Origin of the sequence: Aquipuribacter sp. SD81 (assembly GCF_037153975.1) — a bacterium.
GTDB lineage: Bacteria > Actinomycetota > Actinomycetes > Actinomycetales > JBBAYJ01 > Aquipuribacter.
Genome location: NZ_JBBAYJ010000019.1, coordinates 1 through 88850, shown reverse-complemented (window position 1 = coordinate 88850; position 88850 = coordinate 1). Strand labels below are relative to the sequence as shown.

Genomic DNA, 88850 nt, shown 5'->3' with positions numbered 1-88850 from the left:
CGCGGCGGGCGCGACGGGGCCGCCGTGGCCGGGCCCCGCCGTCGCGGCGCTGCTGCTCGGGGTCGCGCTGCGACCGGCCCTGCTGCGGCAGCTGCCCGGCGGCAGCGCGGACCCGGTCGCGCCCGGGCTGCGGTGGGCGGCGTCGCGGCTGCTGCAGGCCGGGGTCGTCGTCCTGGGGGTCACCGTCCCGGTGTCCGCGCTCGCGGGCGTCGGCCTGCGCGCGCTGCCGGTGGTGGCCGCGGTCGTCGTCACGGCGCTGCTCACGGCGCACCTGGTGGGCCGCGCGCTCGGCGTCCCGCCGACCGTGCGCCTGCTCATCGGCGCCGGGACCGGTGTGTGCGGGGCCTCGGCGGTCGCGGCGACGTCGGCGGTGGTGCGGGCCCGACCGGCCGACACCTCCTACGCCCTCGGCGTCGTCGTGCTGTCGAACCTCGCGGGCGTGCTCGCGCTGCCCCTGCTCGCCCTCGGCCTCGGGCTGCCGGACGCGGCCGCGGCGGCGTGGGTCGGCGCCACGGTGGCCGACACCAGCGCCGTGGTCGCCGTCGCCGGCGCGTGGGGCGCGGCCGCGCTCGCCGTCGCGACCGTCGTCAAGCTCGTGCGGGTGCTGCTCCTGGTCCCGCTGACCGCCGCGCTCGCCTGGCGCCACCGCGAGGCGGGGGCGCGCGCCGGCGTGCCGGGCTTCGTCGTGCTCTTCGCCGCCGCGGTGGGGCTCGCCGCGACCGGTCTGCTGCCGGCTGCGGTCCTCGCGGCCGCCCCGACCCTCGTCGCGCTGCTGCTCACCCTCGCCCTCGCGGGCGTCGGGCTCGGGACCGACCTGGCGGCGGTCCGACGCGCCGGTGCCCGCCCGCTCGTGCTCGGCGCCGTCACGTGGGTCGCGGTCGTCACGGTGGCCCTCGGGCTCGTCCGGCTCCTGCTGCCCGGGTGAGACCGTCGGGTCCGGTCCCTCCGGTGACGGGGGTGTTACGGGCGTGGAACGGCTGGCGGCCGGTGTCCCGCCCGGCGCCCGCGACCCTTGTCCCGACCGTCCGGACGGGTGAAGGATGACGGCACCCGCCCCCGCCCGGCGCCGCCGTCGTCGCCGGCCACGACCCGAGGAGACCCCCGTATGCCGTCCCCCCGCTGGGTGCCGGGAGCGCTCGCGACCTCCGTCGCCTGCGCCCTCGCGCTCTCCCTCGTGCCCTCCGCCTCGGCCGCCCCCACCGACCCGGACGGCGACGTCCTCACCCGCGTCGCCGAGGAGCGCTCCCAGGGCCGCGCCTTCGGCACGGCCTCGCTGTCGCGCGTCGTCCAGCGCGGTGAGGCCGACCTGCCCGCGCAGCCGAGGAACGACGTCATCGAGGACGTCCCGGTGAACCCGGCCGACGCGTCGATCCCGCTCAACCTCATCCCGTACCACGAGTTCGCCCCGCGGCTGCGGGCGCTGCAGGCGAGCGACCGCATCAGCGTCGAGGTCATCGGCCAGAGCACGCAGGGCCGCGACATGCACCTGGTCGTCGCGACGTCGCCCATGAGCGACGGCGAGTGGGACGACTGGCAGGAGCTGTCGGACCTGCGGACGGAGGACCCGGCCGCCGCGCTCGCGCTGTTCGAGGCCGGCGGCTACGACGGCTGGAAGAAGCCGGTCTTCATCAACAACAACATCCACGGCAACGAGTGGGAGGGCACGGACGCCGCCTTCCGCCTGCTCGACGAGCTGGCCACCTCGACCGACCCCGAGGTCGAGCAGCTGCTCGAGGACCACGTGGTCGCCGTCGTCATGAGCAACAACCCCGACGGCCGCGTGAACGCGACCCGCGCCAACGGCAACGGCTTCGACATGAACCGCGACCACATCACGCAGTCGCAGCCGGAGGTCCGGACGGTCCGCGACCAGATCATCCGGTACAACCCGCTCACGTTCATCGACCTGCACGGCTACGTCGGCGGCACCCTCATCGAGCCGACGACCGGGCCGCACGGCGAGAACTACGAGTACGACCTCTACATCCGCAACGCCATCCGCAACGCGCTCGCGATGGAGGCGGAGATCCTCGCCGAGGTCGGCCCCGACCTGCCGAACTGGCAGGGCAGCGTCGAGGCCACCCAGCTCGACATCCCGTGGCGCAACCGCACGACCGGCTGGGACGACTGGCCGCCGATCTTCACGCCGATGTACGCGATGTACCACGGCGCGATCGGGCACACGATCGAGTTCCCGCTCAACCCGCGCAGCAGCCAGCTGAGCGTCGAGGAGCGTCACCGCCGGACCGCCGTCAACACCCGCGTCGCGCTCAGCGCCATGGAGGGCAACCTCGGCTGGGTGGCCGAGAACGGCGACACCCTGCTGGCGGACCAGCTCGAGCTGTTCCGTCGCGGCGCGGCGGGCGAGGGCACGCGCCCCGTCGACGACGAGCTCGCCCTGTCGCTCGCGGCCGGCACGAACGACGAGACCTTCACCAAGGAGTTCCCGCGCGCCTACGTCGTCCCCGCCGGCGACGCCCAGCGCAGCGACACCGCCGCGGCCCGGCTCGTGCAGTTCCTCGTGGACAACGACGTGGCGGTGACGGTCGCGAAGACGCCGGTCCGCATCGGCGGCGAGCGGTTCGAGGCGGGCTCCTACGTCGTCGACATGCACCAGGCCAAGCGCGGGCTCGCGAGCACCATCCTCGAGCCCGGCCGCGACGTGAGCGACGAGTTCCCCACCATGTACGACATCTCCGGCTGGAGCCTCGGGGACCTGTGGGGCGCGAGCGTCGAGGTCGTGGAGGAGACCGGGCGGATGCCGGTCAACCAGCTCGTCGACGTCTCCTCCACCGTGCCGACCGGCTCCTTCCCGGAGGGCCGGCGCGCCGGCTACCGCTTCGAGGTCGACTCGCTCGAGGGCGTGCAGGCCGTCAACCGCCTCGCCACCGCCGGGCTCGCGCTGGGCCGGCTCGAGGACGGCGGCTTCGTGGTGAGCGGCGACGCGGCCGAGGTCCGGGCCGTCGCCCGGGAGCTCGGGGTCGCCTTCTCGGTGGCGGGCCCGGCCGACGTCGCGGCGGCGGCGCCCTTCAGCGGCACCCGGCTCGGGGTCAGCGGCCTCAACGACGAGCTGTTCGCCCTGCGGGCGATGGGCTTCGACGTCACCCCCGTCAGCCACACCGGCTTCAACGACGGCTCGTACGCCTTCGACGACTTCGACGCGCTCTACGTGTCGTCGACGGCCTTCAACCCGCAGTCCCTCGACGCCACCGCCCAGGCGGCGTTCTCGGCGTGGCTCGCCGAGGGGCACAACGTCGTGGGCCGGGGCGCCGGCGGCGCCCTGTTCAGCACCCGGGCGGACCTGCTCGCGGCGACCGTCGCGAGCACGACGAACAGCGCCACGCCGGCCGCGGGCCAGGTCCGCAGCGACGCGAACGGGACCGTGCGGGTAGTCAACGACCCGGCGAGCCCCGTGACCGGTGACGCCGGTGAGGTGTCGTTCGTGTCGCCGCCGCGGCCCTTCACCTCGGTCCCGGCCGGGGCGCGCGTCGACCAGCGCCTCGGCGACGGCTCGTTCGTCATCGCCGGGCACTGGATCGGCTCCGCCGCCTGGGCCGGGGCGCCGGTCGTCGTGAGCGGCAGCGCCCGCGGCGCCGACGTCACCCTGTTCGGCACCGAGCCGCTGTACCGCGCCCACCCGCAGGGCCTGTTCACGCAGGTCGCGGAGGGCCTGTGGTGGTGACGGGCGGGCCGGTCGGCTGAGCCGTCCGGACGCACGACCGGTGGCCCGGGAGCACCCGCTCCCGGGCCACCGGCGTCTCAGCCGCCCGCGACGGACTGGACGACGTCCACGTCGGTGCCCGTGGGCACGGGGGTGTCGAGCCCCCGCAGCCGGCGCACCTCCTCGCCGGCGAGGTAGACGTTGACGAAGCGGCGCAGCCCACCCTGCTCGTCGCGCAGGCGGCGTCCCAGGGCGGGGTGCGCGGCCGCGGCGGCGTCGAGGACGTCGCGGACGGTCGGTGCCGCGCCGGCATACCCGACCACGTCGAGCCCGACCTCGCGCGCCCCGCCGAGGTCGGTGGCCAGCGCCCTCGGCACGCGCAGCAGCACCCTCACGGCAGCCCCGGCAGCTCCGGCAGCACGGCCGCCCGCACGCAGAGCACGTCCGGCAGCCCGGCCGCGACCTCGGTGAACGTCGCGCCGGCGTCCGCGGACGCCCACACCTGCCCCGACCGGCTGCCGAGGTACACCCCGGTCCGTCCCGCGCCGGCCACCGCGGCGTCGTCGACGCACGCGGCGTCGCGCAGGACGGCGTTGAAGTGGCCCTCGGGCAGACCGTCGCCGTGCGCGGTCCAGGTCCGCCCGGCGTCGTCGGAGCGGTGCACGGCCAGCCGTCCGCCCGGCGGCACCCGCTCGCCGTCGGCGACGAGCGGCACCACCCACACCCGTCCCGGCGTCAGGGGGTCGGCGAGGACGGGGAACCCGAAGTCGCTCGGCAGGCCGTCGGCGATCGACGTCCACGTGTCGCCCGCGTCGTCGCTGCGGTACACGCCGTGGTGGTTCTGCGCGTACAGCCGGGAGGGGTCCCCGGCGTCGCGGGCCACCTTGTGCACGCACTGCCCGAACTCCGGTGCCGGGCCGGGCAGGAAGTACGCGGAGATGCCGACGTTGCGCGCGCGCCACGACGACCCGCCGTCGTCGCTGCGGTACACCCCGCCCGTGCTCATGGCGACGTGCACGGTGTCGTCGACCGGGCTCGGCAGGACGGTGTGCGCCGCCGCACCGCCGTAGCCGGCGCCCCACTCGCCCCGGTGCGGGTGGTCCCACAGCGCCTGCACGAGGTCGAAGTGCTCACCGCCGTCGGTGCTGCGCCACACGGAGATCGGTTCGCAGCCCGCCCAGACGACGCCCGGGCGCCCGGCGGTGTCCGGGCGCAGCTGCCACACCCGTTCCAGCGACGCGCCGGTCGGCTCGGGGAAGCGGATGGCCCCGTGGTCGGGCTCCTGCCAGGTCGCGCCGAGGTCGTCGCTGCGCACGACCGTCGGACCCCAGTGCTCCGAGCGGGTGCCGACGAGCACGCGGGTGCGTCCGTCGCGGGTGTCCAGCGCCACGGCCGGCACCTCGTGCATGAGCAGGTGCGGCTCCGAGACCCGCCACGTCACCCGGTCCTCGCTCGTGGCGAGCCAGAGCCCCTTGCGTGTGCCGATCGCGAGCAGAGTCGTCATGCAGGACGAGACGCCTCCGGCGCGCGGAACTCATCGCGCGGGCGCGGTCCCGGTGCCCCCGTCGTCGGCGGACCGGGTCTCCGCGTACACCTCCCGCACGGCGGCCGCGACGGCCGCGGTGAGCGGGACGAACAGCAGCGCCCCGGCGATGCCCCACAGCAGGCCGCCGGCGGTGACGGCGACGAGCACGACCGCCGGGTGCAGGCGCAGGCTGCGGCCCATCACCCACGGCTCGATGACGTCGTTGCCGACCTGCTGGACGACGACGACCAGCACGAGGGTGAGCAGGGCCGTCGTCACGCCGCCGTCGACGAGCGCCACCGCGACGGCCAGCGCCCCGCCCACGAGCGCCCCGATCGTCGGCACGTACGACAGGGCGAACTGCAGCACGGCGAGCAGCAGCACGAGCGGGACGCCGAGCGCGAGCAGCCCGAGACCGATGCCGACCGCGTCGAAGACCGCGACGACGGTGAGACCGCGCACGTACGCGCCGACGGTGTGCCACGCGGCGGTCCCGGCGCGGGCGACGCGTGCCCGCGGACCGGGCGCGACGCGCCGCAGCGTCCAGCGCCACATCGAGCGGCCGTCCTTGAGGAACAGGAAGGCGAACGCCAGGGCGAGGAACACCCCGACGAGCACCTCGAAGGCGCCGGACACCGCGGACGCGGCCTGCCCGAGCGCGCCGCCGGAGGACTGCGAGCCCTCCGGGGGCCGCGAGCCGCCCGAGGACTGCGAGCCGTCCGAGGCGCCGGAGGGCTGCACCTGCTCCGGCACCGCCGCCCGGAGCGGTTCCGGCAGGCGCTGGGTGGCCTGCTGCACCCGGTCGGCGAGCTGTGGCGCCTGCTCGGCCAGGCTCGCCCCGAGCAGCGCCCCCAGACCGCCCACGACCGCCAGGAGCAGCACCACGACGGCGAGCGAGGACACCCACCGCGGCAGGCCCCGCCGGTCGGCCCGGTTCACCAGGGGCGCGAACGTGCCGGCCACGAGGGCGGCGACCGCCAGCGCGACGAGCAGCGTGGTGAGCGCCGACACGAGCTGACCGAGCAGCCAGGCCGCCCCGCCCACCACCGCGAGCAGGCCCGCGACCGTCGCGGCGCGCACGAGCCAGGGGGGCGCGGGCAGCCGCGGCCACCTGGCCGGGCCGTCGGTCGGCGGCGTCGCGGGCGGCGGGTCGTCGTCGGGCACGGGACGTGTCTACCCGCACGGGCCGGGCGGCACGCGCCGGGACACGACGCCGCTGCGGGCCTTTGCCGCCCGGCGGCACCGCGCCTACCGTGGGAGCAGGGCGCCTGGTGCGTCGAGCGAGGAGGCTCACGATGACCGCGACGGCCCACGGACCCACGGCCCCGCCGAGCGACGGCGCAGGTGGCCGCCCGCACGTGCTCGTGGCCGCGCTCGGTGACACCGAGCACGGCGACGAGGGCTTCGCCGCGCACGTCCTGCGCTCGCTGCCGCGCGACGTCCTGCCCGCCGGGGTCGAGGTCGCCTACTACGGCACGGCGACGGACCGGCTGCTGGCGGACCTCGAGCGCGGGTGGGACGGGCTCGTCGTCCTCGACGCGCTGCCGGAGCGGGGCTGTCCGGGCTCGCTGCGCGTCGTGGACCTCGACAACCGGCGCACCGTGACCCTGTCGCACGACCTCGACGCGCCCCGCGGCGAGGCCCCCGCCGGCACCACCCTCGTCGACGCCGCCCGGCGCCTGGTGCCCCGCACCGTGCTCGTGGGCTGCGAGGTCGTGACGGCCGACGAGCGCGTCGGGCTGACCGGGGACGTCGAGGCGTGCGTGCGTCCCGCCGCGCGCTTCGTGCTGTCGGTGCTCGGGCGCATCACGGGCACCCACGTGCCGGAGCCGGACTGGCTGCGCGAGGCGGACGAGGCCCCCGGCGACGACGGGGACCGGGACCTGCTGCTGACCCGCGGCCCGCTCGGTCGCCTCAGGTAGCACCCGGGTCGGGTAGCAGCGCCCTCGTCCCGCGGCCACCATGGGGCCATGCGGGTCGTGGTGGCAGGTGGGCACGGTGCGGTCGCGCGGCTGACGGCGCGCAGGCTGGTCGCCGACGGGCACGAGGTCGTGGGGATCGTGCGCAACCCCGACCACGTCGCCGACCTCGAGCAGGACGGCGCGGTGCCCGTCGTCGCCGACCTCGAGCGGGTCGACGCCGACGCGCTCGCCGCCGTCGTCCAGGGCGCCGACGCGGTCCTCTTCGCCGCCGGCGCGGGACCGGGCAGCGGTACCGCGCGCAAGGACACCGTCGACCGGGGCGCGGCGGTCCTGCTCGCCGACGCGGCCGAGCGGGCGGGCGTCCGGGCCTACGTCCTCGTGTCGAGCATGGGGGCGGACGGCGTCCGCGACGGCGCCACGCCCGACGGGGTGGACGAGGTGTTCCTCGCCTACCTGCGGGCCAAGCTCGCCGCGGAGGACGACGTGCTCGCCCGCGACGGCCTCGACGCGGTCGTGCTCCGCCCCGGGCACCTCACGGACTCCCCCGCGGGCGGTCGGGTCCGCCTCGCCCGGTCCGTCGACGCCGGCGACGTGCCGCGCGACGACGTCGCGGCGGTGCTCGTCGCGCTGCTCGGCGCCGCGGTCGACGGCCGTGCGGGGCGCCGGACGGTGCTCGAGCTCGTCGCGGGCGACGAGCCCGTCGACGACGCCGTCCGGGCGGCCGTGGGCAGCGACCGGGGCTGAGGCGTGCCGGAGGGCGACAGCGTCTGGCGCGTCGCTCGCCGCCTCGACGACCGGCTGAGCGGGCGCCGTTTCGTCCGCAGCGACTTCCGCGTGCCGCAGCACGCGACGGCGGAGCTCGCCGGGCGTCGGGTGCTGTCGACGGTGAGCCGGGGCAAGCACCTGCTCACGCGGCTCGACGGCGACGTCACGCTCCACACCCACCTGCGCATGGACGGCGAGTGGTCCGTCGTGCGCGCGGGGAAGGTGCTGCCGCGGCGGCTGCAGCCCGACGTGCGCGTGGTCCTCGCGACGGACGGGCCGACCGCGTACGCGCTGCGGATGCCCGTCGTCGAGCTGGTGCGGACCACGCGGGAGGCCGACGTCGTCGGTCACCTCGGCCCCGACCTGCTGGGACCGGACTGGGACCCGGCGGAGGCCGTCCGGCGGCTCGCGGCCGACCCCGCGCGCCCGCTGGCGGCGGCGCTGCTGGACCAGCGCAACCTCGCCGGGCTCGGCAACCTGTGGGTCAACGAGCTGTGCTTCCTGCGGGGACGCTCGCCGTGGACCCCGGTCGGTGAGGTGGACCTGCCGCCGCTGGTGGACCTGGCCGCGCGCCTGCTGCGCTTCTCGGTCTCCGGGGCGGGCACCGGGCAGCGCACGGCGCAGGTGACGACGGGCGACCCCCGGCCCGGGCACGACCACTGGGTGTCGGGCCGCGCGGGGCGGCCGTGCCTGCGCTGCGGGACGACCGTGCGGGTCGTCGCCGAGGTTCCGGGCGACGCCGAGCGACGGCGCACGTGGTGGTGCCCGCGCTGCCAGCCCGGCCCCGCACCCGAGGCGGGCCGGACCGGCGGGGCGGGCCTCAGACGGTGACGGCCGGCGTCGTGCCGGTGGCCCGGGCCATCGCGGCGAGCACGCCCGCGCCGGGCTCCAGCTTCGGCGGGAGGGCGACGGGCGCGTCGTCGACCTCGACGTGCCACACGCGTCCCGCCCGGAACCGCCGCTCCCGCCGCTGCGTCGGCACGTCGAGGGCGAGCAGGTCCTCGTCGGCGGCGGGCGCGGCGACGGCGAGGTCGTCGTCGTCCCGCCCGGCACCCCGCACCTCGGTGGTGACGACGCGCACGAGCTGGGCGCGGGCGGTCAGGACGACGGTGGTCACGGTCTCCGACACGGTCCGGGGCGCGCCCGCCGTGCCGTCGGCGGGGTCGGCGAGCCACAGCTCCTGCCGCCACGAGCGCCGGTGCAGCACCCACCCGCGCACGCCGGCCGGCAGCCCCGGCACGCGGACGGACGGCACGAGCGCGGCGCGGACGGCGTAGCGGGCGCCGAGACCGACCGCGAACCGCCACCCGGGCGTGGGTGCGGCTGCGACCGCTCCGCGCCGCACCCGGGTCCCGCTCGCGAGCGGCCTCGTGAGGAGGTCGGTGGCGCCCTCGGGCACCGTCCCGCCGGCCACCGTCTCGTCGACCACGGTCCCGCCGGCCACCGTCCCGTCGACCACGGCCCCGCCGGCCACCGTCTCGCGGACCACCGTCATGCCGTCCCCCTCCGCGTCCACCGCCGGCGCGTGCGGCCGGCGACCGGAGCCATCGTGACCGGCGGACGCGGCAGGCGTCCCCTCCGACGGCGGTTGTTCACGTACTCGTCACGGGACCGACACGCGACCGTCCCCGGGCGGCCCCGGGCCGCTCAGCCGGCCGTGTCCCGGGGCGGCAGCAGCGCCCGGACGTCGTCGTCGTCGAGCTGGTCGAAACGCTCGTACCAGAGGCTCACGGCCCGCAGGTCGCCCGGCAGCAGGGGGCACACCACGTGGTCGGCGAGGCGCGCGAGCTCCTCGGTGACGTCGGGCGGGCCGACCGGCACGGCGAGCACGAGCAGCCGCGGGCCCGTCGAGCGCAGCAGCCGCAGCGCCGCGTGCGCGGTCGCCCCCGTCGCCAGCCCGTCGTCGACGAGCACGACGTCCGCCCCCGTCGTCGGCGGCAGCGGGCGCTCCCCGCGGTAGGCGCGGGCGCGCCTGGCCACCTCCTCGCGGGCCCCGGCCACCGCGGCCGCGACGACGCGCTCGCCGAGCCCGTGCGCCGCCGGCGTCAGGACGGGCTCCGCGCGGCCCTCGGCCACCGCCCCGACCGCGACCTCCGGGTGACCCGGCAGGGTCACCTTTCGGGCGACGACGACGTCGAGGGAGGTCCCGAGCGCCGCGGCGACCGGACGCGCGACGGGCAGCCCGCCGCGGGGCAGCGCGAGGACCACGGGGCGCGCGAGACCGAGGTGCGCCACGGCAGGCGCGATCCGCTCCCCCGCGTCGTCACGGTCGCGGTACCTCACGCCGGCCACCTCCCCGCCCGAGTGTCCCGCCGCGCCGGCAGCGGCACCAGGCCCGGCGGGGACTGTGCACCCAGGTCCATCCCGCGTCGGTGACGCGTCGCCTAGCGTGCGGCGGCACGTGACCGCGAGGACGACGGGAGCCCATGCACGTGACAGTCCGCCCCGGCGCCCAGCAGGCCGACGGCACCGCCCCGGAGCGGTCCCGGCGCCGGCTCGCGCCGCCCGTCGACACCGTGCCGGCCGCGGTCGCCGGCGTGGTGCCCGTCGCGGCGGGCGGGCAGGTGCCCGGCTCCGCCGCCTGACCCCTGGTCGCCACCGCCCCGCGGCTGCATCATCAGCCCATCGACGCCACCCGACCCGACCCGCGACGCGCCGGCAACCCGTCGTGGCCGCGTCGTCCGCTGCAGGCCGCGGTGCTGCTGCTCGCCGGTGTGGGGGTGCTCGCCGCCGGTCTCGCCGTGGCCGTCGGCGCCGCGGGTGCCCCCGAGGCGGCGCTGCCGCTCCTCGCCTTCGCGGTGGTGGGGGCGTCCACGCTCGGGCTCGGCTGCCTCGCGTGGCTGCGGCGCCCGTACAACGGCTCGGGGCTGCTGCTGTGCGTGACGGGGGTGCTCAGCGTCCTGGCGGTCGCCGGCAACGCCGAGGACCCGCTGCTGCGCGCCGTCGGCTTCGTGGCGGGCCAGGCCCCGATCGCGGCCCTCGCGCACGTCCTGCTCGCCTTCCCCTCCGGGCGGCTGCGTGGCCGCCTCGCCACCGCCCTGGTCGCGGGCCTGTACCTCCTCACCGTCGGCGGGGACGCGGTACGGCTGCTCGACGCCGGGCGGCTGGGCCTGCCCCCCGGGCAGGACGGCGCGGTGGGGGACGGCGTCCGGACGGTGCAGGCGGTGCTCGGCGGCACGCTGCTGAGCGTCGCGGTCGTCGTGCTGCTCGTGCGGGTCCTCCGCCCGTCGAGGTCCCCGCGGCCCCGCCGCGACCGCTGGGGCCTCGGTGTGGTCCGGGTCTGGGGTGCGGTCGCGCTCGCGTTCTTCCCCCTGTCCGCCAACCTGCTCAACCGCCTGCTCGGCTGGTCCGAGCTCGACATCTTCGTCGCGCAGGTCGTGCTGCTGCTGTCGACACCGGCCGTCCTGACGGTCGCCCTGCTGCGCTCGGGCTTCGCCCGGATGGGACGGGTGGACGAGCTCGGCATCGCCCTCGGCGGCCCGGCGGGCCGCTCGGCGGGGCTCGGGGCGGCCGTCGCCGAGGCCGTCGGGGACCCCTCGCTGCGCCTGACTGTCGTGCCCGGGCCCGCCGTCCCGGGTGACCGGCCGACCCCGCGGGCGTCGGAGGCGGAGCCCGACCGCGGCCGCGTGCTCGTGCAGGGCCGCCACGGCGCCGTCGCCGAGATCGACTACGACGCCGTGCTGCTGCCCGACCCCGGCCCGGTCGAGGCGGCCGGCGCGGTCGTCGCGCTCGCGCTGGAGCGCGAGCAGCTGACCGCCGACCTCATCGCGAGCAACCGGCGCGTCGTCGCGAGCCGGGCCCGCGTCGTCGAGCTCGCCGACGCGGAGCGACGTCGCCTCGCCGCCGACCTGCACGACGTCCTGCAGGCCCGGCTCGTCCTCGTCGCGATGCGGGCGGGTCGGCTGGCCGCAGAGCTGGACGCGACCCGGGACGGGGACGCCACGACCTCCGCGGCCGAGGCGGGCCTCACCAGCCTGCGCGCCGAGGTCGACGACGCCATCACCGAGCTGCGCCGACTCGTGCACGGCGTCATGCCCGCGGTCCTCATGGACGCCGGTCTCGTGCCCGCGGTCAGGGAGCTGCTCGACCGGGTGCCCGTGGCCGTCGAGGCCGTGTTCCGCTCACCGGACCGGCCGGCGCTGCCGCGCGCCGTCGCGAGCACGGCGTACTTCGTCCTCGCCGAGGCGGTGACGAACGCCGTCAAGCACGCGCACGCGACCCGGCTGCTCGTGCGCGTGGAGCGGACCGGGGACGTCCTCGTCGTCGAGCTCGCCGACGACGGCGTGGGCGGGGCGCGTCTGCCCTCGGCGGCGACGGAGCCGTCCCACGAGGACGGTCGCCGGCCCGGCATCGGCCTGCGGGGCCTCGTGGACCGGGTCGAGGCGCTGGCCGGGCACGTCGTGCTCGACAGCCCGTCCGGCGGCGGGACCCGGCTGAGGGTGGAGCTGCCGTGCGGGTCGTGATCGTGGAGGACGAGACCCTGCTCCTGCAGGGCCTCGTCGCGGTGGTGCAGGGCGGCGGGATGACCGTGGTCGCGACCGCGACCGACGCGGTGACCGGCGAGGCCGCGGTCCGCTCGCACCGCCCGGACCTGCTCCTCACCGACATCCGGCTGCCGCCCGGCCGCGGCACGGACGGCCTCGACGCGGTCCTGCGGCTGCGGCGCGACCGCCCCGCGCTGCCGGTCATGGTCCTCTCGCAGTACGTGACCCGTGGCTACGCCCACGACCTGCTCGCGGGCCGCGCCCCCGCGGGCACCGGCTACCAGCTCAAGCAGCGCGTCGGTGACCCCGCCACGTTCGTGACGGCCCTGCGGACCGTCGCGGCCGGCGGCATCGCCCTGGACCCCGAGGTCGTGCAGCTCATGGCCGAGCGCGCCCGCGCGGGCGACGACGGCCTGCACCGCCTGACGCCGCGGCAGCGCGAGGTGCTCGCCCTGCTCGCCACCGGCCGGTCGAACAGCGGGATCGCCCAGCGGCTCGGGGTGGGCGAGCGGGCCGTGGTCGCGCACACGTCCCGCATCTACGACGAGCTGGGCATCGCCGCGGACGACGCCGACCACCGCCGGGTCCTCGCCGTCCTGCGCTACCTCGGCGAGACCGGGGCCGACGGACCTGCTCACGACTCCCCCGGACGGACCAGCCCGCTCTCGTAGGCGACGCCGACCGCCTGCACGCGGTCCCTCAGGCCCAGCTTGGCGAGCAGCCGGGACACGTGGGTCTTCACGGTCGCCTCCCCCAGGTACAGCTCGGCCGCGACCTCCGCGTTGGACAGGCCGCGGGCGACGAGCCGGAGCACGTCCTTCTCGCGCTCGGTGAGCGAGGCGACGAGGTCCGCGCGCGTGCGGGCGGGCGCCGCGGCGCCGAAGGCCCGGATGACCCGCGGGGTCAGCGTCGGGTCCAGGAGGCCACCGCCGGCGGCGACGGCGCGGACGGCCGCCACCAGCTGCTCCGGCGGGGCCACCTTGAGCAGGAAGCCGCTCACGCCCCCGCGCAGCGCCTCGGCGAGGTACTCGTCCTCGTCGAACGTCGTGAGCACGACCACGCGCGGCGGGTCGGGCAGGGCGAGCAGGCGGCGCGAGGCCTCGAGCCCGTCGACCCGCGGCATGCGGATGTCGACGAGGACGACGTCCGGCGAGGTGCGGGTCACCACGTCGACGGCCTCCGCGCCGTCACCCGCCTCGCCGACCACCTCGACGTCCGGCTCGGCGGTGAGGACCATGCGCAGCCCCACCCGCACCATCGCCTCGTCGTCGACGAGGACGACCCGGATGCTCACGCGCTCACCGGTGCCGCGGCACGGGGAAGCGGGCCTCGACGCGGAAGCCGTCGGCGGTCGGGGCCGCGGTGAGGGTCCCGCCGTAGGCGGCGACGCGCTCGCGCATGCCGACCAGGCCGTGCCCGCCCACCGACGCGGCTGCCTGCCCGTCGCCCGGGCCCGCGGCCCGGTCCGGCCGTGCCGGGCTGCCGTGGTCGGTGACCAGGACCGTGACGGCGTCCGCACGCCGGCGCAGCACGACCTCACAGCGGCTGCCGGGCGCGTGGCGCAGCGCGTTCGTCAGGCACTCCTGCAGGACCCGGTAGGCCGACACGTCGAGCCCGGGCGGCAGCTCGACCGGCTCGCCGTCGTGCGTGAGGCGCACGTCCAGGCCGGCGGCCCTGACCTGCCGGACCAGGTCCTCGGCGTGCCCGAGCGACGGGGTCGGCGCCGTGCCCGCTTCGCCGGCCGCGTCCTGGCGGAGGATCCCGACGAGGGCGCGGAGGTCGTCGACCGACCGGCGGCCGAGCTCCTCCAGCCCCAGCATGACCTCGCGCTCCTGCGGGCGGTCCCGCAGCACGTCGTCCAGCTGGCGGCGCAGGCCGCCCACCTGCAGGGTCATGACGCTGACGGAGTGCGCGACCGCGTCGTGCACGTCGCGCGCGATGCGGGTGCGCTCGGCGGCCACCGCCGCACGGGCGCTCACCTCCCGCTCGGCGTCCAGGGCCGCGGCGAGGCGCGCGAGCTCACGCGCCCGGCTCTGCGCCCGGTGCACGAGCACCCCGAGCCACCACGACGGCAGGAGCATGGCGGCCAGGAAGACCGAGTCCCACGACCCGCCGCCGGCGAAGGCGCCCGCCACCGCGAAGCCGACGAGCACCACCCCGAGGGCGACGGCGGACCGGCGGAGCGGGTCCGCCCACCCCGCCCAGGCCAGGCCCACCACCACGGCGACGAACGAGGCGCCCGCGAGCCCGGGCAGACCCGCGAGCAGGCCGACGGGGAAGGACAGGGCGAGCACGACGGCGCCGGCCGAGGCCCACCGCACGGCCACGAGGTAGCCGACGCCGAGGAGTGCGGCGACGACGCCCACCCCGAGGGGGTGCTCCCGGTACGTCGGGTCGAGCCGACCCTCGACGACGGCGAGGACGGGCGCGAGGACGGCCCCGGCCAGCGGCAGCAGGCGCGCGTCGCGCCACGGGTGCCGCTCGCGTCGCCCGGGACGGCCGTGCACGGGGGCGGGTCGCAGCATGCGGTCACGGTAGGGCGGGGGCAGGTCCGCCGGCGTCCGCCGTGCGGCGGACCCGCGGGACGGCGCGGGTCCGCCGCGAGGCGGAGCCGCGCAGGTCCCCCTCGGCGGACGCGCGGCGAGCCGCGCCCTTCCTAGCGTCCTCCTCGTCGCCGACCGGCGGCACGCGGCAGGAGCCGCGCAGACGAAGGAGAGCCACCGTGACCACCCCCACCACCCGCCGCGACACCGACCGAGCCGCCGCTGCCCCCGTTCCCGCGCCCGCCGCCCCGGTCGACGCGGACCCCGGCGAGCCGGCTCGCAGCGCCCCGCCGCGGGCCATGCGCCTCGCGGGCGCCTCGGCGCTGGTCGCCGGGCCGCTGCTGTTCGTCGCCGGCATGGTCACCTCGCCCGACATGGCCGGTGAGGGCGCGGCCGACTACGTGACCTCCCTGGCCCGTGACGAGGTCCTCACGCAGGTCTCGGCCCTGTTCCTGCACTACGGCAACCTGCTCATGGGCCTGGGCTTCCTCGCCGCCCCGCTGCTGGTCCGCGGCCGCCGGGGCCGGGGCCTCACCGTGCTCGGGGCGCTGGTGTCGGCCGTCGCCTTCCTCAACCAGGCCGGGGCGCTGCTGTCCGACTGGTGGATCATGGAGCTGGGCCGCACCCTCGACCTCGCGCAGGCCGCAGCCCTCTCGGAGTCCGCGCTCGCGCACCCCCTGCTGCAGGTGTGGTTCGGCACGGAGGTCCTGTGCGCCGTCGGTCCGGTCCTGCTGCTGGCGGGCCTGGCCCGTGCGGGTGTCCTGCACTGGGTGACCGTGCCGTGGCTCGTGCTCGGCGTCGTCGGCGGGTTCGCCCTCGGTGGCACCCAGCCGCTGCTGCTCGCCGGGCTCCTGCTCGTCGCCCTGGCGCCCTTCGCGCTCATCGGGGTGCGGCTGTTCCAGCGGGTCCGGGCGGGCGTCGCCTGAGGTCCGCGTCCACCTACGGCCGCCTGCGTCCGGTCGCCCGCCCCCGCACCGGGAGGCGGGCGGCCGGGCGCACTGGCACGGTCGTGGGATGACAGCGACACGAACCGGCGCCGCGGGGGCCCTGCTCGCCGTCCTCGTCCTGCTCACCGCCTGCAGCGGGGAGGCGGGCGAGGACCCGACCGAGGCACCGACCGGCAACGTGTTCCCCGAGGGGACCATCGACCCGGCGGCCTCGCCCACGGCCGACTTCCCCTGAGGGGTCAGGCGACCTCGCCGCGCACGAGCCGGCGCTGCGCGGCGAGCACCGCGACGGCGGCGAGGAGCAACGGTCCCGCCCACGCCCAGCCCAGCCCGACGCCCTGGGACGGCACGGGCGTGCCGCCGAGGTGGGCGAGCAGCGAGGAGCTGTACGTGCTGACGGCCAGACGCGCCGGCAGCGCGGCGAAGGCGGCGACGACGCCCTCCCACACGAGGACGTAGACGAGACCGAGGACGAGCGCTCGGCGCACCGCGAGGCCGAGGAACGCGAACAGCCCGGCGTACCCGACGCACGCCATGAGCGCCGCGTAGCCGGCGGCGACGACCACGCCCCAGCCGGCACCCGCGGAGGCGGCGAGCACGACCGCGGCGACGACGGCGAGCGGGGCCGAGCGGACGAGCACCGCGAGAGTCGCCGCCACGGCCAGACGCCACCGCGCGACCGGCCGCAGCCACAGGTAGACGAGCGTGCCGTCGTCGCGCAGGTCGCCGACGACCCCGGCGGCCTGCACGAGGCTGAGCAGCGGCGCGTACAGCGTGAGCACGAGCGTGGCGACGAGGGTCGCGACCTGCTCGTCCGCCACGCCCACGCCCGCGTCCGCCCGCAGCCGGACCACGAGGCCGACCGCGCCGAGGGCGAGCGCCGTCGCCACCGACAGCACGAGCCGGAGCCGGCCCTGTGCCGCGCGGGTCATGGTGGTGGTGAGCAGCCACAGGGACGGCTGCCGCACGCCGGGCGCGCCCGCCCGCGTGCTCGTCGCCGCGCTCACCGGGTCACCAGGTAGCGGAAGACGCTGTCGAGGTCGTCGTCGAGCGGCCTGACCTCGTGCAGCCGCGCCCCGACCGCGACCGCGGCGGGCGCGAGCCGGCGCCGCAGCGCGGGGGCACCGAGCGTGTCGACGACCACCGCTCCCCCGGGGCCGGGGTCGTCGGGTGGCGGCTCGGAGACCGCGACCGCGACGACGCCCGGCAGGCCGACGAGGGCGGCGGCCAGCGCGCGCGGGCGGTCCGTCCCGACCCGCACCTTGAGCGGACGGTCGTCGAGCAGCTCGCGCAGGCCGCGCGACGTGCCGGCGGCGACGGCTCGCCCCTGCGCCATGACGAGCACGCGGTCGCTGATGCGGTCGAGCTCGCCGAGCACGTGGCTCGACACGAGCACCGTGCGGCCCTCCCGCCCGAGGTCCGCGACGAGGTCGAGCACGGCGAGCCGCTGGCGCGGGTCGAGGCCCTCGACGGGCTCGTCGAGCACGAGGAGGGAGGGGCGGTGGACGATGGCCTGGGCGAGCTTCGCCCGCTGGCGCTCCCCGCCGGAGCGCTGCCGCAGCGGACGCGGGTCGGCGGGGTCGAGACCGACGCGCTGCAGCGCCTGCTCGGTGGCGGTGTCGGGGTCGGCCACGCCGTTCAGCCGCGCGGCGGTCGCGACGAAGCGGGTGGGGCTGTCGGAGTCGAACAGCGCCTCCTGCTGCGGCGCGATACCGACGTGCCGGTACACGTCCGGGTGCCGGCGCGGGTCGCGGCCGAACAGGCGGACGGTGCCTCGGGAGGGCCAGGTCAACCCGCACACGAGGCGCAGCAGCGTGGACTTCCCGGCGCCGTTCGGTCCGAGCAGGGCGGTCACGCCCGGGCGGAGCGTGAGGCTCACCTCGGACACGGCGACCACGGAGCCGTACCAGCGGCTCACCTGGTCCAGCTCGGCGACGGGGTCGCCCTGCGGGTCGTGCGGGTCGAGCGCTGCGTGCCCCGTGCCCGCGTCGGCGGTGCGGTGGGCGCCGAGGTCCGGCTGGGTGGTGGTCCGGGTGCTCATCGGGAGACCTTCGTGGTGGCGTAGGAGGTGACGACGACGGTCGTGGGGACCGCCACCCAGGCGAGCCAGGCCGCGCCGACCTGCCACAGCGGGACCGTCGACAGGGCGCTGTCGGCACCGAGCAGGCGCGCCGGGGCCTCGAAGGCGACGGCGACGACGTCCACGAGCTGCACGACCGGCCACGACCCGGTCCCGACGAGGACGGCGCTGACGGCTCCGCCGACGAGGAGCAGCACGGCGATGACAGCCGTCGCGACGACGCGTCGGGAGGTGAGGCTGGAGGCCGCGGCCCCGACGGCCGCCACGGGCAGCGCGAGCAGCGGTGTCGCGAGCAGGATCCGCCACAGCACGTCGAGGAGCTCCGCGACGGGCGGCACGGCGTCACCGGTCCCGGCGAGCCCGAGCAGGAGCAGCAGCGGCGGCCCGAGCGCGACGAGGGCGAGCAGGACGACGAGGGCCACGGCCTTGGCGAGCAGGTACGTCCACCGGGTGAGCGGCGTCGCGAGGTAGCGCCCGAGCATGCCCGTGCGCTTGTCGGTGCAGAACAGCTCCGGCACGACGAGGGCGGCGAAGGCGACGACAGCCGTCGTGATGAGCTGGTAGTAGTCGCGCACCGACTCCACGAGCGTCTGCTGCAGCACGTCACCCGCGATGACCGCCACGCCGACGAGGGCGAGCGCGGGCAGGTACGCGACGAGCAGGACCAGGCCGATCGGCACCTTGCCGCCGAGCGGTCGGCCGACCCCGAGACCGCGACCCACCGAGTAGCGGACGAGGCTGGCGACGGCGCCCGCGACGCCGGCGCGCGGGCCGTCGTAGGGGCGGTAGCCGGTGTCGAGCAGGCGCGAGGTCTCCTGCGGTGCGCTGGCGGGTGCGGCGCTCACGCGGCACCCCCCGTCGCGGCGAGGTAGGTGTCGACGAGGCCGTGGTGGGGCTCGGTGAGGCGGTGCACGTCGGCGTCCGCCTCGGCCAGCGCGCGCGTGAGGTGGTGCTCGTCGTCGGGTCGGGGCAGCGTCACCCGCAGGTGGGCGAGCCCGTCGCCGGTGGCGGTGGCGACGACGTCGAGACCGGCGGCCGCGAGTGCGGACACCACGCGCGTCCCCGAGGTCTCGTCGACGACGAGCAGACGCTGCTCGGATCGGCTGCCGGTGCCCCGGAGCCGTGCGCCGCTCGCGCGGCCGTCGGTGAGGATCACGACCGCGTCGCACACCTGCTCCACCTCGGCCAGCAGGTGGGAGCTGAGCAGCACGTGCATGCCGAGCTCGGTGCCGAGGCGCCGCACGAGCGCGAGCAGGTCGTCGCGCTGCACGGGGTCGAGGCCGTTGGTCGGCTCGTCGAGCACGAGCAGGCGCGGGTCGTGGGCCAGCGCGCACGCGAGCTTCACCCGCTGCTTCTGTCCCGTCGACATGGTGCCCACGCGCCGGGTCCGCTCCTCACCGAGCCCGACGAGCCACAGCGCGTCGCTCGAGCGCTGCCGCGCCGCGCTTCGCGGCAGGCCCTGCACCTCCGCGAGGTGGCTCACGAGGGCGACCGCGGGCACGTCCGGGGGCAGCACCTCCAGCTGGGGGGAGTACCCGACGAGCGGCCGCAGCCGGGACCCCTGCGTCGTCGGGTCGAGCCCCAGCACCTCGACCTCGCCCGAGGTGGGGCGCTGCAGACCGAGGAGCAGCCCGATGAGCGTCGTCTTGCCCGCACCGTTCGGGCCGAGCAGCCCGGTCACGCCGGGGCCGACGGAGATGTCGGCGCCGTCGAGCACGCGCCGGGCACCGAGGTGCAGGTGCAGGTCGCGGGTGCGGACGACGGCGGCGCCCCCGCCGTCGGGTGGGGCGACGGCGCGCGGCCCGTCGGCGGTCGTGGTCACGCTCCGACCGTGCCAGCCGGGCGCGCCGGCGGTAAGGGGGGTAGCCGCAGGGGCGGACGGGGGCACGCCCGCGGGGCCGTCCCGCACGGCGCCGTGGCCAGCCGCGTGCGACGCTCGGGGCGTGCTGAACCCGGCCCGGCTCCCCGAGCGCGCTCGGGAGCGCTTCCGCGCCCGGGTCTCCGGGGACCCGGGTGGCGCGCCGCAGTGGGTGCGCGACATCGCGACGGTCGGCGACGGGCCCGGCTGGTTCGACCCCGACGGCGTCGTGTGGCGGGTCCACGGCGACCTCGCGACCCTCGTCGGCGGGGTGACGGCGCTGCTCGGGCAGGCAGCGCACCCGCTCGCGCTGGCCGGGGTCCAGCAGCACTCCGACTACCGCCAGGACCCGTGGAAGCGGCTCGCCGGTACCGCGCGCTGGCTCGTCGTCACGACGTTCGGCTCCGAGCGGCTCGCCTCGCGGGAGGCCGCCCGCGTCCGCGGCATGCACCGGCGGGTGCGTGGCGACGACGACGCGGGCCGCGCGTACTCCGCGTCCGACCCGGACCTGCTGCGCTGGGTGCACCTCGCCTTCACCGACGCCTTCCTGGCCGCGCACGAGGCCGTCGGGGAGGACCTGCGCGCGCGCTTCGGCCCGCGCTGGCCGGATGAGTACGTCCGCGAGTGGCGGCGCAGCGCCGAGGCGCTGGGGGCGACCGACCTGCCTGCCTCCTGCGACGAGCTCGACGAGGCGATCCGCGGCTACGGGCCGGTGCTCGCGCCCGTGCCCGACGACCTGCGGGCGTTCCTCACCGCCCCACCGGGGCTCAGCCTGCCCGAGCAGGCCTTCTACGCCGGGCTGTCGGGGGCGGCGGGCCTCCTCGTCTCGCCGCGGCTCGCGGCGTGCGCCGGGGTACCCGGGCGGTCCCGCCGCGACGTGGTCGCGCGGGCGCGGCTGCGCGCGACGGGCGTGCAGCTCGGGGCGCTGCGGCTCGCGCTCGGCGAGCGGAGCCCGTCGGAGCAGGCGGCGCGGTGGCGGCTCGGCACCGGTCCGCGCCCCGCGTGGGCCGACGCCGCCTGAGGCTGCACCCAGGTCCATTCCCCGGCGGTGACGACGGCGCGAGGGTGGTGCTGACCGCCCTCTCACCGTGGAGCCCACCGTGCGCCGACCCGCCCTCGCCACCGCCGTCCTCGCCGCGTGCACCCTGCTCGTGGCCGCCCTGGCCGGACCGGCCGCCGCCTCGCCTGCGCCCGGGTCCGCCCCGACCGGCGGCTCGGCGCTCCGCGTCGGCACGTGGGACACGGCCCTGCGGCCGTGGATGACCGACCGCGTCCCGGTCGTCGTGGACGAGGTCGCCGGGACCGACCTCGACGTCCTCGCCCTGCAGGGCGTGTGGAGCGCCGACGGGGCCGCCGCGATCACGGCCGACCCCCGTGTCGCCGCCCGGTACCCGTACTCCTACTACGCGCCGGCGGGGCCGACGGGCTTCGCCTTCTGCTCGCTCGACGTACCGAGGTCGGAGCTCGAGGACTTCATCACCGGACTCATCCTCTCCGGCACCGACCCGCGGCAGGCGTTGCAGCCCGCCACCGGCGCGGTCGACCCGTTCATCAGCCTGCTCGCGCTCGGCCTCGTGTTCCGGAACCAGCAGCCGTGCGTAGCAGCCGTCCTCACTGCTCTGCAGACCATCCCGGACGACCGGAGCCCGTACGACGCGATCGACGTCGCGTACTACCAGGGCACTCAGGCGCTCGCGCACGGCGGCAGTCCCGGCCTGCTGCTGCTGAGCGCACGACCCATCGAGGACGTCGAGACGGTCCACCACGACTCCTACCTCGAGGGCTCCGCGACCGTCTACGCCACGGTGGCCGGCACCCGCCTCGCTGCGGTCGGCTGGCCGTTCAACCGGTGGGAGGACGTGGACCCGAGTCTTGCCTACCTGGAGACCGGCGCGCGGCAGGAGTCCCTCGTCCCCGGCCTGCTCGCCGCGGACGTCGACATCGTCCTCGGCCGCCTCAACTCCGGCCCCGGGTACCAGCCGGCCGCCTACGACGCCCTGCTCGCGGGTGGTCTCGTGCCGCTCGCCGACGGCGCGACCCGCTGCCCCGCGGCCACGCACGCCGGCTACCGGCTCTGCGTCGGCGACGCGCTCCTGCCCCAGCGCGACGACGTGGCGACCGACAACGTCCTCGTGTCCCCGGCGCTCGCCCCGCTGTGCGCGGAGGCCACCCGCTTCGCCACCGACCCGGTCTCCGACCGCGTGGGCCTCGCTGCCACGTGCGGCTGGTCGGTCGACGGCTTCCGCTCCCCCGTCGACATGGGCGGCGTCCTCAACCGCGTGAAGGGCGGCTCCTCGGTCCCGCTGAAGTTCGCCGTGGAGACCCCGTCCGGGCCGCTCACCGACGTCGCCGCCCTCGGCGCCACCCTCACGACGACCCGCGTGACGTGCACCAGCGGAGCGCCCACCGACGACCTCGAGCAGACCGTGACCGGTCGGACCGCGCTCACCTACGACCCCGTCGAGAAGCAGTTCGTGCAGGTGTGGGCCACCCCGAAGGCGCCCGGCACCTGCCACCGCGTCTCGCTTCGGACCGCGGACGGGACCGTCACCAGCGCGCTGTTCCTCCTGCGCTGACGCCGACCTCAGGCGCGTCGGTGCCCCGTCACGGGGCGTCGACGCGCTGCGGCCCGACCACGGACACGAGCCACGTGCCGCCCATCCCGGCCTCGAGGACGGCGCACGGCAGGGTGTCGTCGACCGACACCTCGACCTGCGGGTTCCACGCCGGGTCGAGCTCGGCCGTCACCAGCTCCGCCACCTCGGGGGCGCTGCGGCAGACGCCGTCGGTGACCAGCGAGCGGAACAGCGCGAGGTCCTCCCGGACCGTGAGCGCGTTCGCCACGGACTCCTCGACCCACGCGGCCTCGCCCTGCTCGAACTCCGTGCCGTCGGACGCGGACGCCCGGTACCCCTCGGTGTAGTACGTGCGCAGCTCGTCCTCGGAGAGGGCGTCGAGGTCCTCCCGCTTGAACGCCCACTCCGCCTCCGCGCCCCGCACGACGACCTCCCGGTCGTCGCCCTCGGGCACGAGCGCCCAGGCGCACGTGTTGTCGCCGTCGGCCGTCTCCCGGCCGTCGTTGTCGTCCCAGCGCACGGTCCACCCGACGAGGCCGAGCCGCTCGAGGTCCGCGACGACCCGGGTCTCCGCCTCCTCGGCGGAGAAGCAGGACGACTCCAGCCCGTCGACCCAGTCGTCGAGCGCCGCCTCGAGCCGAGCCGGTCGGGGGTCGAAGGCGACCTCGACCGAGACCGGAGCGGCGGCGTACCCGCTGCCGTCCCAGTCCGCCGGGGCGACGTAGACCTGCACGGAGCGGCCGAGGTCGCCCATGAAGACGGTGAGGTCGTCGGGTGCCGTCCCGTCCGGCCACTCGGACGCGCAGGTCGCAACCGGGTCCGCGACCGTCGTCCGGCGGTCGCGCACGTCGGCGTCCGCGGCGGAGCCGAGCACGCACGAGACCCGCAGCACGTCGGGCTGGAGGAACTGCGTCACCGACACGGCCGCCCCGGTGCCGAGCCCCAGGACACCCACCACGACCACCCCCGCCACGACGGGCCGGGGCAGGCCGCGCCACCGGCGCGCACCGAGGAGGCCGCGTCGCCCGGACCGGTCGGCCCCGGCGACGAGCGCCGCACGCGTGCCCGCCGCGCGGGCGGGGTCCATCCGGGACTTGAGCGTGGTGCTCATGCGGTCTCCTCGGCGGTGACGGTCGAGCGGAGCAGTGCGGTGACGGGGTCGTGCGTCCTCTCAGGGGCCGGGCCGGGCGGCCCCCCGTCGTCGAGGGCGTGGCGCAGCCGGGCGCGGGCGCGGGACAGCCGCGACTTGACGGTGCCGACCGGCACGGCGAGCGCCACGGCGGCAGCGGCGGTGTCGAGCTGCTGCCAGACGCACAGCAGCAGCACCTCCTGGTCGCGTCGACCGAGCCGGGAGAGCGCGGACCGAAGCCGACGGAGCTCGGCCTCGTCGTCGATGCGGGCGGCGACCCCGTCCGCGTGGTCGGCGTGGCTGGCGGCCGCTTCCGCGGTGACGGGCACGCCCGTGGCGCCGTGCTGCTCGGTCGCGATGCGGCTCAGCAGCCGGCGGTGCCGCAGCGTCGTCCGGGTGCGCCGCTGCACCGTCCGGCGGGCCACGCCGTACAGCCACGGCAGGACGCTGTCGTGGACGAGCTCGACGTCCGCGCGACGGCGCCAGGCCTCGAGGAAGACGACCGACACGAGGTCGTCCGCCGCGTCGAGCGACCCGCACCGCCGCGCGCAGTAGGCGCGAACCGGCTCGCGGTGGCGGTCGAACAGCACCCCGAACGCCTCGCCGTCCCCCTCGCCGGCCCGTCGCCACAGCTCCCGGTCGCTCACGTGCTCCGTCCCGCCCACACCCCCTCATGCCCGGCTGCGCCCCCGCGGTTCCACCTCGGTCTGCGGCCGCTCACGCGGACGTCCGCCCCGCCGGGGCGGTCCGGCGTCGGCGGAGGAGGGGACGCAGCCCGGCCCGGGCGGCCGCCGAGGGCTGCCACGGGCGGAAGGCGCACATCGTGAGGACCACCACGGCTCCGAACGGCACGAGCACGAGGAGCTGCCACCACGGCGAGAGGCCGGCGTCCCTCAGCCGGCGCGCCGTCACCGCGACCGTCGGCACCAGCAGGGGCAGCAGCGCCAGCTGCCAGGCGCCCACCGGCTCCCCGAGCACGGCGACGTCCGGCAGCCCGGCGAGAGCCGCGCGCACGACGAGAGCCAGTGCGGCGAGGACCGCGAGCCACCACCAGTACTCGGCGAGCGACGCGCGCCCCGAGAAGCGCGCGTAGCGGCGCAGCACCGACCCCGTCGCCCCCACCGGTTCCATCCGTCGCACCTCCCGCTCGGGGTCATCGTGCCGGACGGGTCCGCCGCCGCACCGGAGTTCGTCCGGTCCGGCGCAGGCGCCACCGGAACGGGTGCGCGGCCGCGGCGTCCGCCGCGCCCGTAGGGTCGGCGGATGGGCAGCGAGCCGGCACCGCGACGGGCACGCTTCGAGGAGCTCGACTGGGTCGACACCCCGATGGGCGAGCTCAGCCTGCGCCGTCGCCGGGAGCCGACGACGGGCCTCGACGTGTACGAGGTGAAGCTCGGCGAGGAGTGGCTGATGTCGAGCCTGTTCACCGCGTCGGAGGAGGCGCTCGCCCGGATCGGTCTCGAGGCGGTGCGCCCGGCCCGCGGTGACGGTGGGCTGCACGTTGTGGTCGGCGGGCTCGGGCTCGGCTACACCGCCCGGACGGCGCTGCTCGACGACGGCGTCGCCGAGCTGGTCGTCGTCGAGGTCCTGCCCCCGGTGATCGCGTGGCACGAGCGGGGGCTGCTGCCCGGCGCCGCCGCCCTCGTCGAGGACCCGCGCACGGTGCTGCGCACCGGCGACTTCTTCGCCATGGCGCGCGGCGACGGCTTCGACCCCGCGGTACCCGGTCGCCGGTGGGACGCCGTCCTGCTCGACGTCGACCACTCCCCCGACCACGTGCTCCACGGCTCGCACGCCGACCTCTACACCGCCGACGGCCTCACCCGGTTCTCGCGGCTGCTCTCACCCGGCGGGGTGTTCGGGCTGTGGTCGGACGACCCGCCGGACGAGGCGTTCGCCGACCGCCTCCGCGCCGTGTTCGCCGACGTCCGGGCCCACGTCGTCGACTTCGCCAACCCGCTGACGGGTGGGCGCTCGGCGTGCACGGTGTACGTCGCGACCGCGGCAGGCTGAGCCCCCGGCCGCCGGGCCTCGCTCAGTGGCTCGACAGCTGCCCGGCGAGCCGGTCGTGCATCGAGGCGCTCGCCGGGTTCAGCCCGGTGATGGTGACCCGCTTGCCGCGGCGCGCGTACTTCGTCGTCACCGCGTCGAGCGCGGCCACCGACGAGGCGTCCCACACGTGCGCGGCGCTGAGGTCGACGACGACGTCGGCGGGGTCGCCGGCGTAGTCGAACTGGTGGACCAGGTCGTTGCTCGAGGCGAAAAACAGCTCGCCGTGCACGGAGTAGACGACCTGGGTGCCGTCGGGGTCGGTGACGGCCATGACCTCGACGAGGTGGGCGACGCGTCGCGCGAAGAGCACCATGGCCGCGAGGACACCCGCGAGCACGCCGTAGGCGAGGTTGTGGGTCGTGACGACGACCGCGACGGTCGTGAGCATGACCGCGGTCTCGCTCTTCGGCATGCGCCGCAGGGTGGCCGGCGCGACCGAGTGCCAGTCGAAGGTCGAGATGCTGACGAGGACCATCACCGCGACGAGCGCCGCCATGGGGATGAGCCCGACGAGGTCGCCGAGGGCGACGACGAGCACGAGCAGGAAGACGCCGGCGAGGAAGGTCGACAGCCGGGTGCGGGCGCCGGAGCGCACGTTGATCATCGTCTGGCCGATCATGGCGCAGCCGCCCATGCCGCCGAAGAAGCCGGTCACGATGTTCGCGACGCCCTGGCCCCACGACTCGCGGGTCTTGTCCGACCCGGTGTCGGTGAGGTCGTCGACGAGCTTGGCGGTGAGCAGCGACTCGATGAGCCCCACGAGCGCGACACCGAGCGCGTAGGGCGCGATGAGCTGCAGCGTCCCCAGCGTGAACGGCACGGCCGGGACGCCGAGCACCGGGAGCGTCGAGGGCAGCTCCCCCATGTCGCCGACCGTCGGGACCCGGATCGCCGCCGTGACCGTGAGGACGGTCAGCAGGACGATCGCGACGAGCGGGGCCGGGACGGCCGTGGTGAGCCGCGGCAGACCGAAGATGACGACGAGGCCGGCGCCGACCAGCGGGTACACGAGCCACGGCACCCCGACCAGGTGGGGGACCTGCGCGAGGAAGATGAGGATCGCGAGGCTGTTGACGAAGCCGACCATGACGCTGCGCGGGATGAAGCGCATGAGCCGGGCCACGCCGAGCGCTCCCAGCACGACCTGGAGCACCCCACCGAGGATGACGGCGGCGATGAGGTACTCCGCGCCGTGCTCGGCCGACAGCGGCGCGAGGACGAGGGCGATCGCGCCGGTCGCGGCGGAGATCATGGCCTTGCGCCCGCCGACCACGGCGATGGTGACGGCCATCGTGAACGACGCGAAGAGGCCGAGCCGGGGGTCCACGCCCGCGATGATCGAGAACGAGATCGCCTCGGGGATGAGCGCGAGGGCGACGACGAGCCCGGCGAGCACCTCGGTACGCAGCACGCGCGGCGCGAGCCAGTCCGGCCGGCGCAGCCGCGGCAGACCCCGCAGCGGCCGGGGTGCGGGGACGCGCGCGGACAGGGGCCCCGTGGGCTCGGTCATGCAGCTCTTCTCGTTCCGGGCGCCGGTGACGCAGGTGGGCGCGCGGGACGACGGCGGCTCGCACGGGTGCGTCACGAACCCTACCCTCACCCGAGGGTCGAGTCCGCCTGGTTCGTGGTCGACCCGCCGACGAGGTGGCCGTGCGGGGCCTAGCGTGACGACCGTGGAGCACGTCGAGGTCGTGACGGCCGTGGGCCGCTTCGAGGACGCCGCCACGCTCGTCGGCACCAGCCGTCCGGATGCGGGCGCCTGCTGGTGCATGAGCTACCGCGACGCCCGGCTTGCCAACGCCGAGCGGCCGGCGGCCCTGCGGGACCTGTGCAGCGTTCCGCCCGGTCCCGGTGTGCTCGCCTACGTCGACGGTGAGCCGGCCGGCTGGTGCTCGGTGGCGCCGCGGAGCTCCTACCGCCGTCTCGTGCGCTCCCGCACGATCCCCACGCTCGACGACCGCGATGCGTGGGCCGTCGTCTGCTTCGTCGTGCGCCCGGGATACCGACGCCGGGGGCTGCTCCACGAGCTCCTCGACGGTGCCGTGGCGCACGCTCGGGCCCACGGCGCCGAGGTCGTCGAGGGCTATCCCGTCGACGCCGCGGACGGCCGGGTCGACAGCGTCGCCGGCTACGTCGGGTCGGTTCAGCTGTTCGAGCGCGCGGGCTTCGTGCGTGTGTCGGCGACGACGGCGCACAGCGCGCGACGGGTCCGCTGGGTCGTGCGACGCGAGCTGGGCACGTGAGGAGGCCCCGCGAGTGACGGCGCGGACCGGCCCGTGCCTCAGGACCCGCCGGCCAGCACCTCGGTGAGCCGACGCGCGAAGGCCTCCGGCTGCCCCGCGTAGCCGTGCTCCCCGCCCAGGAACCCGCCGTGGTGGCTCGGGAACACGACCGCGACGTCCTGCCCGAGCAGCCGGGCCGTCGCTTCGGACGTCCGGGCGGTGAACGTGCCCGCGGACTCCTCGCCGACCGCGACGACGACCCGGGTCGGCGCCGCACGGATCGCGTCCACGTCGAGCTGGTAGCCGCTGACCGCCCACGAGCGGTCCGACAGCAGCGGGTCGTCGCGCGAGCCGTCGTCCTCGGCGGGCATGCCGAGCTGCGCCGGGTCAGGGGCGGGCTGGTCGAAGTAGGCGTCGGTGTACTCGCCCTGCCACGACGTCATCACCATGAAGGCGGCCATCCCGGCGCCCCAGCCCCTTGCCTCGTAGGCGTCCCGGACGGCGGCTCGGGCGCGCTCGGCCGCCGTGGCGTCCGGCAGGACGGGGATGAGCGGGGGCTCGTGCGCGACGAGTGTGGCGACGTCCTCCGGATGGGCGGCGACGAGCGCGAAGGCGGTGACGGCGCCCCCGCTGCTGCCGAACACGTCGACCGGGCCCGCGCCGAGCGTCTGCACGAGGGCGTGCAGGTCCTCTGCCTGGACGGTGGGGTCGTGGTCGTCGCGCCCGTCGGTGCGAGTACTGCGGCCGAGACCGCGCGGGTCGTAGGTCACGCAGGTGCGGTCGGGCAGGAGCCCGGCCAGCGTCGCGAAGCCGCTCGCGTCCATCGGCTGGCCGACGAGCAGGAGCGGGGGACGGCCGTCCGCGGTCGGCAGCGGACCGTGGACGTCGTAGGTGAGGGCTGCGCCGTCGGTGTCGAGCGTCGAGGTGGTCATGCCGGTGAGGACGGTCGCCGGCACGGGAACTCATCGTCCGACGGATGACGGGTGCGGCGCCCGGCTCCGGGCGGCCGGAGGTCGTGGCCGGCCGTCGGGTCGGGCAGCATGACCGCGCGCGGACCGGTCCGCGCCGACGCCGGGGAGGGCGCACCGCTCGTGGACACCAGACTGCCGAACGCGACGCAGGACCCGCCGCCGGAGGCCCTGACCATCCGCGTCGACCCGCGGACCGACCCCCGGCTCGCCGGTGCCGACGTCCTGCGGCAGCGGCTGTCGGCTGCACGCAACGTGCTCGTCCTCACCGGGGCGGGCGTGAGCGTGGCCAGCGGCCTGCCCGCGTACCGAACGCCGGCCACGGCCACAGGCGGCCCTGTGTCGCCCTACGCCGACGACGAGCTGCCGCCGGAGCTCGACGGTCGGCTGCTCCTCGGCTCCCTCCCCGCGGTGTGGTCGGCATGGGGGCCGCGCCGGACGGAGATCCTGGCCGCGCGGCCCAACGCCGCGCACCTCGCGATCGCCGCGTGGCTCGCGGCGGCGCCGACCGGCGCCCGGCGCACGCTCGTCACGCAGAACGTCGACGACCTGCACGAGCGTGCAGCCGGGCTTCCGGTGACGGCGACCGCGACCGGCGGCGGCCCGACGGAGTCGCCCGTCGCGCACCTGCACGGCCAGCTGCTCGTCTCGCGGTGCGTGCGCGACCCCGCCTGCCACCGCGCCCCGGACGCCGCAACCTGGTCCGAGCCCCCGTCCTGCCCCGGTTGTGGTGGCCCGCTCCGTCCCGACGTCGTGCTCTTCGGCGAGCCGGTCGACCTGGACGCGCAGTGGCAGGCCCGGCGCGCCGTGCGGGCGTGCGACGTGCTCCTCGCCGTCGGGACGAGCGGAATGGTCTCCTCGGCGAGCGCGCTGCTGCGGTACGCACGCGACGTCGGTGCCCTCACCGTCGCGGTGAACCCGGACCACGCCGCGCCCGACGGCCTGCCCCTGCACGGCAGCGCTCCGGACCGCTACGACGTCCACGTCCGGGCGCCGGCGGAGGTCGCGCTCCCGCTGCTCCTCGCCGACGGAGCGGACGACCCGGCGGCAGCCGGCGTCCGCACGGTCGCGTCGGCCCTCCCGCGGGCGGGCACCGCACCTGCCCGTCCCCAGGTCGGCGCCGAGCCCGCCACCGGGCGGCACAGTCGCTGGTGGGCACCGCTCAGTTCAGCCCGACCCACCGGCGCCGACACGGCGGTCGAGGCGGCGGCGCGCCGGGCCGGTGACGCGCTGCTCGGCTGCGCGGTGGGCGACGCCCACGGTGAGCGCTTCTTCGGGCCCGCCGGCGCCGCGCTCGACCTCATCACCCGGCGGGTTTTGCCCGACCCGCCGCCGGGAGGGCTCCGCTGGACCGACGACACGTTGCAGCACGCGAGCGTCGTGGCGGTGCTGCGGCGCCACGACGGGGAGGTGCCGCCGGACGCCCTGGCGCAGCACCTCGCCCTCCACCTCGACGTCGGTCGCGGCTACGGCCGCGGGTCGCGCGAGCTGCTGTGGGCCGTCCGGCTGGGCGCCGACTGGCGACGGGAGTCGGCGTCGCTCTTCGGCGGCGGCTCGTGGGGCAACGGCGCCGCGATGCGCTCCGCGGCCATCGGCGCGTGGCACGCCGGCGACTGGCGCGCGGCGCGGGACGTCGCCGCCCGCCAGGCGGTGGTCACGCACGCGCACGACGAGGGACGCGACGGCGCCGCGGTCGTGGCCGCCGTCGCCGCCGTCCTCGCCGGCTCACGCGGCGGCGACCTGCCTCCGCGCGAGCTGCTGCTGGCCGCCGCCGACGGTTCGTGCGCGCCCGGCCGGCTGCGCGACGGCATCACCGCCGCGGCGGACCTGCTCGCCCGCGGTGAGATCGGTGACGACGTCGAGACCGTGAGGTCCGTCGCCGGAGCGCTCGGGACGGGGCAGGAGGGCGCCTCGTGGGACACCGTGCCGTTCGTGCTGTGGTCGGTCCTGCAGGCTCCGGACGACCTCGAGGCCACGTTCTGGCGCACGGTCACCGGCCTCGGCGACCGGGACACCACCTGCGCGATCGCGTGCGCGCTCGTCGCCTGCCGGACCGGCGAGGACGACACGCTGCGGGGTTGGGCCTCGCGGGTGGAGGCCCTCCCCCGCATGTGAGTGCCGGCGTCGTCGGTCCCGGACAACGGCGCCCGCCCGGCACGACGCCGCCCCCGGTCCCGCGACGGGACCGGGGGCGGCGTGGCTCTCGTCAGCCCTCGAGGCGCCTCAGAGCAGCATCAGCTGCAGCCGCTCGTGCTGCCGCAGCCCTCGCACACGTAGCACGAGCCGGCCGGGCGCATCTTGACCCCGCACGTCAGGCACATGGGGCTGTCCTGCGTGCGGCCCTGGATCGCCTCCATGAGCTCGGCCGAGGAGTGCACCTGCGCGGGCAGGGGCGCTGCGGCGGCCGCGGGAGCGGGCGCCGCCGGGGCCTCCTGCGCGGCGGGCTTCGCCTGCTCGACCGGTGCGGACTGGGCGTACACGTCGGCGTCGTACTCGCCGTCGTCGTCGGCGTCGTAGGTGTCGACCGGCTCGTACGAGCCCGTCTCCAGCTGCCGCTGCCGCTCCTCGGCGGTGTGGATGCCGAGCGCGGACCGCGTCTCGAACGGCAGGTAGTCCAGCGCCAGGCGGCGGAACACGTAGTCCATGATCGAGGCGGACATGCGCACGTCCGGGTCGTCGGTCAGACCGGCCGGCTCGAAGCGCATGTTCGTGAACTTCTCGACGTAGGTCTCCAGCGGCACGCCGTACTGCAGGCCGATCGACACGGCGATGGAGAAGGCGTCCATCATCCCGGCGAGGGTGGAGCCCTGCTTGCTCATCTTGAGGAAGAGCTCGCCCAGGCCGTCGTCGGGGTACGACGAGCTGATCATGTAGCCCTGCGCGCCGCCGACCGTGAACGACGTCGTGTTGGCGGGACGCTTCTTCGGCAGCCGGCGCCGCACGGGCCGGTACTCGACCTTGACCTCCTCGGTCGCGGTCGTGGAGCCGGACTCCTTGGCCGAGGACCCGCTGGACAGCGGCTGGCCGACCTTGCAGTTGTCGCGGTAGATCGCGAGCGCCTTGAGGCCGGACTTCCAGCCCTCGTAGTAGACCTCTGCGACCTCCTCGACCGTCGCCTCCTCCGGCATGTTGACCGTCTTGGAGATGGCCCCGGACAGGAACGGCTGCACCGCGGCCATCATGCGCACGTGGCCCATCGGCGCGATGGAGCGCTGGCCGATCGCGCAGTCGAAGACCTCGTAGTGCTCGGGCTTGAGACCAGGCGCGTCCACCACGTGCCCGTGCTCGGCGATGTAGGCGACGATCGCCTCGACCGTCTCCTCGGTGTAGCCGAACTTCCGCAGCGCGCGCGGGATCGTCTGGTTGACGATCTGCATGGACCCGCCGCCGACGAGCTTCTTGAACTTGACCAGCGAGAAGTCCGGCTCGATGCCGGTCGTGTCGCAGTCCATCATGAAGCCGATCGTGCCGGTGGGGGCCAGGACGCTCGCCTGGCTGTTGCGCCAGCCGTTGGTCTCGCCCGTCTTGTTGCCGGCCTCCCACACCTTGGTCGCGAGGGCCTGCACCGAGCGGTCCATGGGGTGCATGGTGCGGATCGCGTCGTTGGCGGCCTGGTGCTTGCGCATGACGCGCTTGTGGGCGTCGGCGTTGCGGGCGTAGCCCTCGTACGGGCCGACGACGGCGGCGAGCTCCGCGGAGCGCTTGTACGACACCCCCGTCATGAGGCTCGTGATGCTCGCCGCCAGCGCCCGGCCGCCGTCGGAGTCGTAGGCGAGGCCCGAGGCCATGAGCAGCGCGCCGAGGTTGGCGTAGCCGATGCCGAGCTGGCGGAACGCCCGCGTCGTCTCCCCGATGGGCTCGGTCGGGAAGTCGGCGAAGCAGATGGAGATGTCCATCGCCGTGATGACGAGCTCGACGCTCTTCGCGAACTGCTCGGCGTCGAAGGTGCCCTCGCCCGTGAGGAACTTCAGCAGGTTGAGGCTCGCGAGGTTGCAGCTGGAGTTGTCGAGGTGCATGTACTCGCTGCACGGGTTCGAGGCGTTGATGCGCCCGGACTCCGGCGTGGTGTGCCAGTCGTTGATCGTGTCGTCGTACTGGATGCCGGGGTCGGCGCACTCCCACGCCGCCTGCGCGACCTGCTGCCACAGCGCCCGGGCGTCGACGGACTCGATGACCTCGCCCGTGGAGCGTGCCCGCAGCCCGAAGTCCGTGCCGTTCTCGACCGCGCGCATGAACTCGTCGCTCACGCGGACGGAGTTGTTGGCGTTCTGGTACTGCACGCTCGTGATGTCGTCGCCGCCGAGGTCCATGTCGAACCCGGCGTCGCGCAGCGCGCGGATCTTGTTCTCCTCGCGCGCCTTGGTCGCGACGAACTCGGCGATGTCCGGGTGGTCGATGTCGAGGACGACCATCTTCGCCGCCCGGCGCGTGGCGCCGCCGGACTTGATGGTCCCGGCCGAGGCGTCGGCGCCGCGCATGAAGGACACCGGGCCGGACGCGGTCCCGCCGGAGGACAGCAGCTCCTTGCTCGAGCGGATGCGCGAGAGGTTGAGACCCGCACCGGAGCCGCCCTTGAAGATGCGCCCCTCCTCGGCGTACCAGTTGAGGATCGAGTCCATCGTGTCGTCGACGGCGAGGATGAAGCACGCGCTCACCTGCTGCGGCGCGGGCGTGCCGACGTTGAACCAGACGGGGCTGTTGAAGCTGAACACCTGGTGCAGGAGCATCCACGTGAGCTCGTGCTCGAAGACCTCGGCGTCGGCGTCGGTGGCGAAGTAGCCGTGGTCCTTGCCGGCCTTGGTGTAGGTGAGCACGACCCGGTCGATGAGCTGACGGAGGCTCCGCTCGCGGGTGTCGCTGCCGACCGCCCCGCGGAAGTACTTCGTCGTGACGATCGAGGAGGCGTTGACCGACCAGAAGTCGGGGAACTCGACGCCGCGCTGCTCGAAGATCGTCTCGCCGGTCTTCCAGTTGGTCTGGACGACGTCGCGCGACTCCCACGTCACCTCGTCGTACGGGTGGACGCCGGGGGTCGTCCACACCCGCTCGACGGTGAGGCCGGCGGCGCCGGGTGCGGTCTGTCGGGTCGACGAGGTCGTGTCGGTCATGCGGGCTCCCCTGGGGTGACGGTCGTGCCGGACGGCGTGCGGACGGTGCTCTGGACGGGTGCGGGTGCGGTCTGCTGCTGGTGCGCGCACTGCTGCTCGGGCTGCTGCTCGTGGGCGGCGCGCTCGACGCGGAGGAGGGTGATCGCCTCCTCGAAGTCGGCGAGGGACTCGAAGGCCCGGTACACGCTGGCGAAGCGGAGGTAGGCGACCTCGTCGAGCTCGCGGAGCGGCCCCAGGATCGCCAGCCCGATCTCGTGGGCGTCCACCTGGGCCGCCCCGGTCTGGCGGACGGCCTCCTCGACCTTCTGCGCGAGAAGGGCGAGGTCGTCCTCGGAGACGGGCCGGCCCTGGCACGCCTTGCGGACGCCCGAGAGGACCTTCTCCCGGGAGAACGGCTCGGTCGCGCCGGAGCGCTTGACGACGGTGAGGCTCGCCGACTCCACGGTCGTGAAGCGACGGTCGCAGTCCTGGCACTGACGCCGGCGGCGGATCGCCGTGCCGTCGTCCGCCGTGCGGGAGTCGACGACCCGGGAGTCGCCTAACCGGCAGAACGGGCAGCGCACGACGCACCCCCTTCCCCCGCCCCTGTGGACGGACCTGTGCGGTACCTGTTGACGACGGCACCTCACCGTGTGGACCACCTGTGGACCAGATGTGGATGAACCACACGGGTGTAACTACTAGATGTTGTGGCAACGGTAGCAGCGACCACCGACAACGCAAGAGGGCGGCGCCGCCTTCCGACGGCGTGTCGTCGGGTCGCGGCGCCGCCCTCGGGGACGCATCTCCCCGTGGCCGACCCGCTCCTGCAGGTCAGCCGGGGGTCGTGGTGCTCAGCGGGTGGGGACGAGGAGCCGGTCGCCGGCGAGCACCGTGCTCGAGGCGAGCTCGTTGAGCCGGACCACGTCGTGGACGACGGCACGCGGGTCCCGGTCGGGTGCGTGGTCGCGCGCGAGCGACCACAGCGTGTCGCCCGGGTCGACGACGACGCTGACCGCACCGACCGCGTCGGCGTCGACCGAGGTCGCGCCCACCCCGGACACGACGCCGGAGCGGCCGTCGCCGGCGGAGGCCCCGGGGGCGACGAAGGACGCCGCCGCGACCCACACGAGCAGCACCGCGAGCGCCGCTGCGGCTGTGGTCGCGACCCACGCGAGGGCGCGCACGACGACGCGGCCGCGCCGGGTGAGCACGAGGGCCGGACGGCGGCCTGGGGCGCGGTGGAGCGTCGGGCGGAGCGGGGCGGCGGCGGTGGTGCTCATCGGTTCCTCCTCTGGACAGGTGTTCGGTGGGGGCTCGCGCCTTCGAACGTCTGTACGTTAACCTCAGGTCGAGGGTTTGTCGAGCGTGTGTTCGACGGACGGCGACACGCCGCCCGCGGTGCTTGTGAACACGTGTTCGACCTCCTAGCGTCCTGATCACCCGGACGACGGGTCAGCGGCACGCACCGAGGAGACCCCGGGGGTCGGACACAACCCCCGGCGAGGACGACGGAGGACGACATGGCAGGGCAGGACCTGGAAGGGCTCACCGAGCGCCAGCGCCGGGTGCTCGAGACCATCCGCGAGGCCGTCCGCACGCGCGGGTACCCGCCGTCGATGCGGGAGATCGGCGAGTCGGTCGGCCTCACGTCCCCGAGCAGCGTCGCCCACCAGCTCGCCACGCTCGAGCGCAAGGGCTACCTGCGCCGCGACCCGCACCGCCCGCGGGCCATCGAGGTCGTCGGGCCCGAGGACGCGCGCCGGCGTCCGGCCCCGACCGGCGACGTCACGGCGGTCGTCGAGCCGGAGGCCGCCGAGGAGCCCGGGGCCTGGCGTGCGGGCGCCCACGACGAGGGCAGCCCGATGCCGGAGGCGAGCATGGTGCCGCTCGTCGGCCGCATCGCCGCCGGCGGACCCGTCCTGGCCGAGGAGGTCGTCGAGGACGTCTTCCCGCTCCCCCGTCAGGTCGTGGGCGACGGCACGCTCTTCCTGCTGCAGGTCGTCGGCGACTCGATGGTCGACGCCGCGATCTGCGACGGCGACTGGGTGGTCGTGCGCCAGCAGCCCGTCGCGGAGAACGGCGAGATCGTCGCCGCCATGATCGACGGCGAGGCGACCGTCAAGACGTACCGGCGTCGGGACGGGCACGTGTGGCTCATGCCGCACAACCCGCTCTACACGCCGATCCCGGGTGACGACGCGACCGTCCTCGGTCGGGTGACGGCGGTCCTCCGCCGCGTCTGAGGCGTCGGAGGCGTCGCCGCGCTCAGACCGGGGTCCGTGCGAGCGCCGCTGCTCCCGCGGCCGACAGCGCGTCCGCGGCGCGGTCGACGTCGTCGCCGTCGTTCCACAGGTGGAAGGACACCCGCGCGCGACCGGCGCGGCTGGCGACCGTGACCCCGGCGTCGCCGAGGGCGGCGACGACGCGGCCGTCCGCGTCGGGCACCACGAGGACGGGACGGCCCGCCGGCTCCCAGCCGAGGTGGGCGCGCAGCGCGTCGGCGAGGTCCGCGCCGTGGCGGCGGCGCACGTCGACCGGCAGGTCGAGCAGCACCTCGAGCGAGGTCTGCGTGCCGACCCACGCGAGCCACGCGGGGCTGACGTCGAAGCGCCGCGCGTCGGCGGCGACGCGCAGCCCGGGGCCGTAGACAGACCCCCACACGTCCTCCCCGGCGTACCAGCCGGCGTTGTGGCCGCTGAGGCGGTCGGCCACGGCGGGGCGGACCGTCAGGAAGGCGCTGCCCCTGGGCGCGCACAGCCACTTGTAGGCCGAGCAGACCGTGACGTCCCACGCGGCCGCGTCGACGTCGAGCCAGCCGGCGGCCTGCGTGGTGTCGCACACCGTGAGCGCACCGCACGCCGTCGCGGCGGCACGCACCCCGTCGGCGTCGACGACCCGCCCGTCCGCGGACTGCGCGAGCGAGAAGGCGACGACGTCGGGCCGCAGCCGCTCGGTCGCCTCCGGGAGGTCCTCCAGCGGCACCGCCGCAACGCTCACCCGGCGCCCGGCCTGAGCCTCGAAGGGCCCGCACACCGAGCTGAACTCGCCGGCCACCGTGAGCACCCGCGCCCCGTCGGGCAGGGCCACCGCGACCTCGGCGACGAGGACGGAGGCCTGCGAGCCGACCGCCACCCACGACGGCTCCACGCCGACGAGCCGCGCATAGAGGCGCCGCGAGGCCTGGACGTGGCGGTCGTACGCGACAGCGCACGCCCGCCCGGCCTGCCACGCGTCGACCGCCTCGTGCACGGCCGTCGCCGTGGCTCGCGGAGGCAGCCCGAGGGTCGAGGCGTTGAGGTAGCCCGGAGCCGGTGCCCACGCGGAGGTCGTCACCCCGACAGCGTGCCCACCGCCGCGGTCATGCCACAAGCAGCAGGTTCTTCCGCGACCCATCCACAGGGCTTATGGGTCGTCGTAGGCTGCCGCCCTTGCCCCTCGACGTCGACGTGCTGCGACTGCTCCGGGCCGTCTCCGAGGAGGGCTCGGTGTCGGCGGCCGCCCGGCGGCTGGGCGTAAGCCAGCCCGCGGCGAGCCAGCAGCTGCGCCGGGCGGAGCGCGTCATGGGCACCGCGCTCGTCGAGCGGGTCGGCCGCCGCTCGCGGCCGACGGAGCCCGGCCGCGTCCTCGCCCGCCACGCCGTCGCCGTGGAGGCGCTGCTCGCTGTCGCCGAGCGTGAGGTGCAGGCGGTCGCGGGGCTCGCCGCGGGGACCGTGCGCCTCGTCGCGTTCCCGTCGGCGTCCGCGCGCCTCGTCCCGCGTGCGCTCGCCGCGCTCCGCGCGGCGCACCCCGGGCTGCAGGTCGCCCTGCAGGAGGTCGAGCCGCCGGACTCGGTGCGGCTCGTCCGCGACGGCGAGGCGGACGTCGTCGTCACCTTCTCCTACGACCTCACCGACGGCACCGACGGCACCGACGGCACCGACGGCACCGACCGCACCGACCGCGTGTCGGACCTGGCCGGCCTGCACGTCGCGCCGCTCCTCCTCGACGAGGTGAGGCTCGCGGTGCGGGGCGACACAGCGTGGGCGCGACGCGACCGGGTCGCGGTCGCCGAGCTGTCGGACGAGGACTGGATCGCGGGCTGCCCGCGCTGCCGGGGCCACCTCGTCGACCTCGCCGCCGCCGCGGGCTTCCGGCCCCGGCTGCGGTACGAGACCGACGACTACGTCGCGGTCCTCGGGCTCGTGGCGGAGGGGCTGGGCGTCGCGCTGCTGCCCGGGCTCGCCGGCAGCCACGTCGCGGACCGGGACGTCGTCACGGTGCCCCTCGACCCGGTGGCGCGGCGGCGGGTCGTGGCCGTGACGACGCCCGACCTCGCGCGGGTGCCCGCCGTCGCCGCGGTCCTGCAGGCACTCGTGGGGAGCGCGACGGACCGGCCGTCCGGCGTCGCCGTCAGCCGGTAGCCGCCCGTGCGTCGCCGGCGGAACCGGCGGTGGCGCGCAGCCGCTCGAGCGCCGCGAGGACCGTCGCCCGGTCCGTGGTCCGCCACATGGGCGGCAGCGCCTGCAGGAGCGCGTCGCCGTAGCGGCGGGTCACGACGCGCTGGTCGAGGACGGCGACGACCCCGCGGTCGGCGGTGCTGCGCACGAGGCGTCCCGCGCCCTGCGCGAGCAGGGTCGCGGCGTGCGCGACCGACACCGTCATGAACCCGTTGCCGCCGCCGGCGGCGACCGCCTCGGTGCGGGCCTGCGCGAGCGGGTCGTCGGGGCGGGGGAACGGCACCCGGTCGAGCACGACGAGGCTGCACGAAGGCCCGGGCACGTCGACGCCCTGCCACAGCCCGAGCGTGCCGAAGAGGCAGGTGGGCTCGTCGTCGGCGAACTGCCGGACGAGCGTCGGCACCGCGTCGTCGCCCTGGCACAGCACCGGCAGGTCGGTGCGCGCGCGCACGACCTCCGCGGCCCGCTCGGCGGCCCGGCGCGAGGAGAACAGGCCGAGGGTGCGACCGCCCGCGGCCTCGACGAGCGCGACGAGCTCGTCCCACAGCGGCTCCCCGTGGCCGTCACGGCCCGGCGGCGGCAGGTGCGCGGCCACGTAGAGGATCGCCTGGCGGCGGTAGTCGAAGGGGCTGCCGACGTCGAGACCGGTCCACCCGCCCCGACCGAGCCCGAGGCGGCGCGCGAGGGCGTCGAAGCCGCCCGGCCCGACGAGCGTCGCGGACGTCGCGACGACGGTGCGGGTGTCGAGGAGCCGGCTGCGGAGCAGCCCGGCCACGCTGAGCGGCGCCGCGACGAGCACGTGACCGCGGCGCTCGTCGTCGTCGAGCCACACGACGTCGGTGCCGGTGGGCGCCTCCGCCGGCGCCTCGGCCTCGGCCTCGGCCTCGGCCTCGACGGCGTCCTCGTCGTCCGTCTCGCCCTCACCCGCCGTCCCGCCCCCCGCCGCGGGGCCGGCCGTGTCGTCGCGGTCCGGGCGGGGGACGCCGGCCAGCCGCTCGGCGGTCCCGACGACCTCGAGCAGGGCCGCGCGGCCGGCCTGGCTCCGCGCGGCGCCCGCGTCCTCGCCGGCGGGCTGGTCGCGCGGCAGGGAGCGCAGCGTGCCGCGCGCGGCGGTCGAGACCAGCAGCAGCGCGTCCTGCACCGTGGCGGACGGTCCGTCGGGCAGCCGGCCCGGCGTCACGTCGGCGAGCGCCCGCTCGAGCCCGTCGGCCGCCCGCTCGAGGTCGCGCACCTGCGAGGCGTCCGCGCCGGACCGGCGGGCGGCCCCGGCCGCGGTCCGGACGGCGGTGGCCGTGAGGTCCCGCGACAACGTCGTCGTCACCCGGTCGACGAGGTCGTGCGCCTCGTCGACGACGACGACGTCGTGCGGCGGCAGGGTCTGCAGGCCCTCGACGGCGTCGATGGTGAGCAGCGCGTGGTTGGTGACGACGACGTCGACCTCCCGCGCGCGGGCGCGTGCGTCCTCGCTGAAGCACTCCGCGGCCGCGGGGCAGCGCTGCGCTCCCAGGCACTCCCGCGCCGTCACCGACACGGCCCGCCACGCCCGGTCCGACACCCCGGGCACGAGCTCGTCACGGTCGCCGGTCGTCGTGGTCTCCGCCCACTCCCGGGCCCGCGCGACCTGCAGCTCCAGTCCCGAGCGAGGTCCCGCGGAGCCGTCGTCGGCGCCCCACAGCGACAGCGCGTCGTCCTCCTCGGCGTCGCCGCCGTCCAGACGGTGCCGGCACACGTAGTTGTTGCGGCCCTTGACGAGCTGCCACGTGGGGCGGCGTCCGAGCGGGCCCTCGAGGGCGTCGGCCAGGCGCGGCAGGTCGTGGCGCACGAGCTGGCCCTGCAGCGCGAGCGTCGACGTCGCGACGACGACCCGCTCGCCCCGGCGGACCGCCGCGGCCACGACCGGGACGAGGTAGCCCCACGACTTCCCGGTGCCGGTCCCGGCCTGGACGAGCAGGTGCCGGTGCTCCGTCACGGCCTCGGCGACGGCGCGCGCCATCTGCTCCTGCCCGGCGCGGGGGGTGCCGCCCGTCGCGGCGACGACCGTCGCCAGCAGCCCGGCCGCCTCGTCCGCGAGGTCCGCGGCAGCCGTGGCCGGCTCGGCGGCGCCGCCCTCCGGCGGCGCGGCGGCGGGCTCGGTCACCGGAGGGAGGCTAGCGGTCCTCCGCCTCGTGCAGCGCCGCCGCCAGCGCCTCGTCGACCCTCGCCCGCACCCGGGTCCCCGCGGGCTCGTGGTCGACCGCGAGCACCTCCCCGTCGTCGTGGACCCGGCTCACGAGGTCGCCGCGCGTGAACGGCACCACGACGTCGACCTCGACGTCCGGGTGGGGCAGGTCGGAGGCGATGCGCTGCAGGAGCGCGTCGATGCCCGAGCCGGTCCGCGCCGACACCGCCACCGCCGCGCGCTCCCGGCGCAGCAGCCGGTCGACGACCTCGGGGTCGGCGACGTCGCACTTGTTGAGGGCGACGACCTCGGGCACCCGGTGCGCGTCGACGTCGGCCATGACCGCGCGGACGGCCGACAGCTGGCCCTCGGGGTCCGGGTGGGACGCGTCGACCACGTGGACGACCAGGTCGGCCTCCGCCACCTCCTCCAGCGTCGAGCGGAACGCCTCGACGAGCTGGTGCGGCAGGTGCCGGACGAAGCCGACGGTGTCGGCAAGGGTGACGGCGCGACCGTCCGGCAGCTCGGCCCGGCGCACGGTCGGGTCCAGGGTCGCGAAGAGCGCGTCCTCCACGAGCACGCCGGCCCCCGTGAGCCGGTTGAGCAGGCTCGACTTGCCGGCGTTCGTGTAGCCGGCGATCGCGATCGACGGCACCGCGTTGCGGCGGCGGCTGCCGCGCTTGGTCTCCCGCGCGGTGCGCATGTCGGCGATCTCGCGCCTCAGCTTCGCCATGCGGGTGCGGATGCGCCGCCGGTCGAGCTCGATCTTGGTCTCACCGGGGCCGCGGGAGCCGATGCCGGCACCGCCGGCGACCCGGCCACCGGCCTGCCGGGACATCGACTCGCCCCAGCCGCGCAGGCGCGGGAGCAGGTACTCCAGCTGCGCGAGCTCGACCTGCGCCTTGCCCTCCCGGCTCTTGGCGTGCTGGGCGAAGATGTCGAGGATCAGCGCGGTCCGGTCGACCACCTTGACCTTGACGACGTCCTCCAGGCTGCGCCGCTGCGACGGCGACAGCTCGCCGTCCACGACGACGGTGTCCGCGCCGGTCGTCGCGACGATGTCGCGGAGCTCGGCCGCCTTGCCGGAGCCGAGGAACGTCGAGGGGTCCGGCTTGTCGCGACGCTGCAGCAGCGCGTCGAGCACCTGCGAGCCGGCGGTCTCGGCGAGGGCGGCGAGCTCGGCGAGGCCCACCTCGGCGTCCTCGACGCCGGCCGAGGTCCAGAGCCCGGCGAGCACGACGCGCTCCAGCCGGAGCTGGCGGTACTCGACCTCGGTGACGTCGGTGAGCTCCGTGGACAGGCCCGCGACGCGGCGCAGCGCCTGGCGGTCGGCGAGGTCGAGCTGGTCCCCGTCGTACGCGTCGTACCCGTCGTCGGGCCCGCCCGGCTCGAGGCCGTCGAGGGGCTCCGGCCGGCGGGCGTCGCGCGGGGTGGGGTCGGTGTGTGTGCGTGGCATCGTCCTGCCAGGATCGCACGCGGTGGCCTGTCGGCCCCAGCCGATTACGCGTCAGGGAGGCGGCGTGGACCTGCTGACCGTCCTCGGTCTCCTCGGTGGGCTCGTCGTCCTCGTCGTCGGCGGGGAGCTCCTCGTGCGGGGGGCCGGCGGCCTCGCGCTCGCGCTCGGCCTGTCCCCGCTCGTCGTGGGGCTCACGGTCGTGTCCTTCGCGACGTCGGCGCCCGAGCTCGCCGTCACCCTCGACGCGAGCCTGTCCGGCTCGCCGGGCCTCGCGGTCGGCAACGTCGTCGGCAGCAACATCGCCAACGTCCTGCTCGTGCTCGGCGCGAGCGCCGTCGTGCTGCCGCTCGTGGTCCGCACGCGCGTGGTGCGGCAGGACGTGCCGGTGATGATCGGCCTGTCGGTCGTCGCCCTCCTGCTCGCGCTCGACGGCAGCATCGGGCGCCTCGACGGCCTGCTGCTGCTCGTGCTCCTGCTGCTGTACGTCGGGCGGACGGTCTGGACGTCGCGGACCCGGCGCGACGACGACGAGCCGGGCGTCGCCCCGGGGACGGACGAGCCCGTCCGGCGCGGCAGCGGGCGGCGCCGGACGGTCGTCGACGCCCTGCTCGTGGCGGCGGGCGTCGCGCTGCTCGTGCTCGGCGCCCGCCTGCTGGTGGGAGCCGCGACCGACATCGGCGAGGCGCTCGGCGTCAGCGAGCTCGTCATGGGCCTCACGGTCGTGGCCGTCGGCACGTCGCTGCCGGAGCTCGCGACCTCGGTCGTCGCGGCGGTCCGCGGCCAGCGCGACATGGCTGTCGGCAACGTCGTCGGCAGCAACATCTTCAACCTCGGGGCGGTGCTGGGTCTGGCCGCCCTCATCAGCCCGGACGGCGTCCCGGTGTCGCGCGGGGCCGTGGTGCTCGACCTACCGGTCATGGTCGTCGTCGCGCTCGCGCTCCTGCCGGTGGTGTTCACCGGGGCGGCCGTCGCCCGCTGGGAGGGGGTCGTCTTCGTCCTCTACTACGGCGTGTACGTCACGTTCCTCGCGCTCGACGCCACGGGCCACGACGCCGTGCCCGTGCTCGGACGGGTGGTGGTCGGCTTCCTCGCGCCCCTCACCGCCCTCACCCTGCTCGTGCTCGTCGGCGCCGAGGTCAGGCGACGCCGCCGGCGCACGGCGAGAGGCCCGGAGGGGAGCCCGGCACCGTGAGCGAGCAGCAGCCCCACTACTTCGACGCCGACCCGGCGGCGCCCGCCCGCGCGCGCGAGCTCTCGCTCGACCTCGACGGCCGGGCCGTGCGGGTGCGGACGGCGGCGGGGGTCTTCAGCGGCGACCGGCTCGACCCGGGCACGGCCGTGCTGCTGCGCTCGGCGACGGACGTGCCCGCGGGCGGGGACCTGCTCGACCTCGGCTGCGGGTGGGGACCGCTCGCCCTCGCGCTCGCGGCCCGCGCCCCGGCGGCGACGGTGTGGGCGGTCGACGTCAACGCCCGCGCGCGAGCGCTCACGGCCGAGAACGCCGCCCTGAACGGCCTCACCAACGTGCGGGTCGCGGCGCCGGAGGACGTCGACCCCGCGCTGCGCTTCGCCGCCGTGTGGTCCAACCCGCCGATCCGGATCGGCAAGGCCGCCCTGCACGACCTGCTGCGGCTCTGGCTGCCGCGGCTCGCGACCGGAGGCCACGCGGACCTCGTCGTGCAGCGCAACCTCGGCGCCGACTCCCTGCACCGCTGGCTCGCCGACGGCCTGGACGACCCGGCGGGCCTCGGCGCGCACCTCGCGACGACCCGGCTCGCGAGCAGCAAGGGCTACCGGGTGCTGCGGGTCCGCCGGGACGTCAGCGGCTGAGCGGCTGACCGGCCGCGGCCCGCTCCAGCCACGCGGGCTCGACGACCAGGCGGGCGACGACCTCGGCGGGACCGGCGAGCTCGCTGCCGACGATGCCCTCGTCCTCCCGGCGGCGCAGCCGCACCCGCAGCCGGCCGCCCGGCACGTCGACGGTCCAGGAGCGGTGCCCGTTGCGCAGCGACGCCGCGGCGGCCGCCGCGACGGCGCCGGTCCCGCACGAGGACGTCTCCCCCACCCCGCGCTCGTGCACGCGCATGCGCAGGTAGCCCGTCCCGGGGGCGTCACCCTGGCCGACCCCGCCGACGAGCTCGACGTTCGCGCCGTGCTCCGGCTCCGGCTCGAGGGTGGGACGGCGCGCGAGGTCGGCGTCGAGGACGGCCGCGACGTCGCCGACGTCGACGACGACGTGCGGGTTGCCGACGTCGACCGCCCGCCCGGGCAGGCGCCGCGTGCGGTCGGGGCCGACGACCCCGACGGCCACGAGGTCCTCGGCGACGCTCACCGGCCCCATCTCGACCGCGTACACGGGGTAGCCCGCCGCGACGAGCCGCACGGGCCGCGCGCCAGCGCGCGACAGCACCGGCACGCGCCCGACGGCCGGGTCGACGAGACCGGCGTCGACGAGGCTGTGGGCGAGGACGCGTACCCCGTTGCCGCACATCTCGGCGGTGGTGCCGTCGGCGTTGACGTGGTCCATGAACCAGCCGGCCTCGCCGTCGACGTCGGCGCGCACGGCGCGGATGACCCCGTCCGCGCCCACACCCAGGCGCCGGTCGCACAGCGCGCGGACGACGTCGGTCACCAGCGGCCACGTGTCGTCCGGGTCGAGGACGACGACGAAGTCGTTGCCCGTCCCGTGCGCCTTGAGCGCGTGCAGGCCGTCGGGTCCGAGGGGGCTGCTCACGCCCCCATCCTCTCGCGGAGGCGGGGGACGACGAGCGCCCGGGCCCGCTCGGTGAGCGCCGCGGCGGTGTCGTCGGCGGCGACGTCGAGCCACAGCACGTCGGGGTCGGCGCCGAACCACGACTCCTGCCGGCGGACGAGGCGGCGCGTGGCGCGCACGGTGGCCTCGCGGGCCTCGTCGTCCCCCGTGCGCCCGGCGAGCAGCTCGAGGACCTGCGCGTAGCCGACGGCCCGCGACGCGGTCGGCCCCTCGGCGAGGCCCCGCTCGCGCAGCGACCGGACCTCATCGACGAGGCCGTCGCGCCACATGCGGTCCACCCGCTCCGCGATGCGACGGTCGACGTCGGGGCGTTCCCGGCGCAGGCCGAGCACGACGGCGGGCACCGCGCGGGCCCGCGCCCCCGGCTCGGGCATGGCCGCGCTGAACGGGCGCCCGGTGATCTCCACGACCTCCAGCGCCCGCACGACGCGCCGCACGTTGCCGGGCAGGATCGCCGCGGCCGCGGCGGGGTCGACCCGGCGCAGCCGCTCGTGCATCGCCGGCGCACCCACCTCCTCGGCCTCCGCGCTCAGCCGGGCGCGCACGTCCGGGTCGGTGCCGGGGAAGCGCAGGTCGTCCAGGGCCGCCCGCACGTACAGGCCCGACCCGCCGACGAGCACGGGCAGCCGGCCGCGACCGGCGACGTCCGCGAACGCCGCGCGAGCGAGTTCCTGGTACTCCGCGACCGCGGCGGGACGGGTGACCGGCCAGACGTCGAGCAGGTGGTGCGGGACGCCCCGCCGCTCCCGCACCGTCAGCTTGGCCGTCCCGACGTCCATGCCCTCGTACAGCTGCATGGAGTCGGCGTTGACCGCCTCGCCGCCGAGGGCCTCGCACAGCCCGACGGCGACGTCGGACTTCCCGGTCGCCGTCGCCCCCACGACGGCGAGCACCACCGGCGGGGCCCCGGACGTCGCCGGGCCCCCGCTCACGCCAGCCGCCACGTCGCGACGAGGTACCCGACGCCGAGCGGCGCGTCGGCGAGGTGCAGGACGGGTGGGCGCCGACCGCCCACGGCCGCGAGCACGTCGACGGCGTCGCACGCGTCGGCGCCGACGGCCGGGGCTGCGCGCCGCGCGCGGGTGGAGACCCGCCGGTGGCCGCGGACGGCGGCGGCGAGCGCGCGGTCGACCACCCCGCCCCGCGGGTCTTCGCCCCCGGGGGCGCGGGGGCCGCGGGTGCGCGAGCCGTCGGCGAGCAGCAGCAGGCCGGTGCGCGCCCGGACGGCGTCCTGCTGCGCGAGCCAGCCGGCCGGGTCGCCGGCGACCCGCGGCCACGACGTCTCCTCGCGACCCGGGCGCCAGTCGGGCATGGCCGGGTGCCCGGGCCGGGAGTCCAGCAGGGCGTGGGCGAGCTCGTGCGGCCACGAGCCGCGGGCGCGCGAGGGCACCGGCGAGGGCAGCACCGAGCCGAACCCCGCCAACGTGCCCGCCCGCTCGTGCGCGACGAGGAGCACCCGGTCGCAGTCGTCGAGCACGTCGAGCGCGCGGGTGACGGCCGCCCGGACCGGCTCGACCTCCGGCACGTCGGTCCCCGTCAGCCAGGGCAGCAGGACCGGTGCGGCCGGCACGAGGCACGCGGCGGCGACGGGCACCGGCTCACCGTATCCGCCGCCGGCCCGCGGCCCGCCGGCGGCCGGGTGGGCGCCTCGCGGTGGGCACGCCGTGGCTCAGGTGAGCGGCTCCAGCGGCAGCAGCCCGGTGCGGTGCGCGAGGGTGACCGCCTCGGTGCGCCCCGACGCCCCCAGCTTGGCCATGGCGTTCGACAGGTGCACCGAGACGGTCTTCTCGCTGATGAACAGCCGCGCGCCCACCTGCCGGTTCGTCAGGCCCTGGGCGACGAGACGGAGCACCTCCCGCTCGCGCGCGGTGAGGACCGCGTCGGCCCCCGCGCCGGCCTCGCCGAGCCCGGCCCGGCGCTCGAGGGCGTCGACCTGCGCGGACAGCGGCGCCGCACCGAGCTCGGCCGCCGTGCGGCGGACCTCGGCGAGCAGGGGCTCGACCTCCTCCGCGGCCGCGCCGCGCGCGCCGCTGCCGAGGAGGGCGGCGGCCAGCCCGAGGCGGCAGCGCGCCTGCTCGTAGGGGTGGCCGAGGACGGCGAAGGCGGCGAGCGCCTCGCGCCACGCGGGGACCGGGTCGAGGTCACCGTCCCGCGGACCGGGTACGGCGTCGTCCGGGGCCTGCCCGCCGTCCGGTGCCGCCACCGGCAGGACCGGGCGCAGCCGGGTCAGCTCCGCCCGCAGCCGCGCCTGCCACGCCCGGGCCTCCGGTCCGGGGCGCTCCCGGGGGTCGGGGTGGGCGGCCGCCTCGGCGACGAGCTCCTCCACCGCCCGGCCCCGGGCGAGCGCCCGGCGCGCGAGGCCGGCGGCGCGCGCGGCGTCGTGTCGCAGCAGCGCCTCCTCCGCGACGTCGGCGAGGGCGGCGACCTCGACGGCGCCGAACCACACGGCCGCGAGGCGCTCGTCGCCGAGCACGCGCACGAGGTCGTCGCGGGCGGCGCGGGCGACGTCGGCGGCCTCCTCGGGGCGGCCCTGCCAGCGGCGCAGCTCCGCGAGGCAGCCGTCGACGACCACCTGCACGCCCACGTCCAGCCCGCGCAGCGGCACGAGCCGCTCCACGGCCGCCTCGGCGGTGTCGTCGCCGCGCGCGACGGCGACGTACAGGTCGATGGCCGCCAGCCGGGCGGCGGGCGTGTCGGGGGCGAGGTCGGTGTCGGCCTCCGGGCGGGTGCGCCAGTGCCCCGTCATGTACCGGGCGAGCCGGCGCAGCACGCGGAGCTCGACCGCGAGCGGGCTCCACAGCAGACCGGCGGCGCCCGCCCGCTCGACGGCCTCGTCGGCGACGGCGAGGGCCTCGGGCACGGCCCCGCGGCCGTAGCGGGCCCAGCCGAGGTTGACGCACGCACGCAGCTCGGTGAGCAGGTCGCCGGCCGAGCGGGAGCGCGCGACCGCCTGCACGAGGCGCTCGTCGGCCACCTGCCCGGCCGCGGCGGCGTCCGCCCCGCCCGCGGCCTCCTCGCCGAGCGCGACGGCGACCGTGGCGAGCGCGTCGGCCTCGACGTCCGGCAGCCCCGCCTCCACCGCGACGGCGAGGGCCCGCTCGCCGGCGAGGCGCGCACCCGGCTTGCCGGCGAGCATGAGGGCGCGTGCGAGACCGGCGAGCGCCCACGCCCGGTCCCGGACGACCTCGTCGGGGCCGTCGCAGACCGCGGTGACGGCGAAGTCGCCCACGCCGAGGGTGCGGACGGCGGCGCGGGCGTGCTCCAGCGCCTCCCCGGTCCGCTCGGAGGCGATGAGGTGCTGGGCGAGGCGGTGGTGCAGCACCCCGGCGCGGTGGTCGTCGCCGGCCGCGTGCGCGCGCTCGAGCGCGGCGCGCGCCAGCGAGACGGCGCGCTCCACCTGCCCGGAGCGGCTCGCGAGGCCCGCGGCGCGGCGGTGCAGGTCGACGTCGTCCTGGCCGAGCCGCTCCGCGGCGTCCGGGACGCTGTCGTACAGCTCGATCGCCCGCTCCAGGTGCGCGAGCGCCTCGCGCGGCGCGAGCCGGTCGACGGCCTCGTCCGCCGCGCGCACCGACGCGGTGAGCCCCGTCGGCACGTCGTGCGCGGCGAGGCTGTGGTGGGCGAGCTCCGCCGCGCTGCCGCGCACCTGGCCGCTCGCGCCGGCCGGGGCCTCGACCACCTGGCGGAGCACCCCCGCGTAGGCGCCGTGCCAGCGGCGACGCTCCCCCGGCAGCAGGTCGTCGTACACCGCCTCCTGCAGCAGGGCGTGCCGGAAGGCGAAGCGCTCGCCCTCCGCGCGGAGCACCTGGGCGGACACCGCCTCGCGCAGGGCGTCGTCCAGCTCGTGGCGTGGCAGGCCGCACACCTCGGCGAGCAGGGTGTCGTCGACCCGGCGTCCCCCGACGGAGGCGACGCGGGCGACCTGCCGGGCCGCCGGGCCGAGCCGCTCGAGCCGCGCGAGCAGGACGTCGGCGAGCCCGTCGGGGACGCCGGGCCGGTCGCCGGCGGCGAAGAGCTCCTCGGCGAAGTACGCGTTGCCCTCCGATCGCTGCAGCACCCGCTGCACGGTGGAGACCGGCACGTCCCGGCCCGCGAGCGTCGTGAGGAAGCGCGTCATGCCGGGCAGGTCGAATGGCCGCACCTCGACCCGCTCGACGTGCGGCAGGCGGGCGAGGTCGCCGAGCAGGGCCCGCACCGGATGCGAGCGGTGCAGGTCGTCGCTGCGGTGGCTCGTGACGACGAGCACGCGCTCGCGCCGCATGCGACCGAGCAGGTAGCGGAGCAGGTCGCGGGAGGAGGGGTCGGCCCAGTGCAGGTCCTCCACGACCACGACGACGGGCTGCTCCTCGGCGAGGCGCCCCACGAACCCGGCGACGGCCTCGAACAGGCGCAGCCGGCCGACCTCGACGGCGGTCGCGTCGGCGACGGCGTCCGCCGGTGGCGGGGCGGGCCGGGACCGGTCGGGGGCCTGCCCCGTCGCGCCGGGACCGGCCGGGGACGCGTCGGCCCCGAGAAGCGGGCGCAGGCCGTCGGGGACGGGACGGCCGGTCGCGGCGAGGTACGCCCCGACGGCCTCGGCGAAGGCGAGGTAGGGAAGGCCGGCCGCTCCGAAGTCGACGCAGTGCCCGCGCAGGACGACCGCGCCGCGACCGGCGACGAGGTCCGCGAAGGCCTCGACGAGGCGGGTCTTGCCGGCGCCGGCGTCCCCGGCGAGCAGCACGGCTCCCGGCCGACCGGCCGCGGCCGCACCGAAGCGGTCGAGCAGCCGGTCGAGCTCGGCCTCGCGGCCGACGAGGGGCGCGTCGAGGCTCATCCGTGGCACCTGCTCATCGTGGCAGCAGGGGCCGACGGACGGCGACGTCCCCGGTCAGGCGGCGAGGGCGAGCTCGGCCTCGCGCCGGCTGCGGCGCAGCGCACGGCGTGCGCGCCAGCCGGCGAGCGCGGTCCGGACGACGCCGCGCGAGGCGGCGACGTCGGCCGCGACCCGCTCCTGGCGGTAGGCGACCTCGGCGTCGACGAGCACCCCGACGGTCAGGTAGGTGTGCGACATGGTGGCCTCCTCGGTCCTGCCCGGGACTCCCCCGGACACCTACGAGACTCCGCCTGAGGCCGGGGCCGGCGGATCGGTCGGGTGCGCACGTCCGGGGACGGGCCGAGCCGGTCGGGCGGTGAGCGCACCGGAGCGGCGGCTGAGGCGGCGGCCGGGGCGTCCCCTCCCTGCTGAGGGGCCGTCACGAGGCGCTGAGGGCGTCCTGAGGTGGCCCGCCCCTCGACCTGGCCGGGTGCGGTCCGGCGGGGGCGACGACCCCTCGCGCGCGGTGTGCCCCCAGTGGGGGCATACAGCGCGACGCCGTCAGGTCGGCCCGCGCCGCAGCCCGCGTGGGCCGCTTGCGGGCAGGGACGGGGCCGCAGGTGGGCGACGCACCCGTGGGCGGGCGCGTCGCCGGTCGGGTCAGGCGCCGGGTGCTCCCACGCGGGGGATGCCGAGCCCGACGGGCACCGGGCCGGTCGGGCCCGTGGCCGCGTCGGTGGCGGCCTGCTGCTGCCTCGCCTCCCAGGCGTCGCCGGCGCGCGTGCGGCGCACGGCGAGCACGCCGCCGTCGGCGACGAGGTGGTGCGGCGCGCCGTACGTCACCTCGACGGTGACGACGTCACCGGGCCGGACGCCCCCCGCGGGCACCTCGACCCCGGCGGCCGGATCGGGCGCGAAGTGGACGAGCCGGTTGTCGGGCGCGCGGCCGCTGAGGCGGGCCGTCGCGCCGTCCTTGCGGCCCTCGCCCTCCGCGACGAGCAGGTCGAGCCGCCGGCCCTCCTGGCGGCGGTTCTCCGCCCAGGAGATCTCCTCCTGCAGCGCCACGAGCCGCTCGTAGCGCTCCTGCACGACCGCCTTGGGCAGCTGGTCCGGCAGCGTGGCCGCCGGCGTCCCGGGGCGGATCGAGTACTGGAAGGTGAAGGCGTTGGCGAAGCGCGCCCGCCGCACCACGTCGAGGGTCGCGGCGAAGTCCTCCTCGGTCTCCCCCGGGAACCCGACGATGATGTCGGTGCTGATGGCGGCGTCCGGCATGGCGGCGCGCACCCTGTCGATGATGCCGAGGAAGCGCTCGGAGCGGTACGAGCGGCGCATGGCCCGCAGCACCCGGTCGGAGCCGGACTGCAGCGGCATGTGCAGCTGCGGCATGACCGTCGGGGTCTCCGCCATCGCCTCGATGACGTCGTCGGTGAAGGCGGCCGGGTGCGGGCTGGTGAACCGGACGCGCTCCAGGTCCGGGACCGCGCCGACCGCGCGGAGCAGCTTGCCGAAGGCGAGCCGGTCGCCGAACTCGACGCCGTAGCTGTTGACGTTCTGCCCGAGCAGGGTGACCTCGACGACACCCTGCTCCACGAGCGCCTCGACCTCGGCGAGCACGTCGCCGGGGCGGCGGTCCCTCTCCTTGCCACGCAGGCTCGGCACGATGCAGAACGTGCACGTGTTGTTGCACCCGACGCTGATCGAGACCCACGCCGCGTACGCGGACTCCCGTCGCGTGGGCAGCGTCGAGGGGAAGGTCTCCAGCGCCTCGAGGATCTCGACCTCGGCCTCGCCGTTGTGGCGGGAGCGCTCGAGCAGCGCGGGCAGCGAGCCGAGGTTATGGGTGCCGATGACCACGTCGACCCACGGCGCGCGGCGCACGATCTCGCCGCGGTCCTTCTGCGCGAGGCAGCCGGCCACGGCGATCTGCATCCCGCGACGACGCTGCTTGACCGGCGCGAGGTGACCGAGGTTGCCGTACAGCTTGTTGTCGGCGTTCTCGCGCACCGCGCACGTGTTGAGCACGACGACGTCGGCGCCCTCGCGGGCGACGAGCGACTCGTCGGCCGGGACGTAGCCGGCCTCCTCCAGCAGCCCCGTGAGCCGCTCGGAGTCGTGGACGTTCATCTGGCAGCCGAACGTGCGCACGTGGTACGTGCGCGCCTGCGGCGCGGCCGGCGTGGCGGCCGGCGTGGCGGCCTCGGGGTACGTGGTCATGGCAGGTCCCAGGGTACGGCGGCGGGCGGGGACCCTGGCCCGACGGCGCGGTCGGGAATACGGTGATCCGTCCCGTTCGACCGTCCCGACCCTTCGGAGGACCCGTGATCAGCCGTCGCCAGGCCCTGCTCGTCCCGCTCGCCGCCCTGCCCGCCGCCGCGGTCGCCGGGGCGGTGCCCGCCGCCGCCGCCGAGACGGTCCCCGGCGGCCCGTGGGTGCAGGAGAACCAGCCCGTCGTGCTCGCCGGCATGACCGACAACTCCCAGCTCGTCGCCGAGCTGCAGCGCCTCGCCGCCCGGCGCCCCGACACCGTCCGGCTCACCGAGATCGGTCGCAGCCTGGAGGACCGGCCGATCTACCGGGTGAGCGTCGGGTCCGGCCCGCGCACGCTCATGGTCGTCACGCAGCAGCACGGCGACGAGCCCGTCGGCACCGAGGCCGCGCTGCAGCTGCTCACACACGTCAGCGGACCCTCCCGCGAGGCGAGCGCGCTGCGGGAGCAGGTGACCCTCGAGGTCGTCCCGCGCGTCAACCCCGACGGCTTCGAGCGCTGGCTCGACCCGGAGAGCTACCCCGGCGAGGACCCGCGCCGCAACGCCGCCAACCTCGACCTCAACCGCGAGTACGACCCGGCCGTGCCGGTGAGCGCCGACGCCCCGGAGGCCGCGGCCGTCCGCGCCCTCGTCGACCAGGTGCAGCCCGACCTCGTGCTCGACTACCACCACCAGGTCTCCTACGTCACCGACGCGGGCGAGCAGGTGACCATGTCCGTGCTGTGGGCGACCGTCGGTGGCGTCGAGCCGTCGGTCGTCGACGACGGGCGGCGCGCGGCCGTCGTCGTCGCGGAGGCACTCGAGGACTTCGGCCACGCGACCGTCACCCGGTACCCGGAGTCGACGACGCGCTCGGTGGCCCGGAACGGCCTCGCGCTCGCCGGCACGCCCGCGCTCCTCATCGAGCAGCGGGGCCAGTACGAGGTCGGGCAGAAGTCGCTCGGCGCCTTCACGCGCGAGGCGCTCGTCGCGATGGAGGCCGTGCTCGAGTCGCTGGCCGACGGCTCCTTCGACGAGGTCGACCCGGCCGACGCCGACCTGCTGCCGGAGCGCGGCGACCGCGACCGTCAGCGCTGAGTCGCAGCCAGGACCCGGCTCGACCCGGGAGCCGCCGCGCCGCTCGTGCGGCGCGGCGGCACCGTCGGTCTCAGACCGCGCGGGCCTGCTCGTACAGCGCCGAGCCGATGAGCTCGAGGCTCACCTGCATGCGCTCCGGGCTGATGTTCTTCGCCACCGTGTCCTCCGGGGAGTGGTAGGGCGGCTCCAGCAGCGCGGGCGACTCCTCCCCGCGCCAGGAGAAGTTGCTGCTCGCGATGCCCTGCTCCTGGAAGGACTGGTGGTCGCTCGCGCCGCGGGTGGTGACCGGCGACAGCGACGGGGAGTAGCCGAGCCGCTCGGCCGCGTCGATGACCGAGGTGTTGACGACGTTGGCGGAGCCGTCCCACGACAGCACCCAGTAGCGGGTCGCCGGGTCCCAGCTCGTCGCCACCATGTCGTTGTTGTAGACGCCGAGGAGCCGGTCGCGCTCGGCCTGGTCGAGCTGGGCGACGTGGTAGCGCGAGCCGATGAGGCCCTGCTCCTCCGAGCCCCACAGCGAGAAGCGCAGGTCGGCCTCGGTGGGCAGCGACCGCATGACGCGCGCCACCTCGAGGGTGAGGGCCGTGCCGGAGCCGTCGTCGTTGGCGCCGGGGGCGCCGATGACGGAGTCGTAGTGCGCGCACACCATGAGTGCCGGGCGGGCGCCGCTGGGCCGACCGCGACCGGCACGCTCCGCGAGCACGTTGTGGCTCGTGAGGCCCCGGAAGGCGTCGGTGCGGACGGTGAGGGTGAGCGGGCCGCGCGCCAGCGCCTCGCGCAGGCGGTGCTTCTGCACCTGCGCGACCCCCACGACGGGCACCCCGAAGTCCTCCGACAGCAGCGGCGAGAAGGCCTGCGAGCGACGGATGGGGTTGGGGTTGTCGGCGGGCAGCAGCACGACGGCGACCGCACCGCGGGCGACCGCGAGTGCGACCTGCGGGGTGCGGCCGGCGGCGTTGGCCACGACCTGGTCGACGAGCGCGATCTTCCCGGTGAGGTCGGGGGCCTCGGTGGTGGCCGGGCCGATGTCGACGGCCTCGGCGGTGACGCTGACGTCGAGCGCACCCCGCTCCGAGGCGCCGGCCTGCCAGCAGATGTCGTCGTCGAGCGCGGGCGTACCGCTGAGGTCGGCGAGGAACTTGTCCGCGACGCCGAACGGCTCCAGCCGGACCTCGTAGCCGTAGGAGTCGAGCACCCCGGCGAGGTAGTCCGCGGCGGCGCGCTCGGACGGCGTGCCGCCGATGCGCGGGCCGATGCCCTCGGACAGCTCGACGACGTGCTCGATGGCGCGGGCGGCGGACACGCGCTGCACGACGACGCGGTCCCGGGCGGTCAGGGCCGGCGCGGCGACCGCGCCGGGGCGCCGGTCGTCGACGGCCCACGCCGGGGCGGCGACGAGGGAGGCGGCGACGCCTCCGAGGGCGGCGAGGGCGCCGCGTCGGGACAGGCGCGCCGCCGGGTGGGCGGACGCGGCGCTCGTGGGCTCGGGCACGGTGGTGACCTCCGGTCGGTGGACGGTGCGCGAACCGTACGGTCGGTTATGCGGTCGTGACAATGCCCCGGGTCATCGTGAGCAAGAGGTCACGGATCGGCAACGGCGCCTGTCCGCCATGGTGTGCGTCGAACGCTTCGGTCTAGGTTTCCCGACATGCCCGAGAAGACCGCCTCCCCGGCCGTGCCGGTCGGTGCGCCGCTCGTGGTCGTCGACGACGTCAACAAGCACTTCGGCGAGCTCCACGTGCTGAAGGACATCGACCTCACCGTGGCCCGGGGCGAGGTCGTCGTCGTCATCGGCCCGTCCGGCTCCGGCAAGTCGACGCTGTGCCGGACGATCAACCGGCTCGAGACCTACGAGTCCGGCTCCATCACCATCGACGGGGACCCCCTGCCCGCCGAGGGCAAGGAGCTCGCCCGGCTGCGCGCCGACGTCGGGATGGTCTTCCAGTCCTTCAACCTCTTCCAGCACAAGACGGTCCTGGAGAACGTCACCCTCGGACCCACCAAGGTCCGCAAGGTGAAGAAGGCCGAGGCGGAGAAGACGGCGATGCAGCTCCTCGAGCGCGTCGGCGTCGCGAACCAGGCGAAGAAGTACCCCGCCCAGCTGTCGGGCGGCCAGCAGCAGCGCGTGGCCATCGCCCGCGCGCTGGCGATGCAGCCGAAGGTCATGCTCTTCGACGAGCCGACCTCGGCCCTCGACCCCGAGATGATCAACGAGGTGCTCGACGTCATGACCTCCCTCGCCAAGGAGGGGATGACCATGATCGTCGTCACGCACGAGATGGGCTTCGCCCGGCGCGCGGCCAACCGCGTCGTGTTCATGGCCGACGGCGAGATCGTCGAGCAGGCCGAGCCGGAGGAGTTCTTCAACAACCCGCGCTCGGCGCGGGCCAAGGACTTCCTGTCGAAGATCCTCACCCACTGACCCCGCACCACCACGGCGGGGGCCACCACCCCACGCCCCCTACATCCCGGGAGGGAACATGACCGCACGTCGTCCGATCCTCGGCGTCGCCGCCCTGAGCGCCGCCGCCCTCGTCCTCGCCGCCTGCGGCGGCGGCGACGGTGACGCCGCCGCCGAGGACACCGCCGCGGCCGGCGGGGACACCGCTGCCACCGAGGACGCTGCCGGCGGCGAGGAGACCGCCGCCGCGGGCGGTGCCGGCGACTTCGCCGAGGGCACGACCATGGCCGAGCTCGCCGAGGCGGGCACGATCCGCGTCGGCACGAAGTTCGATCAGCCGCTGTTCGGCCTCGCCAACCTCGAGGGCACCCCCGAGGGCTTCGACGTCGAGATCGCGAAGATCATCGCCGAGGGCCTCGGCATCTCCGAGGACAACATCGAGTGGACCGAGACGCCCTCGGCCATCCGCGAGGAGGTTCTCGAGACCGACCAGGTCGACATGGTCGTCGCGACCTACACGATCAACGACGAGCGCCGTGAGCGCATCACCTTCGCCGGGCCGTACTACGAGGCGGGCCAGACCCTCATGGTCCGCGCCGGCGAGGAGTCGGAGATCACCGGTCCGGACTCGCTGTCCGACGAGTCGATCCGCGTCTGCTCCGTCGAGGGCTCCACGCCGTCGGAGAACATCCGCGAGTACCTCGCCTCCGACGACCAGCTCACGCTGTTCGGCACCTACGGCGAGTGCGTCGACTCGCTGCGCAACAACCAGGTGGACGTCGTCACGACCGACAACGTCATCCTCCTCGGCTTCGTCTCCGAGAGCCCGGAGGAGTTCGCCATCGCCGGTGAGACCTTCACCGAGGAGCCCTACGGCGTCGGCATCGAGAAGGGCGACGTCGAGTTCTGCGAGTTCATCAACGAGACGCTCGCCGCGGCCGAGGAGGCCGGCACGTACGTGGAGGCGTGGAACTCCACCGCGGGTGCCATCGAGGGCTCCGAGGAGCCCGTGCTCCCCGAGCCCGACCCCTGCTCCTGAGCGACGTCTGACGGTGGTGCGGTGCGGCTCCGGCCGCACCGCACCACCGTGGCGCCACCCGCGCCGCCGTCCTGCCCGGCACCGGAGAGGAGCACCCGCCCGTGGACATCCTGGTCGACAACTTCGACCTCTTCGTCGCCGGCTTCTTCCGCTCGCTCGAGATCATCGCCTACACGCTCGTGGGCTGCCTCGTGCTGGGCTCCCTGCTCGCGATGATGCGCGTGTCGCCGGTCCCGCCGCTGCAGCGGTTCGCGTCCGGCTACGTCGGCATCGTCCGCAACAGCCCCCTCACCGTCATGCTCTTCGTGACGGCGTTCGTGCTGCCCGAGCTGGGGTTCAACGCGCCGTTCTTCTGGCTCGGCGTGCTGGGCCTCACGCTCTACACGGCCGGCTTCGTCTGCGAGGCGGTGCGCTCCGGCATCAACTCGGTCCCGCCCGGTCAGGCGGAGGCGGCGCGGTCGGTCGGGCTGACCTTCGGGCAGACCCTCGGCGAGGTCGTCATGCCGCAGGCGCTGCGCTCCGTGGTGCCGCCGCTGGGCAGCGTCATCATCGCGATGATGAAGAACTCCGCCGTCGTCGGCGTGTTCGGCGTCGGCGGTGACCTGCTCTCGGTCGGGACGCGGCTGACGAGCGCCCAGGGCTTCGCCATCACGTGGGTTCTCATCGGCGTGTGGCTCGGCTACCTCGCCATCACGCTGCCGACGGGCGCCCTGCTCGCGGCCATCGAGCGGAAGGTGGCGATCGTCCGGTGAGCGCCCCCACGAGCGTCCTGTACGACGCGCCCGGACCCAAGGCGATCCGCCGCTCGCGCCTGCTGTCGGTGGTGTCGGTCGTCGTCTTCGTCGTCCTCCTCGGACTCGCGCTGCTGCGGCTGTACCGCCAGGGCCAGTTCGAGGCGGACCTGTGGTCGCCGCTGTTCTGGCCGGGCGACGAGCAGTTCCCCGCGGTCTGGGGCCGCATCGGCACGGGCGTGTACTACACGCTGCTCGCCGCCGTGCTCGCCATCGCCTTCAGCCTCGTCATCGGCACGCTCATCACGACGAGCCGGCTCATGCTCGGCCGGACCAGCCGGCTGCCGCTCGTGCTCCTCATCGAGATCCTCCGCGGCACGCCGGTCATCGTCCTCATCTTCTTCTCCGGCAAGTTCCTGCCCGCCGTCGGCGTCGACCTGTCGAACCTCTGGTACCTCGTCATCGGCCTGGTCCTCTACAACTGCGTGGTCATCGCCGAGATCCTGCGGGCAGGCGTCGCCGCCCTGCCGCGCGGGCAGTCCGAGGCCGGCCTCGCGATCGGGCTCACCCGGTCCCAGACGGTCCTGAGCATCCAGCTGCCGCAGGCGTTCCGGCTCATGCTGCCCGCGCTCATCAGCCAGCTCGTCGTCATCGTCAAGGACACGTCGCTCGCGTACTTCGTGCTCACCGGCCCGGAGGAGCTGCTGCGCATCGCGCGCCAGCTGCGGAACTTCTTCGACAACCCCGTCCAGATCTACCTGCTCGTCGCCATCATCTTCATCCTCGTCAACACCCTGCTGAGCCGGCTCGCGGTGTTCGCCGAGCGCAAGCTCAGCGAGTCGCGGGCCGGGGCACCGGACGCGGAGCCGGACCTCGCCGAGAACGCGGACCAGATCGTGGACGCCGACAGCGCCACACACGGCAGCCGAGGTCCCGCACGCGACACGCATGAGGAGGACCCCGCGGGCCACGGCCCGGCTCGATGACGTCAGCCGGTCAGGCGTCGTCCGCAGCGAGCGCCTGACGCACGACCTCGCCGGCCAGACCCGCCGGGTAGCCCTTGCGGGCGAGCATGCCCATGAGCCGGTTGGCCGCGCGCTGTCGCTCCAGCCCGCGCACGGACGGCAGGCGCTTCGCGACCAGGCGCTCGGCGGCGGCGCGCTCGTCGTCGCCGTCGAGCTGGCCGAGCGCCTCGTCGGCGAGGTCGCGGTCGACGCCCTTGCGGCGCAGCTCGTCGGCCAGGCCCCGCCGGGACAGCCCCTTGCTGCGGTGCCGGGAGCGCACCCAGTCGTGCGCGAACTGCCGGTCGTCGACGAGGCCGACCTCGCCCATCCGGTCGAGGACGGCGTCGGCGACGTCGTCGGGCACGTCCTTGGCGAGGACCTTGGCGCGCAGCTGGGCGCGGGTGCGCGCGCCGAAGGACAGCTGACGCAGCACGACGGCGCGGGCCACCTCCTCGGGCGGCTCGGGCGAGGAGCCGTCCGAGGAGGGGCGCGCGCCGTCGTGGGTCTCGGGGTGGGGCGAGGTCACAGGAGCATCAGAACTCCACCGGGGCCTCGACCGGCGCCGGGCGGTCGACCTTGGCGCCGACACCCAGCTTCTCCTTGATCTTCTTCTCGAGCTCGTCGGCGAGGTCGGGGTTGTCGCGCAGGAAGGCGCGGGCGTTCTCCTTGCCCTGGCCGAGCTGGTCGCCCTCGTACGTGTACCAGGCGCCGGCCTTGCGGACGAAGCCGTGCTGCACGCCCATGTCGATGAGCCCGCCCTCACGGCTGATGCCGGTGCCGTAGATGATGTCGAACTCGGCCACCTTGAAGGGGGCGGCCAGCTTGTTCTTGACGATCTTGCACTTGGTGCGGTTGCCGACCGGCTCCGAGCCGTCCTTGAGCGTCTCGATGCGCCGGACGTCGAGGCGCACCGAGGCGTAGAACTTCAGCGCCTTGCCGCCCGTGGTGACCTCGGGCGAGCCGTAGACGACGCCGACCTTCTCGCGCAGCTGATTGATGAAGATGGCGGTCGTCTTGGAGTGGCTGAGCGCGCCGGTGATCTTGCGCAGCGCCTGGGACATGAGGCGGGCCTGCAGGCCGACGTGGCTGTCGCCCATCTCGCCCTCGATCTCGGCGCGTGGCGTGAGCGCGGCGACGGAGTCGATGACGATGATGTCGAGCGCCCCGGAGCGGATGAGCATGTCGGTGATCTCCAGCGCCTGCTCCCCCGTGTCGGGCTGGGACACGAGCAGCGCGTCGGTGTCGACACCGAGGTTGCGGGCGTACTCGGGGTCCAGCGCGTGCTCGGCGTCGACGAAGGCGGCGATGCCGCCGGCGCGCTGCGCGTTGGCCACCGCGTGCAGGGCGACGGTCGTCTTGCCGGAGCTCTCCGGGCCGTACACCTCGACGACCCGGCCGCGGGGCAGGCCCCCGATGCCGAGGGCGACGTCGAGCGAGATCGACCCGGTGGGGATGACGTCGATCGGGGCGCGGGCCTCGTCGCCCAGCCGCATGACCGAGCCCTTGCCGAACTGCTTGTCGATCTGGGACAGGGCGGACGCGAGCGCCTTGTCGCGGTCGCCGCCGGGCGTGGGAGCGGGCATCTGGTCACCTCGTGCGGGTCGTCTGATGGGCACGGAGACGACGCTAGGCAGCGCCTCCGACACAACCCCGGGCGACGTGGCCCCGCTGTGGACGGGACCGCGCTCCGAGGCGCTGTGGACACGACGAACGATAGGACGAACACGTGTTCGACGGCTGCAGGTGGACCGCGTGTCGTGCGGCGTGTCGCGCCGGGTCGCCTGCCGGGTCGCGGGGCAGGTCGGGGGCCGCCGTGGCACCTACGGCGTGTGTGGTAAGACTTGCCTTACCTGTTTCTCCAACACAAAGAGAAGTGAAACCGTGACCCTCTCCCTGCACCGCCGCGCCGTCCTCGGCGCGGCCACCACCGCCGCCGTCCTCCTCGCCGCCGGCTGCGGCGGCTCGGGCGACGCCGTCGACGAGGCCACCGACGCGACCGGCGCGGCCGGCGACGCCGCCACCGCGGCGGTGGACGACGCCACGGACGCCGCGAGCGACGTCGCGACCGACGCCGCCGGGGACGACGCGACGGCGGGCGGCTTCCCCGTCACCATCACCCACGCCTTCGGCGAGACGACGATCGAGGAGGCGCCGGAGCGCGTCGTGACGTGGGGCTGGGGCTCCACCGACGCCGCCATCGCGCTCGGCACCGTCCCGGTCGCCATCCCGCTGGCCTCCTACGGCGGCAACGAGGACGGTGTCCTGCCGTGGGTGGCGGAGGCGCTGGAGGCGCAGGGCGCCGAGACGCCCACGCTCATCCCCGACGCGGACGGCATCCCGTTCGAGCAGGTCGCCGCCGCGCAGCCCGACCTCATCCTCGCGGTGTACTCCGGCATCACCGAGGAGGAGTACGCCACCCTGTCGGAGATCGCCCCGGTGGTCGCCTACCCCGACCAGGCGTGGTCGACGCCGTGGCGGGACGTCGTGACGACCGTCGGCGAGGCCCTCGGGCGCCCGGACGAGGCCGCGCAGGTGCTCGCCGACATCGAGGCGGAGGTCTCCGCCGCCGCCGAGGCCAACCCGGTGCTCGAGGGCACGACCGTCGCCGCGGTGTACGACACGCCCGACGCGTTCTACGTGTACGAGCCGGCCGACCCGCGCGTGGAGTTCCTCACCGACCTCGGCATGGAGGTCGCGCCGAGCGTGAGCGAGCTGTCGACGGGTGAGTCCACATTCTTCTACACGCTGTCCACCGAGCTCGTGGGCGACCTCGACAGCGACGTGCTGCTCAACTACGCCGAGTCCGAGGAGGCCGCGCAGGCGTTCCTCGACCAGCCGTACGCCGCGTCCATGGAGCAGGTCCAGCAGGGCTCCGTCGCGCAGGTGGTCGGGCAGGACAACGTGTCGTCGGTGTCCCCGCCGACCGCGCTGTCGCTCACGTACTCCCTCGACACGTTCGTGACCGAGCTCGTCGAGGCGGCGGAGGCGGCGCAGTCCGGCCGCTGACCGCCCCGGCGCCCGGCGCCCACCCGGCTCCGACACGACGGGCCCCCGCAGCGTGCGGGGGCCCGTCCTCGTCCTCGCGCCGGCCCGGCTACCGTCACGGCCACGTCGACGCGGCCACGTCCGGGCCGGGTGTCAGGCGGCGACCGCGCGGGCCGGTTCGTCGACCGGCTCGGGGCGCCGGAGCAGCAGCACCGCGACGCCCAGCAGCGGGACCCCCGCGACCGCGGCCAGGCCCGGGTAGCCGACGACGGCGAGCACCGGTCCGGCGACGGCACCCGCCCCGGCCCCGGCGACGCCCATGACGAGGTCGGAGGCGCCCTGCAGCGCGCGGGCGCGGGGGTCGGCCCCGTCGAAGGCGCGGGCGAGCACCGCGGAGCCCGACACCAGCGACGCCGACCAGCCGAGGCCGAGCAGCACGAGCGCGACCGCGACGGCGCCGTGCGCGAGCGGGCCGGTGCCGCGCCAGCCGCCGAGGGCGGCGACCGCCAGCGACGCGACGAGCAGGCCGAGGCCGCACGCGATACCCGCGCGGGGTCCCCACCGGTCGGCGAGCGCACCGAAGAGGGGGCTGAGGGCGTACATGCCGGCGACGTGGCCGCTGATGACGAGGCCGATCACCGTCACCCGGGCGCCGTGGCCCTCCAGGTGCACCGGCGTCATGACCATGACCCCGACCATGACGGCGTGGGCGGCGCCGAGCGCGACCACGCCGAGCCGTGCGGCCGGCACCTGCCACACCGCGCGCAGGACCTCCCGGGTGCCCGGCACGGGGGCCGCCGGGCCGACCGCGACCGCGCCGGCGCCCCGCGTCCCGCGGGCCGTCGCGGCGGGGGTCGCCGCGGACGGGTCGGACGGGTCGGTCGGGACCGAGCCGGCCCGCAGCCGCGGCAGGCCGAGCAGCAGGACGACGGCGGCGACGCCGAAGGCGAGGGCCGCCACGACGTAGGCCCCGGTGAAGGGCGGCAGCCCGAGCACGGCGTCGAGCCGCCCGGCGGGGCCGGTGACGTTCGGCCCGAGGACCGCCCCGACGGTCGTCGCCCACACGACGGTCGACAGGGCCCGGCCGCGCCGGCCCGCCTCGACCCCGTCCGTGGCCGCGAAACGGGCCTGCAGCCCGACGGCCGTGCCTCCCCCGAACAGGCCGGCGGCCAGCAGCAGGAGCGCGAAGCTGCCGAGCGCCGACGCGGCGACGATGCCCGCGGCGCCGGCCACGGCGAGGAGGAGACCGGCGACGAGGGCGGTGCGGCGGTCGGTGCGCGCGGCGAGGCGGGCGAGCGGCACGGCGAGGAGGGCGGCACCGAGCACGGAGGCGGTCTGCGCGAGACCGGACAGGGCGGTGCGCCCGGCCACCTCCCGTGCGACGAGGCTGCCCGCCGCGACGCCGACCCCGGCCCCGAGGCCGATGGCCACCTGGGCGGTCGCGAGCACCGCGACCCGTCGGCGCAGGCTCACATCCGGCCGACCGCGCGCAGCCGCTCCGCGAGGCGGTACCCGTCGCCGCCGTGCACGACCGGCACGGGTCCCATGCCCTCGTCGGACTCCGGCGGCGTGAGACCGCGCGACAGCACCTGCTCGGCCGGGGACAGCTCGCGCAGCAGCACGGCCCGCACCGAGTCCGGCGCCTCCCGGGCGACGGTGCTGTAGATGTCGGGGTCGTGCTGGCCGTCGTCCCCCACGAGCAGCCACGTGAGGTGCGGCAGCTCCTCGCGGAGCCGGCGCAGCGCACCGAGCTTGTGCTCGCGCCCGGAGCGGAACCAGCCGGTGTTCGTCGGGCCCCAGTCGGTGAGCAGCAGCGGGCCGACGGGGAAGCCGTGCCGGCGCAGGAAGCGCCGCAGGAACGGTGCGGTGTTCCACGCACCCGTCGACAGGTAGACGACGAAGGTCTTCGGGTGCTCGCGCAGGAACTCCTGGTACAGGTCGGGCATGCCCGGCACCTCCGCCCGCGCGGTCTCGTGCCGCACGAAGGTGTTCCAGGCCGCGATGAAGGGCCGGGGCAGCCACGTCACCATGACGGTGTCGTCGATGTCGCTGACGAGCCCGCACTCGGCGTCGGGCGGGACGACCACCACCTCGCCGCGGCCCGGCTCGCCGCCGAGGGGTGTCATGACGACCTCGTGCCGGCCCTCGGTCAGCTCGACGGCGAGGACCACGTCGACGAGACCGGCGCGGTCCGCGCGGACGTCGAACACCTGCCCGCCGACCTCGACGCGGACCTGCGCGTGCTCGACCTGGGCGGTGAAGAAGCTGCGCCAGCCGCGGGAGCGGACCCACGCCTGGTACGGGCTCTGCGGCCGTGACATGAGGACGCGGCCGAAGACCCGCACCCACGGCACGCCGTGGGGCGCCGGGACGCCGGCCGCCGCGCCGTAGCCCCGGTGCACCTGCGCGTGCGGCACCCACCCCCGCCGCCGCAGCAGCCCGACCAGGCGACGGTTGACGGTGTCCTCCAGGACCGCGGCGATGTGGAGCGCCGGGGTCTCGGCGGGCGCGTTCACGCGGCGGGCCCGACGTCGCGGCTGCCCCGTCGCCTCCGGTCGCGCCCGAGGCGCCGCTCCGGCGGCACGTCCATCGCCTCGCACAGCTCGAGCCACACCACGCGCGGGTCCTCGCCGCGCTCGAGGGCCTGCGCGGCGGTCGCGTCGAAGCGGGCGAGCACGAGGTCGGTGACGAGGGTGTCGGCCAGCGCCCGCCCGAACTCCTCGCGGGTGAGCGTCCGGAACTCGCTGAGCCTCACCCCGCATTGCTACCACGGACCCCGGACGCGCACCCCACGCGGAAGACCGGCCCGGGGCCCGCGCCCGTCACCCGCGCGCGCCACCGGAGCCGCACGGCCACGCCGGCGGTGGCCCCGCCACCACTCCCCACCCACCGCCCCCGGACGCGGCCCGCCCGGGGCGGCGGTTGTCGGTGGTCTGTCCCATGATGACCGCGTGCCCCGCCCCTCGTCGGCGGACCCGTCGCCCGGTGACGGCGGGTCCGGACCCGCCGCCGTCCTCGACCGGTTCTCCGCGCCCACGCGCGACTGGTTCTCGCGCGCGTTCGCGGCGCCCACCGCGGCGCAGGTCGGGGCGTGGGAGGCCGTCAGCGGCGGGGAGGACGCCCTCGTCGTGGCCCCGACGGGCTCAGGCAAGACGCTCGCGGCCTTCCTCTGGGCGCTGGACCGGCTCGTGGTCGAGCCCGAGCCGGAGGCCTCGCTGCGCTGCCGGGTCCTGTACGTCTCGCCGCTCAAGGCGCTCGCGGTCGACGTCGAGCGCAACCTGCGCTCGCCGCTGGCCGGCATGCGCGGCAGCGCCGAGCGGCTCGGCCTGCCGGTTCCGGACGTCCGCGTCGGCATCCGCTCCGGCGACACGCCTGCCGACGAGCGCCGCCGGCTCGCCCGCACGCCGCCGGACGTGCTCATCACCACCCCAGAGTCGCTGTTCCTCCTCCTCACCTCCGCCGCTCGGGAGTCGCTGCGCGGCGTGCGGACGGTCGTGGTCGACGAGGTGCACGCCGTCGCGGGCACCAAGCGCGGCGCGCACCTGGCCGTCAGCCTCGAGCGTCTCGACGCGCTGCTCGAGCGACCGGCGCAGCGGGTCGGGCTCTCGGCGACCGTCCGGCCCGTCGACGAGGTCGCCCGGTTCCTGTCGGGCGGGCGGCCCGTCCGCGTCGTGCAGCCGCCCTCGGAGAAGCGGCTCGAGGTGGTCGTCGAGGTGCCGGTGCCCGACATGTCGGAGCTCGGCGCCCCGACCGGGGAGGTGGTCGGCAGCGCGGCGGGCGAGGAGAGGCGCACCTCGATCTGGCCGAGCATCCACTCCCGGGTCGTCGACCTCGTCGACGAGCACCGCGCGACGCTCGTGTTCACCAACTCCCGGCGGCTCGCCGAGCGGGTCACCGCACAGCTCAACGAGGTGTGGGCGGAGCGGCACGCACCGCCGGAGGACGACGACGACGAGGCCGGGAACGGGGGCGGCGGCGACGTGCCCGCACGGGTGCCGGCGGAGGTCATGGGCCAGTCCGGCGCCTCCTCGGGGGCGCCGGCCCAGCTCGCGCGCGCCCACCACGGCTCGGTGAGCAAGGAGCAGCGCGCGCTCATCGAGGACGACCTCAAGACGGGCCGGCTGCCCGCGGTCGTCGCGACGAGCAGCCTCGAGCTCGGCATCGACATGGGGGCGGTCGACCTCGTCGTGCAGGTCGAGTCCCCGCCGAGCGTCGCCAGCGGCCTGCAGCGCGTGGGGCGGGCCGGGCACCAGGTCGGCGCCGTGTCGCGCGGCGTGGTCCTGCCCAAGCACCGCTCCGACCTCGTGCAGGCCGCCGTGGTCGCCGAGCGCATGCGCGCCGGCGGCATCGAGGCGCTGCAGGTGCCGCGCTCGCCGCTCGACGTGCTCGCGCAGCAGGTGGTCGCGATGTGCGCCATGGACGAGTGGCAGGTCGACGACCTCTACGCGCTCGTGCGGCGCACCGCGTCGTTCGCCGACCTGCCCCGCGGGCCGTTCGAGGCGACCCTCGACATGCTCGCCGGCCGCTACCCGAGCGAGGAGTTCGCCGAGCTGCGCCCGCGAGTGGTGTGGGACCGGGTCACCGACACCCTCCGCGGCCGTCCCGGCGCGCAGCGCCTCGCGGTGACCTCCGGCGGCACGATCCCGGACCGCGGCATGTTCGGGGTGTTCCTCGCCGGCGGCGAGGGCCCGGGCCGCCGCGTCGGGGAGCTCGACGAGGAGATGGTGTACGAGACCCGCGTCGGCGACGTCGTCACCCTCGGCGCGAGCTCGTGGCGGGTCGAGGACATCACGCGCGACCAGGTCCTCGTCACCCCGGCGCCGGGCCAGCCCGGCCGGCTCCCGTTCTGGCACGGCGACGCCGCCGGGCGTCCCGCCGAGCTCGGCCGCGCCGTCGGCGGCTTCGTCCGCGAGCTCGTCCGGGCGACCCCCGAGGCCGCGCGGGAGCGGGCGGGCGCCGCCGGGCTCGACACGTGGGCCGTCGACAACCTCCTCGCCTACCTCGGCGAGCAGCAGGAGACGACCCGGCACGTGCCCGACGACCGCACCATCGTCGTCGAGCGCTTCCGCGACGAGCTCGGTGACTGGCGGGTGTGCCTGCACTCCCCGTTCGGCGCGCAGCTGCACGCGCCGTGGGCGCTCGCGCTCGCGGCGCGCTTCCGCGAGCGGCACGGCCTCGACGTGCAGGCCATGCACGGCGACGACGGCATCGTGCTCCGCCTGCCGGACGTCGAGGTGGGCGGCTGGGGCACCTCGGACGCCGACGGCGGCGCGGGCGACGGGGCGGCCGGCGGGGCCGACGGCGCGGGCCAGGAGCGCGACCCGTGGGACACCGGCGCCGCGTGGCCGCTCACCCAGGAGGTGCACGGCGTCGAGGTCGGCGACCTCGTCGTGCTCGACCCGGACGACGTCGAGGACGTCGTCACGCAGGAGGTCGGCGGGTCGGCGCTGTTCGCCGCACGCTTCCGCGAGTGCGCCGCGCGGGCGCTGCTGCTGCCCCGCCGGGACCCCGGCCGGCGCCAGCCGCTGTGGCAGCAGCGGCAGAGGGCCGCGTCGCTGCTCGACGTCGCACGCCGCTACCCCAGCTTCCCCATCGTGCTGGAGACCGTCCGCGAGTGCCTGCAGGACGTGTTCGACGTCCCCGGCCTGGTCGCGCTCATGCGCGACGTGGCCGCCGGGCGGGTCAAGGTCGTCGAGGTGGAGACGAGCTCGCCGTCGCCCTTCGCGCGCTCGCTCATGTTCGGCTACGTCGCGCAGTTCCTCTACGAGGGCGACTCCCCGCTGGCCGAGCGGCGGGCGGCCGCGCTGTCGCTGGACCCCCAGCTGCTGTCGGAGCTGCTCGGCCGCGGTGACGGCGCCACGCTGCGCGACCTGCTCGACCCGGAGGCCGTCCGCACCACCGAGGCCGACCTGCAGCGGCTGTCGGAGGAGCGGCGCGCCCGCGACGCCGAGGGCGTCGCGGACCTGCTGCGGGTGCTCGGCCCGCTCACGACCGCGCAGGTCGTCGAGCGCTCGACCGACGCCGCGGCGGCGCCGGGGTGGCTCGCGGACCTCACCCGCACGCGGCGCGTCGTGCAGGTGCGACTGGCCGGCGAGGAGCACCACGCGGCGGTCGAGGACGCCGCGCGGCTGCGCGACGGGCTCGGCGTCGCCCTGCCCGTCGGCCTGCCGGAGGCGTTCCTCGAGCCCGGCCCCGACCCCCTCGGCGACCTCGTGGCGCGGCACGCGCGCACCCACGGCCCGTTCACCGCCGAGCAGGTGGCGTCCCGGCTCGGGCTGGGGGTCGCCGTCGTGCGCACCGCGTTGCGGCGGCTGGAGGAACGCGGCCGCGTGACGTCCGGCCAGATCCGCCCGCTGGCGGCGGGCGGGGACGTCGACACGCTCGACTGGTGCGACAGCGAGGTGCTGCGGGTCCTGCGTCGTCGCTCCCTGGCCGCGCTGCGGCAGGAGGTCGAGCCGGTCACCGCGCTGGAGCTCGCCCGCTTCACCCCGGCGTGGCAGAACGTCGCCCCGCCGGACCCGAGCGGCGGACGGCGTCGCCGGGGTGGCCTGCGCGGGGTCGAGGGGGTCGCGCGCGCCGTCGAGCAGCTGGCGGGCGTGCGGCTGCCGGCGAGCGCGCTGGAGACGCTCGTCCTGCCCGCGCGGGTCGTGGGCTACGAGCCCGCGATGCTCGACGAGCTCACCGCGGCCGGTGAGCTGCTGTGGGTCGGGCACGGCGCGCTGCCCGGCGGCGACGGCTGGGTGTCGCTGCACCCGACGGGCACCGCGCACCTCACCCTGCCGCTCGCCGCGGGCAGCGGCCCCGGCGGACCCGGCGGTCCGGCCGCCGCCGACGGGCCCGGCGACGACGCCACGGCGCCCGGCGCCGACGGGCCGGACCCGCTGGTGCGGGCCCGCGTGCTCGACCTGCTCGACGGGGGCGGTGCGTTCTTCTTCCGGCGCCTCGGCGACGCCGCGCAGGTCCCCGACGGCGCGCTGCTGGAGCTGCTGTGGGACCTCGTGTGGGAGGGCCGGGTCACCAACGACACGCTCGCGCCGCTGCGCGCCCGTGTCCCCAGCGGGCCGCGGCGCTCCGGCGGGCGCAGCGCCCCACGGTCGCGCCAGCGCGGTCGACCGCGTCTCCGCGGGGCGGGGACGGGCCTGCGGGGCGCGGGTCCCGTGGGGTCGGGCCTGCGCGCCGGCGGGGGCCTCGGCCTCGGTGGCGGGCTGGGGGGTGCACCCGCGCCGGCGCAGGGCGTGGGCCGGTGGTCCCTCGTGCCGGCCGTCCACCCCGGCGCGGGCGCCGCCGACCCGACGGTGCGCGCGACGGCCGTCGCCGACCTGCTGCTCGACCGGTACGGCGTGGTGACGCGCGGCGCCGTCGTCGCGGAGGACGTGCCGGGCGGTTTCGCCGCCGTCTACCGCGTGCTCGCGGCGATGGAGGAGGCGGGTCGGGTGCGCCGCGGCTACTTCGTCGAGGGGCTCGGCGCCGCCCAGTTCGCGACCGTCGGGGCGGTGGACCGGCTGCGCGCCGGCAGCCGCGACGTCGCGGACCCCGACGCGGCCGCGCCCGACCCGTGGGCGCCGGTCGCCGCGACCGAGGAGGCCGCCCCCGAGGCCCTCGTGCTGGCCGCGACCGACCCGGGCAACGTGTACGGCGCGGCGCTGCCGTGGCCGGAGCGGGAGGGGCACCGCGCGGGGCGGAAGGCGGGTGCGCTGGTCGTCACGGTCGACGGCGCCCTCGCGCTCTACCTCGAGCGGGGCGCCAAGAGCCTCCTCACCTACACCGCCGACGAGGCCGCGCTCCGCGCGGCGGCGATGGCCCTCGTGGCGCACGTCGACGACGGCGGCCTCGGGCGCATCACGGTGACCCGCGCGGACGGGCAGGCGGTGCTGGACGGCACGTCGACGGTCGCGCGGGTCCTGGAGGAGGCGGGCTTCCGCGCGACCCCCCGCGGGCTGCGCGCCGGCTGATGCCCGAGGGGGACACCGTCTGGCTGGCCGGGCAGCGCCTCGACGCCGCGCTCGGCGGCCGGGTGCTGACCGGCGCCGACCTGCGCGTGCCGCAGCTGGCGACGACCGACCTCACCGGCAGCACCGTCGAGCGGGTCGTGAGCCGGGGCAAGCACCTGCTCACCCGGCTCGTGGGCGGGCCGGGTGACGGCCTCAGCCTCCACACGCACTTCCGCATGGACGGCTCGTGGCACCTGTACCCCGACGGCGAGCGGTGGGGCGGCGGCCCGGACTGGCAGGTGCGGGCGGTGCTGCGGGTGCCCGGCACCGTCGCTGTCGGCTACCGGCTGCCCGTCGTGGAGCTGCTGCCGACGGCCCGGGAGGGCGACGTCGTCGGCCACCTCGGTCCGGACGTGCTCGGTCCGGACTGGGACCCGGGGCTCGCGGTCGCGAACCTCGTGCGCGACCCCGCGCGAGAGGTCGGCGACGCCCTGCTCGACCAGCGGGTCCTCGCGGGCGTCGGCAACCTGTACCGGGCCGAGACGTGCTTCGTCGCCGGCGTCACCCCCTTCACCCCCGTCGGGGCGCTGCCCGAGCACGGGACCAGCGCGGCCCGGGTGGTCGACGTCGCACGCCGGCTGCTCGACCTCAACCGCGGCCGGGTGCTGCAGGTGACGACCGGCGACACGCGCCGTGGTCGCCACCACTGGGTGTTCGAGCAGCGGCGCTGCCTTCGCTGCGGCACGGGCGTGCTCACCGCGACGACCGGCTCCGGCGGCCGCGAGCGGGTCGCGTACTGGTGCCCGCGCTGCCAGCGCGGCCCGGCACCGCCACCCGTGCCGCTGCGGGTGCTGCTGCCGCCGACCCAGGGCCGCACCCGCTACCGCCCCTGACGACGCCGGCGCCCCGCCCCGGCAGGGGGACGGGGCGCCGGCGGAAACGCGTGCAGTCGGGCCGAGGGGCCGTCAGGCGACGGTCGCGAGCGTGTCGTCGTCGGTCGGGACCGGCGCCGGGATGACCGTCTTGCGGATCGGGTCGACGGTCTCGCCGGTGCGGCCGCGGGCCGGGCGGCCCGCCTCGGCACCCGGGGTCCGGACGCCGGACTCCAGCCGCGCCGCGAGCGACTCCGACATCGCGACCCGGTCGCTCACGGTCCGCAGGACGCTCGACATGGGCACGTCGAGGGCGTCGCAGATGCTGAGGAGGAGCTCCGAGGAGGCCTCCTTCTGGCCGCGCTCGACCTCGCTCAGGTAGCCGAGCGAGACCCGTGCGGTCGACGACACGTCGCGCAGGGTGCGTCCCTGACGCTGGCGCGTGCCGCGCAGGACGTCGCCGATCTCCTCGCGGAGCAGGACCATGACGACCTCCCTTACCGGCCGGAACCCGGCCTCGTACGGTGCGCCCTCCCGGTCGTCTCGGTCGGGCTCGCGTGTGCGGTTGGTCGTCTCACGGTACCTCCCCGTCCGCCGGAGAGCAGCGCAGGGGGGTAACGATCGGCGAACAGCACCCGCTCGGAGTGCCGGCCCGGCCGGGCGGTCGGGCCGGCCGGGTGGGCACGCACCGGCGGCAGACCGGTGCACCCGGTGCAACGCCACGGCCCGCCCCCGGCTTCCCGGGCGGGCGTCAGCCCGCGCGGGTCGCGGCCCGGTGACGACGCGCCGCCCCGAGGATCGCGACGGTGTACTGCACGCCCGTCACGACGGTGACGGCGACCGCGGCGAGCATGACCGCCCACGCCAGCAGGGTGAGCGGGTACGGCAGCGGCAGCACGAAGGCGGCCAGCGCGACCGTCTGCAGCACCGTCTTGAGCTTCCCGCCGCGGGAGGCGGGCACGACCGTGTGGCGGATGACGACGGCGCGCAGCACCGTTACCGCCACCTCCCGCACGAGCACGAGCACGGTGAGCCACCACGGCAGGTCCCCGAGGGCGCTGAGCACGACGAAGGCCGCGCCGGTGAGCGCCTTGTCGGCGATGGGGTCGGCGACGATGCCGAAGGTGGTGACGCTGCCCTGCCGCCGGGCGAGCCAGCCGTCGAGGCGGTCGGTGGCGGCGGCGACGACGAAGACGACCGCCGCCCAGGTGCGTCCCGCCGGGTCGGCCCCGTCACCGCCGCCGGCGCGCCACAGCAGCCACACGAACAGCGGCACGAGGAGGATGCGCAGCAGCGTCAGCGCGTTCGGCACGTTCGCGTTGCGCCGGAGGGAGCCGCGGTCCACCACCCCGCGGCGGGGCTGCGTCACGAGGGGCGCCCGGACGGGACCGCGACGAGGTCCGCGCCGGCCGCGGCGACCGCCCGCACGGTCACCATCTCGCCGGGCCGCGGGAGCGGCGCCCCGGCGGGGAGCACGACCGTCGTGGTGCCGTCGACCTCCGGACCCTGGTGCGCGGCCCGCCCCGACACCGCCCCGCCGAGACCCGCCGGCAGCGCGGCGTCGAGCGCGGCCTCGGCCGCGTCGTCGTCGTCGAGCACGTGCTCGACGAGCACGAGGAGCTCCTCCCCCACGCGCTCCTCCGCGCGCTGGGCGACGAGCTCGTCGACGAGGGCGGAGACGTGCGCGACGCGGGCCGCGACCTCCTGCTCGTCGAGGTGGCCGTCGAGGCCGGCGGCCTCGGTGCCGTCCTCGTCGGAGTAGCCGAAGACGCCGACGACGTCGAGCCGCGCGGCGGCGAGGAAGGCCTCGAGCTCGGCGACGTCGGCCTCGGTCTCCCCGGGGGACCCGACGATGACGTTGGAGCGGGCGCCGGCGGTCGGCGCGAGGTGCCGCACGCGTGCGAGCAGGTCGAGGAACGGCTCCCGGCCCCCGAAGCGGCGCATGCGCCGCAGCAGCCCCGGCGAGGCGTGCTGGAAGGACAGGTCGAAGTACGGCGCGACGCCCGGCGTCGACGCCAGGGCCTCGAGCAGGCCGGGGCGGAGCTCGGCCGGCTGCAGGTACGACACGCGCACCCGCTCGACCCCGGGCACCCCGACCAGCTCGGGCAGCAGCCGCTGCAGCAGGTCGAGGTCGCCGAGGTCCTTGCCGTAGCTCGTCGTGTTCTCGCTGACGAGGAACAGCTCACGCACCCCGCGCTCGGCGAGCCAGCGGGCCTCCTGCAGCACCTCCGTCGGGCGCCGGGACACGAAGGAGCCACGGAACGCCGGGATCGCGCAGAACGTGCAGCGCCGGTCGCAGCCCGACGCGATCTTCAGCGGCGCCCACGGCGCGTCGTCGAGCCGGGCCCGCAGGACGGGCGGCCCGGCGGCGGGTGCGACGTCGGCGAGGGCGGCACCGGTGCCGGGCACCGCGGCCGCCGCCCGGGCGGCCTGCCGGTCGACGGGGCTGAGCGGGAGCAGGGTCCGCCGGTCCCGCGGGGCGTGGCTGGCGGGCCGCTCGCCGGCCAGCACACGCTGCAGCTGCTCGGACAGGTCGGCGTAGCTGTCGAAGCCGAGCACGGCGTCGGCCTCGGGCAGCTGCTCGGCGAGCTCGCGGCCGTAGCGCTCGGCGAGGCAGCCGACGGCGACGACGGCCTGCGTACGGCCCCCCGGCTCGGACTTGAGGTCCGCGGTCGCGAGGAGCGTGTCGATGGAGTCCTTCTTCGCCTGCTCGACGAACCCGCACGTGTTGACGACCGCGACGTCCGCCTGCGCCGGGTCCGCCACGAGCGTCCAGCCGGCGGCGTCGAGCCGGCCCGCGAGCTCCTCGGAGTCGACGTCGTTGCGGGAGCAGCCGAGGCTCGTGATCGCCACGCTGCGTCCGCTCGTCCTCACGCGCACAGCCTAGGCGTGCGTCCCGGCGACGGCGGACGGCCCGCCCGGCAGGATGGGCCGGTGGCAGGTGACGGGCCCGCGGCGGGCACCCAGACCGAGGTCGAGACCAAGCTGGAGGTGCCGGCCGGGGCGGCGGAGGCCGTGGCCGCGCTGCTGCGGCCGGGCTCCGCCCTGCAGGACCTGCCGGGGGTCGCGGAGGTGCGTGCCGAGGACCCCGTCGAGCTCGTCGCGACGTACCACGACACGCCCCGGCTGCACCTGCTGCGCGCGCGGGCGACGCTGCGGCGCCGCACGGGCGGTGAGGACGCCGGGTGGCACCTGAAGCTGCCGGGGCGCGAGGCGGGCAGCCGCACCGAGGTGCACGAGCCGCTCGGCGCGGACGACGGCCCCGTCCCCGAGCGGCTCGCGGCCCTGTCCCGCTCCCGGCACCGCGGCCGTCCGCTCGCGCCGGTCGCCGTCCTGCGGACCCGGCGGCGCGTGGTCCGCCTGCTCGACGCCGACGGTCGGCAGCTGGTGGAGGTGGCCGACGACGCCGTCCGCACCGAGGTCGCCGACGCCCTCGTCGCCGCCGGGCACGAGGCCGCCTCGACCTGGCACGAGGTGGAGGTCGAGCTGGTCGACGGCGACCGCGACGTGCTCGAGGCGGTCGTCGCCCTCGTGCGGGAGGCGGGCGCGTGGGAGCCGGACGCCGCGTCCAAGCTGGGCCGGGCGCTCGCCGCGGCGGGCGCGCTCGACGCCGCCGGGACGACCGGCGCCGCGGCACGGACCGGGGGCGACGCGCCGGCGGCGGGCTCGGCCCTCGCGGTCGTGGTCGAGGCGCTGCGGCAGCACGTCGAGCGGCTCGTGGCCGAGGACGCGCTCGTCCGCCTCGACGTCCCCGACTCTGTGCACAAGGCGCGCGTGGCGGCGCGGCGCCTGCGCAGCGACCTCGCCACGTTCCGACCCGTCCTCGGTCGCGGCACCACCGAGCCGCTGCGCGCCTCGCTCACGGAGCTCGGCACCGTGCTCGGCCGTGCCCGCGACTCGGAGGTGCTCGCGGCGCGGCTGCGAGCCCGCCTCGCCGCGCTGCCGCCCGAGCTCGTGCCCGGTCCGGTGGCCGGGCGGCTGGACGCCGACCTCGACGGCGCCTACGAGCGCGAGCGCGCGGCCGCCGTCGGGCACCTGGACTCCGAGGAGCACACCCGCCTGCTGGAGGACCTCGTCCGCCTGTGCGAGGACCCCACCCGCGGCCCGCGCGCCGACGCACCTGCCCGCCGGACCACGCGCGCGCGGGCCCGGCGGGCGTGGCGCCGGGTGCAGCGACGGCTGGACGCGGTGCCGACCGAGCCGGGACCCGGGCGCGACGAGGCCCTGCACGAGGTGCGCAAGGCGACCAAGCGCGTCCGGTACGCCGCCGAGGCGCTCGCCGACGTCCACGGCCGTCGGGCCTCCCGCCTCGCGGGGCGCGCCGAGGACCTGCAGGAGCTGCTCGGGGAGCACCAGGACGCGGTGGTAGCGGCCGACGCCCTGCGCGTCGTGGCGCTGCGCGCGTACGCCGACGGGGAGAACACTTTCGGCTACGGGGTGCTCGCCGGGCTCGAGCGCGCCGCGACCGCCGGCCTGGGGCCGGACGACCCGCGCCTGGAGCGGGCGGTGCGGCGGCTGAGGCGCGCCGCGGCACGCTGGTTCGACTGACGCGCACCGGACCGACGCGCACCGGACCGACGCGCACCGGACCGACGCGCACCGGACCGACGTGCACCGGACCGACGCGCACCGGTCGGCAGCGCCCGTCGCCGGCACCCGCCGGCCGGCGGAAGGCCGTCGGGCCGGCCGCTCAGCCGGCGGCGGCCTCGCGCAGCGAGCGGGTCGGGCGCAGCCACGCGCCGTCGTCCGGCAGGGAGTCCAGCCGCGTGCGGTCGAGGGGCTGCAGGAACGCGCCCGGCACCTCCTCGAGGTCGAGGAAACGCAGGTGCGGTGACTCCGCGGCGTATCCGGCGACCTCGAAGAAGGAGATCACCGTGACCTCGACGCCGGACTGCGCGAGCTGCTCGAGCGGCGCGAGGAAGTTGCGGCCGTCACCGCTGGCGACGACGAGCCGGGCGAGGCGCCCGGAGCGGGCGCGGTGCCGGACGTGGGCGAGCATGTCGAGGTCGACGTCGTCGCCGTCCTGCCGCTTCGGCCGAGCGAACACGGCGAAGCCGATGGCCCGCACCGCCTCGACCCAGCCGCGCATGCCGTGGGCCGCGACCGGCGGCACGTTGGCGAAGACCGCGCCCTCGACGTCGTGGTCGCCGGCGGTGTCGACGAGCCAGCGCGCGATCGCGTCGTAGCGCGGGCGGTTCGCCGCGGTGGGCTTGGCCCCGATGACCTGGGCGAGGGTCGCGTCCACGTTGGGGGCGTCCCACACGAGCAGGTCGACCGGCGCGTCCCCGGGCGGCAGGGGGAACTCCGGGGTCGGGCGGCCCTCGTCGCCCCACGGCACGGTCCCGTCGCCGGTCCCGTCGTCGCCGGAGGTCGTCACGAGGGGGTCGGCCGGGTACGTCGAGTCCGCCACGTCAACCACGTCCCGTCAGCTCCCACGCGTCCTCGGACCCGCTGTCCCCGGACTCCGCGTCGAGGTCGTCAGCGTCCCACGCGTCGGCGCCGTGCGCGTCCGGCGCGTCGTCCGCGCCGCCGCCGGTCGCAGCGCCCCCGCCGCCGGGTCCTGGACCGGCGCTCTCCCCGCGCAGGCGGGCGAGGACCTCGGGCAGGTCGTCGGGTCGCGCGAGCACGTCGCGCGCCTTCGACCCCTCGCTGGGGCCCACGACCTCCCGGGACTCCAGCAGGTCCATGAGCCGGCCCGCCTTGGCGAAGCCCACCCGCAGCTTGCGCTGCAGCATCGACGTGGACCCGAACTGCGTCGTGACGACGAGCTCCGCGGCCTGCAGGAGAACCTCGAGGTCGTCGCCGATGTCCTCGTCCACCTGCTTCTTGGCCGCGGGCGCCGTGACGTCGACGCGGTACACCGGCTGCAGCTGCTCCTTGACGTGCGCGACGACCTCGGCGACCTCGGACTCCGTGACCCACGCGCCCTGCACGCGCATCGGCTTGGACGCGCCCATCGGCAGGAACAGGGCGTCGCCCTGGCCGATGAGCTTCTCCGCGCCGGGCTGGTCGAGGACGACCCGGGAGTCGGCGAGGGAGCTCGTCGCGAACGCGAGCCGGCTCGGCACGTTCGCCTTGATGAGACCCGTCACCACGTCGACGCTCGGGCGCTGCGTCGCGAGCACGAGGTGGATGCCGGCGGCGCGCGCGAGCTGCGTGATGCGGACGACGGAGTCCTCGACGTCGCGGGGGGCGACCATCATGAGGTCCGCGAGCTCGTCGACGATCACGAGCAGGTACGGGTAGGGCGCGAGCGCGCGCTCCGAGCCCGGGGGCGGCGTCACCTTGCCGGTGCGGACCGCCTTGTTGAAGTCGTCGATGTGGCGGAACCCGTACGCGGCGAGGTCGTCGTACCGGGAGTCCATCTCCGCCACGACCCACTGCAGCGCCTCGGCCGCCTTCTTCGGGTTCGTGATGATCGGGGTGATGAGGTGCGGCACGCCCTCGTAGGCGGTGAGCTCGACGCGCTTCGGGTCGACGAGCACCATGCGCACCTCGTCGGGCGTCGACCGGACGAGCACCGAGGTGATCATGGAGTTGATGAACGACGACTTGCCGGCGCCGGTCGCGCCCGCGACGAGCATGTGCGGCATCTTCGCGAGGTTCGCCACGACGTAGCCGCCCTCGACGTCCTTGCCGACCCCGATCGTCATCGGGTGGCTGCTGCGCCGCGCGACCTCGGAGCGGAGCACGTCGCCGAGGCACACCGTCTCCTTGTCGGCGTTGGGGATCTCGATGCCGATCGCGGACTTGCCGGGGATGGGCGACAGGATGCGGACGTCGGCGCTCGCGACGGCGTAGGAGATGTTCCGCGACAGGGCGGTCACGCGCTCGACCTTCACCCCGTTGCCCAGCTCGACCTCGTAGCGGGTCACGGTCGGCCCTCTCGTGTAGCCCGTGACGGCCGCGTCGATCTGGAACTGGGCGAGCACGTCGGTGAGGGCGGCGACGACGTCGTCGTTGACCGCGGTGCGCGTGCGGTGCGGGGTGCCGGCGTGCAGCTGCTGCACGTCGGGCAGCGTGTAGACGACGTCGCCGGCGAGCACGAGCTGCTCGACGCGCTCCGGCAGCCCGCTGGGCTCGGGTGCGACCGGCTCGCGCCGTGCGGCGGGGGCCGCGGCGGCCGCACCGGCGCCCGGCGTGGGGGCACCCGTGCCGCCCGTGCCGCCCGTGCCGCCGGGGCCCCCGTCCTCGCGGCCGACGACGGCGGCGGAGTCGTAGGGCGTGTCGTCGGCCCGGCCGGCGCCGCGGCCGTCGAGCAGGGACACCCCGTCCCGGTCCTCGCCCTCCGCGGGGTCGGCCTCCGCGCCACGGCCACGACGGCGGCGCCGGGACCCGCTCGTGAGGGCCTGGCCGTGCCGACCGGTCGCGACCGGGTCGTCGGCCTCGCCGCCTGCACGGGCGTCGTCGTCCTCGTCGGTCGCGTCGTCGTCGGTGCGCGTGCTGCCGGTCAGCCACGCCCCTGCCTCGCGGAGCCGGTCCGTGACGGCGTGCAGCGGTGTCGCCGTGACGACGAGCAGCCCGAAGCCGGCGAGCAGCACGAGCATGGGCACCGCGAGCCACGCCGACACGGCCGCCTCGAGCGGGTTGGCGACGACGAAGCCGACGACCCCGCCCCCGGCCTGCAGGGCCTCGGCTCCCTCCGGCGGCGTGGGCAGCCCGGCGGCGACCTGCAGCAGGCCCGCCGCCGCGGCGCCCAGGGCGACGAGGCCGACCCCGATCCGCCCGTTCGCCTGCTCCTCGTCCGGGCGGCGGAACAGGCGCAGGCTGAGCGCGAGGAGGACGACCGGCAGCGCGAGGGCGGCCCGGCCGAGCGCCCCCGCCGTCACCCAGTGCACGGCCTCGATGACGACGCCGTCGACCCGGAACCACTCCCCCGCCGCGACGACCGCGGCCACGGCGAGGAGCAGGAAGCCCGCGCCGTCCCTCCGGTGCGCCGGGTCGAGCTCCGCGGTGCTGCGGTGCACCGATCGCACGAGCGAGCCGACGGCCCGACCGGGCAGGAGCAGCAGCCCCAGGAGCAGCCGGGTGCCGCCGCCGGGCCGGCGCTGGGCGGCCTGGCGCGACCCGCCCCGGGCGGGCGGCCTGCTGCTGCCGGTCCGCGCGGTGGCCCGTCCCCCCGCGGCCGCGCCCTTCGCCTTCGGGGTGGCCTTCGGGGCCGTGGAGCCCGCGCGCGAGCCGCCGGAGCGCGTCGCCGGGCGGGCGCCGCCGGACGACCGACCGGCGCCGCCGGGGGCGGTGCGCCCCGCAGGGCGTGAGGAGGTCGTCCGAGCCACCTCGTCACCGTACGCGCCGGGCGGTGACCGGCCGCGCCGCACACGCCGCCCCGGGGGCGGCGCGGTGGCCGGCCCGCGGCCGTCGTGCCGGTCAGGCGCTGAGGACCACCGGGACGATCATGGGCCGGCGCCGGTACTTCTCGTTGACCCAGCGCCCGATGGTGCGGCGCACGACCTGCTGGAGCTGGTGCTGGTCGGTCGCCCCGCTCGTGACGGCCTCGACGAGGGCCTTCTCGATGCGGGGGGTCACCTGCTCGAAGACCGTCTGCTCCTCGGCAAAGCCCCGCGCGTGCACGTGCGGGCCGGCCACGACCTTGCCGTTCTCGTGGTCGACGACCACGAAGCACGACACGAAGCCCTCCTCCGCGAGGATGCGGCGGTCCTTGAGGTCGGCGTCGGTGATCTCGCCGACGGTCGAGCCGTCGACGTAGACGTAGCCGCACTCGACGGCCCCGACCACCCGCGCGACGCCGTCCTCGAGGTCGACGACGTGGCCGTCCTCGACGACGACGACGCGCTCGGCCGGCACGCCCGACAGGGTGGCGATCTGCGCGTTCGCCTTGAGGTGGCGCGGCTCGCCGTGCACGGGCATGACGTTGCCGGGCCGCACGAGGTTGTACACGTAGAGCAGCTCGCCCGCCGTGGCGTGGCCGCCGGTGTGCACCCGGGCGACGCCCTTGTGCACGACGTCCGCGCCGAGCCGGGTCAGCCCGTTGATGACGCGGTAGACGGCGTTCTCGTTGCCGGGGATGAGGCTCGAGGCGAGGACGACCGTGTCGCCCGGCCCCACCTGCACGCGGTGGTCGCCGTTGGCCATCCGCGACAGGGCGGCCATCGGCTCGCCCTGCGAGCCGGTCGACATGATGACGACCTTCTCGTCGGGCAGGTCCTCGACCTGCTTGATGTCGACGAGGACGCCCTGGGGCACGTCGAGGTAGCCGAGGTCGCGGGCGACCCCCATGTTGCGGACCATCGATCGACCCACGAAGGCGACCTTGCGCCCGTGGGCCGCGGCCGCGTCGAGCACCTGCTGCACGCGGTGCACGTGGCTGGCGAAGCTCGCGACGACGACCCGCTTCTCGGCGCGCGCGAAGATCGTGCTGAGGACGGGCCCGATCTCGCGCTCGGGCAGCGTGAACCCCGGGATGTCGGCGCTCGTGGAGTCGATCATGAGCAGGTCGACGCCGCGCTCGGCGACCCGGGCGAAGTGGCGCAGGTCGGTGATGCGTCGGTCGAGCGGCAGCTGGTCGAGCTTGAAGTCGCCGGTGTGGAGCACCGTGCCCGCGCCGGTCGTGACGGCCACCGCGAGCGCGTCGGGGATCGAGTGGCTCACGGCGAGGAACTCGCACGCGAACGGGCCCAGCTGCTCCGTCATGCCCTCCTTGACGGTGAGCTGGTAGGGACGGATGCGGTGCTCCTTGAGCTTCGCCTCGACGAAGGCGAGCGTCAGCTGCGAGCCGACGACCGGGATGTCCTCGCGCAGCCGGAGCAGGTACGGCACCGCGCCGATGTGGTCCTCGTGGCCGTGGGTGAGGACGATCGCGACGACGTCGTCGAGCCGGTCCGCGATGTACTGGAAGTCCGGGAGGATGAGGTCGACGCCCGGCTGGTCGTCCTCGGGGAACAGGACGCCGCAGTCGATGACGAGCAGCTTGCCGTCGTGCTCGAGGACGGCCATGTTGCGGCCGATCTCTCCGAGGCCGCCGAGCGGCACGACACGGGTCACCCCGGGACGCAGGGGCGGCGGCTGGGGCAGGTCGGTTCGGGCGGGCAGCACCCGACGAGACTAGTGGGGCGGGCGGACCCGTCCGCCGCGGTCGAGGCGACCGGCGGTCGGGTCGGCTCAGGTGAGACCGGCGGCGTGCACGGCCGCGAGCAGCTCCTCGCGCTCGATGGCCTCGGGCTCCACGAGCGGGAGCCGGACGCGCGGGCTCGGCACGTGACCGAGCGCGTGGAGGGCGACCTTGACCGCCACCGCGCCCTGCATGCGAGTCATCACGGCGTCGACGAGCGGCTGCAGGGCGTGGTGCTCCTCCCGGGCGGCGGCGACGTCGCCGGCGTCGTGCGCGGCGACCATGCGCGCGTACGCGGGGGCCGCGAGGTGGGTCGTGACGCCGACCACGCCGACGCCGCCGACCGCCAGGTACGGCAGCAGGAGGCCGTCGTCTCCGGAGTACATCGCGAGGTCGCTGCCGGACATCACACGCGTGGCGGCCTGCAGGTCGCCCTTCGCGTCCTTGACCGCGACGACGTGCGGGTGCTCCGCGAGCCGCAGCAGCGTCTCGGTGCGGAACTCCACGCCCGTGCGCCCGGGGATGTCGTAGAGCATGACGGGCAGCCCGCCGGCGTCGGCGACCGCCCGGACGTGGGCGACCAGCCCCTCCTGCGACGGTCGGGAGTAGTACGGCGAGACGACGAGGAGGCCGTGCGCTCCCGCCGCCACGGCCTGGCGGGCCAGCTCGGCGCTGTGGGCGGTGTCGTTGGTGCCCACGCCGGCGACGACGTGCGCGCGCTCCCCCACGGCCGCCACGACGGCCCGCACGACGTCCGCCTTCTCGGCGTCGGTCGTGGTCGGCGACTCCCCCGTGGTCCCGTTGACGACGAGGCCCTCGGTGCCCGCGTCGACGAGGTGCTCGGCGAGGGCCGCGACGGCCTCGAGGTCGACGGTGCCGTCGGCGGCGAAGGGCGTCGCCATCGCGGTGACGAGGGCTCCGAAGGGGCGGGCGACCATGCCCGCGAGACTACCGACCACCCGGCGGCCGACCGCCGGGACGCAGCCGTGCGCCGTGTCCCGTGGCGGCCGGTCGCGGACGCAGAGAACCGCGGCACCAGTCGCTCGGGGGGTCCGGCTGGCACCGCGGTTCAGGGGGGTCATCGCGCGGACCCCGGAGGTCGTTACACCGTCAACGTGTGACCTGGCTCACACGGAGGTGCGACTCAGGGCGCGACCCGGCCGTTGCCGTCGAACGCGGCGTGCGTCACGGGCATGACCCCGCGCCACAGCTCCTCCATCCGCTCCGCGACGAGCTCGATCTCGCGCTGCGGGAACGACGGGAAGCGGGAGTCCTCGCGGCGGGTGCGCAGCGAGAGGAAGTTCATGAGGGCGCGGGCGTTCATCGTCACGTACATCGAGGAGTACAGCGTGAGCGGGAGGACGATGCGGGCCACCTCGCGCGGCACGCCCGCGCCGAGCATGTCCTGGTAGGCCGCCCACGCCGTCGCGCACGCCTCGCGCGTGCGCTGCTCGACGAGGTCGTGCTGCTCCGGCGTGCCCGGCTCGAAGTCGTAGGCACCGGGCTTGCCGACCTGGCGCAGGTTCCGCTCGCGCGAGGGGACGTAGAAGACGGGCCGCATCTCCCGGTAGCGACCGGACTCCTCGTTGTAGCTCGCGACCCGGTGCCGCTGCATCTCGCGGAACACGAACAGCGGCGCGCTCACGTAGAAGGTCATGACGGCGTGCTCGAACGGGCTGCCGTGCCGGTCGCGCATGAGGTACCGGACGAGGCCCGCCGACTTCTCGGGGTCCGCGTCGACGTCGGCGAGGCTCGCCTCGCCCTTGGTCGACACCCGCGCCGCGAACAGCACGTCGGCGTCGCGGGCGGAGTGCTTGACGAGCTCGACGTCGACGTCGGAGCGGAAGACGAGGTCGCCGTCCCCGACGCCGTGGGAGGGGCTCTGCACGCTCACGTCGCTCGTCACGCGCCCACGCTAGCCGCCCGCCGTCGCGCCACGACGACGACCGCCGCGGGTCCTCAGGCCGGCAGGAGCGTGACGCCGTCCGCGTCCGCGTGCCAGCGCACGGCCGCCAGGTCGGGGACGACGAGGTCCGCGTCGAGGTCCTCGGCCGCGTGCGTCGTCGTGACCGCGAGGGTCGCCGCACCAGCGGCGCGGCCGGCGACGAGCCCCGCGGGGGCGTCCTCCACGACGAGGCAGCGGGCCGGGTCGACTCCGAGCAGGCGCGCCCCCGACAGGAACGGCTCGGGGTCGGGCTTGCCGCGGGCGACGTCGTCGGCGGTCACGACGACGGCGGGCACCGGCAGGCCCGCCGCGCTCCACCGGGCCACGGCGAGGTCGCGCGTGCACGAGGTGACGATCGCGCCGCGCGCTCCCGCCGCGGTGAGCGCCGCCACCGCGCCCGGCAGCGCGACGACCCCCTCGACGTCGGCGACCTCGAGCTCGGTGATGCGGGCGAGCGCCGCGGCCCGGACGCGCTCGTCCTCGCCCGGCAGCAGGTCGGCGACGATGTCGCGCGCCGGCCGCCCGTGGCCGGCGGCCGCCCGCAGCCGGTCGAGCCCGACGCCGAGCTCCTCGGCGAGCCGCACCCAGCACCGCACGACCGAGGCGGTCGAGTCCACGAGGGTGCCGTCCATGTCGAACAGGACGGCGGCGTGGGCGCGGCCGACGGGCACGGCGGAGCCACCCGCCGCGAGGGCGGGTCCGGGGACACCCACGCCGGTCAGTGCGTGAAGTCGCCGGTGTAGTGCTCGAACAGCAGGCCGAGCGTGGTGAAGAGCATGATGCCGGCGCCGATGAGGAACATCCACCACCCGACGGCGAGGCCGAGGAACACCGTCGCCGCCCCGAACGCGACGAGGATCGGCCAGATGCTGCGCGGGTTGAAGAAGCCGAGGTCCCCGGCGCCCTGCGCCACCTCGCCGGTCGGGTCGTCCTCGGGGCGGGCGTCGACCCGCAGCGACACGAGGTAGAGGTAGAGCCCGACCATGGCCGACAGGCCGCCGGTGAGCAGGATGGCGATGAAGCCGACGTGCTCCCAGCCCGACAGCAGGCCGTACACGAACGCGAGGGGGACGAAGAAGAACGTCCCCGACCCGAACACCCAGGTCTCGACCCTCATGCCCGGCCTCCCCGGTCGTCGCCCGTGGCGCCCCTGGCGCCGGCGGGCGGGCTGTCGCTGCGGTCCACGTCACCGTCGCCGAGCAGGTGCTCGAGCACGGTCTTGTCGGCGCTGGAGCGGTCGGCGGCGGCCACCTCGGGGTGGGCGAGGTCGAACGCGGGACGCTCGGAGCGGATGCGCGGCAGGCTCGTGAAGTTGTGCCGCGGGGGCGGGCAGCTCGTGGCCCACTCCAGCGACGCGCCCCAGCCCCACGGGTCGTCGACGGTCACCTTCTCGCCGCGGACGGCGGTCCGGTACACGTTCCACAGGAACGGCAGGGTCGCGGCGCCGAGCACGAACGCACCGACGGTCGACACCTGGTTCATGAGCGTGAAGCCGTCCTCCGGCAGGTAGTCGGCGTAGCGGCGGGGCATGCCGTCGACACCGAGCCAGTGCTGGATGAGGAACGTCGTGTGGAAGCCGACGAAGGTGAGCCAGAAGTGCAGCTTGCCGAGCCCCTCGTTCAGCATCGTGCCGGTGAACTTCGGCCACCAGTAGTAGAAGCCCGCGAACATCGCGAAGACGACCGTGCCGAAGACGACGTAGTGGAAGTGCGCCACGACGAAGTAGCTGTCGGACAGCTGGAAGTCGAGCGTCGGCGAGCTGAGGATGATGCCGGTCAGGCCGCCGAAGAGGAACGTGACGAGGAAGCCGATCGCCCACAGCATGGGCGAGTCGAAGGTGACCGAGCCCTTCCACATCGTGCCGATCCAGTTGAAGAACTTCACCCCGGTCGGCACCGCGATGAGCATCGTCATGAAGGCGAAGAACGGCAGCAGCACCGCGCCGGTCACGTACATGTGGTGCGCCCACACCGCCACCGACAGGCCGGCGATCGCGATGATCGCGAAGACCATGCCCTTGTAGCCGAACAGCGGCTTGCGGCTGAAGACCGGGATGACCTCGCTGATGATGCCGAAGAACGGCAGCGCGATGATGTACACCTCGGGGTGCCCGAAGAACCAGAACAGGTGCTGCCAGAGGATCGCGCCGCCGTTCACGGCGTCGAAGACCACCGAGCCGAGCACACGGTCGGAGCCGAGCACGAGCAGCGCGGCGGCCAGCGGCGGGAACGCCATGAGCACGAGCACGCTCGTGATGAGGACGCTCCACGAGAAGATCGGCATCCGGAACATGACCATGCCGGGCGCGCGCATGCCGATGACGGTCGTGATGAAGTTGACGGCGCCGAGGATCGTGCCGAAGCCACCGAGGGCGAGGCCGAAGATCCACAGGTCCGCGCCGAGGCCGGGCGAGTACGCCTCGGTCGACAGCGGGGTGTAGGCGAACCAGCCGAACCCGGCCGCACCCTGCGGGGTGAGGAAGCCGGACACGGCGATGAGGCCGCCGAACAGGTACAGCCAGTACGCGAAGGCGTTGAGGCGGGGGAACGCGACGTCCGGCGCGCCGATCTGCAGCGGCAGCAGCCAGTTGGCGAAGCCCGCGAACAGGGGTGTCGCGAACAGCAGCAGCATGATCGTGCCGTGCATGGTGAACAGCTGGTTGTAGGTCTCCTTGGTCCCCACGACCTGCATGCCCGGCGCGAACAGCTCGGCACGGATCGCGAGCGCCATGGCGCCCGCGACGACGAAGAAGAAGAAGGACGAGACGAGGTACAGCGTCCCGATCTTCTTGTGGTCGGTCGTCGTGAGGTAGTCGGCGATCAGGCGGCCGCGCGAGCGGACCGCGACCGGCGTGGCCGTGCCGGCCGCCTGCGCGTCGCGGAACGCGACACCGGTGTACGTGGCCATGTGCTCAGTCCCCTTCCGAAACCGACGGCACTGCGTCCGGGAAGTCGACCGGGAGCTCGACGTCGCGCTGACCCGTCACGCTGCCGCCCACCTCACCGGTGAGGCCGCTCCGGTTGAGGTCGGTCTCGAGCTGACCGGTCTGGCCCCGGGCCCGCAGGAGCGCGATGTAGTCGTCGTACTCCTCGCGCGACACAACCGCGACGTTGAAGAGCATCTCCGAGTGGTACTCCCCGCACAGCTCGGCGCACTTGCCCTGGAACGTGCCCTCCTTGGTGGGCACGAGCTGGAAGCGGTTCTGCCGGCCGGCGATGTTGTCCATCTTGAACAGGAACGCGGGGATCCAGAACGAGTGGTTGACGTCGCGGGCGAAGAGGTGGAACTCGACTCGCTCGTCGACCGGGAGGACGAGCGTGGGGATGCGGTCCTCCGCGCCCTCCTCGCCGTCGAGGTCGGCCTGGACGCCGGTCTCGTAGACGTCCTCGTCGACGTAGTTGAAGTCCCACGACCACTGCTTGCCGATGACCTCGATGGTGACGTCGGGGTCCTCCTCCAGGTCCGTGATAGCGGCCTGGGAGACGGCGGTGTAGTAGAAGAGCACCGCGACCATCATGAGCGGCAGGGCCGTGTACATGACCTCGAGCGGCAGGTGGTAGCGGAACTGCGGGGGCACCTCGGGGTCGCCCTTGCGGCGCCGGTAGGCGATGACGCACCAGATGGTGAGGCCCCACACGATCACCCCGACCGCGAGGGCGGCGATCCACGAGCCGTTCCACAGGTCCTGGACCATCGGCGTGTGGTTCGTGGCGCCGACGCTCTCGGCGGGCAGGTAGCCGCGCCGCAGCTGGTCGGCGGAGCACCCGCTGAGCGCGAGGGCGGCCGCCGCCACGAGACCCAGCCGCGCGACGCGAGCGCGGGGGGCCCGGCGGGCCGCGGGGTGGGTTGTCGTCACTGGCGCCTTCCCGGAGGTCCTGTCGACGGGCGCTGGTGTGCCCTCGTGCGGTGGGTCGGCGGCCCGACGCCGGACCACCACCGGGAACCTTACCTGTGCCCTGCTCGTAGGACACGGGTGGGCTCGCCGGTCCACACCCGTGCCGCGGGGGGCCGGGGCCGCGGGGGGCCGGGGCCGCGGCGGGCGGGGATACCGTCGGGCCGTGACCGCGTCCGGGGACCCCGTGGACCTCGACAACTCGGTCGCGGCCCCGCCGCTGCCGGAGGCCCTGGAGGCGTGGCGGGCGGGCGCGCTGGACGCGTGGGCCGACGAGCGGGCCCGGCACGGCAGCGGCGCCCGCTCGCGGCTGGTGCTCGACGAGGTCCGGGGGGCGCTGGCCACGGCGCTCGGCGACCCGGGCTGCCTCGTGGGCCTGCCGCCGGACCACGTGCGCGCCCTGCACGCGGCCGTCCTCGGCTGCGCCGCGCCGGGACGCGCCGACGGCCCGGTCGTGCTCTCGGCCGTCGAGCACTCCGCCGTGCACCACGCGGCCGCCGACGCGGCACGCAGCGCCGGGTCGACCGAGCCGCGCGAGGTGCCGGTCGACGGCGACGGGCGGGTCGACCTCGAGGCGCTCGAGCGCGCCCTGCCCGGCGCCCGGGTCGCGTGCGTGCAGCACGCGAACGCGGAGATCGGCACGGTGCAGGACCTCGAGCGGGTGCACGCCCTGTGCCGCGACGCCGGGGTGCCGCTCGTCGTCGACGCGGGGGCCTCGCTCGGTCACGTGCCGGTCCCGGCGGCGTGGGACGTGCTCGTCGCCTCCCCCCGGGCGTGGGGCTCGGTGGCCGGGGCCGCGGTGCTCGCGCTGCGCGAGGGGGTGCGGTGGCGACCCCACGAGCCGGGCGAGGCCGGCGCCTCCCGGCGTCCCGGCGAGCACCCGGGGACGGTCGACGTGCCGGCCGCGCTGGCCGCGGCCGTCACGCTCCAGGGGCTGCTCGCCGGCCCGCTCGGCGCCGCCGACCCCCGGCACGCCCTGGTGGACCGGCTGCGCGGGGCGCTCGCGACGGTGCCGTCGACGCGGCTGGTCGGGCACCCCGACGAGCGGCTGCCGCACGTGCTCACCCTGTCGGCGCTGTACGTGCCCGGCGAGGAGCTGGTGCGTCGCCTCGACGTGCGCGGGCTGCGGGTCGGGTCCGGCTCGGCGTGCACGGCCGACACGCTGCGCCCGAGCCACGTGCTCGCGGCGGTCGGCGCCCTCACGCACGGCAACGTGCGGGTCGGTCTCGCCCGCGGGACCGGCCCCGAGGCGGTCGACCGCCTCGCCGAGGCGCTGCCCGAGGTCGTCGCGGAGGTCCGCCGCGAGCTCGGGGCGGAGGACCTGTGACGGCCGGGCCCGGCGGCGGCGCGCCCGACGTCCTCGTGGTCGACGCCCGGGGGCTGCGCTGCCCGCTGCCGGTGCTGCGCCTGGCCGCGGCCGTCCGCGACCTGCCCCCCGGGACCCGCGCCGCGGTGCTGGCCACGGACCCGGCCGTCGTGCACGACGTCCCGGCGTGGGCGGGCATGCGCGGGCACACCGTGGAGTCCGTGGGGCCCGTCGACGACGCCGGGGCGAAGGCGGACGGCCGGACCGACGCGGCGGGCTACCGGGTGCTGGTGCGGCTCGGCCCCTGAGCCGCCCGCCCGTCGCCCGGCGGGTCCGGGGTAACCGTGAAGCACGCCGGCGCGGGGACGTCGAGCAGGGTGGGCAGCGCCGCGCGGTACTCCTCGCGCCTCACCTCGGCGACGCCGAGGCTGCCGAGGTGCGGGGTCCACCACTGCACGTCGACGAGCCGCGGGCCGGCGGGGTCGGCCGCGAGCAGCCGGGCCAGGGAGACGACCGCGGCCTTGGACGCGTCGGTCTCGCGGTGGAACTTCGACTCCGCGGCGAACAGGCCGCCGACCGCGACGCCGAACAGGCCGCCGACCAGCCGGCCGTCGGCCCAGGTCTCGACGGAGTGCGCGTGACCCGCGGCGTGCAGCTCGGCGTAGGCGCGGCGGTAGTCGTCGTCGATCCACGCGCCCTCGCGCGAGGGGTCCGCGCACGCGGCGACCACCTCGTCGAACGCGGTGTCGACCCGGGTCTCGAAGCGGCGGCTGCTGCGGCGCAGGGACCGCGACTCGTGGACGTCCGCAGGGTGGAGCACGCCGCGCGGGTCCGGCGAGAACCAGCCGAGCACGTCACGGCGACGCACCCGCACCGACATCGCGAAGACGCCGCGCCGGTACCCCTCGAGCAGGAGCCCGGACGCGAGCGCGCCCCCGACGCAGACCAGGTCCTGGCCGTCGGGGGCGCGGTCGAGCGCGCGGTCGAAGGGGTGGCTCACCGTCCCTCGACCGGGCGGCGGCTCAGTGGAACGAGTCGCCGCACGCGCAGGAGCCCTGCGCGTTCGGGTTGTCGATCTGGAAGCCCTGCTTCTCGATGGTGTCGGCGAAGTCGATCGTCGCGCCGGCGAGGTAGGGCACCGACATGCGGTCGACGACGAGCTCGACGCCGTCGAAGTCGCGGACGGCGTCGCCGTCCATCTGGCGGTCGTCGAAGTACAGCTGGTAGATGAGGCCGGAGCAGCCGCCGGGCTGGACGGCCAGGCGCAGCCGCAGGTCGTCGCGGCCCTCCTGGGCGAGCAGCGCCTTGACCTTCTCGGCGGCCACCGTCGTGAGGGTGACCTCGTGGGTGCTCGTGCTGGTCGAGGCGGTCGTGTCGGTCATGTACGGCTCCTGTGTCGCCGGGGGCTCTGGTCCGGGAGCGCGCGCGGCGCCCACCGATGTCGTCAATGCTACGGGCCGCCCGCGTGTTCCCTCGCGACCCGGGTGCCGCGCGGCACCGCGCCGCTCAGCGGTGCCAGGTGCGCGCGACCCGCTCGGTGCGGGCCGCCAGCGTCCCCGCCGGGTCGGCGAGCACGCCGGGCAGGTCGCGGGCCGTCGCCGCGACGGGGTAGGCCGCCTCGACGCCGACGGCCGCGAGCTCGCGGCGCCCGACGAGCACCTGCCCGGCGACGACGACCACCGGCACGCCGAGCCGGGCGGCGCTGTCGCACACCGCGCCGACGACCCGCCCGCGCAGGCTGTCCCAGTCGAAGGCACCCTCCCCCGTGAGCACGAGGTCGGCCGTCGCCACCGCGCCGGCGAGGCCCGCGGCGGCGGCGACGACGGACGCGCCCGGCTGCCGCACCGCCCCCAGCGCGAGCAGCGCGGCGCCCGCCCCGCCGGCGGCCCCCGCACCC

The 88850-nt window shown here is 76.1% G+C and carries 78 protein-coding genes and 1 pseudogene; 30 read left to right on the top strand and 49 right to left on the bottom strand.

All coding sequences use genetic code 11. From position 1 onward, the window contains the following. On the top strand, positions 1-925 hold a 925-nt coding region (locus WAA21_RS12555), incomplete at its 5' end, for a putative sulfate exporter family transporter (RefSeq protein ID WP_336923156.1). 180 nt (positions 926-1105) lie between these two features. Then, positions 1106-3682, top strand: coding sequence for a M14 family zinc carboxypeptidase (locus tag WAA21_RS12550; protein ID WP_336923155.1), 2577 nt, complete (start codon positions 1106-1108; stop codon positions 3680-3682). Between the two features lie 77 nt (positions 3683-3759). On the opposite strand, the gene WAA21_RS12545 is transcribed toward WAA21_RS12550, so the two are convergent. Genes WAA21_RS12545 through WAA21_RS12535 form a run of 3 tightly spaced genes read right to left on the bottom strand, consistent with a single transcriptional unit; the run spans position 3760 to position 6350 of the window. Beyond that, on the bottom strand, positions 3760-4056 hold the full coding sequence (locus WAA21_RS12545) for a MoaD/ThiS family protein (protein ID WP_336923154.1): 297 nt from the start codon (positions 4054-4056) through the stop codon (positions 3760-3762). Further along, positions 4053-5165, bottom strand: coding sequence for a WD40/YVTN/BNR-like repeat-containing protein (locus WAA21_RS12540; protein WP_336923153.1), 1113 nt, complete (start codon positions 5163-5165; stop codon positions 4053-4055). The genes WAA21_RS12545 and WAA21_RS12540 overlap by 4 nt, the downstream gene beginning before the upstream one ends. 30 nt (positions 5166-5195) lie before the next feature. Further along, on the bottom strand, positions 5196-6350 hold the full coding sequence (locus WAA21_RS12535) for an AI-2E family transporter (RefSeq protein ID WP_336923152.1): 1155 nt from the start codon (positions 6348-6350) through the stop codon (positions 5196-5198). 131 nt (positions 6351-6481) lie between these two features. Here WAA21_RS12535 and WAA21_RS12530 point away from each other — a divergent pair, with 131 nt between their 5' ends. From WAA21_RS12530 to WAA21_RS12520, 3 genes are read left to right on the top strand one after another with little or no spacing between them, the layout of a single operon-like run. Continuing rightward, positions 6482-7108, top strand: coding sequence for a hydrogenase maturation protease (locus WAA21_RS12530; protein ID WP_336923151.1), 627 nt, complete (start codon positions 6482-6484; stop codon positions 7106-7108). 48 nt (positions 7109-7156) lie between these two features. Beyond that, positions 7157-7852 carry an SDR family oxidoreductase gene (locus tag WAA21_RS12525; protein ID WP_336923150.1) on the top strand — a complete coding sequence of 232 codons (696 nt, stop codon included), beginning with the start codon at positions 7157-7159 and terminating at the stop codon, positions 7850-7852. A 3-nt stretch (positions 7853-7855) separates the two neighbouring features. Beyond that, positions 7856-8704, top strand: a complete 849-nt coding sequence (locus tag WAA21_RS12520; RefSeq protein ID WP_336923149.1) for a DNA-formamidopyrimidine glycosylase family protein — start codon at positions 7856-7858, stop codon at positions 8702-8704. Here the strand turns inward: WAA21_RS12520 and WAA21_RS12515 are convergent. Then, positions 8694-9389, bottom strand: coding sequence for a hypothetical protein (locus WAA21_RS12515; RefSeq protein WP_336923148.1), 696 nt, complete (start codon positions 9387-9389; stop codon positions 8694-8696). The two genes, WAA21_RS12520 and WAA21_RS12515, sit on opposite strands and share 11 nt — an antisense overlap. Before the next feature lie 131 nt (positions 9390-9520). After that, on the bottom strand, positions 9521-10156 hold the full coding sequence (locus WAA21_RS12510; RefSeq protein WP_336923147.1) for a phosphoribosyltransferase: 636 nt from the start codon (positions 10154-10156) through the stop codon (positions 9521-9523). 143 nt (positions 10157-10299) lie between these two features. On the opposite strand from WAA21_RS12510, the gene WAA21_RS12505 reads away from it, so the two are divergent. The 3 genes from WAA21_RS12505 to WAA21_RS12495 all read left to right on the top strand — a co-directional run bounded on the left by WAA21_RS12505 (position 10300) and on the right by WAA21_RS12495 (position 13028). After that, positions 10300-10458 (top strand): hypothetical protein, encoded by a 159-nt coding sequence (locus WAA21_RS12505; protein ID WP_336923146.1) that lies wholly within the window; start codon positions 10300-10302, stop codon positions 10456-10458. Between the two features lie 111 nt (positions 10459-10569). Next, entirely contained in the window at positions 10570-12336 is a 1767-nt protein-coding gene (locus WAA21_RS12500) for a sensor histidine kinase (RefSeq protein WP_336923145.1), read from the top strand. Beyond that, positions 12333-13028 (top strand): response regulator transcription factor, encoded by a 696-nt coding sequence (locus WAA21_RS12495; RefSeq protein WP_336923144.1) that lies wholly within the window; start codon positions 12333-12335, stop codon positions 13026-13028. Before WAA21_RS12500 ends, WAA21_RS12495 begins: the two co-directional genes overlap by 4 nt. Here the strand turns inward: WAA21_RS12495 and WAA21_RS12490 are convergent. Together WAA21_RS12490 and WAA21_RS12485 are read right to left on the bottom strand one after the other, a co-directional pair. Next, the gene (locus tag WAA21_RS12490) at positions 12992-13645 is read right to left on the bottom strand and encodes a response regulator (protein WP_442893281.1); all 654 of its coding nucleotides are present in this window, start codon (positions 13643-13645) and stop codon (positions 12992-12994) included. The genes WAA21_RS12495 and WAA21_RS12490 overlap by 37 nt on opposite strands. Before the next feature lie 10 nt (positions 13646-13655). Next, complete coding sequence (locus tag WAA21_RS12485; protein ID WP_336923142.1) at positions 13656-14882, bottom strand: sensor histidine kinase; 1227 nt, start codon at positions 14880-14882, stop codon at positions 13656-13658. A 197-nt stretch (positions 14883-15079) separates the two neighbouring features. Between WAA21_RS12485 and WAA21_RS12480 the strand changes: the two genes are divergently transcribed. Together WAA21_RS12480 and WAA21_RS12475 are read left to right on the top strand one after the other, a co-directional pair. Next, positions 15080-15826: a hypothetical protein gene (locus WAA21_RS12480; RefSeq protein WP_336923141.1), complete on the top strand. Its 747-nt coding sequence runs from the start codon at positions 15080-15082 to the stop codon at positions 15824-15826. An 88-nt stretch (positions 15827-15914) separates the two neighbouring features. Then, entirely contained in the window at positions 15915-16082 is a 168-nt protein-coding gene (locus WAA21_RS12475) for a hypothetical protein (RefSeq protein ID WP_336923140.1), read from the top strand. Between the two features lie 4 nt (positions 16083-16086). Here the strand turns inward: WAA21_RS12475 and WAA21_RS12470 are convergent, their stop codons facing one another. The 4 genes and pseudogenes from WAA21_RS12470 to WAA21_RS12455 all read right to left on the bottom strand — a co-directional run bounded on the left by WAA21_RS12470 (position 16087) and on the right by WAA21_RS12455 (position 19749). Further along, entirely contained in the window at positions 16087-16854 is a 768-nt protein-coding gene (locus WAA21_RS12470; protein WP_336923139.1) for a hypothetical protein, read from the bottom strand. Then, a pseudogene (locus WAA21_RS12465) lies at positions 16851-17723 on the bottom strand (ABC transporter ATP-binding protein); the annotation flags it as partial. The gene WAA21_RS12470 and the pseudogene WAA21_RS12465, both read right to left, overlap by 4 nt. A gap of 161 nt (positions 17724-17884) precedes the next feature. Beyond that, the gene (locus WAA21_RS12460) at positions 17885-18772 is read right to left on the bottom strand and encodes an ABC transporter permease (protein WP_336923137.1); all 888 of its coding nucleotides are present in this window, start codon (positions 18770-18772) and stop codon (positions 17885-17887) included. Further along, positions 18769-19749 carry an ABC transporter ATP-binding protein gene (locus WAA21_RS12455; RefSeq protein ID WP_336923136.1) on the bottom strand — a complete coding sequence of 327 codons (981 nt, stop codon included), beginning with the start codon at positions 19747-19749 and terminating at the stop codon, positions 18769-18771. Before WAA21_RS12455 ends, WAA21_RS12460 begins: the two co-directional genes overlap by 4 nt. Before the next feature lie 121 nt (positions 19750-19870). Here WAA21_RS12455 and WAA21_RS12450 point away from each other — a divergent pair, with 121 nt between their 5' ends. Together WAA21_RS12450 and WAA21_RS12445 are read left to right on the top strand one after the other, a co-directional pair. Then, positions 19871-20806, top strand: coding sequence for an oxygenase MpaB family protein (locus tag WAA21_RS12450; RefSeq protein ID WP_336923135.1), 936 nt, complete (start codon positions 19871-19873; stop codon positions 20804-20806). A 79-nt stretch (positions 20807-20885) separates the two neighbouring features. Beyond that, entirely contained in the window at positions 20886-22361 is a 1476-nt protein-coding gene (locus tag WAA21_RS12445) for a PxKF domain-containing protein (protein WP_336923134.1), read from the top strand. 28 nt (positions 22362-22389) lie between these two features. Here WAA21_RS12445 and WAA21_RS12440 read toward each other — a convergent pair whose 3' ends face one another. Genes WAA21_RS12440 through WAA21_RS12430 form a run of 3 tightly spaced genes read right to left on the bottom strand, consistent with a single transcriptional unit; the run spans position 22390 to position 24621 of the window. Next, positions 22390-23472: a hypothetical protein gene (locus tag WAA21_RS12440; protein ID WP_336923133.1), complete on the bottom strand. Its 1083-nt coding sequence runs from the start codon at positions 23470-23472 to the stop codon at positions 22390-22392. Then, complete coding sequence (locus WAA21_RS12435; RefSeq protein WP_336923132.1) at positions 23469-24155, bottom strand: RNA polymerase sigma factor; 687 nt, start codon at positions 24153-24155, stop codon at positions 23469-23471. The genes WAA21_RS12440 and WAA21_RS12435 overlap by 4 nt, the downstream gene beginning before the upstream one ends. A gap of 52 nt (positions 24156-24207) precedes the next feature. Next, complete coding sequence (locus tag WAA21_RS12430) at positions 24208-24621, bottom strand: DUF805 domain-containing protein (RefSeq protein WP_336923131.1); 414 nt, start codon at positions 24619-24621, stop codon at positions 24208-24210. A gap of 132 nt (positions 24622-24753) precedes the next feature. Between WAA21_RS12430 and WAA21_RS12425 the strand changes: the two genes are divergently transcribed. After that, complete coding sequence (locus WAA21_RS12425) at positions 24754-25503, top strand: spermidine synthase (protein WP_336923130.1); 750 nt, start codon at positions 24754-24756, stop codon at positions 25501-25503. Positions 25504-25525: 22 nt separating this feature from the next. On the opposite strand, the gene WAA21_RS12420 is transcribed toward WAA21_RS12425, so the two are convergent. Beyond that, the gene (locus tag WAA21_RS12420; RefSeq protein ID WP_336923129.1) at positions 25526-27052 is read right to left on the bottom strand and encodes a SulP family inorganic anion transporter; all 1527 of its coding nucleotides are present in this window, start codon (positions 27050-27052) and stop codon (positions 25526-25528) included. A gap of 163 nt (positions 27053-27215) precedes the next feature. On the opposite strand from WAA21_RS12420, the gene WAA21_RS12415 reads away from it, so the two are divergent. Then, positions 27216-27785, top strand: coding sequence for a GNAT family N-acetyltransferase (locus tag WAA21_RS12415; RefSeq protein ID WP_336923128.1), 570 nt, complete (start codon positions 27216-27218; stop codon positions 27783-27785). 38 nt (positions 27786-27823) lie between these two features. Here WAA21_RS12415 and WAA21_RS12410 read toward each other — a convergent pair whose 3' ends face one another. Beyond that, positions 27824-28720, bottom strand: a complete 897-nt coding sequence (locus WAA21_RS12410) for an alpha/beta fold hydrolase (protein WP_336923127.1) — start codon at positions 28718-28720, stop codon at positions 27824-27826. Between the two features lie 84 nt (positions 28721-28804). Here WAA21_RS12410 and WAA21_RS12405 point away from each other — a divergent pair, with 84 nt between their 5' ends. Next, complete coding sequence (locus tag WAA21_RS12405) at positions 28805-30847, top strand: ADP-ribosylglycohydrolase family protein (RefSeq protein ID WP_336923126.1); 2043 nt, start codon at positions 28805-28807, stop codon at positions 30845-30847. A gap of 119 nt (positions 30848-30966) precedes the next feature. Here WAA21_RS12405 and WAA21_RS12400 read toward each other — a convergent pair whose 3' ends face one another. The 3 genes from WAA21_RS12400 to WAA21_RS12390 form a co-directional block, all read right to left on the bottom strand. Continuing rightward, positions 30967-33840, bottom strand: a complete 2874-nt coding sequence (locus tag WAA21_RS12400) for a vitamin B12-dependent ribonucleotide reductase (protein ID WP_336923125.1) — start codon at positions 33838-33840, stop codon at positions 30967-30969. Continuing rightward, a complete protein-coding gene (gene nrdR / locus WAA21_RS12395; protein WP_336923124.1) occupies positions 33837-34403 on the bottom strand; it encodes a transcriptional regulator NrdR in 567 nt (188 codons plus the stop codon). Before nrdR ends, WAA21_RS12400 begins: the two co-directional genes overlap by 4 nt. A gap of 270 nt (positions 34404-34673) precedes the next feature. Further along, on the bottom strand, positions 34674-35102 hold the full coding sequence (locus WAA21_RS12390; protein WP_336923123.1) for a LysM peptidoglycan-binding domain-containing protein: 429 nt from the start codon (positions 35100-35102) through the stop codon (positions 34674-34676). A 240-nt stretch (positions 35103-35342) separates the two neighbouring features. Between WAA21_RS12390 and lexA the strand changes: the two genes are divergently transcribed. After that, positions 35343-36065, top strand: coding sequence for a transcriptional repressor LexA (gene lexA, locus WAA21_RS12385; protein WP_336923122.1), 723 nt, complete (start codon positions 35343-35345; stop codon positions 36063-36065). A 22-nt stretch (positions 36066-36087) separates the two neighbouring features. Here the strand turns inward: lexA and WAA21_RS12380 are convergent, their stop codons facing one another. Continuing rightward, entirely contained in the window at positions 36088-37155 is a 1068-nt protein-coding gene (locus WAA21_RS12380; protein ID WP_336923121.1) for an aminotransferase class V-fold PLP-dependent enzyme, read from the bottom strand. Between the two features lie 95 nt (positions 37156-37250). Here WAA21_RS12380 and WAA21_RS12375 point away from each other — a divergent pair, with 95 nt between their 5' ends. Further along, positions 37251-38222, top strand: coding sequence for a LysR family transcriptional regulator (locus tag WAA21_RS12375; RefSeq protein ID WP_336923120.1), 972 nt, complete (start codon positions 37251-37253; stop codon positions 38220-38222). Here the strand turns inward: WAA21_RS12375 and WAA21_RS12370 are convergent. Both WAA21_RS12370 and hflX read right to left on the bottom strand, forming a co-directional pair. Then, positions 38212-40395 (bottom strand): ATP-dependent DNA helicase, encoded by a 2184-nt coding sequence (locus WAA21_RS12370; protein ID WP_336923119.1) that lies wholly within the window; start codon positions 40393-40395, stop codon positions 38212-38214. The two genes, WAA21_RS12375 and WAA21_RS12370, sit on opposite strands and share 11 nt — an antisense overlap. A gap of 10 nt (positions 40396-40405) precedes the next feature. Continuing rightward, the gene (hflX, locus tag WAA21_RS12365; protein WP_336923118.1) at positions 40406-41872 is read right to left on the bottom strand and encodes a GTPase HflX; all 1467 of its coding nucleotides are present in this window, start codon (positions 41870-41872) and stop codon (positions 40406-40408) included. Positions 41873-41936: 64 nt separating this feature from the next. Between hflX and WAA21_RS12360 the strand changes: the two genes are divergently transcribed. Beyond that, the gene (locus tag WAA21_RS12360; RefSeq protein WP_336923117.1) at positions 41937-43064 is read left to right on the top strand and encodes a calcium/sodium antiporter; all 1128 of its coding nucleotides are present in this window, start codon (positions 41937-41939) and stop codon (positions 43062-43064) included. Further along, a complete protein-coding gene (locus WAA21_RS12355; RefSeq protein ID WP_336923116.1) occupies positions 43061-43702 on the top strand; it encodes a class I SAM-dependent methyltransferase in 642 nt (213 codons plus the stop codon). Before WAA21_RS12360 ends, WAA21_RS12355 begins: the two co-directional genes overlap by 4 nt. Here the strand turns inward: WAA21_RS12355 and dapF are convergent. The 6 genes from dapF to miaB form a co-directional block, all read right to left on the bottom strand. After that, positions 43692-44606, bottom strand: coding sequence for a diaminopimelate epimerase (gene dapF, locus WAA21_RS12350; protein ID WP_336923115.1), 915 nt, complete (start codon positions 44604-44606; stop codon positions 43692-43694). The two genes, WAA21_RS12355 and dapF, sit on opposite strands and share 11 nt — an antisense overlap. Then, positions 44603-45577: a tRNA (adenosine(37)-N6)-dimethylallyltransferase MiaA gene (gene miaA, locus WAA21_RS12345; RefSeq protein ID WP_336923114.1), complete on the bottom strand. Its 975-nt coding sequence runs from the start codon at positions 45575-45577 to the stop codon at positions 44603-44605. Before miaA ends, dapF begins: the two co-directional genes overlap by 4 nt. Continuing rightward, positions 45574-46239, bottom strand: coding sequence for a hypothetical protein (locus WAA21_RS12340; protein ID WP_336923113.1), 666 nt, complete (start codon positions 46237-46239; stop codon positions 45574-45576). The genes miaA and WAA21_RS12340 overlap by 4 nt, the downstream gene beginning before the upstream one ends. A 75-nt stretch (positions 46240-46314) precedes the next feature. Then, positions 46315-49455, bottom strand: a complete 3141-nt coding sequence (locus tag WAA21_RS12335; RefSeq protein ID WP_336923112.1) for an AAA family ATPase — start codon at positions 49453-49455, stop codon at positions 46315-46317. Between the two features lie 54 nt (positions 49456-49509). Continuing rightward, positions 49510-49692: a hypothetical protein gene (locus tag WAA21_RS12330; protein WP_336923111.1), complete on the bottom strand. Its 183-nt coding sequence runs from the start codon at positions 49690-49692 to the stop codon at positions 49510-49512. Positions 49693-50094: 402 nt separating this feature from the next. Next, complete coding sequence (miaB, locus tag WAA21_RS12325; RefSeq protein WP_336923110.1) at positions 50095-51648, bottom strand: tRNA (N6-isopentenyl adenosine(37)-C2)-methylthiotransferase MiaB; 1554 nt, start codon at positions 51646-51648, stop codon at positions 50095-50097. Positions 51649-51752: 104 nt separating this feature from the next. On the opposite strand from miaB, the gene WAA21_RS12320 reads away from it, so the two are divergent. Further along, on the top strand, positions 51753-52778 hold the full coding sequence (locus WAA21_RS12320) for a M14 family zinc carboxypeptidase (RefSeq protein ID WP_336923109.1): 1026 nt from the start codon (positions 51753-51755) through the stop codon (positions 52776-52778). 70 nt (positions 52779-52848) lie between these two features. Here WAA21_RS12320 and WAA21_RS12315 read toward each other — a convergent pair whose 3' ends face one another. Beyond that, complete coding sequence (locus WAA21_RS12315; RefSeq protein ID WP_336923108.1) at positions 52849-54270, bottom strand: M28 family peptidase; 1422 nt, start codon at positions 54268-54270, stop codon at positions 52849-52851. Positions 54271-54426: 156 nt separating this feature from the next. Here WAA21_RS12315 and WAA21_RS12310 point away from each other — a divergent pair, with 156 nt between their 5' ends. The 4 genes from WAA21_RS12310 to WAA21_RS12295 all read left to right on the top strand — a co-directional run bounded on the left by WAA21_RS12310 (position 54427) and on the right by WAA21_RS12295 (position 57935). Continuing rightward, positions 54427-55200: an amino acid ABC transporter ATP-binding protein gene (locus tag WAA21_RS12310; protein WP_336923107.1), complete on the top strand. Its 774-nt coding sequence runs from the start codon at positions 54427-54429 to the stop codon at positions 55198-55200. Positions 55201-55258: 58 nt separating this feature from the next. Next, positions 55259-56218 (top strand): glutamate ABC transporter substrate-binding protein, encoded by a 960-nt coding sequence (locus tag WAA21_RS12305; protein WP_336923106.1) that lies wholly within the window; start codon positions 55259-55261, stop codon positions 56216-56218. 101 nt (positions 56219-56319) lie between these two features. Beyond that, positions 56320-56970 carry an amino acid ABC transporter permease gene (locus tag WAA21_RS12300; protein WP_336923105.1) on the top strand — a complete coding sequence of 217 codons (651 nt, stop codon included), beginning with the start codon at positions 56320-56322 and terminating at the stop codon, positions 56968-56970. Then, positions 56967-57935: an amino acid ABC transporter permease gene (locus tag WAA21_RS12295; protein ID WP_336923104.1), complete on the top strand. Its 969-nt coding sequence runs from the start codon at positions 56967-56969 to the stop codon at positions 57933-57935. The genes WAA21_RS12300 and WAA21_RS12295 overlap by 4 nt, the downstream gene beginning before the upstream one ends. A gap of 10 nt (positions 57936-57945) precedes the next feature. Here WAA21_RS12295 and WAA21_RS12290 read toward each other — a convergent pair whose 3' ends face one another. Beyond that, positions 57946-58479 (bottom strand): regulatory protein RecX, encoded by a 534-nt coding sequence (locus tag WAA21_RS12290; RefSeq protein ID WP_336923103.1) that lies wholly within the window; start codon positions 58477-58479, stop codon positions 57946-57948. A 7-nt stretch (positions 58480-58486) separates the two neighbouring features. Further along, positions 58487-59536 (bottom strand): recombinase RecA, encoded by a 1050-nt coding sequence (gene recA, locus WAA21_RS12285; protein ID WP_336923102.1) that lies wholly within the window; start codon positions 59534-59536, stop codon positions 58487-58489. Positions 59537-59834: 298 nt separating this feature from the next. On the opposite strand from recA, the gene WAA21_RS12280 reads away from it, so the two are divergent. Further along, positions 59835-60959, top strand: coding sequence for an ABC transporter substrate-binding protein (locus WAA21_RS12280; RefSeq protein WP_336923101.1), 1125 nt, complete (start codon positions 59835-59837; stop codon positions 60957-60959). Between the two features lie 132 nt (positions 60960-61091). Here the strand turns inward: WAA21_RS12280 and WAA21_RS12275 are convergent, their stop codons facing one another. The 3 genes from WAA21_RS12275 to WAA21_RS12265 are packed head-to-tail and all read right to left on the bottom strand — an operon-like array spanning position 61092 to position 63693. Beyond that, the gene (locus WAA21_RS12275) at positions 61092-62387 is read right to left on the bottom strand and encodes an MFS transporter (protein WP_336923100.1); all 1296 of its coding nucleotides are present in this window, start codon (positions 62385-62387) and stop codon (positions 61092-61094) included. Positions 62388-62407: 20 nt separating this feature from the next. Next, positions 62408-63454: an App1 family protein gene (locus tag WAA21_RS12270; RefSeq protein WP_336923099.1), complete on the bottom strand. Its 1047-nt coding sequence runs from the start codon at positions 63452-63454 to the stop codon at positions 62408-62410. Next, entirely contained in the window at positions 63451-63693 is a 243-nt protein-coding gene (locus WAA21_RS12265; RefSeq protein WP_336923098.1) for a DUF3046 domain-containing protein, read from the bottom strand. Before WAA21_RS12265 ends, WAA21_RS12270 begins: the two co-directional genes overlap by 4 nt. A 196-nt stretch (positions 63694-63889) precedes the next feature. Here WAA21_RS12265 and WAA21_RS12260 point away from each other — a divergent pair, with 196 nt between their 5' ends. Together WAA21_RS12260 and WAA21_RS12255 are read left to right on the top strand one after the other, a co-directional pair. Further along, positions 63890-68890 (top strand): Lhr family helicase, encoded by a 5001-nt coding sequence (locus WAA21_RS12260; protein WP_336923097.1) that lies wholly within the window; start codon positions 63890-63892, stop codon positions 68888-68890. After that, positions 68890-69762 (top strand): DNA-formamidopyrimidine glycosylase family protein, encoded by an 873-nt coding sequence (locus WAA21_RS12255; RefSeq protein WP_336923096.1) that lies wholly within the window; start codon positions 68890-68892, stop codon positions 69760-69762. The genes WAA21_RS12260 and WAA21_RS12255 overlap by 1 nt, the downstream gene beginning before the upstream one ends. Positions 69763-69834: 72 nt before the next feature. Here the strand turns inward: WAA21_RS12255 and WAA21_RS12250 are convergent, their stop codons facing one another. The 3 genes from WAA21_RS12250 to WAA21_RS12240 all read right to left on the bottom strand — a co-directional run bounded on the left by WAA21_RS12250 (position 69835) and on the right by WAA21_RS12240 (position 72615). Next, positions 69835-70227 carry a helix-turn-helix domain-containing protein gene (locus WAA21_RS12250; RefSeq protein ID WP_336923095.1) on the bottom strand — a complete coding sequence of 131 codons (393 nt, stop codon included), beginning with the start codon at positions 70225-70227 and terminating at the stop codon, positions 69835-69837. 265 nt (positions 70228-70492) lie between these two features. Further along, positions 70493-71110 (bottom strand): CDP-diacylglycerol--glycerol-3-phosphate 3-phosphatidyltransferase, encoded by a 618-nt coding sequence (gene pgsA, locus WAA21_RS12245; protein WP_336923094.1) that lies wholly within the window; start codon positions 71108-71110, stop codon positions 70493-70495. Beyond that, on the bottom strand, positions 71107-72615 hold the full coding sequence (locus tag WAA21_RS12240; protein ID WP_336923093.1) for a MiaB/RimO family radical SAM methylthiotransferase: 1509 nt from the start codon (positions 72613-72615) through the stop codon (positions 71107-71109). The genes pgsA and WAA21_RS12240 overlap by 4 nt, the downstream gene beginning before the upstream one ends. Positions 72616-72675: 60 nt before the next feature. Here WAA21_RS12240 and WAA21_RS12235 point away from each other — a divergent pair, with 60 nt between their 5' ends. Continuing rightward, the gene (locus WAA21_RS12235; RefSeq protein ID WP_336923092.1) at positions 72676-74289 is read left to right on the top strand and encodes a CYTH and CHAD domain-containing protein; all 1614 of its coding nucleotides are present in this window, start codon (positions 72676-72678) and stop codon (positions 74287-74289) included. Between the two features lie 142 nt (positions 74290-74431). On the opposite strand, the gene WAA21_RS12230 is transcribed toward WAA21_RS12235, so the two are convergent. The 9 genes from WAA21_RS12230 to ctaC all read right to left on the bottom strand — a co-directional run bounded on the left by WAA21_RS12230 (position 74432) and on the right by ctaC (position 85611). Beyond that, positions 74432-75151 carry an NYN domain-containing protein gene (locus WAA21_RS12230; protein ID WP_336923091.1) on the bottom strand — a complete coding sequence of 240 codons (720 nt, stop codon included), beginning with the start codon at positions 75149-75151 and terminating at the stop codon, positions 74432-74434. Position 75152: 1 nt separating this feature from the next. Then, positions 75153-78017, bottom strand: a complete 2865-nt coding sequence (locus WAA21_RS12225; protein WP_442893280.1) for a DNA translocase FtsK — start codon at positions 78015-78017, stop codon at positions 75153-75155. A 91-nt stretch (positions 78018-78108) separates the two neighbouring features. Further along, positions 78109-79794 carry a ribonuclease J gene (locus WAA21_RS12220; protein WP_336923090.1) on the bottom strand — a complete coding sequence of 562 codons (1686 nt, stop codon included), beginning with the start codon at positions 79792-79794 and terminating at the stop codon, positions 78109-78111. A 66-nt stretch (positions 79795-79860) separates the two neighbouring features. Continuing rightward, positions 79861-80748 carry a 4-hydroxy-tetrahydrodipicolinate synthase gene (dapA, locus tag WAA21_RS12215; RefSeq protein ID WP_336923089.1) on the bottom strand — a complete coding sequence of 296 codons (888 nt, stop codon included), beginning with the start codon at positions 80746-80748 and terminating at the stop codon, positions 79861-79863. Positions 80749-80954: 206 nt separating this feature from the next. Beyond that, positions 80955-81716, bottom strand: a complete 762-nt coding sequence (gene thyX / locus WAA21_RS12210; RefSeq protein WP_336923088.1) for an FAD-dependent thymidylate synthase — start codon at positions 81714-81716, stop codon at positions 80955-80957. A 53-nt stretch (positions 81717-81769) separates the two neighbouring features. Further along, positions 81770-82468: an HAD-IA family hydrolase gene (locus WAA21_RS12205; protein ID WP_336923087.1), complete on the bottom strand. Its 699-nt coding sequence runs from the start codon at positions 82466-82468 to the stop codon at positions 81770-81772. Between the two features lie 5 nt (positions 82469-82473). Beyond that, entirely contained in the window at positions 82474-82872 is a 399-nt protein-coding gene (locus WAA21_RS12200) for a cytochrome c oxidase subunit 4 (RefSeq protein ID WP_336923086.1), read from the bottom strand. Then, entirely contained in the window at positions 82869-84662 is a 1794-nt protein-coding gene (gene ctaD, locus WAA21_RS12195) for an aa3-type cytochrome oxidase subunit I (RefSeq protein WP_336923085.1), read from the bottom strand. The genes WAA21_RS12200 and ctaD overlap by 4 nt, the downstream gene beginning before the upstream one ends. A 4-nt stretch (positions 84663-84666) precedes the next feature. Next, positions 84667-85611, bottom strand: a complete 945-nt coding sequence (gene ctaC, locus WAA21_RS12190) for an aa3-type cytochrome oxidase subunit II (protein WP_336923084.1) — start codon at positions 85609-85611, stop codon at positions 84667-84669. A gap of 202 nt (positions 85612-85813) precedes the next feature. On the opposite strand from ctaC, the gene WAA21_RS12185 reads away from it, so the two are divergent. Continuing rightward, positions 85814-86974 carry a cysteine desulfurase family protein gene (locus WAA21_RS12185; RefSeq protein WP_336923083.1) on the top strand — a complete coding sequence of 387 codons (1161 nt, stop codon included), beginning with the start codon at positions 85814-85816 and terminating at the stop codon, positions 86972-86974. After that, complete coding sequence (locus tag WAA21_RS12180) at positions 86971-87261, top strand: sulfurtransferase TusA family protein (RefSeq protein WP_336923082.1); 291 nt, start codon at positions 86971-86973, stop codon at positions 87259-87261. The genes WAA21_RS12185 and WAA21_RS12180 overlap by 4 nt, the downstream gene beginning before the upstream one ends. On the opposite strand, the gene aat is transcribed toward WAA21_RS12180, so the two are convergent. The 3 genes from aat to WAA21_RS12165 form a co-directional block, all read right to left on the bottom strand. After that, positions 87231-87953 (bottom strand): leucyl/phenylalanyl-tRNA--protein transferase, encoded by a 723-nt coding sequence (aat, locus tag WAA21_RS12175; protein ID WP_336923081.1) that lies wholly within the window; start codon positions 87951-87953, stop codon positions 87231-87233. The genes WAA21_RS12180 and aat overlap by 31 nt on opposite strands. Before the next feature lie 22 nt (positions 87954-87975). Beyond that, positions 87976-88335: an iron-sulfur cluster insertion protein ErpA gene (erpA, locus tag WAA21_RS12170; RefSeq protein WP_336923080.1), complete on the bottom strand. Its 360-nt coding sequence runs from the start codon at positions 88333-88335 to the stop codon at positions 87976-87978. 124 nt (positions 88336-88459) lie between these two features. Next, positions 88460-88850 (bottom strand): glycerate kinase (locus WAA21_RS12165; RefSeq protein WP_336923079.1); only part of this gene is annotated, 391 nt, incomplete at its 5' end.

Coding starts and splice junctions, on each gene's coding strand:
- WAA21_RS12485 (WP_336923142.1), bottom strand. CDS start 14,882: ATGCTGCGACCCGCCCCCGTGCACGGCCGTCCCGGGCGACGCGAGCGG.
- WAA21_RS12550 (WP_336923155.1), top strand. CDS start 1,106: ATGCCGTCCCCCCGCTGGGTGCCGGGAGCGCTCGCGACCTCCGTCGCC.
- WAA21_RS12330 (WP_336923111.1), bottom strand. CDS start 49,692: ATGTCGCACACCTACCTGACCGTCGGGGTGCTCGTCGACGCCGAGGTC.
- WAA21_RS12305 (WP_336923106.1), top strand. CDS start 55,259: ATGACCGCACGTCGTCCGATCCTCGGCGTCGCCGCCCTGAGCGCCGCC.
- dapA (WP_336923089.1), bottom strand. CDS start 80,748: ATGGTCGCCCGCCCCTTCGGAGCCCTCGTCACCGCGATGGCGACGCCC.
- WAA21_RS12530 (WP_336923151.1), top strand. CDS start 6,482: ATGACCGCGACGGCCCACGGACCCACGGCCCCGCCGAGCGACGGCGCA.
- WAA21_RS12200 (WP_336923086.1), bottom strand. CDS start 82,872: ATGAGGGTCGAGACCTGGGTGTTCGGGTCGGGGACGTTCTTCTTCGTC.
- WAA21_RS12420 (WP_336923129.1), bottom strand. CDS start 27,052: ATGACCGAGCCCACGGGGCCCCTGTCCGCGCGCGTCCCCGCACCCCGG.
- miaB (WP_336923110.1), bottom strand. CDS start 51,648: ATGACCACGTACCCCGAGGCCGCCACGCCGGCCGCCACGCCGGCCGCG.
- WAA21_RS12505 (WP_336923146.1), top strand. CDS start 10,300: ATGCACGTGACAGTCCGCCCCGGCGCCCAGCAGGCCGACGGCACCGCC.
- WAA21_RS12430 (WP_336923131.1), bottom strand. CDS start 24,621: ATGGAACCGGTGGGGGCGACGGGGTCGGTGCTGCGCCGCTACGCGCGC.
- WAA21_RS12255 (WP_336923096.1), top strand. CDS start 68,890: ATGCCCGAGGGGGACACCGTCTGGCTGGCCGGGCAGCGCCTCGACGCC.
- WAA21_RS12540 (WP_336923153.1), bottom strand. CDS start 5,165: ATGACGACTCTGCTCGCGATCGGCACACGCAAGGGGCTCTGGCTCGCC.
- WAA21_RS12525 (WP_336923150.1), top strand. CDS start 7,157: ATGCGGGTCGTGGTGGCAGGTGGGCACGGTGCGGTCGCGCGGCTGACG.
- hflX (WP_336923118.1), bottom strand. CDS start 41,872: ATGCCACGCACACACACCGACCCCACCCCGCGCGACGCCCGCCGGCCG.
- WAA21_RS12440 (WP_336923133.1), bottom strand. CDS start 23,472: ATGAGCACCACGCTCAAGTCCCGGATGGACCCCGCCCGCGCGGCGGGC.
- lexA (WP_336923122.1), top strand. CDS start 35,343: ATGGCAGGGCAGGACCTGGAAGGGCTCACCGAGCGCCAGCGCCGGGTG.
- WAA21_RS12475 (WP_336923140.1), top strand. CDS start 15,915: ATGACAGCGACACGAACCGGCGCCGCGGGGGCCCTGCTCGCCGTCCTC.
- ctaD (WP_336923085.1), bottom strand. CDS start 84,662: ATGGCCACGTACACCGGTGTCGCGTTCCGCGACGCGCAGGCGGCCGGC.
- WAA21_RS12425 (WP_336923130.1), top strand. CDS start 24,754: ATGGGCAGCGAGCCGGCACCGCGACGGGCACGCTTCGAGGAGCTCGAC.
- WAA21_RS12250 (WP_336923095.1), bottom strand. CDS start 70,227: ATGGTCCTGCTCCGCGAGGAGATCGGCGACGTCCTGCGCGGCACGCGC.
- WAA21_RS12335 (WP_336923112.1), bottom strand. CDS start 49,455: ATGAGCCTCGACGCGCCCCTCGTCGGCCGCGAGGCCGAGCTCGACCGG.
- erpA (WP_336923080.1), bottom strand. CDS start 88,335: ATGACCGACACGACCGCCTCGACCAGCACGAGCACCCACGAGGTCACC.
- WAA21_RS12400 (WP_336923125.1), bottom strand. CDS start 33,840: ATGACCGACACGACCTCGTCGACCCGACAGACCGCACCCGGCGCCGCC.
- WAA21_RS12390 (WP_336923123.1), bottom strand. CDS start 35,102: ATGAGCACCACCGCCGCCGCCCCGCTCCGCCCGACGCTCCACCGCGCC.
- WAA21_RS12405 (WP_336923126.1), top strand. CDS start 28,805: ATGACCGCGCGCGGACCGGTCCGCGCCGACGCCGGGGAGGGCGCACCG.
- WAA21_RS12310 (WP_336923107.1), top strand. CDS start 54,427: ATGCCCGAGAAGACCGCCTCCCCGGCCGTGCCGGTCGGTGCGCCGCTC.
- recA (WP_336923102.1), bottom strand. CDS start 59,536: ATGCCCGCTCCCACGCCCGGCGGCGACCGCGACAAGGCGCTCGCGTCC.